This is a genomic window from Streptomyces sp. NPDC001828, assembly GCF_042892175.1.
GTDB lineage: Bacteria > Actinomycetota > Actinomycetes > Streptomycetales > Streptomycetaceae > Streptomyces.
The window spans coordinates 223465-334660 of the sequence record NZ_JBIATV010000001.1 but is presented as its reverse complement, the minus strand read 5'-3'; the positions used below and the strand labels follow the sequence as shown (position 1 = coordinate 334660).

Genomic DNA, 111196 nt, shown 5'->3' with positions numbered 1-111196 from the left:
GCACCGGCTATCTGCCCGGCGCGGCCTCCTATCTGCGCGCCCTGCGCGAGCACCACATCCGGGTCGGCCTGATCACCAATGTGCCGCCCTCCTGGGGCGCGACCGACGCCGAGCGCGCCGCCCGCCTCAAGAAGGAGGTCGACGCCACCTGGAGGGGCTCCGCGCCCTTCGCCTGGCAGGACTTCGGCGACCGGATCCTCACCCCCCGTACCGACGCGGAACGCAAACCGGCGCCCGTCCTGTGGCAGCGCGCCATGGCCGGGTCGGGACGCTGTCGGCTCGTCTACCAGGCGGAGACGGCCGAGGAGGTCGGCGTCGCCGCCGCGCAGGGCTATGTGCCCTACCAGATCGGACGGCCCCACCGGCCCGAGTTCCTGCCGGTGCGTCTCGTCGAACTCCTCGGCCGCACCTCCCGCTGACCGTCGCCCCCGCGCCCGCTGAGGCACGCACACCTCAGCGTGGTCGCGCCCCCGCCGCGTCCACGGGCCGGGGCGCGGGGCGCCCGGGGGCGGCGCGGTCCCGCTTCACCAGGCCGCTGCGCAGGAGCAGTTGGAAGGCTCCGAGCAGTACGGCGGTGGCCAGCGCGCTGTGCCACAGCAGGGCGTCCAGGCGCCCGGCGGAGAGATAGGCGCCGGCGGCGACCGCGGCGATGGCGCACACCGCGCGGTCCACGATGCTCTCGACCGACAGCAGCGTGGCGCGCGGGGCGTGCGCGGGCATCGCGTCGTTCACGAGTTTGCGCTGCACCGGGTACGCGAACCCGGTCGCGGCGGCGAACAGGCAGAGCAGCGCGACCACGGTCCACGCTCCGCCGAGCGTCATGGCCGCCAGGGTGGCGGCGAGCGCGATGCTGAGGACCGACACCCAGGCGACCGGTGTCAGACGGCGGCCGAGCCACTGGGGGCGGGCCGAGCCGACCGCCTCGGCCACCGTCATCGCGGCGAGCACTCCGCCGCTGGAGGCCTCGCCGATGCCGTGGTCGAGCAGGATCGGCTGGAACAGGTTGACCTGGCAGATCCGGGACAGCGTGAAGAGGGCCACGCCCTGCACCATCACCAGGGCCAGCCACGGCGACGAGGCGACGCAGCGCAGCGCGGAACCCGCGTCCCGCAGGAACGCGCCGCGCCCGCGCCCGCCGTCCGCCTCCCGAGTACCACCGTTCACCCGGGCGATCCGGGGCAGCGCGACGGCGCAGGCCAGGGAGCCCGCGGCGCTGGCGGCACTGAGCACGTAGGGCGCCGCGTGGGCGACGGCCATGAGCGGTCCGACCAGCGGCCAGCAGACGACCTTCGCCGCGAGCCCGAGCGCCCGCGCCGTGCCCTCGGCCTTCAGATAGTGCTCGCCGCACTTCTCGGCCCGCAGCCCGTCGTAGAGATAGGCACTCGCCGCCCCCGACGTGAGCGAACGGCCCACCGCGATGGCGAGGAAGTGGACGAGGAAGCCGCCGTACGAGGCGCTGAACACCGGCGCCAGGTTCGCCGCCGTCATCACCACCGCCCCGGCCCTCAGACAGTTGCGGGCGCCGATCCGGTCGGCGATGAGACCGGTCGGGATCTCGAACAGGCAGAAGGCCACGTAGTAGATGCTCTGGATGCCGAAGATCTGCCCGTCGGAGAGACCGGCCTCCCTCTGGTACGCGTAGAAGACCGGCATCCACCACAGCAGGTTGAACAGGAGCTGGAAGCCGTAGTTGAGCCGGACGATCCGGCGGGCGGTCTCCGTGAGGCCACCGCCCGCCGCGCCGCCGGGGCGCCTGCGCGCGAGATGCGGGCTCACAGCGCGTAGGGGCGGATCTGGACGAGGCGGAAGTCGCCCCCGTCGGTCATCAGCCACTCGATGTCCAGCGGCCGGTCGAGGTCGTCCGCGCTGAAGTGGGACTGGAGCAGCCGGCCGGTCAGGGACAGGTCGGCGAGCCGGGCGCGGGTGGCGGCCGGAAGGCCGTCGCCCCAGGAGCCGAGCGCGACCGTACGGCCGCCGCCCTCCACCGTGTTGTACAGGTACTGCTGCGGCAGGACCGAGCCGTCGACGACCTGCTCCGGGGAGCCCGGCGAACAGTTCAGGTAGACGTTGCGGAAGTCCTCGCGGCGGGTCGGGTCGCAGGTCACCAGGACGCCTCCGAGCGAGGCGGGCACGTACTCCTGGATGATCACGCCCATGTAGGTGTCGTCGAGCGAGATCCCGACCTGGTGGCGCAGCCGCACGCTGCGCGGCGACACCAGGGACGCCCACACCTGGCGTACCGCGTCCAGGAGTTCCCCGGTGCCGCGCACGGCGGTGACCGAGTCGTAGACCCCGGCCGCGGAGAAGCCCGGCAGGTCCTCGGCGTTGGACGAGGAGCGCACCACCAGGCGCCCGCGCGCGGCCGACGGCACGGGAAAGGCCTGCATGATCTGCCGGGTGACGGACTCGGGAACGGGTGTGTGCCGGATGAGCTGCTGGAGTTGCAGACAGAGCGAGTCCAGCACGTCGGTGGCGTCGAGTTCGAGGGCCATCTTCAGCTTGCCGATGCCCTGTTGGAGGGCGGGCGACGAGGCGAGGAAGTGCTGCTGGAGCGCGAAGGGGAGAGCCACGCCCTCGGGGGCACCGACCGTGGTTGCCACGAACTCGGCTGCGGCCGAACGGAGTTGGGGCACGGACGGGCCGTCGACGCCGAGGCGGGCGGCCAGGTGGCCGTAGAGGTCCTCGCGCGGCGGGCGCGGCCGCCCGTAGAAGGCGGTGAGGTCGGCCGTCCGGCTGTCGAGTACGTGGTGCAGCTCGCCGAGGTTGGCCGCCTTGGTGCCGTACCGGTCGCGGTCGGCGCCGCGCAGCCGGTGCAGGGACAGCACGGGGGCGTCTTCGAGCAGGGGTGGTTCCAGGCGTATGCGCTGCTGGTGCCAGGCCGGGGCGCGCAGCTCCGGTTCGCGCTCCAGCGGCTCCACGGAGATCTCGTTCTCCGAGACCCGGTAGAGGATCCAGGTCCCGTCGAGGCCGTCCGCGCCGACGAGCTGGTCGAGGTCGAGCACGATCGCGTTGGGTATCCCCCAGCCGGAGGCCAGGACGTTGGTGTGCGAAAGCGGCGTGATCGGGGCCGTGTTGAGGAATCCGGCCACCCGGGGCACGTCGTCGGGCAGGCACGGCATGGCCACGATGTCCGCCCAGCCGAGTCCGGCCTCGGCGGCCGCGTACTCCTCGTGCGTACGGAAGTGACGCAGCCGCCCGGTGGCCTCGCCGGGGTTCAGGGGGGTGCGGGTCCTGGTGCCGAAGAGCTCGTGGCTCAGGATGCGCGGCACCCGCAGTTCGCTGATCGCCGCCAGCTCCTCCTCCTGCCCGTGGTTGGCGGGCTTGAGGAGCACCGGGAGCCTGCCGTCGACCCGGGTCCGCACGAACTCGTAGAAGAATTGCAGCAGTTGGCCGTTCATGGTGTCGGCCTCGGTCGTCTCCAGGACGAGGAAGGTGCGTTCCCGGCCCTCCGCGTCCTCGTCGGTGTGCAGCGACAGCACACCGAGCAGGAAGCGGCGCTCGGGGTCCATGTAGACGGAGGCGTTGAACGCGTCCAGGGTCGCGTCCAGTTCGGCGAGTTCCATGCCGAGGACGCGGGTGGCGATGTAGTTGACGTGGAAGGGGTGCGCGGCCGTGTCGAGGAGGTGCCAGACGTTCTCGGCGCGGTCGACGACGACCTTGAGGTAGGGATGGCCGGCCAGGACGCCGGAGAGCGTGCGGAAGAGCGGCAGGGAGAGGTTCTCGCCGATGACCGTGCGGTCCGTGGCCGGTTCGGGGGCGTCGGTGAACAGCGCGGTGGTCACAGGGACACCTCCGCGCGCCGCGCCTCGGGCAGCACCCGGGGCAGGGCGTCCACGAGCGTCTCGAAGTCGCGCAGCACCGTGCGCGGGTCGGTGGCGGAGAGCAGGCATAGGGCCGCCATGGTGTTGGCCCCCGCGGCCGGGTCGTAGACCGGCACGACGCTGCCGTCGGGCAGCGAACCCTCCGCGACCACGGACAGCTCGCTGCCCGGGCTGAGCGGCACGCGCGCGGCGACCGCCGGGAAGTCCCAGATCCTGCGGTCCTGCCAGGCCTCGCCCCGGCCGTCGACCGCGAGGACGACGAGGGAGCCGGCCGCGCCCCGCGCCCGCTCCGGGGCCAGGGCCTGTTCGGGCCACTCGACCGGGCGCCCGAGGAGCTGGTCGACGAGCATGCCGACGAGGTCGAGCCCGAAGACCTCCTCGATCTGCGGCACCGTCATCGCGCCGCCGAAGCGGGCGGCCGTCTCGATCAGCCACATGGCGCCGTCCGCGCCGAGCTTGATCTCGGTGTGCGTGCCGCAGTCGCGAAGGCCGAGGGCGTCGACGGCCCGGCGGGCGAGGGCCACGATCCGGTCCTGGGCGTGCGGGGAGAGCAGCGCGGGGGTGATGCCCGCGCGTTCGGTGAACGGCTCGACCGTGGGCATCCGGCCACTGAGGCAGACCGGGTGGAAGACGCCGTCCGCCACCACGCCCTCGACGCTGACGTAGTCGCCCCAGCCGGGCTCGTCGAACCAGTCGGACACGGCGCCGGTGACGATCTGCTCCACCACGAAGTCGGCGTTGGCCTCGGCCACATGGAGTTCCGCGTATCCCAACTGGGCCGATTCGGCCATGACTTCGCGTGAGCGGCGCCAGGCGGCCGGGACCTCGTGCGGGGAGCGGATGATCTGGTGCGCGGTGGACCCGGCGCTCCAGGCCGCCTTGAGGAGCATCGGGTAGGGCAGCACACGGGCCGCCTCGTGCAGGTCCCCCTCCGTGGCGACGGCACGGAACTCCGGCTGTGGCAGGCCGTGCTGCTGCCAGGTGCGCCGCATCAGGCGCTTGTCGCGGGCGAGCGCGGCGGCGCCGCCGGCCCCGGCGAGACCGAGCGCCTCGCACGCCTCGGCCACGGCCACGACGGCGTACTCGGAGAAGGTGAGCACCGCGTCCGCCCCCACGGACTCGGCCCGCGACACGATCAGTGACACCAGGTCGGAGCGCTGCGCGTCGGCGGGCGTCACGACCGAGGCGCACAGTGTCCGGGCGGCATCCGCCACACCGGGAGGAAGAGCGCTGAGCGCCAGCAGGTGCACTTCCGCCCTCGCCGCCGTCCGGGACAGGACGTGACCGAGCGGCGGACCACCCTTGGCATGCACTAACAGCACCTTGCTCACTGAAGTTCGTCTCCATTCGTCCGTCGGGCACGTGGCGTACGCGTCGCTCGCGTCGCACGTGCCGTGTGTGCCGTACGCGTCGTCGTACGGACCGTGATGTGCGCCCGGGCGTGTGGGGGAAGGGCCCGGTGCGTGTGCGGGGCGTGTTCACCCGCACACTCAAGGGGACCACCCGACAGACGCCCGCGGCACCGCTGGGGACGTCTGCCGTTCAGGCAAATGCCTGAGTCGCAGGCCGTGTTGGGGTACCGGGTGAGTTCCGCGCGAGCTCGCGGCCGGCCGCCACTTCGGCCGAGAACCGAGCTTGCGCGGGACCGGGACGGGAACCCATCGCGTTGTGACTGTGCGTCAGCCAGTCACGTACGGACGGAGACCGCTGTGGACGATTCCAGCCTCAAGGCACTGCTCGAGCACGTGCCCGTGTTCTGGGGGGAGCTCGACGAGCCGTGGCGGGCCCGCTTCGACGGTCGCGTCCCCGGCGCGGGCCGCCCCTCGGGCGGGAGCGGCACCCACAGCCCGACGGGCGGCCGCGCGGCGCGGGCCGACGCCCACCCCGGCGCCCCCGAAGTCCCGGGACGCTACGACGCGTTCGCGGGCCTCGCCGACCTGGCGCCGGCCGCCGCCTTCCTCCGCGACAGCGAAGGCCGCTACCTGTGGGCCAACCACGCCTACGCACACCTCTACGGCACCGTTCCGGAGCAACTCGTCGGCAAGTACATCGAGGACTTCGACGCTCCCGCCGAGGCCGTCCAGTTCCGCGCCCTGGACCAGGAGATCCTCGGGCGCGGCACTCCGGTGCGCCACACCCTCGACTACCGGCGCCCGGACGGAACCCCCGGCCAGGCGGTGGGCCACCGGTTCCCGGTGCGGGAGGACGAGCGGACCTGTATCGCGGGGATCTACGTGGACATCACGGACCAGCTCCGCACCAGGGTCCAGTGGCAGGAGGCCGAGGACAACCTCCAGGCGTTACGGGACCACAGCGGCCTGCCCTGCGCGCTGCTTTCGGCGAACGGACGGGTGGTCCAGGCGAGCGCGGCGGCAGCCGAGGTCTTCCAGCTCGGCCTGCCCGAGCTCGTCGGCCGCCGCGCCCACACCCTGCTCGCCCCCGACCCCGGCCTCGACCGGTTGCACCGCCGGTGGAACGGGCTGATAGCGCGGCGCACCAGACGGGTGGAGACGTCCGCCGTACTCGTCGACGCCGAGGGGCGGCAGCGGCGCGCCCAGCTCCATCTGACGACGGTCGGCCATTCCACCGCGCGCGCCCGGCACGTGTGGGCCGTCGTCACCCACCAGAGCCTCGCGCACGAGACCCATCCGTCCCTCACGGCGGCACAGATCCGCATCCTTTCCCTGCTGGCCGCGGGCAGCAGCAACGGCGACATCGCCACCTCGCTGAAGCTGTCGCGCCAGACGGTCGACTACCACCTGAGCCGGCTGCGCGACCTCCTGGGCGCCGCGACCCGCCCCGCCCTCGTCGCCCGCGCCTACGTCCTCGGCATCCTCTCCCCGCGAGCCTGGCCGCCACGGTCGGCCACGGCGACACATCCGCTCAGTACGGCTTGAGGGGGTGCGGGCCGAACTGGTCCCCGAATGAAGGCCGTTGACGGCAGTGCGCAAGGCCGTTGACGGCCGAGCAGGACGGAGAGGGCGGGCGAAAAGTAATCCGTTGGCCAAAGCTCTGCCGCCAGGCACAATGGCCCGCGATGATCTCCCCCGCCGATGAGCTGCTCGCCGCGCTCGAACCGCTGCCGCACGCCGCCCGCCTCCGGCACACCGCCGTCACCGCTCATCGCCTCGCTGCCGGAGGCGGACTACGCCCTCTGCTCGCCGCCCTGGACGCGCGCGGCCCGTACGAACGTCGTCTCGCCGCGCTGGGCGCCCTGGCCGCCGGGGAGCTGGACCACCTGGCGGCCCGGCTCGGCGATCCCGACCCGGTGGTACGCCGCTACGCGCTGCGCGCCGCCCGGCGTCCAGCCTTCCCGGACGCCGCCGTCGAGGCCGCTTACGACGACGCGCCCGCCGTGGTCCGCGCCGACCTGGCGCGCCTGCTGCGCACCGGGCGGCGCCCCGAACTAGCCGAACGCCTTGTGCTGCGGGTGCGCGCCGAGTACGGCGTCCGGGACGCGGCCCGCCTGCTGGCGGGCTGCTCCCCGGAGTTCACCGCACGGCTGCTGAGCGAGCTCGCCGAGGGGCTCGCCGGCGAGGACTGGAGCACGCTCGCCGTCCGCCATCCCCTCGCCGTGCTCGGCCATGCCGAACGGACCCTGGCCGGTCTCAACGGCCGCTTGCGCGACGGCTGGTGGAGACTCCACGGCGCGGCGATCGCCGCTGCCCTGCCCTCCGCACCGGCACGCACCCTGGACCTGCTCGTCCGGTACGGCCCGCGCGGTCTGCCCGGTCCGGTGCACGACCGGCTGGGTGAGCTCGTCGCGGTGGACGCCGAGCGCGTCACCCGCTGGTTCGCCGACCCGGGCCGGTCGGCCGACCGATGGGAACGGACGCCCGGCCGCGCGGTCATGCGGCAGCTGGTCGCCGCGGATCCGCCGTCCCTGCCGCGGCTCGCGGCCAGGTGGATCCACCGAACGGCCTTCACCACCCTGCTGCTTTCGGTGCCGCCGGCCGGCCGGGCCCGCTTCCTGGACGCCGTCGTCGCGGTGGCCCCGTTCCCCCTCGGCATCTGGTCGAGCGCCAGGGTGCTCGCCCTGCTGCCCGCCGGCGAACGGCACGTCAGGGCCCGCGCCGCGGTCGAGAAAGTCCGCGCCGAACGCGGCTCGGTCTGGGACCTGTGGCATCCGCTCGCTCTGCTGCCGCCCGCCGAGGCCCAGCCCCAGCTCCTGGCCGCCCTCGCTACGAACGACCCCGACGAGCGCGGGACGGTCTGGGACCGGCTGGTCGCCAACGCGAGCGGGAGCCGTGACCCGGAACAGGTCGTGAAGGTCCTCGCCCTGGCCGCCTCGCGGCTCGGCAAGGAGCGCGACCCGGTTCGGCAGGAGGCCCTGGCCGCCATCGCGGACGTACCGGCGCCGCTCCTCGTGACGGCCCTCAGGACCGGCACGCCGGGAGAGACCGCCCCGGCGTCCGACGCCCTGCGGCGGCTCTGCCTGGACGCCCTGAACGCACGGGACTGCTCCTCCTCGACCCGGGACACGATCGGGGGCATGGCGGTCGGGCTGCTCGCCGCCGCGGCGCAGACAGCGGGCGACGCGGACACCGTCGCGGCCCCCGTCGACGGCACCGGGACGGCGGCCGAAGCGGATGACTCTGCCCTGCGGACGGCGGCACACATCGTGGAGGCCCTGACCGCGCACACCGGCCGGGTGGAACTCGGGCCCCCGGGCAGCCTGCGCCCGCGCGTGGCGAGCACCGTCCTGGACGCACTCGGCACCTGGCTCGACCGGGCCGCGGCCCGACGGGACGTCACCCCGCTGCTCGCCCTGGTCACGTCCTGCGGCCGGGACGCGCAGCGGCTGGCCGGACTGCAGGTCCGCATCGAAGAAGCCCTGCGCACCTGCCCGGACGACGTCTTCGACGAGGTCGCCGCGGCCTGGCTCGCCGATCGCGCCAACCGTGGCGACCGTGTGGCCGAGCTTCTGGCGTGGGAGCCCGGCGCGGCCTTCCTGCCCTCCGTGCTCGCGGTCCTCGCGGCGGACCGCACCGACCTGCTGGACCGCGCGCTGACGGAGACGACTCCTCCCGGCCGGTTCCCTGTTGCCGGCGCCGCTCGGCCGCTTCCCCCCTTCCGGTACGCCGACCGGTGGCTGCCCCGGCAGCAGCGGGCGGCGGTCCGGCTGGCGGCGGCCGCCATCGGCGATCGCGGTCGCGGCCTGGACGAACGTGCCGCCCTGCTCCGCGCGGTGGCACCGGTTCCGCACTACGGCCGAACCCTGCTCCGGCGCCACACCGCCGCGTCCGGGTCCGCCGAGCCCGCCCTGAGGGCGGCGGCCCTCGACGCGGCCGCCCACACCGACGAGCCCGCCGCCGCTCTCGACGCCCTGCTGGAGCTCGCCGGCGACGACGAGGCCGCCACGGCATGGTCTGCGGCCGGCCGCGCCGCCGCCCATGCCCGGCCCGCCCGGCTCGCCGCCCTGCTCGGGGACGTCCTGACCCGGGAGGCCGGCGTCAAGGTCACCGTGCGCAAGTCGGCCGCGCGGCTCGCCGCCCGTCACCTTCCGCCGGACTCCGCCACGGCGCTCCTGTCCACGGTGGCCCGCACGCCGGGCGTTCATCCCGACGTGCGGGACACCGTCCTGGGCCTGGCCACGGGGCTGCTGCCCGACGAGAGGATGTGGGCCCTGCTGGAGTCGGCGGCCACGGACGGGCCGTCCTCCGCCCGGCATACGCTCCTGAACCTCGGCCCGGCGGACCTCGCCCCGGCTCACCGGTCCAGGTACGGGGAGCTTTTGGCCCGACTGGCCCGCGCGCGTCAACCGGCCGAGGACAAAGCCCTGTCGCACCTCCAGGACTGGGCCGGGTACGCGCCCGGGGCCGGCCGGGTGCTGGCGGAGGTCTGCCTCGACCTCTCCGCCGCACGCACGGATGTCCTGGGGGCGGCTTCCGGCCTCAGGGACCTCGCCCGGTCCGGACTCCCGCACCCGGTCGGCGGCGTGGAGCCGGGCAGCCTCCTGCACGGCGTCGTGGACGGGCTCCTGGCCCACGTGGCGGCCGGCGAAGCGCAAGGTGGCGGGCCCGTCGGCGATCTGCCCGCACGCCGTCGCCTGCGCTCCCTCGTCGGCTCGACGATCGGGGACCATCGCCTGTGTGCCGCCCTGGCCCGTCAGCTCACCGCCGAACCTGCGGTCACCTCCCTCCGGGCCGACCTCCTGGTGCGGGCGATCGACCTGGACGCATCCGAGGCCGAACTGCGGCTGGCACTAAGGGAGTTGACCGACGCGATCGGAGGCCGTCCGGTCCTGGCGGCGCGTATGGCCAGGACCCTGGAGGAGGCGCACCGGTACGGGGGCCCGCCGGCCGACCCCGCCGCCGCCCTCTCGGTGGTCCGCGCCCTCGGCATGCACGGCGGCCTCGTGGAGGGCCTCCTCGCTGTCGCCCTCGCCAGCGCCCTCGGCATCCGTCAGGGCTGGCCGGCCCCCGGCCGGGCGGCCGTCGTCGAACTGCGCCGCCATCCGGAGGCGGAGGTCCGCGAGGCGGCGTACGCCACGGATCTGAGCGGAGACTGAGACTGGGACTGGGACTGGGACTGGGACGACGTGCGTAGCGCCCATCGGCGACGCCCCGCGTGTGGTGCGTCAGCACATCACGCGCGACGTTCCGAAGACGTACCGCCCGAAGACGGTACTGATCGAGGGGTGAATCCCGGGCGGGTCACGACGCCGGGTCGCCGCGCGGTGGCAGACGCTGGGTGATCCGGTCGAACAGGTCCGTCAGCGGCTCACCGATGTCCTGGCCGAACTCCGTGAGCCCGTACGTGACTTGGGGCGGGGTCGTCGGCTCGACCTCGCGCCACACCAGGCCGTCCTGGACCAGCGCGCGCAGGGTCTGGGCGAGCATCTTCTCGCTGATGCCCTGAATGCTCTCGCGCAGCTCGTAGAACCGAAGGGCGCCGCTCCGCAAGGAGATCAGCACCCAGATTCCCCATCTGCTGGTCACGTGGTCGACCATGTCCCGCGCGGGGCAGTCGGTGTGAAACACCTCATACCGACGACCGGTGGCGACCTGCTTCAGCTGCACGCCTTCTCCCATGCCAGGAGCTTACCTCTGGGTACGTTCTTACAAAAAGTAAGCCCACCTCCTAGCGTCAACTGCCTTGGTACTCACAGCAGTAGGAGCTGAAGATGATCGTGGTGACCGGAGCTACCGGAAACATCGGCCGACCCCTGACGCAGGCCCTGGCCGAGGCCGGCGAGCAGGTGACGGCGGTGTCGCGGCACCCGGCGCAACTGCCGGACGGGGTCCGCCACCTCTCGGCCGACCTGGCCGAACCGGCGGGCCTGGCAGCCGCGTTGGACGGGGCGAAGGCGTTGTTCCTTCTGCTGTCCGGCGACCTGCACGCCCCCGGGGCCAGGCCGGCCGGCCTCGTCGAACTGGCCGCGGCCCAAGGGGTCCGCAGGATCGTCCTGCTGTCCTCTCAGGGCGTCGCGACCAGGCCGCTCGGCGCGTCCCGGATCGCGACGCGCGCGGTGGAGGACGCCGTGCGCGATTCCGGCCTCGAATGGTCCGTTCTGCGCCCGGGCGGCTTCGCCTCGAACGCCTTCGCCTGGGCCGAATCCGTCCGCACGCAAGGAACGGTCGCCGCTCCCTTCGGCGATGTCGGGGTTCCGGTCGTCGACCCGGCGGACATCGCGGCGGTCGCGGCGGCCTGCCTGCTGGACGACCGGCACACGGGCGGGACCTTCGAGCTGACCGGACCGGAGGTGATCACGCCACGCCAGCAGGCCGAGGCCATCGCCGACGCCCTCGGCTCGCCGGTACGGTTCCACGAACTCACCCGCGCCGAGGCCAAGTCCGGGATGATCCGGTTCGTACCGGCGGAGCTCGCCGACGACACCTTGGACATCATCTCCGACCCGAACCCCGCCGAACTGCGGATCAGCCCGGACGTCGAACGGGTCCTCGGCCGCGCCCCGCGCCCCTTCGGCGACTGGGTCACCCGCAACCTGGCCGCGTTCCGCTGAGGCGCCAAGGCCGGGCCTCGGCCCCCCGAGTCACGGACTCGGCGGGGCCGGGCCCGGGCCCCGTCGCCGGCCTGCTCGCGAGGAGGGGGCCGGGTGTCGGTCAGGTACCGGCCGGCGCGACCGGACCGCCCGTCAGATAGCGGGTGAGCATGGTGACGAGTTCGTCCTCGAGGTGGGCGATGTCGATCCGTCCGGGGCCCGCCATCATGCGGTGCACCACCATCTCCACCGTGGACACGACGAGCCGGGCGGCGACGTCGAGGTCCGCGACCCGCACCTCCGGGTGATCGCGGAGCAACCTGCGGGTGTGAGCGATGTGCCGAAGCTCGTGCTGGGCGACCCGCGCCAGCAACTCCGGTGCCCGGGGCCCCTGTTCGAACATCACGCGGAGCAACTGCGGATCGTCGCGGTGGTTCTCGATGGCGCTGCGCACCTGGCGGCGCATGACGCCCTCGATGGACTTCGGCGACGGCTCGTCCTGGTGCCGCGACAGGGCGGCCATCCCGGCGTCGAGGTGCCGGGTCAGCAGCTCGACCAGGATCGCGTCCTTGTTCGGGTAGTACTGGTACAGCGACCCGATCGACACCCGGGCCCGCTCGGCGATCCGGTTGGTGGTGCCCGCCGCGTACCCGTGCTCGGCGAAAACGCGAGCAGCGGCGTCGAGAATGCGCTGCCGGGTCAGCTCCGCCCGGACCTGACGGGGCTGTTTACGTGGCTGAAGTCCGCGGCGGTCGGACGTCATGGCACCTCCTGCGCGGGGCCGCGAAAGCGAGTAGCGGACGACCTGAGTAATTGCTCACAATAGCGTCATGAGCTGCGGCGATGCGAGCCGATCGCCCGCTGCCGCAGTCCGCAACCGGCCTGAGGAAGGTGCCATGACGCATGCCCCCGCGCGCCCTCGACGCGTCTCGCCCGTCGAGGTACGGGCCCGGCTCGGCCGGCCCGAGCCCATGGTCGAGGCGAAGGTGCAGACCCGTATCGACGACTACTTCCGCCGCTTCATCGCGCACTCGCCGTTCCTGACGATGGCCACGGCGGACGCGGCCGGCCGCGCCGACTGCTCGCCCCGGGGCGACTACCCGGGGTTCGTGAAGGTCCTCGACGAGCACACCCTCGCGCTCCCCGACCGCCCCGGCAACAAGATCGCCGACTCCTTCCGCAATCTCGCGGAGAACGACGGCGTCGGCCTCTGCTTCCTGATCCCCGGCATGCGCGAGGTGCTGCGCGTCAACGGCAGCGGCTATGTGACGGACGAGCCGGACGTACTGGTGCGGATGCGCACCGAGGCCAGGCAGCCGGAGCTCGCCATCGTCGTCGAGGTGGCCGAGGCGTACTTCCACTGCGGGCGGGCGTTGATCCGCTCGCGGCTGTGGGACCCCGCCAGCCAGGCGCTCGCCGAGGGCATGCCGTCGGTCGGCGAGATCGCGGCGGCGCAGTTCGGCGTCGACGTGGACGTCGAACTGCTCGAACAGACCCTGGAAGACGGCTATCGCAAGCTCTACTGACCCGGCCCCGCCGACCGACCGCGCGCAGGCTCTACCGACCGGGCCGTACCGGCTCCCGGCTCCCGGCTCCCGGCTCCCGGCTCCCGGCTCCCGGCTCCCGGCTCCCGGCTCCCGCAAGCTCTACCGACCCGGCCGGAGCGGCCGACGGCTATCGCAAGCTCTACTGACCGGCCGGAGCGGCCGACGGAGGAAACACCGATGCAACGGACCGTCGTCGAGCACATCGAACCCGTCGCCGAGGACGTCGTCGCCCTCACCCTGCGCGCCGCCGCCGGCGAACTCGCACCCTGGGAGCCCGGGGCCCACATCGACCTGGCGCTGCCCAACTGGCTGACCCGGCAGTACTCGCTGTGCGGGGACCCCGCCGAACGGGACGCCTACCGCGTCGCCGTCCGCAACGACCCGCTCAGCCGGGGCGGTTCGGAGTACGTCCACCGGTTCCTGCGGCCCGGCCGCGCCCTCGACGTCTCGCTCCCACGCAACCACTTCCCGCTCGTCCCCGCGTCGGGATACCTCTTCGTCGCCGGCGGGATCGGGATCACGCCCCTGCTGCCGATGCTGCGCGCGGCGGTGGCTGCCGGGCTCCCCGCGACCCTCCTGTACGCGGGGCCGTCGGCGGACCGCATGCCGTTCGCCGGCGAGCTGGGCCGCGCCTACGGCGACCGGGTGCGGGTCGTGGAGACGAAGCGGCAGGGCCGGCCGGACCTCGGCGCCCTCGCGGCCGCGCTGGAACCGGACACCCTGGTCTACTGCTGCGGCCCCGGTGCCATGCTGGCCGCGGCCGAGGCGGTGTTTCCCGCCGGGCGGCTGCACGCCGAACGGTTCCGGCCGGCGATGCGGGCGTTCGGCCCCGACACCGCTTTCGAAGCGGTCTGCGCCCGCTCCGGGCACACCGTCTCCGTGCCTGCCGACGAGTCCCTGCTCGACGCCCTGGCCCAGGCCGGACGCCCGCTGCCCTCCGGCTGCCGCGAAGGCGTCTGCGGCAGCTGCGAAGTGCCCGTCCTGGACGGCACACCCGAGCACCGGGACGACATCGGCGCGCCCGAGGGCACGATGTACGCCTGTGTGTCCCGGGCGCTGTCCGCCCGGCTCGTCCTCGACCTCTGAGGGCACGGCTTGGAGGGCGCGAGACGTACGGCGTGCGCGGCCCGCCTGACCCGCGCGCTACAGGAGGTCCTCGCGGCCCCAGCCCGGGTCGGGCCCGGAGCCGCTCTCGGGCGTGGAGCCGGTCTCGGGCGTGGAGCCGGTCTCGGGCCCTGAGCCGGGCGACCCGCGTCTTCGGTGCAGCCCCATCCTCACCGCCCCGATGACGGCCTTGCCCAGCACCGCCAGAACGATCAGGTCGACGATCATCTGCACGCTGGTCAGGGCCCGGGCCACCTCACTGGTGGGCACGATGTCGCCGAAACCGACGGTCACGAACACCGAGATCGTGAAATACAGCGCGGCGGTCCGGGTCAACGGCTCCGAGAAGGACCCAGGGAAGTCGTGGGCGAGCAGGAAGTAGGTCGCGGAGAAGAGCACCAGGAAGAGCGGCACGGCGGTCGCCACCGCCTCGATGGCGCGGAACCACGGATATGCCGCGCGGGTGATGGTGCCGAGCTGCCACACGAGCAGCCACCCGAACACGACCAGCGCGCCCATGAGCATCACCACCGTGCCCACACCCACTCCCCAGTCGAGTGGTGCCGCGTAATACAGGGCCGTCACCAGGACCGCCGAGGCCAGGGCGCGCACCACATGCACCGCCCGGGACAGGCGCGACAGGCGACGGGCTCCGGGGCCTGCACGTTCCATGGGGCGCTCCCGCGATGCGTGAGTAGGGCTTGCGAGCACTTACGAGGTCTCACGCACCAGGAGAATCACCCGGCGCCGATCCCGCCACCGGGGGCATCCGGGAAGCGGGGGCGTCCGGGAAGTGGGGGGAATCCTTTGCCTTGCCGGCCTCGGCGCACATGTGGTGAGAGAACACATTCCCACTGGGTGAGGTGTGCCCGGAACGGATGCGATACGGATGGGCTCCCGCACTGCGGAGGAAGGCGGAGCCTGCGCCGCTCCCGTTGGCCGAACTCGCCCCGCGCGCATGGGAGTTCCGGCCACCCGGGCTCCTTCACCCCGGGCACGGGCCGAGCCCGACCCCGGTGTGCCGCGGTCCGCGCTGGTGCTGTCCGGCCAGAGCGCCATGTTCGCGCTGGTCCTGGACGACGAGGGCCGTCCGATCGAGGACACGTCCGTGATCTCCGCCTGCGCCCGGACGACCGGCCGGCTCTTCGGTCCGAGGACGTCCGCGCCGGGGTGGCTGGATGGATTCGAGGAGCTCGACGACGCGTTGGGTGCGGCGATCGACGAGCTCACCGCCGCCTCGATCACCTACGACCCGGCCCCGGCCGCCGGAACCCCGTACGGGCGGTGGCCCGGCTCCGGCAGCGGGCCCGTGACACCGGCCGGAGCGGGCGGCGGGAGCCGGCAGCGGCTGCTCGCCGAGCCCGCATCCCCGTCACAAGTCCCGTTCGAGAACGGCGCGGAACGTGTGCGCGGGTCGGCCGGTGAGCCGCTCGACGGTGTCGGTGGTGTAGTCGTCCGTCCCCCCGGCGACGGCACGGTCCATTCCGGCCAGCATCGCGGCGAACTCCAGCGGCATCCGCTCCGCCAGGCGGTCGCGCATCCGCTCGTACGACAGATGGTGGTGGGTCACCTTCCGGCCGGTGACCTCGGTGAGGGTGGTGGCGATGTCGTCGTAGCTGAGCGCTTCCGGCCCGGTGAGGACGAGATCGGTCTGGGGGGCTTCTTCGTCGGTCAGGGCGTGGACGGCGACGGCGGCGATGTCCGCGGCGTCGACGAAGCCGACCCGGCCTTTGCCGGCCGCGGTCCAGAGGGCGTGCTCGTCTCGGATGGTCACGGCGTGCAGGTGGGATCCGGTGAAGTTCTGCATGAACCACGAGGGCCGCAGCACCGCCCACTGTTCGAACAGTTCGGGCAGGGCCTGATGCACCTTGCCGACGGCCGGGCCGCCCTCCTCGATGGCCGAGGCGCTGAGGAGCACCGCGCGCTCCACGCCGGCGGCGCGGGCCTGCCGGAGGAACGGCAGCATGACCGCCGCCGGGTCCGGGTCGCCCACGGGCGGGATCAGGTAGACGCGGCCCACTCCGGCCAGGGCGGCGGCGTGGCTGGCGGGTTCGTACCAGTCGAAGGCGACCGGCTCGGCGCCGGGGACCTCGGTGGCGCGGCGGCTGGCGGCCTTGACGCGGTGGCCGGCGGCGATCAGTTGCGCGGCGGTGCGCCCGCCCGTGGTGCCGGTCGCGCCGGTGACCAGAAGGGTGCTGGCATCCGCGGTGGTCATCGGTCGCTCCCGGTGAAGTCGGTGCCCGCTTCGAGGACCGCGAGGGGGCTCCAGTAGTCGCGGTAGGACGTGAAGCGGCCGTCCCGGACCGTGACGACGGCGATGTAGGTCATGTCGAAGGGCCGGCCGGTCCGCACCAGACGGCCGACGCCGCGCATCTCGACCACGATGGTGTCGGGGTCGGTCGTCCGGTGGATCCGCAGCTCGGGGAAATCGTGCAGGTCGATGTGGTCCGGGTAGTGGCGCATGTACGCGGCGACGGCCTCCCGGTTCTCCAGGCGCTTGGGCCGGCCGTCGGGGGCGAAGGGGAACTCCATGACGCCGTCCTCGGCCCACAGGTCCACCCACGCGGGAATGTCCTTGTCCAGCAGGAGCCGCAGGCTGTGGCGGTAGGTGTCCTCTGCTGGCGAAGTCGGTGCGGACACGGGCGTCCTCCTTCTCGTAGAATACGGACCATCGGTCCGCTTCGACGATACGGACCGCCGGTCCGCTTTGCAAACGAAGGATGCGCATGCCCGACCGCGAACCCCGCAAGGACGCCGTCCGCAACCGGCAGGCCGTCCTCGCGGCCGCCGACGACCTCTTCGCCCACTGCGAGAGCCCCGAGGCCGTCACCATGGCCGCCGTCGCCACGGCGGCCGGCGTCGGCAAGGCCACGCTCTTCCGGGCCTTCGGCGACCGCCACGGCCTGCTGCGCGCCTTGTACGAGGCCCGGCTCGAGCCGGTGAGCGCGGCCGTGACGGCCGGACCGCCGCCCCTGGGGCCCACGGCCCCGCCCCGGCAGCGGGTGCCCGCCCTGCTCGACGCCCTGCTGTGCTTCAAGCTCGACAACCGCCGCCTGATGCTGGCCCTGGAGGAGGGCGGGAGCAGCGTCAGCCCGTACCAGGCCGACCACTACGCACACTGGCACGGCCTGCTCGCCACCATGCTCGGCCGGATCCCCGGCCTGACGGACAGCGACTTCACCGCTCACGCACTGCTCGCCGCCGTCCGGGCCGACCTGGTCGAGCACCTGGCCGGACACGAGGGCGTGCCGCGCGAGACGATGCGGGCGAGGCTGGCCGACTTCACCGTCAGGATCCTGGACGCCGGCCCCGTGCGGGGCCCGGCGGACGAGGACTGACGACGACTGACGAGTACTGACGAAGGGGCGGGGGAGGCCGTGGCCTCCCCCGCCGCGAACGACCGTCGCCGGAGCGGTGCGATGGGCCGGCTCAGCTGAAGCTACGGCGATAGGTGTGCGGGGTGACGCCGGTGGTCTTCTTGAACCGGTCGCGGAAAGCGGTGGGCGAGCCGAATCCGACCTGGGCACCGATGCGTTCGACGGAATGGTGCGTGGTCTCCAGGAGGTGCTGGGCCTGGCGGACGCGCGCGCGGTGGAGCCACTGGAGCGGGGTGGTGCCGGCCTGTTCGCGGAAGCGCCGGATCAGGGTCCGGGTACTCGTTCCGGCCTGGGCGGCGATGTCGGCGAGGGTGAGATCGGAGCCCAGGTTGTCCTGCAACCAGACCAGCAGCGGCTCGAGTACCGATCCCTGAGGGGCGGGCGCGTGAGGGTGGACGATGAACTGCGCTTGTCCGCCCTCGCGTTCCAGGGGCATGACGGACAGCCGGGCGGCATCGGCCGCGACGGCCGAGCCGTAGTCGCGCCGGATCATGTGCAGGCACAGGTCGAGGCCCGCGGCGGCGCCGGCGGAGGTGAGGATCTGGCCGTTGTCGACGTACAGGACGTCCGGGTCCACCTCGATGTCCGGGTGGGCGGCGGCGAGGAGACCGGCCGCGGACCAGTGGGTGGTGGCACGCAGCCCGTCCAGGAGCCCGGTGGCGGCCAGGGGGAACGTGCCCGAACAGATGGAGGCGATGCGCGTGCCGTTCCCGGCGGCCGCGCGCAGCGCGTCGCGGACGGCGACAGGGAGCGGGGCCTCGGGGTCGGCGGTACCGGGAACGATGACCGTGTCCGCGGTGTCGAGCCCTTCCAGTCCCCAGGGCACGCGCACCGTGAAGAGGCCGGCATCGACCTCCGGCCGCTCGGCGCAGACGCGGACCTGGTAGCCGGGGCGTCCGTCCGGGAGGCGGGTGCGGGAGAAGACCTCGATCGGGGTGGACAGATCGAAGGGGATCACCCGGTCCAGGGCGAGCAGGGCAACGGTGTGCATGGCCAGAAGATACCTGCCCGACACTGCCCAGGCCTCGGTCCGAGTGGGGGATAGTTGCTGTTTGCCCAGTCCAGAGCCCTACGTACGGCGATGGCGATATCCCGTTGGAAGCTGTCACTAATGCCACTGGGGGGCCGGTCGGCAGCCGCATAGCGTCGGGAGCGACTCCGGCAGCGGCCGGACGCCGACCGCCCGCGAAGGGACTCCTCCCGTGCACGCCCAGATCATCCTGTTCGACGGCTTCGATCCGCTCGACGTCATCGCCCCCTACGAAGTGCTGTACGCCGGCGGCACCGCCTCGGGCGGCGCGGTGAGTGTGGAGCTGGTCTCCGCGGAGGGACCGCGCGACGTGGTCAGCGGCACCGGGGGCCTGGTGCTGCGCGCCACGGCCGCCCTCGACCCCGCACGCGCGGGCCTGATCCTGGTTCCTGGCGCCTCGGGCCGGGTGGGAGCGCCCGGCGAGACCCCCGACCTCGACGCCGCATCCGGCCACGCGGAAGGGCCCGGCGAGACTCCCGGCGACGACGCCTCCGGCCACGCGGAAGGGCCCGGCGAAATCCCCGGACACGACGCGCGGGCCGGGGAAGGGCAACGGGACGAACTCATCCCCGTCCTCCTTGGCCGGGCCCTGACGACCGGGCTGCCCGCCCTGCTGAAGGCAGCGAAGGACAACCCCGAGGTGACGCTCGGCGCGGTGTGCGGAGGCTCGCTCGTCCTGGCCATGGCCGGTCTGCTCGAAGGCCGTTACGCCACCACCCACCACTTGGGCCTTGACATGCTCGATGCCACCGGCGTCCACGCGGTGAGCGCGCGCGTCGTCGACGACGGCGACCTCATCACCGGGGCCGGCGTCACCTCCGGACTCGACCTGGGCCTGTACCTGCTGGAGCGAGAGGTGGGCCCCCGGGTCGCCCACGCCGTCGAGGAACTGTTCGCCCACGAACGTCGCGGCACCGTCTGGCGCCCCGAAGGTCTCGCGCCCGCAGGCCTGTGACCACCCGTTCCACACGTTCCGCCCGTTCCGGCCCGCGCTTCCACCGCGCCGCACTCGTAGGAAAGAACAGCATCATGTCCGCAGAAGGCATCTGGGACCTGTCCATCTCCACCCCGGTCGGCAGGATCAACGTCGTGATCGAACTTGCCCGGCGGGCCGGTGTCCTGACCGGGACGGCCCACGGGGCAGGAGAGAACGTCCCGCTCGACGACATCACCCTCGACGGTGAACGGCTCGCCTGGAAGCAGGCCATCACCAAGCCCCTGCGCCTGAACCTGGTCTTCTCCGTCACGCTCGACGGCGACACCCTCACCGGCACGTCCAAGGCCGGACGTCTGCCCGCCTCGAAGGTCACCGGCCGACGCCGTGCTGTCCCAGCCGGGGGGCACCTGGCATGACGAAACTGCTCCTCTCCCTGCACGTCCTGGCGGCGGTACTGGCCGTAGGCCCGGTCACGGTCGCCGCGAGCATGTTCCCCGGTGCGCTGCGCCGCGCTCACAGCGCACCCGATGACCGCGAGGCGCTCGCGACCCTGCGCACCCTGCACCGCATCTGCCGCGTCTACGCCGGCATCGGCCTCGCGGTCCCCGTCTTCGGGTTCGCCACGGCCAGCAGCCTTGGCGTCCTCGGCAGCGGATGGCTGATCACCTCGATCGTCCTGACCGCCGCCGCGGCCGCCATCCTGGGCCTGCTGATCCTTCCCGCCCAGGACAACGCCCTCACCTCCGCGCGGGCCACCGGCCCCGGCCCCGCTGCCCAACTCGCCATGTTCACCGGCGTATTCAACCTGCTGTGGGCAACGGTCACCGTGCTGATGATCGTCCGCCCCGGCTCCACCACGGGAGCGTGACCGTGCGCCTTCGCCCCCTGCGCCTCGCCGCGCACGTCGAACTCGTCTCGTTGCTCGTCATGCTGGCCAACCTCGCCACCGCCCATCTGAAGCCCGTCTCCTCCCTGATGGGCCCCACCCACGGCTGCGCCTACCTGTTCGTCGTGATCGCGACCTGGCGCCTGACGTCGGCCACGACCACCGCCAAGACCGTTGCCGTCATTCCCGGCATCGGCGGCCTCCTCGCCCTGCGCCGGCTCCACCCTGCCGACACCATCGACCAACACACCTAGGGTTCCGCGCCACTTGAAGGGACTACGCCACCCACAACCACAACCGGACCCACATCCACGCCGAAGCAGTAGGGCGTCCACCCATAGGTGCCGTGAGCGAGCGGCGGTGACAGGGCCGGGACCATCCGCCCGAGCAGGGAGTCCTCCACACCTCCGAGGCCGCCACCGCCGCGACGGCAGCCTCCGGATCCACATCAAGTGCGTTACGTTCTTGGGCAGTTGAGGATCAGTCAGCACTCACGCACTACGCGTGTGACACGGCTGCCATCATCACCGGCGTGAGAGGGAAACCGCATGCCCGAGTTGGAACTCTCGGCGGGGGCCGTCGACTACCAGGACACCGGCGGGGACGGCCCCGTGGTCGTCCTGCTGCACGGCGTCGCCATGGACGGTTCGCTCTGGCGCCACGTCGTCGCCGGGCTCCGGGACGACTTCCGCTGCGTGGTCCCCACTCTCCCGCTCGGCGGCCACCGCCGGCCGATGCACCCGGACGCGGACCTGTCGATCCTCGGCGTCGCCCGGCTGGTGGACGAGTTCCTCGAACGGCTCGACCTGAGCGATGTCACGCTGGTGCTCAACGACTGGGGTGGCGCGCAGAGCCTTGTCGCCGACGGCCGCGCGGATCGCATCGGCCGGCTCGTCATCACCTCCTGCGAGGCCTTCGACAACTACCCGCCCGGGCTGCCCGGCCGCAACCTGGTGACCTCCGCCAAGCTGCCCGGCGGCCTGTCCGTCGCCTTCGGCCTGCTCCGCCTCAAGCCCCTGCGCCGACTGCCCGTGACCTGGGGCTGGATGACCAAACGGCCGGTGCCGCCCGAGGTCATGGACGCTTGGCTCCGCCCCGTGGTCAGCTCCGCCGAGGTCCGCCGCGACCTGCGCAAATACCTTCTCAGCACCCCGCCGAAGGCCGAGCTGCTCACCTGGTCCGAGGCGCTCCGCACCTTCGACCGCCCCGCCCTTGTCATCTGGGCCGCAGAAGACCGCGTGATGCCGCCGTCCCACGGCCGCCGCCTGGCCGAAGTACTGCCGCGGGCCAAGCTCGTCGAGATCCCCGACAGCTACACCCTCATCCCCGAGGACCAGCCCGCCGTTCTCACCGCCCACCTGCGGAACTTCCTCGACGGCCGGCCCTGAATCACCGGCAACGCCCTTCGGGCAGCTCCTCCGCCTGACGCGGCACCCGCACCTCACCAGCCCCCACTGGCCCCTCAAGCCGCGCGGGAGCGGCCGATCGGGAGCAGCATGACGGTGTTGGCCGCGCCAAAACCGCCCGGGAGCGCTCATGACGACAGGCTGGGACCAGAGGCCCACGACCGGTGCTGAACACGGTGAATGGCTGCCGGTGCTGGACATTCCCGCGCCGGGACGGCAAAGGCGCTGGACCGTACTGCTGCGGTGGCTGCTGCTGCTCCCCCAGTTCGTGGTGATCGTGCTCCTGGGCCTCGCGGCCTTCTTCGTCACGATCGCGGGCTGGTTCGCCGCCCTGTTCACGGGGCGTCTGCCCGACGGGATCTTCCGGTTCCTGAGTTCCGTACTCGCCTACTCGACCCGGGTCAACGCGAGTGCCATGCTCCTCGTCGACAGCTATCCGCCGTTCTCGTTCTCGGCGCCCCGATACCCCGTGAGGATCGAAGTCCGTCCCACCCCGCTCAACCGTGCAGCGGTGTTCTTCCGGCTGATCCTGATGATCCCGGCGATGATCGTCAGCAGCCTCCTCCAGAGCGGCTGGTACGCGATGTGCTGGGTGTTCTGGCTCATCACGCTCGTCCTGGGACGCCTGCCCGCCCCGCTGTACGCGGCGACCGCCGCCGTCACCCGCTACGCGATGCGGTTCAACGCCTACGCCTCCCTGCTCAGCCCCGCCTACCCCAAGCGCCTGTTCGGCGACGCTCCGGCGACGGCGGAGGACGTCCACTCCGGCACCCGGCCCCTCCTGCTCGACACGGCGGCCAAGGTTCTCGTGGTGCTCTTCCTCCTGCTCGGCCTGGCCGGCCACATCACCAATGCGACCGTTGAGAACGACACCGCCGACGACACAACCCGGACAGCACTGTCCGGAACCCTCCCCGCCCACTTCGAAGCGCCCGGCACCACATCCCTGGACCACCGCGCCCACCTCTGAGCACGGAACTGTGGTGTCCCACCACATGCGCGGTCTTGGCGTCGTTGAGCCCGCGCACGGCTGCCGGACGGCCCTCGCCTGTGCGGTTCGCGTCCCGGGCGATGCCGGCGGGCACCACGATGGCGCTCAGCCCACCAGCCCAGGAGCGGTTCCGGCAGGGGTCGTTGGTCCCCCCGCACGATGAGCAATCACCATGAAACGACGCGTGCTAGTTGAGACTGCGGACCGGCCGCAACAGCCGAGCACCTAGGCCCTGGGACGGCGGTCTCGCACAGCTCGGGCGTCTTCGTCGGCGAGGGGGGTCGCATCATCCGCGAAGCCCAGCCGGGGACGCCCGGTCGGGCCTTCGTTGTTTCCTCGCAAGCAGACTCGCGTGGTTCAGGAGGCCACGGCGGCGCAGGCGTCAGTCACCGTCGCGTAGAGCGCGAGTGCCGCGTCGGCGCCCGTCATCTCCAGGATGCGCAGGAGCTGGGGCTGCGCGCCGGCGATCCGCAGCGTGGTGGTGCGGTGGATGGTCAGGAGCAGGTTCAGGGTGGAGGAGTCCGCGAACGGCACGGCGGACGCGTCGAAGACAACGACCTGCCCGTTCCTCGCGGCCGCTTCCAGGGCTCGTTGCAGCGGAGGCAGGGTCTGGACATCCAGCTCCCCCGAGGCCGCCACCACCCAGCTGTCGTTGCACGCGTACTGCTGCACATGAAGGGCGGGGCCATGAGGGGGTTGGGGCATGCGGTGCTCTCCTGCTTGGTCCGGGGCCGGTCACCGCACATCCTCCCGCGCCCAACGAGCAGGAACCACCCCATCCCAGAAATCGTTGGCCAAGGCTTGAGGGTCATCCGGAGGCGGCGGCAGATCGAGGCCCCGTACTCCGCACCGCCAGGAGCTGGCCGGGCCCCTCCCCGAGCCACCGCCGGGCGGCCTCCGCACCCTCACCACCGCCGGGCGGCCTCCGCACCCTCACCGCCGCCGAACGGGCCGCGATCGACACCCGGGGGCGCAGGACCGGCCTTCGTCGGTTCTGAAGTCGGCTCTACGGGCCGGCGGGCATTTTGGCCCAGGAGTCAGATGCCGAAGGTTCCACCGGTCTGGAAGTTGCTGCCGATGCAGTCGGCGCTGCCGAGGATCGCAGAGCAGTTCAGAATGTTGTCGAGACCGATGCCCAAGAGACCTCCTCCGGGAGGCGGTTCGGCGGCGACGGACGGGGCGTTGACGTTCTGCGCGGCCGGGCGGGCTGCGGCCAGGGCGGCCGGCGCGGCGGCCAGGGCAGTGCCCAGTCCGGTGCATACGGCCAGCGCGATCGCGGCGGCTGAGGCGGTGGAGCGAAACATCCCGACTCCTTCGATTCGACAGCCGCCCTGTACGGCCGCCCGCTCAGCTCAGCACGGCCACCAGCTACCCGCAGCGCAGAGCCCCCCGAACAGGGCTGCCGAATCGTCCGGACGAGACCGACGCTCGGATACGTGGCCGGCTGCCTCTGATGGAGCCTTCCCGATGGAGGAGTCAAGCGGCGGAGCGCGTGGTGGGTCCACCCGTACAAAGGGCTGTGTGATGTCAGCGGCCGTAGAACACGCTGACGCTGTCGCCGTACCACTGGACGGCGGGGGCGGTCGAGGTGGGGACGGAGGCGGGGACGGGGCTGAAGCGGTTCCACGGCACGGTGGTTGAGGTGCCGCACTGCAGGTCCCGGCCGTTCTCGGCGCGGGCGACGCTGTACACCGTCTCTTTTCCGGTGTGGTAGACCAGGCCCGGCGCGGAGGTGATGGAGCCCGAGAGGCTGCCCCGGGCCATCCAACTGTCATAGGGCGGCATGAGGCTGGCGAACCGGACGGCCTGCTCGCCGTCGACGCGGTAGACGCAGCACAGGACGGTTCCCATGAGGACGAGTGCGGCGTCGCGGCCGCCGCCGCTTTGGGGGATTTCCAGCGGGGTGCTGAAGGTGCTGTTGGCGGGCGTGAAGGTCACGTGGTTGAGCGGGCCTCCGGGCTCGGTGGGGTAGACGCAGTGGAGGATCTTTCCCACGGCTGCCAGAGCGGGCGCTCCGGATTTGTTGGTCATCTTGTGTGCGGTCCTGAGCTCGCGCCAGGTCGTAGGCGAGGTGAAGGACAGCAGGTGGAAGTCTCCGTGTCGCTGGTAGGCGCAGTAGAGGTTGCCCATGGGGATGTTCGCCAGGGCCAGGTCGCTGTTGATGCCGTATCCCATGGAGGTGTAGGGGCTCCAGGTTTTGCCGTCGAACGTCCTGTACTGGAGCACGTCCTGGGTGTCGCGGTGGAAGAGGTAGAGCAGTGCGTTGAGGTAGCCGACGGCAGGATTGCCCAGGGGGATCTTGGAGCCGGGCAGCGCCGTGGCGGGGCTCCAGCCGTTGGTGGGGTGCCAGGTGCGGTGGTAGACACTGCGGTCCTCGAACGGGACAGGTGTGGTGCGGGCGGTGAGCTGGTAGTGACCCTCGTTGCTGGCGAAGTCCCAGACGAATGTCGTGTTGTCGATCCCGTCCGGCCCGACCTCGCCACCTTGGGCGTTGGTGAGGTGGCGGACGGCTTTGCGGGAGATGGCGATGCTGCGTTCGCCGACGAGGTCGTCGTCGTTGGAGAGCCAGCCCAGCAGCCAGGTAAGCAGCGCGGACACGACCGCGATGACGGCCGCCAGCGCCGCCTCGCTGGAGTCACCGTGCTGGATGATGCCGACGGCGGCGTCCGCGCACTTCTGGGAGATCTTCCACAGGTGCTTGCGCAGCTCGTCGAAGATGTCGCCGTTGTCCTCCTCCCAGCATTCGATGTTGATCAGGACGGATTCGCTGAGCCCGCCGGAGAACATCAGCGCGTCGCCGGGGAAGGTCCGTTCCTGGCCGGTCTTGAGGCTTGTGAAGACGGCCGAGCGGTAGGTGGTCTGTTCGCCGAGGTCGCTGCCTGCGCCGCTCACCCAGTAGATCTCGTCGTTGCTGGCCCACTGGTCGTTGGTGTCCCGCACGCACTTGAGCTTCATCGGCTTCAGCGCCAGCCCGATCATGCCGGACTGCGCGCTGGGCCCCTCCTCGGCCGGGCCGGTCAGGACGGTGACGGCGCTGCCGCCGTACTCCACCATCGCCGCGACGGCCGCCCCGCTGTCCACGGCCTGGCCCGGGGTGAGGGTGGAGACGTCGACGATGCTCACGTTCGGCTGTGCCAGGATCTGCCCGGCCAGTACCGGCAGGTCCTGGCGCAGGTCCTCGAAGGTGTACGGCGTTTCGACGAGCAGGCGGCTGATCTGCTCGGGGAACAGCGTGGCGGCGGTACGCGGTGATGCCTGGCGGTATGCCTGCCCGCACGCCGCGATCTCCTCCCCCACGAACGCCCGCATGACCTCCAGCAAGTCCTGCTCCAGGTCCGAGAGTTCCAGACCCTGCTCCAGCCGGGCCGCGGCGTGCAGGGCCGTCCCGGCCAGCACATTGGCGGGCCGGTTGCGCTCCATGCGGTTCGAGGACCGCGACACCTTCGGATCATCGCCGAGCGCGGCGCGCAGGCGAGCGAGACGCTCATCGGGAGTGGAGGCACGCTGGGCCATTGACGGCTCCTCGAATCAGATCGACCGGGCGCTGGAACGCACCCGCAGCCAACGTAGAAACACCCGCGCAACACCGGACCAGAACCGGACGAAACGGCCGGTTCACCCAGGGTTTCGCCCTGTATCCGGCCAGCCAATCGACTACGACCGCGGCAAAGGGCAGAGAGGGGCACGTGTGGTCGGCGCCCCGCGCGGCCCACCCATACGAACGACTCGGTCACCCCACCCCCAGGAACGCAAGGCCGCCTATCGGTGACAGTCACAACGGCCGTGTGACTGTCACCGATAGGCGGCCGGCAGTGGTCGCGCACCCACTGGTCACGGCTCGCCTGTCAGCAGTAGCTGGAGCCGTCAGAGGTAGTTGGCCAGCCCTGACCGCTCAGCCCCAGGTCGCATGATTGCCTGGCAGCGATGCACGGCCGTGTTGTCAGCGGTAGTTGGCCATCTGAACATCGAGCCCGATGTTCCACCGTCGTTGACAGAGGCCAGGAGCCCAAAGACCAGTTGGCGACCGTCGCTGGTGACATCGACACTCGACTGTCGTTCTGTATGCATGATGCGTACCCCTTTCGTAGCCTTCCTCTCCGTTGCGGCGGCGGTCGCGACAGTCGCTGGAGCGGCCTCCGCAGGTGCGACGACAGTGATCGGTTTCGGTAACGCTGCCCATGACAACGCGTGTGGCAACGCGGGCGGCAGCACTGCCGTCGGCCCGGTGGGGCAAGCCACGGGCGTTGCTTCCGGGCTTGTCGCGGACCTACCTACCAGCGGACCTGCGAACCAGTGCGGCAATCTCGGCCTGCCCACCGAAGCGGGAAGGCCGGCGAAGAAGCCGTCTGGCGGCTCCAACGTAGAGGACGTCAATCAGAACAACGCCGCCGGTGAGGGCAGCACGGACTCGCAGTACTGAGTGGTTTCGGCTTCTGACCAGCCGCGGACCGCGGGAAGCAGGGCAGAGCGGAAGGGTTGGTGATGTCGTGGTGATCGCGCCTACTCCGCCTCGGGATCTGCCTGGAGGCTTCGGTCGCTCCACCCCGCTATGCGAAGGTGCAGCCCGGGCCGGCGCACAGCCTGCGCCCTGGTGTGGGACACCCGTCGCCGTTCTGAGCCGGGCGACGAGTGCAATGCCCGAGACGGAACGTATGGCCGACTACCTGATCCCGGCGCCTACACCTCTTGTACGCGATAGCCGGACGGAGTTGGAGAGCGTCGGGCGGGGCGACATCCAGGAGGTCGCCGGGCATGGTGCGGAGTCGCGCCTATTCGGCTGGGGACCCCGGACTAGCGCCCCACTGCCAGAGCTGCGGCTGCGGCCGCGGCCGCGGCTGCTGAGCCGCCGTTGTTGGCGACGGCCGCGGCGGCTGCGGCAGCTGCGGCTTCGCCGCTGTTGCCCACGACGGTTGTGGCTGCGGAGCCGCCTCCGCCGACTGCTGAATCCTCCACGGGCAGGCCGAGGTTGCCGCACTGGTTGACGGGGCCGGAAGCGGGCATGGCGGCCGTCCAAGCGGTGAGAGTGCCGCTGCTGTGGGTGGTCGGGCTCCGGGCTTCTGTCTTGGCGGCCGTGTGGTTGGCGCAGGAGTTGTCGTGTGCGCTGTTTCCGAAACCGATGATGCTGGTGGCGTGAGCAGGCATTGAGACGCCCCCCAGGGCCGTAGTGAGCACGACCAGTGTCGCGATCTTGGTGCTGGTCCGGCTCGTAGCCGGGGCGGCGGTGGTGGACATCGGTTGCTCTCCGGTGATCGAGGAGGGGGACTGAAGAGCCAACGAAAGATGCGGGCACAGGATGCGCGCAGACCTCGACCACCAGAGGACGGCGGACGGACTCCTCATAGCTGTCCACCCGCTCTTCAACCGATGTGGAGGAGCTGACCTGCCAGATGCCCAGGACTCGCTCGCGGCCGGCGAAGGAGCCATCGCGGCAGAGGTCAGCACGCTGAGTGTCGTTGAGAGCTAGGTGACGTCATGGGGCCCACTAGACAGTAGGGCGGCTTTCCCGAGATCAAGACCGAGCCGACGTGTTCCCAACGCCGGTCAGTGGTGGAGCGGCGGCGAGGTCCGGCTGTGGTGACGTTTGCAGCCCTCCCGCACAGCCGGCGGTGTCGCTCTCCTCCACCGTGCGAGCTTCGGCCGCTATGCCAAGGAGATCGGCACCTCAATGCGATGGGAGCGCAGATCGCGATGGCCGAGGCGGGCATCGAGCCGTGCCGGGTGTGCCGGCCGCAGGACTGATACGGCAGCGGGTCGGCGACCGGGATACGAACGTGCAGGGTTGCGGCCGGCCGTTCGCGCACGAGCTGCGCACGATGGTGCCGGACCTGTCCTTGGACCTCGACCGGCCGGGAAATTCCGGAGCCGGGGACGGAGTTCGGCGCGGCGGTCCGCTCCCCGCCTTCCCGGCGAGAGGGCTCCGCCCCAGAAGTCCTGGCTGGGCCCGGCCGATCACCTGTGCCCCCACAGCGGCTGGGGGCGGGTGGCGGGTCAAGCAGTCTGGAGGGATGGTGTGGGCCGCAGGCATCGCAGCACTGCGCATCATCCGAGACACCGGACCGGCGCCGAGTGCAAGGCACTCAAGCGGGCTCAAGCGGGCCTCGATCGCTCTCCGCGGAATGCGGAGCACCAGCGGGCCTGGAACAACGCTGTATGCCTGCCCGGCCCACGCCGTGAAGCTCAGGGCAAGGCCGACCCCCGATGACGTAGTCAGCACCCGCTGGACGACCACGCCAACAGCGACTTGCCGCGTTCGGCCACAGTGCCGCACGGGGCTGCTCTGCCGGCAGCAACAACGGGCGACGACCTTCGAATCGACAGCGGCGAAGACCTCTTCCGTACACCCTTGTGGCACTCCTCGGCGAGATCTTCCTCGCACCTCGGCACTTGGCCGAGTCGGCCAGCGAGGCGGCGAAGACGGCCCGGAAGACAGACACGGCACAGCGAAGCTGCACCGACAGCTCCATTTGCGACCTCGATCAGGGCCGATCCCGAAGCCCCTGCGCCAGCAGCATGGTGGGTGCGCGCACTCCACGGCCCTGAACTATGGTGTCCCACCACATACGCCTCTGACCTGCGCGTTCCTACGGTGTGGCGACACGTAGTCGTCCCCGTCGAACACCGGGAAGTGGTGCCGATGTCCTCCCCCGCAACCGTTGCCCCGCCCCCCGCCAACCTCCCCCGTATCGTCGCCGCCAGCCTCATCGGGACCACCATCGAGTGGTACGACTTCTTCCTGTACGGGTCTGCCGCGGCGCTCGTCTTCAACAAGCTGTTCTTCCCGGAGTCCGCGCCGCTCGTCGGCACGCTGCTCTCCTTCCTCACCTACGCCGTCGGGTTCGCGGCGCGGCCGCTCGGGGCGCTGGTGTTCGGGCACTTCGGGGATCGGCTCGGGCGCAAGAAGCTGCTGGTGGTGAGCCTGCTCATGATGGGCGGGGCCACCTTCGGCATCGGGCTGCTGCCCACCCACGCCACCGTGGGCGCGGCGGCGCCCGTCCTGCTCACCGCACTGCGCCTCGTACAGGGCTTCGCGCTCGGCGGCGAGTGGGGCGGGGCCGTGCTGCTCGTGTCAGAGCACGGGGACGCCCGGCGGCGCGGCTTCTGGTCCTCGTGGCCCCAAACCGGCGCCCCCGCCGGGCAGTTGCTGGCCGCCGGGGTCCTGTCCGCGCTGACCGCGCTGCTCAGCGACGCCGCGTTCACGGCATGGGGCTGGCGCATACCGTTCCTGCTGTCGGGTGTGCTGGTCCTCGTCGGCCTGTGGATCCGGCTGTCCGTCGATGAATCGCCCGTGTTCAAGGCGGCGTTGGCACGCGCGGAGGCCCGCGAGGCGGACAGCGCGACCGAGAAACCGCCGCTGGTGGCCGTCCTGCGCGACCACTGGCGCGACGTGCTGGTCGCCATGGGCGCCCGGATGGCGGAGAACATCAGCTACTACGTCATCACCGCCTTCATCCTGGTGTACGCGACCACCTCCGCCGGGATGGCCAAGCAGACCGCGCTGAACTCCGTACTCATCGCGTCCGCCGTGCACTTCGTGGTGATCCCGGCGTGGGGCGCGCTCTCGGACCGGATCGGGCGCAGGCCCGTGTATCTGATCGGCGCCCTCGGCGTAGGCGCCTGGATGTTCCCGTTCTTCGCGCTGATCGACACCGGCCGGTTCGGCAATCTGGTCGTCGCCGTCACCGTCGGCCTGGTCTTCCACGGGGCGATGTACGCGCCGCAGGCGGCGTTCTTCTCGGAGATGTTCGCGACCCGGATGCGTTATTCGGGCGCCTCCATCGGGGCGCAGTTCTCGTCCGTCGCGGCCGGTGCGCCCGCGCCGCTCATCGCGACGGCGCTGCTCTCCGACTACGGCACGGCCACGCCGATCGCCCTCTACGTCATCGCGGCCGTGCTGCTCACCGTCGTTGCCATCGGGTGTGCGAAGGAGACGCGCGAGCGCGATCTGGAGCATGTGGAGGGCGGCACGGCGAGTGGTGCCGGGGCGAGGACCACCGTGGCGCGCGGGACCGACGCGGCCGCCGAGCGGCCTGACGCCCGGACCGCCTGACGCCCCGGGGCGGACTTGGCGCCTCGTTGCCGCGTGATGCCCCAGGTGACGCACGGTGCCTGAACTACCTTGGCTGTCAACGGTGTTGGGGTGGGGCTGCTGTGTGGTGGCGCCCCACCCTTCAGGGCGTCATGGCCGGCGCGGCCACATGGAGGCGCAGCGCCAGCTGGATCTCCAGGGCTCGGGCCGGGCACTGCCAGTCGGGGCCGAGGAGACGGCCGATCCGCTCGATGCGCTGGGCCACGGTGTTCACATGGACGTGCAGATGCTCCTTGGTGCGGGCGGGACTCATGCCGTTCGCGAAGTACGCGTCGAGGGTCCGGACCAGGTCGGTGCCGCGTTTCCTGTCGTAGGCCACCACCGCGCCGATCGTGCGCTCGACGAACCCCATGATGTCCCGGGTGTCCGCGAGCAGCAGCCCGAGGAAGCCCAGGTCCTGGGCGGCGGCGCCCTCCCCTGCGCGGCCGAGCAGCCGCAGCGCCTCCAGGCAGCGGCGGGCCTCGGCGTAGGCGCCGGCGATCGCGGGAGGGGTCACGGCCGGCGCCGCCACCGCGCCCGAGGCCCCGACCGTGACCGGCTCGTGCAGGGCCGTGCTCAGCTGCTTCGCGATCCCCCGGGCCACCTCGGCCGGGGTGTCGCCCGGGCCGAGCGGAAGCAGCAGCACCGTACCGCCGTCGCGGGTGGAGGCGAGGCCGTGCCGGGTGGCGGCCAGGTAGGCGGCGGCCGAGCCGATGCGCCGGCGATCCGCGGTGCGGCGGGCGGCGCTGCCCGCGTCGAGGCCGTCGATGCGGGCGGCCAGCACCACGTGCGGGGCGTCGAGGTCGGCCCGGAGGCGGGCGGCGCGCTCGCGCAGCAGGCGGGGGTCGCGGCCGGGTGCGTCCAGGAGGTCGTCCAACAGCTCGCCCCGCACCCGCTGTTCGGCCTCGCCCGCCGAGCGCCGGGCGAGCAGGAGCAGAGAGGTGACCATGGCGGCCCGCTCCAGGGTGCGCCGGTCGACGGGGTCGAGGGCGGGCTGGCCGTGCAGGACGAGCGCACCCAGGAGTTCACCCCCGGCCGAGACCCCGGCGAGCCAGTCCTCGCCGTGGCGCAGGGCATGCCCGTCGCTGCCGCTGAGGCGGAGCACCGCGGCCTGCGCCGAGTCGGCGTCGGCGAACTCGACCGTACCGGCGAGGACTTCGGATACCGCGTCGGCCACCTCGCGCACGCCGCCGCCGCGCAGGACCAGCTCGGTGAGCCGGTCGTGGACCTCGGACGCCCGTTCCAGGACCGCGCTGTGGTCCCGGATGGTCGCGTTGGCCTTCTCCAACTCGGCCAGCGCGGACCGGGTTTCGGCCAGCAGGTTGGCGGTGTCGATGGCGACGGCGGCGTGCGCGGCGAGGGAGCCGAGGAGGGCGATCTCCTCGCGGGCGAAGACCCGGGGGTGGCGGTCGGCCGCGAAGAGCACCCCGATGACGGTGCTGCCGAGCATCAGCGGCACCCCGAGAATCGCGACGAGCCCCTCGTCGCGTACGCCGGAGTCGATGGTGCTGGTGTGCTGGAAGCGTTCGTCGTCGAAGTAGCTGGCGGTGACGTACGGCCGGGCGGTCTGGGCCACGAGCCCGCCGAGCCCCTCGCCCATGCCGAGCCGCAGCTGCTGGAAGCGGGCGGCCACCGACCCTTCGGTGACCCGCATGTAAGTGTCGCCCGCCGTCGGGTCGTTGAGGCTGAGGTAGGCGACCTCGGTGCCGAGCAGCGAGCGGGCACGCTGCACGATGGCGCGCAGCACGGCGTCCAGATCGCGCAGGCCCGCGAGGTCGTGGGCGGTCTCGAAGAGGGCGGACAGTTCCGCCTCGCGGCGTCTGCGCCCTTCGAGGTCGGCCCGTACGCGCAGGGCGAGTTGCTTCGCCGCGTCCAGGCGGGCGAGCGCCTCGGGCCGCGCTCCGTCGGCGCGGGCCAGGAGCGCCGGGCGGTCGTACGCCTCGGCCGGCGCGCCACGGGCGAGGAGGGCCAGATAGGGGGCTTCCGGATGGTCGCTGAGCTGCGGGTGATCGTGGGACATGGTCACAGGGATACCTGCCGGACGGGCGGCCTCGCCAGGCCTGTGGACAACTCTTGAGGGGTGCAGAACAAGCGGGAGATCGGCGCGGTGACCGCTTCAGTGGGCCGTCCAGCCGCCGTCGAGCGCGAGCGAGGTTCCGGTGATGAAGGACGCCTGCGGGGTGCAGAGATAGGCGACCGCCTCGGCGACCTCGTGCGGCTCGACGAGCCGCTTGAGTGCCGCGTCCTTGAGGAGGATCTCGGCGAGGACCCGGTCTTCGGGGATGCCGTGCACAGCCGCCTGGTCCGCTATCTGCCGTTCCACCAGTGGTGTGCGCACATATCCGGGGTTGACGCAGTTCGATGTGACCCCGTGCGGGGCGCCTTCCAGGGCCGCGGTCTTGGAGAGGCCTTCCAGACCATGTTTGGCGGCCACATAGGCCGACTTGAAGGCCGAGGCCCGCAGCCCGTGCACCGACGACAGGTTGACGATGCGGCCCCACCCCTGCCCGTACATGTGCGGGAGGGCGCCCCTGATCAGCCGGAACGGGGCTTCGAGCATCACGGTGAGGACGGTGTGGAAGGCCTCGGGCGGGAACTCCTCGATGGGGCGCACCAGTTGGAGCCCGGCGTTGTTCACCAGGATGTCCGCTCCGGCGGCGGCCCGTTCGGCGGCGTCCAGCTCGGTCAGGTCGAGGACGACGGTCTCGACCGTGCCGCTGAGTCCGCCTGCGCGCAGGGCGAGCCGCTTGAGGCCCGTCGCGTCCCGGTCCACGGCCCTGACCTTGGCTCCCGCCGCGGCGAGCCGGAGCGCGCAGGCGCGGCCGATGCCGCCCGCCGCGCCGGTGACCAGCGCGGTGCGGCCGGTCAGATCGACGGTGACGGAGTGCGGGAGGGGCGCGGGGGCCACGGGCGCGGTCATGCTCCCGACCCTAGGCAGGGTGCCCCTTACCGACCCATGTGGTCAGCGCACATACTTCAGACCCCAGTGCTGGGTTGGAACCATGTGGGGCCGTCCGACTGGGCCTGCTTGATGCGGAAAAGGCCGAAGTCGCTGAGCTGCGGCAGGGCCTCCATGGCGAACCAGCCCACCTCCAGGGACTCGTCGTCGTTCACGCGCGCCTCCCCGCCGGTGGCGCGGCAGCGGAAGGTGATGTCCATGAACTGGCACACATCACCGTTGGGGTAGGTGATCGGGGTGCGCGCGGCCTCCACCAGGACGACCCGCTCGGCGACACAGCGCACGCCGGTCTCCTCGTACACCTCGCGGACGGCGGTGTGGGCGGGCTCCTCCCCCGGCTCCGGAATGCCGCCGATCGTCGACCACTGGCCGTTGTCCGCGCGGCGGCCGAGCAGGACCCGTCCGTCGTCGTCGAAGACGATCGCGCTCACGCCCGGCAGCAGAAGCAGCTGATGGCCGGCGAGGGCCCGGATGTCTCGGATGAAGTCAGGAGTTGCCATGCCCCGACCCTAACGGCCGCCCGGAACCGGCCGGTCAGGCCCGGGTGGCGCGACGGCCGCGCACGGTGCGGGCGACCGCCCAGGCCAGGCCCGCGGCGGCGGCCGCGACGAGCGCCCACTCGGGCAGCGTGCCCAGCTTGGTCGCGGGCGTCTGCGAGGAGCGCAGCGGCACCTTGACGTCGAGCGAGGCGGGCGTGAACATCGCGGTCTTCCGCACGACCTTGCCGTCGGGCATGATCACCGCGCTGACGCCGCTGGTGACCGGGACGGTGACGGTCCTGCTGTGCTCGACCGCCCGCACCCGGGACATGGCGAGCTGCTGGTAGGTCATCTCGCTGCGGTCGAAGGTGGCGTTGTTGCTCGGCACCGAGATCAGCTGGGCGCCCGCGGTGACGGTGTCGCGCACCGCCCAGTCGAAGGCGGCCTCGTAGCAGGTGGCGATGCCGACCTTGGTGCCGGCCATGGTGAACACGCCCGGCTTGGTGCCCCGGTTGAAGTCCTCGCGGACCATGGAGGTGTAGCCGGGGGCGAAGGTGCCGATGAGGCCGCGCAGCGGGATGTACTCGCCGAACGGCTGGATCTGCCGCTTGTCGTACGTCGCGACGGGACCCAGCTTCGGATCCCACTGCACCTGCTCGTTGTAGAGCTTGGTGCCGTAGCCGCCGACGACCGCGCCGACCGAGATGGGGGCGCCGATCGTCTTGGCGGCCTGGTCGATGATGGCGCGCGCGTCGTCGTCGACGAAGGGGTCGACGTCGGAGGAGTTCTCCGGCCACAGGACGAAGTCGGGCCGCGGTTCCTTGCCGGCCTTGACCCGGTCGGCCAGCCGCAGGGTCTCGCGCACGTGGTAGTCGAGCACGGCCCGGCGCTGGGAGTTGAAGTCGAGGCCGAGCCGGGGCACGTTGCCCTGGATCACGGCGACGGTCGCGGTGCCGTCCTCGGCGGAGTCGCTGACCAGGCCGCGGGCCGCGAAGGACGCCGCGACCGGCACGACGACCGTGAGCAGCGCGGCCGCCGCGGCGCCCTTGCGGACGCTGTTGGCGCTCCGCAGCCGCAGCGCCTGCCGCAGGCATTCGTACAGGCCGAAGCCGCACAGCACCACGGCGAAGCCCAGGACGGGCGTGCCGCCCAGGGCGGCCAGCGGCAGGAAGGTTCCGTCGGCCTGGCCGAAGGCGACCTTGCCCCAGGGGAAGCCGCCGAACGGCGCCCGGGCGCGGGCCGCCTCGGCGGCGATCCACAGGGCGGCGGACCACACCGGCCACAGCGGAAGCCTGGAGACGGCGGCCATGCCCGCTCCGGCGGCCCCGATGAACAGCGCCTCGATGGCGGCGAGCCCCAGCCAGGGGCCGGGGCCGACCTCCACTCCGGTCCATACGAGGAGCGGGAGCAGGAAGCCGAGGCCGAACAGGTAGCCGAGGCCGAGGCCGGCCTTCCAGCTCCGGCCGCGCAGCACCCAGCCGAGGACGGCGAACGCGACGAGCGCCAGCCACCACAGGGGTCGCGGCGGGAAGCTCAGATACAGGAGCACTCCACCCAGCGCCGCCACGGCGGGCCGGACGAGACGCTGCGGCAGCGCCCGCAGCCGCGCGGGCGCGGAGGGCTGCGGTCCGAGCTGTTCGGGCTCGGTGGTGGGGGTTTCGGTGGTGCTCACCCGGCGGAGTCTACGGCGGGTCCCTGTGTTCGGGGGAGTCCGGTCTTCCGGCCCCCGCAGACCAGGGGCCCGGTTGTCAGGCCCCTGCGGGCTTCGCGGTGCCGAGCAGCCGCAGCCGGTCGCGGATGACCCGGACGGCGGCTTCCGCGTCGTCGACGGTCACGGTGAAGACGCGTCCGTCGCCCAGCTTGAGCGCCACGCCCTCACCCCGGCGTACGACGACGGCGGTGCCGATCTCGGGCCGCCAGCGATAGCCCCAGCCGCCCCACTGGCGCGGGGTGACCCGGGGTACGAAATCCGCTCCGACCACCAGGTCGAGGGGGATGGTGCGGCGCGGCAGCCCGATGTGGCCGCAGCGCACTTCCAGGCAGTCGCCGTCCACCTTGACCGCCACGTGGACGAACGCGAGGGTCCCGAACAGAACGAGGACTCCGGCCGCCAGGCAGCCGACGACGGACATCAGCAGCGGCAGGATGCCCGAGGTCCAGGTCGAGTCGACGGCCAGCTCGACGCCGAGCGCGATGCAGGCCGCGCCGCCGGCCGCGAGGAGCCACTGGACACGGTTGGTCGCCCGGCCGGTCCAGACCTCTGGCAGCTGCTCTGCGGCGCTGGAGCCGAGGTGGGGCTCGGGGGGCGTGGGGTACTCCGGGGACGGTTCCCTCATGCTTAGCAGCCTACTCAGGTTCCGCCGTTACGGCACCGCTCCGCTGTCAGTGAGCGGGACTGACCGCCTGGAGCAGGCGCCCCTCGGGGTAGGCGAGAGCCTCCTCGGGCAGGGCGCCGGTGCGCCCGCTGAGCAGCACGGTCAGGCCCCCGACCTGGGCCGCGTCCGGTGCGGGGGCGATCCCGGCACGGCGCAGGCCCTGGGCGGCCACCGGTTCGGCGCTGCCGAAGAAGGTGAGGTCTCCCCCGTCGGGACGCAGGGCCGTACGGATGCGCTCGGCGACCAGCTCGTAATGGGTGCAGCCCAGGACGACGGTGCTTACCTCGGGCGGCGTGAGGGCGGCGGCGATCGCGACGGCCCGGTCGATGGCGGCGTCGTCGGCGTGCTCCACGGCCTCGGCGAGGCCGGGGCAGGGCACCTCCGTGACGGGGACGCCGTCGGCGAACTCGCGGATCAGGCCGCGCTGGTACGGGCTGCCGGTGGTGGCGGGGGTCGCCCAGATGGCGAACGGCTCCCGGCGGACCGCGGCCGGCTTGATCGCGGGCACGGTACCGATCACCGGGATCCCGGGTTCCAGGGCGGCGCGGATCGCGGGCAGGGCGTGCACGGACGCGGTGTTGCAGGCAATGATCAGGGCGTCCGGATTCAGGGCCGCCGCCGCCTCGGCCACGGCGAGGGCACGCTCCGTGACGCTCTCCGGGGTCCGCGGGCCCCAGGGCATGCCGTCCGGGTCGGACGAGATCACGAGTTCGGCGTCGGGCCGTAGCCGGCGTACGGCGGCGGCCGCGGCGAGCAGGCCGATTCCGGAGTCCATGAGCGCGATCTTCACCCGGTCACCATAGTCGAAGGCCCCGGCGAAACCGCCCGAGGTCCCGTGCGGAGCACGGGTTGTGGGGCAGACTGCGGCGGATGAGCGCCCTTGTGTGGATCGCCCTGCTGTCCCTGGTCGTCTGGCTCTGGCTGCTGCTCGGCCAGGGCTTCTTCTGGCGCACCGACCAGCGGCTGCCGCCGCGCGCGGACCTTACTGATTGGCCGGATGTCGCGGTCGTGGTGCCGGCCCGCGACGAGGCGGAGGTGCTGCCGCTGAGCCTTCCGTCGCTGCTCGCGCAGGACTATCCGGGCCGCGCGGAGGTCTTCCTGGTGGACGACGGCAGCTCGGACGGCACCGGCGAGCTCGCCCGGTCCCTCGCCGAGGAGCACGCCGGTCTGCCGCTGACCGTGGTCACGCCGGGTGAGCCGGAGCCCGGCTGGACCGGGAAGCTGTGGGCGCTGCGGCAGGGCATGGCCCTGGCGCGGGCGGGTGAGCCGGAGTACCTGCTGCTCACCGATGCCGACATCGCACACCGGCCGGACAGCCTGCGCGAGCTGGTCGCCGCGGCGCGCGGCGGCGGCTTCGACCTGGTGTCGCAGATGGCCCGGCTGCGGGTGGCGAGCGGCTGGGAGCGGCTGATCGTCCCGGCGTTCGTGTACTTCTTCGCCCAGCTGTATCCGTTCCGCTGGATCAACGCCCGCAGGCCGCGCGCCACGGCCGCGGCCGGCGGCTGCGTCCTGCTGCGCACGGAGACCGCCGAGCGGGCGCGGATCCCGCATGCGGTGCACCAGGCGGTGATCGACGACGTGTCCGTGGCGCGGGCGGTGCGGCGGGCCGGCGGGCGGGTCTGGCTGGGCCTCGCGGACCGGGTGGACAGCGTGCGCCCCTATCCGGGGCTCCCGGACCTGTGGCGGATGGTCTCGCGCAGCGCGTACGCGCAGCTGCGGCACAACCCGCTGGTGCTGCTCGGCACGGTCGCGGGCCTGGCGCTGGTCTATCTGGCGCCGCCGCTCACCTTCGCCGCGGGCCTGGCGAGCGGAGTCGCGGGGGCGGCGTGGGCGGGCGGGCTGGCCTGGCTGGTGATGACCGGCACGTATCTGCCGATGCTGCGCTACTACCGTCAGCCGCTCGCGCTCGCGCCCACGCTGCCGTTCACGGCGCTGCTGTACCTGCTGATGACGGTCGACTCGGCGGTGCGGCACTATCGCGGCCGGGGCGCGGCCTGGAAGGGGCGTACCTACGCCCGCCCCGAGGCCGCGCCCGAACGGCGCTGAGCGGCGTCACTTGCGGCCGGGCGTCCAGTTCATGCCCCAGCCGTAGGTCTGGTCTATGGTCCGCTGCGGGCTGACGCCGCGCGCGGGCACCAGATAGCGGGCCTCGCGCTGGACGACCAGGTCGCCGCCGTTGTTGGTGATCAGGGCGAGCGCGCAGACCGTGGAGGGGACGGTGCACTCGTCGAGGAAGAACTCGATGGGCGCCCCGAACTGCGGCTGGAGCGTCACCGTGGCGTGCAGGTCGGCGAAGCTGCGGGCGCCTTCGTAGATGGTGACGAAGATCAGCAGCCGGCGGAACTTGTCCTTCTGGTCGAGGTTGACGGTGAGGTTCTCGCCCGATTCGACGGCGCCGGTGCGGTCGTCGCCGTCGAGGTGGATGTACGGCGGCTGATGGAGCGCGCCGAAGGCGTTGCCGAGGGCCTGCACCACGCCCTTGCGTCCGTCGGCGAGTTCGTACAGGGCGCACAGGTCGAGGTCGAGGTCGGAGTGGTTGGCGGCCGCGCGCCCCAACTTGGCTCCCCAGCCGCTGAATTGCTTACGGCTCTGCCAGTTGAGGTTGACCCGCATCGCGCCCGAGGTGCCGCCCTGCTTGGCCAGCGAGACCCTGGGCGCTTCCTTGGTGAGGGTCACTTTGGACAGGCGCACCGGCGCCGGCGGGGCCGTGGGCGGCACCGGGACCTGGACGGTCGGCGGCTGGACCGAGGGAGTGAAGGGTGCGGGGGGTGGTGTGTACGGGGACTGGGGGGCGGCTGGGCGAGATGGTGTGTAGGGGGCTTGGGCGGCGGGCGGCTGGGGCTTGTCGACGCTGATGCCGAAGTCCGTTGCCAGGCCTTCGAGTCCGCTGTCGTAGCCCTGGCCGACCGCGCGGAACTTCCAGGCGCCCTGGCGGCGGTAGAGCTCGCCGAGGATGAAGGCGGTCTCGACGGTGGCGTCCTGGCTGTCGAAGCGGGCCAGCTCCGCGCCGCCCGCCGCGTCCAGGACGCGGATGCCGAGCCCTGGGACCCGGCCGAAGGTGCCGCCGTCGGCGGAGGCCGCGAGCACCACGCGCTCTACCGCGGGCTCGACCCGCGACAGGTCGACGTAGAGGGTGTCCGTCACCGCGTCGGGCCCGGACCGCTTGCCTTCGTGGCGTACGGCCCCGGAGGAGTGGGCGGGCTGGTTGTAGAAGACGAAGTCGGCGTCGGAGCGGACCCGGCCGCCGGTCAGGAGCAGCGCCGAGGCGTCGACGTCGGGAACGCCGGGGCCGGTCCGCCAGGCCAGTTCGATGCGCACCGAGTGTGCGGACACCGGGACATTGGCTCCTTTAAGCATCGACATGCTCTCCCCCATCGCTCCTCGCGGCGCCCACGGATCTCTGCACGCCAACCTAACGCCCGATCGGCCACGGGGCACCTACCCCGGCCGGGGGCGCGGGCCGCGAAGGCCCCCCGTTTCGCGAGAGCTCAGCCATACCAGGTCGGCGAGGTGCTGGGCGAGTGGGTGCGAGTTGTCGACCAGGTGCTGGAGCGGGGCTGGGTGGCACGGCCGGACCCGCCTCCGTGATGCACAACAGGTGCTGCCCGACGGTCAGTTCGAGGCCCGACCAAGAGCCTGTCTGTTGCCGGTATCCGCTCACCGGACCGGGCTGCCGTGCGGTTTCGACCACCGGGCACTGTACGCATCCCCGAACGGCGAACATCCGCCCGGCGGACACCTTGGCGCGATCTCGCGCCCCCCTGCCCGCCCTTCGACGCGTCCGCTTCGACGGTCCCGGGCCCGCACGCCCGGTGAGGCCCGGTGAGGCCCGGACGAAGGATCGGGGGCCGGACCGGGTCCCCTCGCCCTTCGCTCAAATCCCGCTCAAATCGGCCGGCACGACATGACACACTCCGAACCCGACGATTGAAGACCCCGTCGGCCACCGTTCATGATCGGCACAGCGGGGCCGGCGGTCATCCCCCGTCCGCCGGCCCGGCCCACTCGGCAGACCCCGTCGTTGACGCCGTTCTTACGGCCGTTTCGGCAGGTCAGAGTGGTTAAACCAGCGCAAATGGGATGACCCCGAGATTGGGGCTCCCCAACGGCCACATCGTGGGCTTAACTTATGTGCCATGACCTCCCCCCGCTCCACCTATGGCGGCGGTTACTACTCCGCGCCGTTCTTCCCGGACACCCCCATCTACGACTCCCTCGTCGCAGAACGGGGTACGCCTCAGATCGCCCCGATCCGAGTGCCCTCCCTCTATGACACCGGCAGCAACTACCTGCCGGCGCTGCCGTCGGCGCTGCCCGCGCTGCCGGCCGCCCCCTCGCAGCAGAGCCCGTCCTACGCCTCGTCGTACGGATACCAGCAGCCGGCGCCGCAGCCCGTACCGCTGCAGCACGCGCCCGCCCCGTACATCCCTCAGCAGCCCTCGGCCCCGCGCGGCTACCAGGGTCAGCAGGCGATGCCGCAGCGTCCGGTCGGCACCGGGTACGAGGCCATGCGGCCCGCCGCGCCGCGGCCGGCGCCCACGCAGTACGAGGACCCGTACAACCGGCCCTATCAGGGCACCGGGTACTGACCGAGGGCGGGACCGGCCGTCCGGGCATCTGTCCGGGACGGCTGGGAGAATGTGTTCATGAACAACGGACTTGATGCTGTCGTCCACGGGATCCGCATCCATCCCGTCAAGTCGGTCGGGGGACACGAGGCAGCGCAAGCGGTGGTCGAGCCATGGGGTCTCGCCGGGGACCGCCGCTGGATGCTGGTGGACACGGACGGCACGGCCGTGACGCAACGCGAGCGCCCGCGCCTCGCTCTGAGCAGTGCCGCCACACTGCCCGGCGGCGGCGTACGCCTGTCCGCGCCCGGGCGCGCCGACCTGGTGGTCGAGCCGCCGGAGCCGCTGGCCACCACGGGCGTCATGCTGTTCGGCACCAAGTTCGAGGCGGTGGCCGCCGCCGACGCGGCCCACGCGTGGTTCAGCGACTATCTGGGCGCCGAGGTCCGGCTCACGCACCTCGACGACCCGGCGAGCCGAAGAACGATCAACCCGAAGTACGCGCCGAACGGCGAGACGGTCAGCTTCGCCGACGGCTTCCCGCTCCAGATCGCCACGAACGCGTCGCTCGCCGCCCTCAACTCGCTGATCGCCCAGGGCGACCGGCCCGACGAGGGCCCGCTGCCGATGAACCGGTTCCGGCCGAACGTGGTGCTCGAGGGGACCGATGCGTGGGCGGAGGACACCTGGTCGCGGATCTCGATCGGCGAGGTCTCCTTCCGGCTCGCGAAGCCCTGCGGCCGCTGTGTCATCACCACCACCGATCAGGCCACCGCCGAACGCGGCAAGGAGCCGCTGCGCACGCTGGCCCGGCACCGCAGGATCGGCAGCGCGCTGGCGTTCGGCGTCCTGGTGATCCCGGAGAACACCGGCACCCTGCGCGTCGGTGACGCGATGAAGGTCCTCGCCTGACCGAGGGTTCCCGCATAGCTCTGCGCCACGCGGGAACTCCTGTGGGTAGCGGATGCGTTGAGCAGTCGAGCCGGGTGGACGGGTCCCTGTTCGCGTCACCCGCGCGCAAGCCGCCCCACCCCGGGGGCGGCCCGGAGGCGGAAGGGGGTGCGTGGCCCGTGCGAGCGATGTCGGGAGTGTGGCGTTGGCGGCACAATCCGCTGCGCCGCCGGACGGACCGTGCGGAGGCCTGGCTGGCGCTCGTGACGCTGGTGGTCATGGTGCTGGCCGTGCCGTTGGTGGGGGCGCTGTGCGGCACGCGCACCGACGCGTCGCTGCGCCAGGCGGTCGCCGAGCAGCGCCTGCACCGGCATGTGACCGCGGCCGTCGTGGTGGCCCGGGCCGAGCGGCAGACGGCGACCTCGCAGCCGGACGGCTCGACGGGCCGCGTCACCCGCACCAAAGTGATAGCCAACTGGACGGCGCACGACGGCAGTTCACACACCGGCACGATCGGAACGCCGTTGAACGCGCCCGCGCCCGGCGCCACCTTCCAGCTGTGGACGGACGACCACGGCGGCCCGGTGCCCCGGCCGATGACGACGGGCGCGGCGGCGACGCACGCGGTGTTCTCGGGGATCTGCGCGGCCGCGGCGGCCGCCGGACTCATCGAGGGCATACGGCGGTTGATCGTATGGCGCCTGATACGCCGGCGGTATGAGCGCCTGGACCGGGCGTGGGCCCGATACGGTCCGGACTGGGGCCGGACCGGCGCGGGCAGCTGACCGGTCAACTCACCGGGCCCGCGCGCGCTACGGTGGACCATCAGCCGCACATGCGAGGTCACGGTCGAGGTGTGTGCGAGGTCGCACACACGAGGTGGGGGCACGGCAGCACGATGGCTCAGGGCACGGTCCAGGTGACGCACACGGGCACGTCGAGGTGGCGCCGCCGCACGGGTGAGTACGCCTCCTTGGCCGCGGCCCTGGAGGCCGCGGGCGACGGCGACGTCCTGACCATCGCCCCGGGCACCTATCGGGAGAACCTGGTGCTGCGCCGCTCGGTGACCCTGCGCGGCCCCGAGGGCGCCGTCGGCTCGGTCCGGATCGCCCCCGTCGACGGGGTGGCGCTGACCGTGCGGGCCTCGGCGACCGTGCGGGACCTGTATCTGGAGGGCCAGGACGCGGCGGCGCCCGCACTGCTCGTGGAGGACGGCGCGCCCGAGCTCGTCGATCTGCGGGTGGTGACCCGCTCCGCGGTCGGCATCGAGGTGCGCGGCGGGGCGCGGCCCACGGTGCGGCGCTGCACGGTGGACAACCCGGGCGGGGTCGGCATCGGCGTCTTCGACGGCGCGGGCGGCGTGTTCGAGGAGTGCGAGGTCGTCGCGGCCGGGCAGTCCGGCGTCTCGGTGCACAGCGCGGGCCACCCCCGGCTCGAACGCTGCCGGGTGCACCACTCCAGCGGTGCCGGGCTTGCCGTCAGCGGCGAGGGCAGCGGTCTGGAGGCGCTCGGCTGCGAGGTGTACGAGGTCAAGGGCGCCGGGGTGCAGATCGCCTCGCGCGCCGCGGCCCACCTCACCGACTGCACGGTGCACCGCACCTCGGCCGACGGCATCACCCTGGACACGGACGCGGTGCTCACGCTGGCGGACTGCGACATCCACGACATCCCGGAGAACGCGGTCGACCTGCGCTCGCGTTCGGTGCTCACGCTGACCCGCACCAAGGTCCGCCGCTTCGGACGCAACGGCCTGTCGGTGTGGGACCCGGGCACCCGGGTCGACGCCAACCAGTGCGAGATCCACGACAGTACGGGCGACTACCCGGCGGTCTGGGTCAGCGACGGGGCGACCGCGGTCCTGGAGGGCTGCCGCGTCCATGACGTACCCGACGCGATCTTCGTGCTCGACCGGGGCTCGCGCGCCGACGTCGTGGACAGCGACCTCACCCAGGTGCGCAACACCGCCGTGTCGGTGAGCGACGGCGCGACCGCGCAGCTCGACGACTGCCGGATCAGGGAGGCCGCCACCGGCGCCTGGTTCCGCGACCACGGCAGCGGCGGCACGCTCGCCGGCTGCACCATCGACGGCGCCCAGACCGGCGTCATCGTGACCAAGGGCGCCGACCCGCGCATCGAGCGCGTCACGGTCACCTCGCCGGCCGAGGCCGGTTTCTACGTGTCCGCCGAGGGCCGCGGCACCTTCCACGCCTGCCGGGTGACCGGCAGCGGCGGCTTCGGCTTCCACGTCATCGACGGCTGCCGCACGACGCTGACGCGCTGCCGCACCGAGCGCTGTGCGCGCCGGGGCTACGAGTTCTCCGAGGACGGCGCGGTGGTCGAGGACTGCACCAGCGACGAGAGCGGTGCCACGGCGGGCGCCCCCGAGCCGCCCGCCGTGCAGAGCGCGACGCAGACCATGGGCCTGCTGTCCGCCGTGCCCGACCAGCGGGCCGTCGAGTCCGCGCCACCGCAGGCGGCCGAGCCCGCGCGCAGCTCCGGCGCGGTCCTCGGGGAACTGGACACGCTGGTGGGCCTGGAGAGCGTCAAGCGCGAGGTGCGGGCGCTCACCGACATGATCGAGGTCGGCCGCAAGCGGCAGCAGGCCGGCCTCAAGGCCGCCTCGGTCCGCCGGCATCTCGTCTTCACCGGCTCCCCCGGCACCGGCAAGACCACGGTGGCGCGCCTGTACGGGGAGATCCTGGCCTCCCTCGGCGTGCTGGAGCGCGGTCATCTGGTGGAGGTGTCCCGCGTCGATCTGGTGGGCGAGCACATCGGCTCGACCGCGATCCGCACGCAGGAGGCCTTCGACCGGGCGCGCGGCGGTGTGCTGTTCATCGACGAGGCGTACGCGCTCTCCCCCGAGGACTCGGGGCGTGACTTCGGCCGGGAGGCCATCGACACGCTGGTGAAGCTGATGGAGGACCACCGGGAGGCGGTCGTGGTCATCGTCGCCGGGTACACGGCGGAGATGGAGCGCTTCCTGAGCGTCAACCCCGGTGTGGCGTCCCGTTTCTCACGGACCATCAGGTTTCCGGACTACTCCGCCGACGAACTGCTGCGCATCGTGGAGCAGCAGGCCGACGAGCACGAGTACCGGCTCGGTACGGGTACCTCGGAGAGCCTGTTGAAGTACTTCACGGTGCTGCCCAGGGGCGCGGCCTTCGGCAACGGGCGGACCGCGCGCCAGACGTTCGAGTCGATGGTGGAGCGCCACGCGGGCCGGGTCGCCCAGCTGGCCGACGCCAGCACCGACGATCTGACCCTGCTCTATCCGGACGATCTGCCCGAACTGCCCTGATCGGCGCGCTGGTTGGGCACCCCGTGCGCCAACTCGGCGAGGAGCAGCGTGCGTTCGTGGGCGAAGGCCGGGTCGGCCTGGTAGTCGGAGTGGCCCAGGATGGGTGCGGGCAGCGGGTGCAGGTCGGTCCGGCCGTAGGCGACCGGGTCGAGCAGCGGGCCCCTGTCGACGTCGCCGCTCACGCGGACGGGGCCTCCGATGGGGTCGGTGGCCCGCCACAGGTTCCGCCAGCAGTGCACCTCCTGGTGCAGCGCTTCGAGCGGGGCGGGGCCGAAGTACGCGGGGAACCAGCGTCCGTACAGCCGCTCCACGGGGCAGCCGTAGGTGAGCAGGGCGACTCGGCGCCGGGTGCCGGGAGGCAGTTGCCAGACCGCGGCCGCGGCGAGCACGCTGCCCTGCGAGTGGCCGGAGATCACCAGGCGGCCGCCGGTGCGCCCGGTCCAGGTGTTCATCCGCCAGGCGAGGTCGGGCACGGCACGTTCGGCATAGCACGGGGGCGCGAAGGGGTGGGCCGCGCGCGGCCAGAAGGTGCCGACGTCCCACAGGATGCCGACGGTGCGGCGGGCCGCGGCGTCCTTGTAGGCGCGCCGCCCCCACGTGACGAAGAGCAGGAAGCCGAACCCGGTGCACCAGGAGCCGAGCGACTGGGCGGCGTCGGCGCCGAAGGCGACCGGGGCGGGGGCGTCGTCGGCCGCCCGGGCCGGCACCTGGCCGGCCCACCAGGCACCCGCAAGGGCCGCGGCGCCGAGCAGCAGCGAGGCCCCGGAGACGATGCCGAGGAAAAGGGGGGCCCGGTCGGTGAGCCGGGCCATGGCGCGGGCGGCGGCGATGCGGCGGGTGCGGCCGCTGTCGGGCCGCTCGGTGGGATAGTCCGCGATGACGCGGGGCGCGTCGGCGCGGGCGGTGCGCCAGGTGCGTACGGCGAAGTACAGCACGACGGGGATCAGCAGGGCGATCAGGGCGGGGATCACCGAGGCCTGCCAAGTCAGCAGCGGGGGCGGCCCGTTGGGGGCGGGGCCGGTCATGCCGGGGGTGGCGCCGTGGTCCACCCAGTCGGCGACGCGCTGGGCGACGCCGCCGGTCATCACGCCGCCGAGCGCGCAGGCGAGCATGGCCACGGCGGGGCCGCCGAGTCCCCGCAGGGCGGTGCGCTCGCCGGGTGCCCGGCGGCGCAGGTGCCGGGCCACGGCGGCGAGCGCCACCACGAGCATCCCTTGGGCGAAGGCGAGGAACCCGAAGGCGCGGTCGCCCGGCAGGGTGCCGGCCGAGGCCCAGTCGGCGCGGTCCCAGGCCGCGTAGAGGACGGCGAGGGCGAGGAGGGCGAGCGTGGAGACGGGCAGCCAGGCGGTGACGGCCTTGTCGAGGCGCTCGTCGAGATGGGTCTCGGTCCGTCCGCGTCGGCACACCACCCACACCACGACCACCCCCGCGACGGCGAGGGCCGACTCGATGAGGAGGCCGAGCGTCGCGAAGACGGCGCTGGTGGAGGCGCGGTCGTAGCGGGCGGCGGCGGCCGTGACGGCGGCGGCGGTGGTCAGGAATCCGGCGGCGGTGTGGGTCGCGCGCAGCCGGGCCACCAGCCGCCTGCCGTACCAGAATCCGGGCCTGCTGAAGGCGGGCCGTGTCGCCTCGGTGGAGTCGCCGGCGGGGTCGGCGTTGAGCGGCTGCTGCGATTCGTACGCGCTCCAGGTGCGGTTGGAGAGGTACCAGAGCAGCACGGTCAGGGCGGTGGGCGCGAGCGCGGCGAGGGCGAGCCGGCGCCCCGGCTGGGCCCACCAGCCGTGGTGGGCCACCGAGGTGAAGCCCAGCCAGTACCAGGAGCGCGAGCAGGCGGCCGAGCCCGCGCACTGCCAGGCGGTGAGGTCGAGCGCGACCTCGCAGGCCGCGGCGACGAGCAGCACGGTGAGGCTGAGCGCGAGCAGCCGCACGAGCACCCCGTACAGCCGGATCGCCCAGCGCGGCTCCTTGGCCGGCGGGCGCATCCAGTGCGCGAGGTTGATCACCATGAAGGGCAGCAGGAGCAGCCACAGGGCGCGGGCGCTGTTGCCGGAGGTGAGGTTGCACCAGACGTACGCCTCGGGCACCGGGCGGTCGCGGTAGCGCTCGGGGTGCGCCTCGGCGTCGACGTCCTCGGCGCACCGGTAGATCGCGGCGGTGTCGTCGCCGGTGACGCGCACGGTGCGCGGGTCGCCGAGCATCGCCTGCGGTGTGGTGCCGCCGACACCGTGGACCAGCAGTTCGAGGGCCGGTCCTGCGGTTTCGGCGACGCTGTCGGCCGGAGCGGCGGCTGGGGCACGGGACACTTCTGCGGCTCGCTCTCGTGACGGCGGGATCGGCGGCGCGGGTGGCACGGAACATCAGGATCCCGGATCGGGACGCCCTGGTGCGGTGCTCTCACGGAATCTCCCCGTGACAGGATGGGTGTTCGCAGGCCGGGGGTGCGGTTGTGCCCGGCGAGGTGTTCGACGATGTGGAAGGGGTCGGCCCGGCAGTGAGCGACCACCAGAATCTGCTCGCGGAGCAGCGCCGCGCGCTGATCCTCGATGAGGTCAGACGGCGTGGCGGGGTCCGGGTCAACGAGCTCACCCGGAAACTCAACGTCTCGGACATGACGGTCCGCCGGGATCTGGACGCGCTCGCGCGCCAGGGCGTGATCGAGAAGGTGCACGGCGGGGCCGTGCCCGTCGCGGAGGCCACGGCGCACGAGCCGGGCTTCGAGGCGAAGTCGACGCTTGAGCTCAGCGCCAAGCAGGACATCGCGCGGGAGGCGGCCAGGATGGCCGTGCCCGGCAGCGCCATCGCGCTGGCCGGCGGCACGACGGCGTACGCGCTGGCCCAGCAGTTGGTGGACGTGCCGGAGCTGACGGTGGTGACCAACTCGGTGCAGGTCGCCGATGTGTTCCACGCCGCGCAGCGCGCCTCGGCCTCCTCGGCGCCGCGTCCGGGGGCGGCGACCGTGGTCCTCACGGGCGGGGTGCGGACGCTCTCCGACACCCTGGTGGGTCCCGTCGCCGACGCGGCGATCCGCTCGCTCCACTTCGATGTGCTGTTCATCGGGGTGCACGGCATCTCGGTGGAGGCCGGGCTCTCCACGCCCAACCTCGCGGAGGCGGAGACCAACCGGCGGTTCGTGCAGTCCGCCCGGCGGGTCGTGGTGATCGCGGACCACACCAAGTGGGGGACGGTGGGGCTGAGTTCGTTCGCCTCGCTCGACCAGGTCGACTCGCTGGTGACGGACGCGGGGCTCTCGCAGGGGTCCCGCGAGGAGATGACCGAGCACCTGCGGGATCTCGTGGTGGCGGGAGAAGGCACGGACAACGGCGGCGACAACGGCGGAGCCACAGACATCTGACGGCCCGCCAGCTATGGTGTGCGGGCTTCCCGCCCCTGCGGTCCGCGCCCCCCACGGGCTTTCCCCGGGTGCGGGTCCTCGCGCACCCGATCGCCCGGAGGTATGCGTCATGGCTCGCCGACTCAGGTCCGTGGAACTCGACTTCGCCGAGTCGGCGCCGGTACGCCTGGTGTACACGGCCCGGGTCTCGGCCGCGCCCGGGGACGTCTACCGGGCGCTCGCCGAGGAGGTCGCGGACACCCCGGCCTGGTTCTCCTCGGTCGCCGCGGCCCGGCCCCTGGACGGCGGGGCCGGGCGCGAGGTCCGGCTGCGCGGCGGGGTGTTCTTCCGCGAGACGATCATGGCGAGGGATCCGGGCGAGCGCTACGCCTACCGCATCGACGAGACCAACACCCCCGGCGTGGCGGCGATGCTGGAGGACTGGCGGCTCGTCGCGGAGGGCCCCGGCACCCGGGTCCGCTGGACGATGGCGAGCGAGGGACCGGCCCTGTTCCGCCTGGCGATGCGGGCGGCGGCGCCCGGAGTGGGCCGGTCGTTCAGGGGCGCGATGCGCAAGCTGGACCGCCGCCTCGTGGGGACGACCACGCCCTGACCACGACGGCCAAGCCCTGCTCATCACCAACTCGCCCTGTTTCAGCGGCCCATGATCGAGCGCCAGATGCCGTCCAGGGTGCCCGGGGTGAGGCCGTCGTCGGACCGGGCGGCGACGAAGCCGTCCGGGCGGACCAGGAGTGCGCCCTGCGGCGGCAGCCCGACCAGGCCCGGCCACGCGCCCCCGGTGTCGTACAGGACGCCCTCGGCGGAGCGCGATCCGGCTTCCCCGCGCCTGATATGACGCACCGTCACCGGCAGCGTCTTCGCCCCCTCCGCCCACGCCGCGTCCGCCTGGGGGTCCCCACCGGTGAGCAGGGCGAAGCCCGGGCCGGCGAGGTCGAGGGTGGACACGCGGCCGCCGTCGCGCTCCAGCCAGAGGTGCGGGGTGCGGGTGCCGGTCTGGCCCGCGAGCAGGTCGACCGTCTCCCCGGTGTCGGGCGCCTCCCCCGCCGGGGTGCCGTGGACGGCGGCGGAGACGTACCGGTAGCGCGTCATGATCTCGCCGGTGCCCACTTGGCGGTCGAGCGCCTCGGCGTTGTCCGGCGTACGGATGGCGTACCGGGCGCGGAAGTCGGTGCGCAGCCAGGCCTGTTCGGTGACGAGCAGGCCACGCGGGCGGCGCTCGGGCTCGTAGGTGTCCAGGAGCGCGTCCGGTGCCTGCCCGGCGAGGACCGCGGCGAGCTTCCACGCCAGGTTGTGCACGTCGGCGATGCCGGTGTTGGCGCCGAAGCCGCCCCAGGGGGCGTGCCGGTGGGCCGCGTCCCCGGCGAGCAGGACCCGGCCGCGGCGGTAGGCGTCGGCGACCGCGGTCGCGGTGTCCCAGACTCCCCGGGCGAGGAGTTCGATGCGCAGGGCGGGGTCGTCCGCGCCGATGGCGGTGCGCAGCAGCGTCAGACAGCGCTCGTCGGGATAGTCCGCAGGGCTTTCGCGGGCCGGGTCGTAGGCGAGGTGGAAGGACCATTCGTCGGTGTTGTTCTTGGCCAGGAAGAGGCCGGAGACCTCCGGGCCGGTGATCTCGCACTGGCTGAAGGTGCGGTCGCGCACGAGGTCGGTGAGGTCGGCGCGGAAGTAGAGGTTGAGGTAGTGGTGGGTGGCGGGGCGGGTGGTGCTGGTGATGCCGAGGGCGCCCCGGACCGGGCTGCCGGCGCCGTCGGCCGCGAGCAGGTAGTCGGCGTGCAGGGTGCTGGTGCCGCCGGTGGCGCGGTCGGTGAGGGTGGCCGTGACGCGGTCGGCGTCCTGGGTGAACGCGGTCAGTTCGGTGCCGAAGCGGATGTCGCCGCCGCGCTGCCGGGCCAGGTCCCGCAGGACCGGTTCGAGCAGCACCTGGGGGCAGAAGCAGAACGCGGAGGGGCTCTCGTCGGCGCCGACCATCGCGCCGGTCGCGAAGACGTGGCTCAGGTCGAGCGCCTCGGATCCGGCGATGCTCCGGCCGGTGCGGGCGCCGCCGAACCTGCCCATCTTCAGGGCGGAGGCGCTCGCGGCCTGGACGGCGTCCTCGATTCCGAGCTGCCGGAAGATCTCCACGGCGCGGGTGTGCATTCCGCGCGAGCGAGGCAGCACCGTCGGCTCGGCGTTGCGTTCCACGAGGACGTAGTCGACCCCGTGGTGGTCCAGGCACAGGGCCGCGGTCAGACCGACCAGTCCCCCGCCGACGATCAGTACAGATGACATGCGAACTCCCCGTGTGCCCCGTGCCGTTCAGTGGATCTTTCCTACCGTAGACAGCGGAGCGAGCGCCGGGGGCAAACTGCGGGTCAACGCTGGAGTTGGCTCAACCCCGCCCCGGCGGGCGTCAGTTGAGGTACGCGCAGCGGGGCGCGGGTCAGTCGTCGTCCCGGACCGGCACCACGGCCACCGGGCACTCCGCGTGGTGCAGCACCGCGTGTGCCACCGAGCCCATCAGGAGGGAGCCGGGCTTGAGGCGCCTGCGGTGGCGGCCGACCACGATCAGCGCGGCCGACGCCGAGGCGTCGACGAGATGGCCCGCGGCGTCGGCGGGCGCGATCACCGCGTCCACCTCGACGCCGGGGAAGCGCTCCTGGAACGGGCGCAGCCGCTCGGCCTGTTCGCGCCGCTCGTCCCGCTCGGTGGGTTCGTACTGGTCGACGTCCAGCCGCCCCGGCGGGAACTCGCCCGCGACCATCAGGGCGGCCGGGGGCGGCGCCGGGTAGGCGGAGAGCACCTGGAGCGGCACGCCCCGCGATCCGGCCTCCTCGAAGGCGAACTCGACCACGTCGTCCACGGTGTCGGCCAGGTTGAGCCCGAGCACGACCCGGCCGTTGGACCGCTCGTCCTCGCCCGTGCGGGCCAGGCGCGGCACCACGACCACGGGGCAGGGCGCCCGGGTCGCCACGGCCAGGCTGTTGGAGCCGAGGAGCAGGCTGGCGAAGCCGCCGCGCCCGCGCGAGCCCATCACCAGCATGCGGGCGCCGGCGGCCAGGGCGTGCAGCGCGTCGGCCACCTCGCCCTCCAGGGAGTCGAACCGCACCGAAGGCAGCCGGTCGCGCCCGGAAAGTGCGGCGCGGACCCGGTCGGTCACCGGGTCGTTGAGCTCGGGGCCGGGGCCGAGGGCCGCGCGCCGGGCCACCCAGAGCTGGGTGTGGTCGGGCAGGACGTGCGCGATGACCAGCTCGGCGGCCAGTCTGCGGGCGGTGGGGATGGCCCACTCCAGGGCCCGCAGACTGTGGTCGGATCCGTCTACGGCGACAACTACCGGGCGCGTGTCCATGACGTCACCCTGGCACGCGCCACGAGGTCCCGCACGGGCAGAAGGTCCCGTTCCATCCGGTTATCGGGCGGCCCAGACCCCGGTCTCCAGGAAGGTGTCGAGCGTCTCGGCGTAGGGGGCGATGTCCAGGCCCTGTTCGGCGAGCCAGCTGTCCGAGTAGTACTTGTCGAGGTAGCGGTCGCCCGGGTCGCAGAGCAGGGTGACGATGCTGCCGGTGCGGCCTTCGGCGACCATCTCGGCGACGATCCGCAGCGCGCTCCACAGGCCGGTGCCGGTGGAGCCGCCGGCCTTGCGGCCGATCGCCTTCTCCAGGGCGCGCACGGCCGCGACGCTCGCCGCGTCCGGGACCTTCATCATGCGGTCGATGGCGCCGGGGATGAAGCTGGGCTCCATGCGGGGCCGGCCGATGCCCTCGATGCGCGAGCCGCAGTCGCTGGAGGCGAGCGCGTCGCCCCGGGTCCAGCCGTCGAAGAAACAGGAGTTCTCCGGGTCGGGCACACAGATCATCGTGTCGTGCTGCATGTAGTGCACATAGCGCGCGATGGTCGCCGAGGTGCCGCCGGTGCCGGCCGTGGCGACGATCCACGTGGGCTCGGGATAGCGCTCCAACTTGAGCTGCTGGTAGATGGATTCGGCGATGTTGTTGTTGCCGCGCCAGTCGGTGGCCCGCTCCGCGTAGGTGAACTGGTCCATGTAGTGGCCGCCGCTCTCGGCGGCGAGCCTGGCGGACTCCTGGTACATCTTCATCGAGTCGTCGACGAAGTGGCACTGGCCGCCGTGGAATTCGATCAGGCGGCACTTCTCGGCGCTCGTGGTCCGGGGCATCACCGCGATGAACGGCACGCCGATCAGCTTGGCGAAATATGCCTCGGACACGGCGGTCGAGCCGCTGGACGCCTCGATGACCGGCTTGCCCGGCCGGATCCAGCCATTGCACAGGCCGTAAAGGAACAGCGAGCGGGCGAGCCGGTGCTTGAGGCTGCCGGTGGGATGCGTCGACTCGTCCTTGAGATAGAGGTCGATGCCCCAGGCCTCGGGGAGGGGAAAGCGCAGGAGATGGGTGTCGGCGGAGCGGTTGGCATCGGCCTGGACCTTGCGCACGGCCTCCTTCAGCCAGGCGCGGTACGCCGGATCGCCGCGGTCCACATCGATGGTTTCCATGCCACTCCTCGTTGTTGCCTCTGGCCGCCCCCGCGCTCGACAATACCGCTCCGACCTGCACAAACGTTCCCTTTGGGCATCCATAGGAGTGACTTGTGGGACGTCTGGTGAGCGCTGGACGGCACTGGCCCGGACCCGATCCCCACCGCGCCCTGGTGCGTAGGCTCGACGTTGTGCAGACTGCCCACCAGGAGCGATGCGAAGGGGGCCGGACGGTCATGGCGGAACCCGAGTTCAGTGCGCAGGGTGTACGGATCGAGCGGTGGACCCGTTCGCTGACCAGAGCCGGCCAGGTGCTGATCAAGGACGGGCGGCTCGCGCTGCTCACCAGCAACGGACGGGAGATCGACAGCGCGCCCGTCGACGCGGTCAGCGCGGCGCGGCCCTGGCTGCCCTGGCTCGCCAAGGAGGACCGGACGGTGGCGCGGCTCAACGGCACCCGCTACCGCCTGACGATGGGCGAGGAGCCGGACCGCTCGCGCGGATCCGAGCTGACCCAGCGGTTCCTGCAGGCCATCCGGCAGACGACACACGGCGCACACAGCTGAGACGCGTGGACTCCGGGTCGTGCGAGTTGCGGAGTGTCAGCCCCTGGGCCACGCTGGTGTCACATCACTGAGGGTTTACCGGCGGTGACGCTCTGAGCAGGGCCGCCGGACCAGACAGCTACTTCCGGACCACATTCGGGGAGTCGCAACCGTGATCAGCCAGCCAAGCAGGCAGTGCACGGTGGAGCTCCAAGCCCTGCCGTCGCGGATCGGTCAGGTCCGCAGAATCGTATCGGCGCAGTTGCGCTACTGGCATCTGGATCCGTTGATAGACCAGGCGGCGCTCGGCGTCACCGAGTTGCTCACCAACGTCCACCGGCACGCCGAGCCGGACAAGATGTGCACGGTGGCGATCGAGCTGCTGCTCGACCGGCTCACCATCTCGGTGCACGACCACGACCCGACGCTGCCCGCCCTGCGGGACGCCGAGGCCCTCGCCACCAACGGCCGCGGCCTCGCGCTGATAGCGGCGGTCAGCGAGAGCTGGGGAGTGCGCCCGGTCGGCGAGTCCGGCAAGACCGTGTGGTTCACGCTCGCCGCGCCCTCACCCGCCGTGTCACTGCCGCCGTACCCGTTGTACGAGGTCTCGGCGGGCGCCCCCTTCCGGGAAACGCGGCCCGAACACGCGGGCCGCGGCCGTCAGGCCGGCGCCGCCCGGTCGGCCGTCGCGGGCTGACCGGGCGGGCGCGTCACTCACGCCGCGGCGCTCACGCCGCGCCGCCCTTGCCGGGCGGGGCCGGATTCACGCGCCCGAAGTGCTCCTCCAGGACGGAGATGCGGCGCCAGTACTCCTCCTCGTCGATCTCGCCCGAGGCGAACCGGCGGCCGAGGACGGCGATGGGCGAGCGGTCGTCCGTCGGCGGGCGCTCCATCGGCGGGCGCCACGGCCCGCTGCGGCCCCGCCGGCCGGCTCGCCGCAGGACGGTCACGACGGTGAGGATCACGGCCGCCCAGACCAGCGGGACGAAGAAGATCCAGGGTCCGGGGCCGGGCCCCGCGTAGGCCAGGGTGTTCATCTCGGTCAGCTCCCTTGGTGGGGTGGGTGGTTCATGCTTCGAGCCTCCCGCCGCGAGGGGCGCGCGTCGTCGTACGTCCGGCGGCGGTCGGCGTACCCCACGGGAAGTAGGCCGGGATCCCCCGACCGCTCTGGATTCTGTACCTACTGGTATGTACAGTGAGGCCATGAGCACTTCGGAGCGTCTGATCGAGGCCACCCGCGAGCTGTTGTGGGAGCGGGGCTATGTCGGCACCAGCCCCAAGGCGATCCAGCAGCAGGCGGGCGCGGGCCAGGGCAGCATGTACCACCACTTCACGGGCAAGCCCGATCTCGCGCTCGCCGCGATCCGGCGCACCACCGAGGAGATGCGGGCCACGGCCGAGGCCACGTTCGGGGGCGACGGCACGGCGTACGAGCGGATCGCGGCGTATCTGCTGCGCGAGCGTGACGTGCTGCGCGGCTGCCCGGTCGGACGCCTGACGATGGACCCCGAGATCATCGCCGACGCCGAGCTGCGCGCACCCGTCGACGAGACGCTCGACTGGCTGCGCGGCCGGCTCGCCGAGATCGTCCAACAGGGCCTGGACCAGGGCGAGTTCGCGGTGCGTGTGGCACCCCGGGAGATCGCCGCCGCCGTGGTGGCGACGGTCCAGGGCGGCTATGTGCTGGCCCGCGCCTCCGGTTCGCCCGAGGCCTTCGACGCGGGCGTACGAGGCCTGCTCTCCCTGCTCGCCCCGCCCGCCGGACCCCGCTGAACCAGGGCTCGACCGCTCGCCCGAACTCCCGCCGGTTCGAGCCCGGTGCAGCCCATGCCGAACCGCCGCCCGCCCAACTCCCGCCCTCGCGAAGGCCGCAGGCACTCGTCCCACCATCGCCCGAGGAGTACGCGATGCACGCCATGCAGTACGAGATCACGTTGCCCGCCGACTACGACATGGAGATCATCCGCAAGCGCGTCGCCACCAGGGGCCATCTCCTGGACGCCTTTCCGGGCCTCGGCCTCAAGGCCTATCTGATGCGCGAGCGAGGGGGCGCGTCTCCCGTCAACTCCTACGCGCCGTTCTATCTCTGGGCCACGCCCGAGGGCATGAACTCCTTCCTCTGGGGCCCCGGCTTCCAGGGCGTCGTCGACGACTTCGGACGCCCCCGGGTGCGGCACTGGGTGGGCCTCGGGTACGCCGAGGGCCCCGCGTCCACGTCCGCTCCCACCGCCGCGACCGTGCGCCGCACGCCCGTACCGGAAGGCGTCGAACCGGCCCGCAGCGTGGCGGACGCGGTCGCCGAGGACGCGGCGCCCGGGGTGGTGGCGAGCGCGGTGGGCATCGACCCGAGCCGCTGGGAGCTGGTGCGCCTCACGCTCTGGGAGGGGCCGGCGCCGGCGGACGGGGGCGACCGGTTCGAGGTGCTGCACCTCTCCGCGCCCGGGCGCGCGGGGCTGCGGTCGGGACGGCACTGGTGAGCGCGGCGCACACGGTGCTCGGCGAGGTGCCGGCCGGCCGGCTCGGCGTCGTCGACGCACACGACCACCTCTTCATCCGCAGCCCCCGGTTGCCGGGCCAGGAGATGGACGACGTCGAGGACGCGGCGGCCCGGCTCGCCGCGTTCGGCTCGCTCGGCGGCGCCACGGTGGTCCAGTGGACGCCGTACGGGATGGGGCGGCGGGTCGCCGAACTGCCCGCTCTTTCAAGGGAGTCGGGGGTGCACATCGTCGCCGCCACCGGGCTGCACCAAGCCGCCCACTACACGGCGGAGTTGCTCGCCTCGGTACGCGACCGCCTCGCCGAGCTGTTCACCGGGGAGCTGACCGAGGGCATCGGCGACACGGGCGTGCGGGCCGGCCTGATCAAGGTGGCGGGAGGTTTCCACGGGCTCGACGAGCACGCCGTCCTCACGATGCGGGGCGCCGCCGAGGCACACCGGCGCACGGGCGCGCCGATCGCCGTCCACCTGGAGCTGGGCACGGGCGCGCTCGACGTACTCGACCTGCTGTGCGGGGAGTTGGGGGTGGCGCCCGGCTCGGTGATCCTGGGGCACCTGAACCGCTCGCCCGACTTCGCGGTGCACCGCCTGGCCGCAGAGGCCGGGGCGAACCTCGCCTTCGACGGGCCCTCGCGGGCCAACCACGCCACGGACTGGCGGATGCCGGACGCGCTGCGGGCGCTGGCGGACGCGGGGTTCGCGGACCGGCTGCTGCTCGGCGGGGACACCGTCACGCCGGACACGCCGGGCATGGCGCATCTGCTGCGCCGGGTCGCCCCGAGGCTCGAACTCGACCTGGGCAAGGACCTGTTGGAGCGGATCCTCGTCACCAATCCGGCACGCGTCTACGCCTGGTGAGCCAGCGCTCCCAGCGGGTCGTCAAGGACCGGCTGCCAGGCCAGCTCGGCCGCCCCCACCAGGCTGTTGTGGTCGAGGGAGCAGGCGAGGATGGGGACGCCGCCGCTGCGGCCCCACAGGCTGCGGTCGGCGACGACCGCGCGCAGCCGGTCCGGGTCGGCCTCCAGGAGCGCCTTGTGCAGGCCGCCGAGGACGATCCGGTCCGGGTTGAGGATGTTGACGAGCCCGGCGAGGCCGAGCCCGAGGCGGTCGATGAGCTCCTCCGCCGCGCGGCGGACCGGGGCGTCCGCGTACTCCTGGCGCAGTAGCGCCCTCGACTGTTCGAGGAGGGAGACCTCGGGCCCGGGGGCGCGGCCGGCGGCCGTGAGGAAGGCGAGCGGGTCCGCCTCGACGTCGAGGCAGCCGCGGCTGCCGCAGTAGCAGGGGCGGCCGTCCGGGTTGACGGTGAGGTGGCCGACCTCCAGGGCGAGGCCCGAACTCCCGCTGTGCAGACGGCCGTCGAGGACCAGCGCGCCGCCGACGCCGCGGTGTCCCGTGGCCACGCAGAGCAGGTCCCTGGCTCCCCGCCCGGCGCCGTGCCGGTGCTCGGCGAGCGCGGCGAGGTTGACGTCGTTGCCGGTGAAGGCGGGGCCGGTGATGCCGGCCGCCCGGACGCGTTCGGCGAAGATCTCGCGCACCGGGGAGCCCGCGGGCCAGGCCAGGTGCAGCGGGTTGAGCGCGGTGCCCTCCGGCTCGGCGACGGCGGAGGGCACCGCGAGCCCCGCGCCCACGCAGCGGCGGCCACTGCCCCTGAGCAGGGCAGCGCCCGCGTCGACGACTTCGCCGAGCACCTGGGCCGGGTCGGCGGAGACGGTGACGCAGCCCGGGTCGGTGGCGACGATCTCGCCGCCGAGGCCGACGAGCGCGGCGCGGAAGCCGTCCGCGTGCACCTGGGCGGCGAGCGCCACGGGCCCGGCCTCGTTGACCGCGAGCCGGTGCGAGGGGCGGCCCTGGGAGCCGGCGGCGGCGGGCCGCGAGTCCACCTGGATCAGGCCGAGGGCTTCGAGTTCGGCGGCGACCGCGCCGGCGGTGGCGCGGGTGACGCCCAGCTCGGAGGTGAGCACGGCACGGGTCGGCGCGCGGCCGGTGTGTACCAGTTCGAGGGCGGGTCCGAGCGCGCTGCGGCCCCTGTCCAGCCTGGTCCTGGTGGTCGTCGCCTTGCCGTTCATGGGGGCGAGTCTCCCATGATCCCGGGCGGCGTCCGGCCCGGTTCGCGCGGTGCCGGGCTCGCGGGCGCCGGGCGTCGGGCACCGGCCGGAGGTCCGCGACCGGGGCGGCCCGGTGACCTGCCCCGGGCCGCCGCCGCCCCATCCGCTTGATGAGCTGCCCGCACTGCCCCTATCCTGACTTTGTGCCGCTACTAAACAAAGTACGGACGGCCGCTCCGGGGGGTCCTGGCAACGACATCGCCACCGCTTCCCCGTCCCGCCTCCGCTCCGCCCTGACCGTGTTCTTCGCCCTCGACGGCTTCCTGTTCGCCGGGTGGGTCGTCCGCATCCCCGCGATCAAGCAGCAGACCGGCGCCTCAGCCGGCGAGCTGGGTCTCGCCCTGCTCGGCGTCTCGGCCGGGGCCGTGGTGACGATGGTGCTGACCGGCCGGCTCTGCCGCCGCTTCGGCAGTCATCCGGTGACCGTCGTCTGCGGTGCGCTGATGGCCCTCGCGATCGCGCTTCCCGCGCAGACCCACTCGGCGCTCGCGCTCGGTCTGGTGCTGCTCGCGTTCGGCGCCGCGTACGGCGGCCTCAACGTGGCGATGAACAGCGCGGCCGTGGACCTGGTGGCCGCGCTGCGCCGCCCGGTGATGCCGAGCTTCCACGCGGCCTTCAGCCTCGGCGGCATGGTCGGCGCGGGCGTCGGAGCAGTGGTCGCCTCCAGCCTCTCCCCCGCCGCGCACCTGCTGACCCTGACCGGTGTCGGGCTGGTGGTGACCGCGCTCGCGGGGCGGGTGCTGCTGCGCCATCCGGCACCCGTACACCCGAGCACACCCCACGCCAAGGGACACCGGCTCGACGGGCGGGCCCGGCGTCTGGTGCTGCTCTTCGGCCTGATCGCGCTCTGCACGGCGTACGGAGAGGGCGCGATGGCGGACTGGGGCGCGCTCCACCTGGAGCAGGACCTGGACGCCGCCCCCGGAATCGCGGCGGTGGGCTACTCGCTGTTCGCGCTGGCCATGACGGCCGGCCGGCTCTCGGGGACCGCGCTCCTGGAGCGTCTCGGGCAGACCCGCACGCTCGTCGCGGGCGGGCTCACGGCATCGGCCGGAATGCTGCTCGGCGCGCTGGCCCCGACGACCTGGCTCGCCCTGGCGGGTTTCGCCGTGATGGGTCTGGGCCTCGCCAACATCTTCCCGGTCGCCGTCGCGCGGGCGGGCGCCCTCGCCGGGCCGGGCGGCGTGGCCGCCGCCTCGACGCTCGGCTACGGCGGCATGCTGCTCGGGCCGCCCGCGATCGGGCTGCTCGCCGAGTGGTCCTCGCTGCCGCTCGCCCTGACCACGGTCGCCGTACTGGCCGCGGGCGCCGCGCTGATCGGCTGGGCCGCCCGTAACGCCACCGCGCCCCAGGCCTGAGACCGCCCGCGCCGCAGGAGACCAACTCGGCCATTGGGCAAGCGCGTTGGGTACGGACGCTATGACGTGGACGGGGTCTTGAGCATCCGGGCGAGCACCGCGCGCTGGAGCGGCAGCACCTCGGCATGACGCGAGCGGCCGGCGTCGGTGATCTCCACACTGACCCCGCGCCGGTCCTCGCTGCACATCCCGCGCGCGACGAGCCCGTCCTTCTCCAGGCGTCCGATCAGGCGGGACAGCGCGCTCTGGCTGAGGTGGATCCGCGAAGCCAGCTCCTGGACGCGGAAGGAGCGGCCCGAGCCCTCTTCGCAGCCCTGCGCCAGGACGTCCAGCACCTCGAAGTCGCTCGCGCCGAGCCCGAACGCGTGGAGTTCACGGTCGAGCTCGCACGTGGTGCGCGCGTGAACCGCGAGTATGTCCCGCCACTCCTGCACGAGCAGACGCTCGCCGGGCTTCTCAGCTGCCATGGCGGCACGCTAGCAGAACCCACCGGTTTTGTTGCATGAGAATTAAATGCGGCTGCACTCTATGCGCGCACATGTACTCTCGTGGTGCGAGCGGTCGGGGGAAGGGACGGCCGACGGGCGCCGGTTGCCCGTCGGCCGTCCCTGCTGTGAGACTTCGCGCATGGGGACACCGAGCCGGGCCGAGCGGGACGCCGTCACGACCGAGATCGGCTACGCCCTGGCCAGCGCCCTGTTCGCGGCCGGCGTGGTGTTCGGCGCGATCGCCGGTTCCGGCTACGCCCTCGAACTCCCGCACCCGCTGCGGCGGGTGCTGCTGCTCCTCGGCGGCGGCTGCGCGCTCATCGTGTTCGTCTGGCGGACCGTGCACGTGCTGTGGCGCTTTCCGTACGGGTCGGACCGAGGCCCCCGTCAGCCCAGCCAGCCGGGGCGCACCAGGCCCGACTCGTAGGCCAGGACGACCAGTTGGGCCCGGTCGCGGGCGCCGAGCTTCACCATCGCCCGGCTCACATGCGTCTTCGCCGTCAACGGGCTGACGACCAGGCGGCGGGCGATCTCCTCGTTGGACAGGCCGATGCCGACGAGCGCCATCACCTCCCGCTCCCGCTCGGTGAGCTGGGCCAAGCTCTCGGCGCCGGCCGGCTCCTTGGAACGTGCCGCGAACTCGGCGATCAGCCTCCGGGTCACCCCGGGCGAGAGCAGCGCGTCACCGTCGACCACCGCCCGGACCGCGCGCAGCAGTTCGTCCGGCTCGGTGTCCTTGACGAGGAACCCCGAGGCGCCGGCGCGGATCGCGTCGAAGACGTACTCGTCCAGCTCGAAGGTGGTGAGCATGACCACCTTCACCTCGCCCAGGGCTGGGTCGGAGGTGATCGCACGGGTGGCGGCGAGACCGTCGAGCCGGGGCATCCGGATGTCCATCAGGACGACGTGCGGCCGCAGTTCGCGCACCAGGCCCACCGCCTCCTCGCCGTCGGCGGCCTCCCCCACCACCTCGATGTCGCCCTGCGCGTCCAGGAGCGCCCGGAACCCGGCGCGCACCAGGAGCTGGTCGTCGGCGAGCAGTACGCGGATCACGGATTCTCCTTGGGGGGTGCGCCCAGCGGAAGCCGGGCCGTCACGCGGAAGCCGCCGGACGGAACCGGCCCCGCGTCGATGGTGCCACCGAGCGCCGCGGCCCGCTCACGCATGCCGATCAGGCCGTTTCCGCTGCCGCCCGCACCGCCCGAGGACGACGGCCCGTCGTCCTCGATCCGAAGCACCACGGCGCCGGGCTCGTAGCCGACCGCGACGCGCGCGGTGCGCGCCGCGGAGTGGCGCACGACGTTGGTGAGGGCCTCCTGCACGATGCGGAAGGCGGCCAGGTCGACGCCGGGCGGCAGCGCCGCGCGACGGCCGGTGGCCGTGGTCTCGATGGTGAGCCCGGCGCTCGCGGCCTGCTCGACGAGTTCGGGCAGCCGGTCGAGGCCGGGCGCCGGGGAGCGCGGGGCCTCGCCGGGCGCGCGCAGCGTCTCCAGGACCTGACGCACCTCCCCGAGCGCCTCCTTGCTCGCGGACTTGATGGTGGTCAGGGCGGTACGGGCCTGCTCGGGGTCGGTGTCGAGCAGGGCGAGCCCGACACCGGCCTGGACGTTGATCACGGAGATGCTGTGGGCGAGCACGTCGTGCAGCTCCCGGGCGATCCGCAGCCGTTCCTCGTCGGCCCGCCGCCTGGCCGCCGCGGCCCGCCCGGCCCGCTCCCTGGCCCACTGCTCCCGGCGTACGCGCACGAGTTCCGCGACCGCGACGATGGCCACGGCCCAGGCGGCGATGCCCACTTCCTGACCCCACGGCGCGGCCGCGTCTCCGTCGGGCGGCAGCCACCGGTAGAGCCAGTGCGCCACCAGGAGGTGCCCCAGCCACAGCATGGCCACCGCGGCCCAGGCCTGGCGGCGGCGGCCCGCGACGACCGCGGTGAAGCAGCCGACCGCGACGGGCAGGAACACCGGACCGTAGGGATAGCCGGCGCCGAGGTAGACCATGGCGGCCGCCGAGGCGCCGAACACCGCGACGACGGGGTGCCGCAGGCGGATCAGCAGCACCGCGCAGCCGGCGAGCAGCAGCCCGAGGGCGAAGGCGTCGAGCGGGGCCCGGCCCGTCTGGGCGTGCCCGGCGAAGCGGGATCCGGCGAGCACCACCACGGTGAGCGCGACCGTCGACGCCCACGGCAGCCGGGCCGGCCGCCCCTCCTCGCCGTCCGGGCCCCGCACCCAGCGCCGCACCAGGGGCGGCGGCCCCGCCCCTCGCCGGGGAGGGCCGCCGCGTCCGGCGTCGCGCGGTGACTGCTGCTCGTCCATACCGGCCACGCTAGACCGGCGCCGGGCGCCGGGGCGTCCCCCCGACGGGGTGATCACGCGTACTACGCGGGGAGTACCAGGCCCACCGAGCGGGCGATTTGCTCGGCCGCGTGCGTGAAGAACGCCTCGCGCTCCTCGACCACCCGGTGGAACTGGCCGAACGCCTCGAAGGAGATGAGCCCGAACAGCTGCGACCAGGCGGCGACGAGGGCGACGACGGCGGCCGGGGGCAGATCGGGGGCGAAGTCCGCGGCCATCCGCTCGCCCTCGGCGCGCAGCGGTGCGGGGGGCCGCGGCGGCGCGATGCCCTTGCCCCGGTGGGCGTCGCGGGCGATGGAGATGAGCACGAGCCCGACCCTGGACGCGGGGCCGTTGGTCGCCTCGGGCGCGGTGTAGCCGGGGACGGGCGAGCCGTAGATGAGCGCGTACTCGTGGGGGTGGGCGAGCGCCCAGGTGCGTACCGCGCGGCAGACGGCGGTCCAGCGGGTGACGGGGGACGCGGCCGCCCGCTGCCGCGCGAGGGCGTGTTCGGCGGCTTCGCCGACGGCGTCGTAGGCGTCGACGATCAGGGCGGTCAGCAGGTCGTCCCGGCTCGGGAAGTAGCGGTAGAGCGCCGAGGAGACCATGCCCAGCTCGCGGGCGACGGCGCGGAGCGAGAGCTTGGCGGCGCCCTCCGCCGCGAGCTGTCGTCTGGCCTCGTCCTTGATGGCGGCGGTGACTTCGACACGTGCCCGTGCGCGGGCTCCCTGGACGGTGCTCATGGGCGCCAGTCTGCCAGCACCGAGAGCAGTGGCCAAGAACGCGTCCCCCGCACACAAATCGGAGCGGTGCACAGGAAAGAGAGCAGTGCTCTTGATTTGGAGCGCCGCTTCGGTGCACACTGCTGCTCATGAACGAGAGCACCGCTCTCGCACCTACCGGCTTCGGGAATCAGGGAGACACCATGTCCGCTTCCGCACACGTCCAGAAGCCCGGCTGGTTCACGGTCAACGTCATGAACCGGGCCGTCACCTGGCTGACCCGTCGCGGCATCAGCGTCTGGGGCTCCCGGGTCCTCGCGGTCCGCGGCCGCAAGAGCGGCGAGTGGCGCCGCACCCCCGTCAACCTGCTGTCCTTCGAGGGCGAGCAGTACCTGGTCGCCCCGCGCGGCCACGTCCAGTGGACCCACAACATGCGGGCGGCCGGCGGCGGCGAGCTGCACCTGGGCAAGAAGGCCGAGGCGTTCACCGCCGTCGAGGTCGCCGACGACGACAAGCCCGCCCTGCTGCGCGCCTACCTCAAGCGCTGGAAGGCCGAGGTGGGCGTCTTCTTCAACGGCGTCGGCCCCGACTCCAGCGACGCGGAACTGCGCCGGATCGCCCCCGACCACCCCGTCTTCCGGATCACCCTCACCCGGTGACCCGGGCCCCGCCCCCGAGCGAGCCCGCACCTGACACCCCCCCTGCCCCCACCCCCGACCCAGCCCCCCGCCTCGGCCTTCAGCTGCCGAGCAGCACCCTCAACTCCGGTTGCAGCCAAGGCTCATGGGCCCGTACGAGGTCGTCGCACAGCTCCCAGATCCGCTCGACGGGCAGCGCCGCCGCCGTCGCGGGGTCGCACATCGCGGCGTGCCGGATGTGGCGCGGATCGCCGAGCACGGCGGCCCGTACCACGAGATCGGTCACCGAGAGATAGGCCCGGTTGAGCGCCGCGCACTGCGGCGGCAGGGCCCCGATCCGGGTGGGCTGCACCCCCAACCCATCGACCAGGCAGGGGACTTCGACGACCGAGTCGGCGGGCAGGTTGTCGATCAGGCCATGGTTGGGGACGTTGCCGTAGACCCGGCGCGGGGTGCCCGTGACGACGCTGTGGATGATCTGCGGGGCGTACTCCAAGGTCCCCTCGACCGGTAGCGGCTGCCCCGAGGCGAGGGCGTCGCGGGTGCGGGCGTAGGAGGCCAGGTTCTCCTCCGTCATGTCGAGATAGGCGCCGACCGGCAGCCGCAGCCGGTCGATCTCCTCGTCGTGGTGCAGGTACCAGGGCACGTACTCCGAGGAGTGCTCACTGGTCTCGGTCGGGTAGTGGCCGAGCCTGCGGTACATGTCGACGCGTACCCGGCGCAGCAGTTCGGGGTCCTTGGCGATGGTCTCGTCGAGGAGCGGATAGAGGTCCTGGCCCGCACGCTCGAAGCGCAGCACCCAGGACTGGTGGTTGACCCCGGCCGCGAGGTAGGAGACCTCCTCGAAGGGCGTTCCGGTCAGGGCGGACAGGTCGTGCATCGTCCAGTGGATGGAGTGGCACAGGCCGACGGCGCGCAGCGCGGGAGCCACCCGGTGCAGGTAGAGCAGGTTCATGGCCATCGGGTTGGTGTAGTTCAACAGGATGGCGTCCGGGCAGAGTCGGGCCATGTCGGCGGCGAGCGCGCGCAGCAGCGGGAAGGTGCGCAGGGCGCGGAAGATGCCGCCGATGCCGAGGGTGTCGGCGATCGTCTGGCGCAGCCCGTAGCGGGCGGGGACCGTGAAGTCGGTACGGGTGGCCTCGCTCATGCCGATCTGGACGGTGTTGATGACGAAGTCGGCGCCCTCAAGGGCGGCTCGTCGCTCCGGGTGTGCGCTGAGGTGCGGCTCCGCGCCGCGTTCGGCCGCGATGTGGCGGGCGGCGGCCTCGCTGGTGGCGAGGCGTTCGGGGTCGATGTCGTGGAGCGCGATGCGGGCGCGCGCGAACTCGGGGAAGGCGAACAGGTCGGCGAGCAGGCCCTGGGTGAATTCCACACTGCCCGCGCCGATGAAGGCGATCTTGGTCTCGGTCATGCGTGCCCTTTCCGGCGACTCGGATGACGGCGACCGCCGGTGCGCGGCCGCCCGCCCTTCGGGCCATGAACCCCCCGGGCCTTCAGCCCCGCGACCCGCTAGCCCTTGAGGCCGCTCGTCGTCAGCGACTGGATGAAGGTCTTCTGCGCGAACAGGAAGGCCAGCAGGACCGGCAGCACGGTCACGACATTGCCCGCCATCACCGCCGACCACTTGGTGTGGTGCTGGCCCTGGAACGTGGTCAGGCCCAGTTGCAGCGTGTACCGCGCGTCGTGGTTGATGGCGATGAGCGGCCAGGACAGGTCGTTCCAGGTGGCGAGGAAGGTGAGCACCGCGACCGTGGCGAGCGCCGGGCGGGCGAGCGGCGCCACGATCGAGACGAGCACCCGCAGCCGCGAACAGCCGTCGATCCAGGCCGCCTCCTCCAGCTCCCTCGGCAGCGTGAGGAAGAACTGCCGGAAGAGGAACACCGCGAACGGGGTGACCAGGGACGGCACGATGAGCGCGCCCAGGGTGTCGATGAGCCCGAGCCACTTCATCACCAGGAACGTGGGGATCATGGTCAGCTGGAACGGCACCGCCATCGTCGCCAGCATCAGGCCGAGCAGCAGCCGCGATCCGGCGAACCGCATGCGCGCGAAGGCGTAGCCGCCGAGCGCCCCGAGCACGAGGTTCGAGGCGACGGCGACGCCCGCGACGACGCAGGAGTTCAGGAACCAGCGGGGGAACATCGCGTTGCCGAGGACATAGCGGTAGCCGCCGAGGTCGATGCCGTGCGGCCACAGCGCGGGCGGGAAGCGGTTGATCTCCGCGTCGCTCATCACGGAGCTGACGATCAGCCACACGAGCGGCAGCGCGAAGCCGATCGAGAGCGGTGCGAGAAGGAGGTGCCACGGGCTGAACGGGAGCCGGCGCCGGAAACCGGCCAACGGGCCGGGGGCCTCCACGGCGGGGGCTGCCCCCGGGGCGGTCACGGTGGGCACGCTCATCGGCTCACTCTCTCTTCGGTCCGCTCAACTCGCCCACGGGACAAGGGCGTTGAGTCCGTACGGTCGCGATGGCGCCGGTAGAGGCGCAGCACGACGGCCGCCGCGATCAGGCCGACCGCGAGGACGTAGGCCGCGGCGGCGCCGTATCCGGCGGTGAAGTTCTGGAAGGCCTGCTCCCAGACGAAGTAGACGATCACGGTGGTGGCGCCGAGGGGGCCGCCCTTGGTGGTGACGTAGACGAGGTCGAAGACCTGGAGGGCGGTGATGAACTGCCACAGGACCAGGAAGACGGTGACCGGAGTGAGCGAGGGAAGGGTGACGTGGCGCAGTACCTGGCCCCGGTTCGCCCCGTCGAGGCGGGCCGATTCGACGAGTTCGGCGGGCACGTCCTGGAGCGCGGCGAGATAGACGATGACGCAGAAGCCGATGCCGCTCCACAGGGAGATGAGCAACAGGACGCCGAGGGCCTGGCCCGGGTCGTTGAGGAAGCCCTGCGGGGAGACGCCGATGTGGTGCAGGAGCGCGTTCGCGACGCCGAAGTCGGGGTCGAAGATGAACGAGAACAGCACGCCCTGGGCGGTGGCGGAGACCACGAACGGGATGAAGACCAGCGTGCGGTAGAGCCCGACGAGACGGATCCGCCGGTTCAGCGCGAGGGCGAGCGCGAGCCCCGTGGCCAGACTCAGCGGGACGTAGACGCCCGCGTAGACCAGGGTGTTCTCGACGGCCGTGCGGAACGCCGGGTCCTTGCCGAGGGCGTGGTAGTTGTCGAGCCCCACCCAGCGGCCCGGCGTGACCAGGTCGTCCGCGCGGAACGACAGGAGCAGGGACCACAGCAGCGGTACGACACCGAGCCCGATGATCACCAGGACGGCCGGGCCGATGAAGGCCCAGGCGGTGGCGGCCTCGCCGCGCGCCCGCCGCCGCCTGGCGACACGGGCGGCCCGGTCCGGGTCGAGCGTGAGCGGGCGTGGAGTGCGCGGGCGCGGGGTGCGCGGGCGCGGGGTGCGCGGGCCGGTGGTCCTCATCTCGGGGCCCTTCCGCTGGTACTCATCTCCGGGACCTTTCCGGTCGGGGGTCGGCTTCAGAGCGGTCCGGTGGGGGCGGCTTACGGTCCGGTCGGGGGGCTTACCGTCCGGTCGAGGGCGGGCTCACCGTCCGGTCGGGGGCGGCTTCAGCGCGGTATCAGCAGGGCGGCGTCGGCCTTCTCGGCGCACCGGCGCATGGCCCGGTCCGGCGACGAGCGGCCGAGCAGCACCGTCACGACGGCTTCGCCGACCGCCTGCGAGATCGCCGGATACGCCGGGTGCACGGGGCGTACCCGGGCCGACTCCAGGGCCTTGGTGAACACCGGGAGCCCGACGGTCTCGGCGGAGTGGCCGAGCCATGCGGGGCGCCGCGCGCTCTCCACGCTGAGCGGCAGGCTTCCGGCGCCGATGTCCCAAGTGACGTCCTGGTCCGGCGAGATGAGCCAGCGGACGAACGCGACGGCGGCCTTCGAGCGTGCGGAGCCGTTGTCGAAGACGGTCCAGGTGTCCGGGCCCGAGATGGTGACGGGACGGCCGCTGTAGGAGGGCAGGGGCACGACGGCGTAGTCCACCTTGGCGGCGACGATGTCCGGCAGCGACCAGGGCCCGCCGAGCACCATGCCCATGCGTCCCGACAGGAAGACCTGGTACATCTGGGCGCTGCCCGGCTTGGGGTCGATGTAGACGGCGTTGCCCGTGGCGAGGGACGCGACGGTCTCCAGGGCCCGGGGCCCCTGTTCGGTGAAGCCGATGCCCTTGCCGTCCGGCGCGATGATCTCGCCGCCGAGGTCCCACACCATCGGCCACAGGCGCCAGGTGGTGTCCTCGTCGCCGACGCCGGGCCAGCCGGTGCCGAAGACGCCCTTGGCGGCGTCGGTCAACCGGTGGCTCGCATCGGCGAACTCGGCCCAGGACCAGCCGGGTTGGGGCAGTTCGAGCCCGGCGCGCCGGAACAGGCGGGTGTTGCAGATGACCGCGAGGGAGTCGACGAGGGCGGGCGCGCCGCGCACCTTCCCGTTGATGGTCACCGCCTCCCGCAGCGAGGGCCAGTAGTCGTTCCAGGGCACGGGGCCCGGGCCGCGCAGTGCGCCCGTGAGGTCGAGGACGCGGGGGCTGCGGGCGATGCTCGCGATGTCCGAGCCGAAGACGTAGGCGATGTCGGGGTAGGAGCCGGAGGCGAGGGCGGCGGTCACCTTCTGGAGCATCACATCGGCCGTGGCTCCCCCGCCCGCGTCGACGTGGATCGTGGGGTGGGTGCGGTTGAACTCGCCGACCAGGGCTTCGATGGCCTGCTTCAGGGTGTCGGTCTGGCCGTGCCACAGCTCGACGGTCACCTTGCCGTCGGGCCCGACGCCGTCCCCCTGCGACGAGCCGCAGGCCGTGAGGGCCGGTACGGCGACGGCGCCCAGCGCACAGCCCGCCCCGGCTCTCAGGAGCGTGCGGCGGCCGGGGGCCGGGTGGCGTGGAGGGGGGACGGTGCCGGCCGGGGCCAAGTGGTGTGGTGGGGTGCCGGCCGGGGATGGAGCGGCAGTTGAACGTTGCGGCGTCGCGTGGGGCGAGGGGGCGGTGGCGCGATCCGGGCCGGCGGGCATGATCCGCTCCATCCCTCGCGGGTACGTCCCCGCCTCGGACCCGGCGTGCGGGTCCTGGCGACTCGGGCCGGCCCGGGACCCCGGTCCAGGGACCTTGCCGGCTGGGCGCACCTCTGGCGGCGGGACCGCGCGGCGGTCCGGGCCACGGTGGGATGAAAGCGTCCTGCGCGGGCGGACGTCAAGAGCCCCGCACGCGCTCGTGGAACCCTTGGCGCGGCGGGGTGAGGGGACTTCGGCCGGCGACGCGCGAACGGGACCGGATCGCTCCGGCCCCGCCCGCGCGTCGGCGAGCCACGCTCAGCGGTCGACGGCGTCCAGGGCGCGCCGGGCCATCGGGTGGCTGCGCACCAGGCCGGCCAGGGTGGTGGCGCCGCGCGTGATGTCCGCGAAGGCCTTCCACGCGGGCCGGAAGCCGGTGATCGCGGCGTGCAGCAGCAGCGGGCGCTTCTCGAAGAGGGTCAGCATCCGCCGGCCCACCCCCATCTCGACGCCGAGCCCGGCCTTGATGGCGAAGGCGTAGTTCAGCGCCTGGCGGCGGGCGTCCACCGCGTCCTGCGACTCGGCGATGCGCACCGCCCACTCGCCGGCGAGGCGGCCCGAGCGCAGCGCGAAGGAGATGCCCTCGCGCGTCCACGGTTCGAGCAGGCCCGCCGCGTCACCGCAGACCAGGACCCGGCCACGGGACAGCGGCGAGTCGTCGCTGCGACAGCGCGTCAAGTGGCCGGAGGACACGGCCGGTTCGAACCCGGCGAGGCCGAGCCGGGCGATGAAGTCCTCCAAGTAACGCTTGGTGGCCGCGCCTTCGCCGCGCGTCGAGATCACGCCGACGGTCAGGGTGTCCCCCTTGGGGAAGACCCAGCCGTAACTGCCGGGCATGGGGCCCCAGTCGATGAGCACCCGGCCCTTCCAGTCCTCGGCCACGCTCGCCGGCACCGGGATCTCGGCCTCAAGGCCCAGGTCGACCTGCTCGGTCTTCACCCCGACGTGCGCCCCTATGCGGCTGGCGCTGCCGTCGGCGCCGACGACGGCCCGGGCGAGCACGGTCTCGCCGTCGGCGAGGACCACGGCGACGGTGCGCCGGTCGGGCACGGCCGAGCCGTGCTGCTCGACCTTGGAGACGGTGGCGCCGGTACGGATCTCCGCGCCCGCCTTCTCGGCGACGGCGACCAGACCGGCGTCGAACTCCGGCCGGTTGATCAGGCCGAACAGCATCTTCTTCGACCGACGGGTGCGCGTCAGCTTCCCGTTGAGGGAGAAGGTGACCGCGTGCACCCGGTCCTGGAGCGGCAGTTCGAAGCCGGGCGGCAGGGCGTCGCGCGAGGGACCGATGATGCCGCCGCCGCACGTCTTGTAGCGGGGCAGCTCGGCCTTCTCCAGGAGCAGCACCTTGCGCCCCGCGGCGGCCGCCGCATACGCGGCCGAGGCTCCGGCCGGCCCGGCGCCGACCACGACGACGTCCCAGACGGGCCCCTCGACGGGCCCGGTCACCGATTCGGCGGCGGGCTCGCCCTGGTTCTCCTCCAGCGGTCCGTCCGTCCCGGCGTCTGTGTTCTCGCTGCTCACGATGTGCCTTTGCTCCCCGTCCGACCAGTGGCCCGTGTTGACGACCGCATCCTACGGGGCAGTAGCCCCGCCCTCCCGTCCTGGCCCGCTGTGGGAGGATCGGCCCTGTCTCCGTCGTACGCACGCGTACACCGACGCGTGTCCGTACTTATCAACGTCGCACCCACGAGGAGCGTGCCCATGACCGCACATCCGATCGCCGAGACCGTCGCATCCCTGATGCCCCGCGCCAAGGCGGAGCTGACGGAGCTGGTCGCGTTCCAGTCGGTGGCGGACGAGGCGGTGGCGCCCCGGAGCGAGTGCGAGGCCGCCGCGAACTGGGTGGCCGAAGCCCTGCGCACCGAGGGCTTCCAGGACGTGGCCCTGCTCGACACCCCCGACGGCTCGCAGTCGGTCTACGGTCTGCTGCCCGGCCCGCAGGGGGCGCCGACGGTGCTCCTGTACGCGCACTACGACGTGCAGCCGAAGCTGGACGAGTCGGCGTGGGTGAGCCCGCCGTTCGAGCTGACCGAGCGCGACGGCCGCTGGTACGGCCGCGGGGCGGCGGACTGCAAGGGCGGGTTCATCATGCACCTGCTCGCGCTGCGCGCCCTGAAGGCCAACGGCGGTGTCCCGGTCTCCGTCAAGGTGATCGTGGAGGGCTCGGAGGAGCAGGGCACGGGCGGCCTGGAGCAGTACGCCGAGGCGCACCCCGAGCTGCTCACCGCGGACGCGATCGTGATCGGCGACACGGGTAACTTTCGGGTCGGCCTGCCCACCGTGACGGCGACGCTGCGCGGCATGACGATGATCCGGGTACGGATCGACACCCTTGAGGGCAACCTGCACTCGGGCCAGTTCGGCGGCGCGGCCCCCGACGCGCTCGCCGCGCTCATCCGCGTACTGGACTCGCTGCGCGACGAGCACGGCCAGACGGTCGTCGAGGGCCTCCCGGCCGACTCCGCGTGGGACGGGCTCCAGTACCCGGAGGGCGAGTTCCGCCAGGACGCCAAGGTCCTCGAAGGGGTGGCGCTGCCGGGCACCGGCACCGTCGCCGACCGCATCTGGGCCCGCCCGGCCGTCACGGTCGTCGGCATCGACTGCCACCCGGTCGCCGGTGCGACGCCGTCCATCCCGGCGAGCGCCCGCGCGCAGATCAGCCTGCGGGTGCCGCCCGGCCAGGACGCGGCCGAGGCGACCAAGCTGCTGTACGCGCACATCGAGAAGCACGTGCCGTGGAACGCCCGCGTCTCCTTCGAGCAGGTCGGCCAGGGCCAGCCGTTCCGCGCGGACACCAACAGCCCGGCGTACACGTCGATGGCCGAGGCGATGGCGGTGGCCTACCCGGGCGAGGAGATGCAGTCCTCGGGCATGGGCGGCTCGATCCCGCTGTGCAACACGCTGGCCGCGCTCTACCCGCAGGCCGAGATCCTGCTGATCGGTCTCAGCGAGCCCGAGGCGCAGATCCACGCGGTGAACGAGAGCGTGTCTCCCGAGGAGCTGGAGCGCCTGTCGGTGGCGGAGGCGCACTTCCTGGTCAACTACGCGGAGTCCAAGCGGAGTTGATCCCTTCCTGAGAGGAGGGCCGGCTCGGAATCGAGCGCTCGGCGGACATCGCCCGGAGCGCGGACATGGCCGAGCCGGCACTCACGTCGGCCTCAGCCGACCGGGACTCCGGCCTCCAGGTTGAGCACGGTCGACCGCTCCCGGGCCCGCAGCGCCCAGCGCAGCCGCTCGAAACGGGCGGGCGGCAGGAGCTGGGCCGCCTCCTGCTCGCTGACGAAGCGCCAGCCGCGCAGTTCGGCGCCCGGAAGGAGCACCTCCGCGGCCCGTGCGCTCTCCAGCCGGCCGCCGTCGAACAGCAGCCGCAGGCCGCCGTATCCGGGTGGTCTGGGCGGCTCCCAGTCGACCACGAGGAGCCGCGGCACATGGCCGAGCCGGACGCCGAGCTCCTCCTCGACCTCGCGCACTCCGGCCCGGGCGGGAGCCTCGCCGCGCTCGACGACGCCGCCGGGGAACTCCCAGCCCGGCTTGTAGGTGGGGTCGACCAGGAGCACCCGGTCGTGTTCGTCGAAGAGCAGCACCCCGGCGGCGAGCGTCTCGGCGGTGGGTTCGGGGGTCTGCACGATGTCGCAGGCGCGGGCCGCTCCGGAGCGGACCGCGTCGGCTATTCGCTCGGCGGCCGCGTGCGGGGTGAGCGTGCCGTTGTCGACGGTGTACGCGTCGGCGGCGAGCCAGCCGAGCGCGTCCTTGAAGGGTTCGATGTGGTCGTAGGCCCAGGCGCGGACCCGCTGCTCATCGGCCTCGGGGTCCTCGGGAAACTCCACCCGGGCCGCGATCCGCGCCCGCAGGATCGTTTCCTCCTGGGTGAGGAGCACATGGCGTACCGGAATCCGGCGGGCCGCGAGCCCGCCGAAGATCTCGTCCCGGTACTCCTGCCTCATCAGGGTCATCGGCACCACGAGCACGCCGCCGACCTCGGCGTGCAGCGCGGCCGCGCCGTCCACCACGAGACGCCGCCAGACCGGCAGGTCCTGGTAGTCGCTGACCTGGTCGAGCATCTTCTGCGGCAGCAGCTGCCGCAGCGCCCCGCCGATCACCTCGGGGTCGTAGAACGTGCTGTTCGGGATCAGGTCGATCAGCTCGCGCGCGGTGCTCGTCTTGCCCGCGCCGAATGCGCCGTTGACCCAGACGATCACGGTTCCCCCTCTTCGTAGCCCCCAGTGGACTGCCCGCAACACCCTGCCACGGAAACCCCGCTACGGGCTCCGGCCGTCCTTGATCGCGCGTACAACTGTGGCCGGGCTGTTGCTTGCCGGGTGCCACCGGCGGGCCACGGGAGGCGTCCTGATGTACGGGCACCGGTCACGGGGGGCCGTAACGCGACGGCGGAGACGTCGTTGTGCGAGTGCCAAAAGAGACACGAGGGGGCGCGAAAAATGCGTCGTACAGTACTGGAACGTTTTCCCGCGGGCGGTCCGCGCGGCCACTGGCCTGCCGAGGAGTTCGCGCGGGACCGCAGGAACGAGGGGCTCGCGGCCGAGGTCGTGATGGACCTGGAGAGCGACGCCTTCCTGGTCGTCGTTCCGCGCCCCTCACCGGAGCCGGCCGTCTGACGCCCCGGCGGCCGGCCCCGCCGGCCGCCGCACCGCGACGTCCGATTTCCGCCGGTCGAGGCGGGCCGCGGGCGCGACCCTCGATGTGCGGCACCGCTCAGGGCCCGGGCCGTACGCCCGCCCCGCACATCGGAGGGTCTCCATGTCCAGCACCACCACGGCCGACCGCGTGAGCGCGGACGACTGGCCGAGGATCGCCGAGGAACTCGACGCCTACGGCTGCGCGCCCACCCAGCGCCTCCTCACCGACGCCCAGTGCCGCTCCCTGGCGGACACCTACGACCGGGCCGAACGGTTCCGCTCGACCGTCGACATGGCGCGCTACCGCTTCGGGTCCGGGCAGTACCGCTACTTCGCCGAGCCGCTGCCCGGCCTCGTCGAGGAACTGCGCGCCGCCTTCTACCCGTTGCTGCTGCCCGTCGCCCGCGACTGGGCGGCACGGCTCGGGCGCCCCGCCCCCTGGCCGGACACCCTGGAGGAGTGGCTGGCGCACTGCCGCGAGGCCGGGCAGGCCAAGTGCGCCCAGATCCTGCTGCGGTACGGGCCCGGCGACTGGAACGCCCTGCACCGCGACCTGTTCGGCGACGCGGTCTTTCCGCTCCAGGTCGTCGTCGGCCTGGACGCGCCCGGCACCGACTACACCGGCGGCGAGTTCCTCCTCGTCGAGCAACGGCCGCGCGCCCAGTCGAGGGGCACCGCGACCCCGGTCCCGCAGGGCCACGGGCTGGTCTTCACCACCCGGGACCGGCCAGTGGCCGCCCGGCGCGGCTGGTCGGCGGCGCCGGTGCGGCACGGAGTCAGCGCCGTACGCTCCGGCCGGCGCCGCACCCTCGGCCTCGTCTTCCACGACGCGGCACAGGGCCCCGACCAGCCTTAGAAATCACCGTAGTTGACCTGCCAGGTGGGCAGGCCGAGGCGGCGCCACACGGCGACCACGCGGTCCCGGTCGTCGAGGCTGACGCGCACGTTGAACCGGTGGCGCACATGCGCGTCGAAGAGCTCCGCCTTCACGAGGTCGTCGCGCCGCCCGTCCCCGGCCGGCCGCATCCACAGCTCGTCGTACGGCACCTCGTGCGCGGCGAGCCAGGCCCGGGTCTGCGGCCGGTACTCCTCGCCCCGGCCCGAGAGCAGCACGATCGTGTCCCCGTGCGCCTGCCGGAAGCCGATCAGGGCGTCGCGGACACTCCCGTTCAGGCCGTCCTGCTCGCAGCGCGTGAAGTCGTACGGGTTGCGGCCCACGTTGACCGCGAGCGTGCCGTCGATGTCGCACATCACCGCGCTGGGCAGGGACGCGTCCGGTACGTACGGCTCGACCTCGGCGAGGACGACGGTGTCGTTCATCCAGGCGTCCGTCAGGCGCCAGCCGCCACGCACCGCCTTGGCGTGCTTGTCGGCGAGCAGGCGGATGACGTCCTCGCCGACCGGGTTGGCGCGGGCCGCGTCGCGGCGCAGGCACTCCTCGACGGGCACGTCCGTGAAGTCGTGCACGACGAACCGGGCCCGGCCGGCCACGGCCGCCTTGAGCCGCTTGGGGATGTGCGAGGTGAGGTGGGTGTTGTCGACGACGACGTCGAACCCGGCGGCGATCGTCTCGCGCACCGCGGCGTCCTGGACCGCGAGGACGCTCTGCTCGGCGGTGTGCGACCGCTCCCGCCGGGCCCCGGCCTCGTCGAACATGGCGCGCAGGTCGTCGAGGTTCACCCGACGGCACCGGCCCTCGGAGTCCGCGACGAGCTTGCGGGCGGCGGTGGTCTTGCCGGAGGCGGGCAGTCCGGTCATGACGTGCACGGTGGGCATGGCAGGGGTTCAGCCTTCTTCGTCGTTCGTGAACGGGTCGGCGGCCGCCGGCTTGACGGACCGCCAGATCATCAGGTCGATGTCGCGGCCGTCGAGCAGCTGGAAGACGGCCGCGCGTACGGTGCGGTCCCCGATCCGCTGGGCGGCGCGAGCGAACGCGCCCCGGTCCTGGGCGAGATGGGCGATCTCGCCGAACCGTTCGGCGGCCAGCCGGGCGGGCTCGGCGGCCCGCGCGTCCAGGCGGGCCGTGACGCCCCGCACCCAGGTGTCGAACTCGTCGGGGACCTGCTGAAGCATAGCTTCCAGCGGGTCGGCGCCGTCCGCGGTGAGTCCGGCGATCTCGCCGGGGCCGCAGCCGAGCGCCTGGGCGACCTGCTTCAGGTCGCGCCCGGCGAACCGGCGGATGCCGAGGAAGCGCCAGATGTCGCGCTCGGTGATGCCGGTCAGCACCTTGTGCAGCCGCACGTACTCGCTGATCTTCACCTTGACCCGGAGGCCGGAGGCGTACCGGACGACGTACCCCTCGGCGTCCGTGCCGCTGGCCTCGCGGCCGTCGGCGTGCGCGTTGGAGCCGGTGCGCTTCAGGAGTTCCGCGAGCGGCATCGCGGGCCACGCCCGGGCGACGGAGCCGACCGCCGCCCAGTCCTCGGCGGCCCGGGACAGCTCGATCTCCTCGCCCGTCGCCTCGTACGCGGCGAGCAGCACGAGGTCGCGCCGGACTCCGTAGTCCACGACGATCCGGTTCTCCGGGTAGAGGATCTCCACGAGGTAGGTGACCCCGGGCCGCAGCTTCCCCGTGTCCCGGCCGTCCAGCCAGGCGCTCGCCCACGTGGCCTGCTCGGACGTGAACGAACCCCGGGACGCGACGCGCCAGCGCCCCGCGTAGTGGAAGACGATCCCGAGCGACCCGTCGACCTTGTCGAACACCTCGAAGGCCTCGTCGGGCAGCGGCGGCGCGTAGTGCCGGCCGGCGCCGTGCTCCCCCACGTTGAAGAACTTGGGCAGACAGTGCGCGACGACCACCCCGCGCACATCGTCGACGACAAGACCGCGGCACCGCGTGGTGACCTCGTCCCAGGCCTGCTCGTACTGGCACGACCTGGTGTACGAGTACAGGGAGAGCGGCAGTTCGGGATGCGCCTTGCGCACCACGTGCCCCGCGGCGATGGCGGAGGCCAGGTCCGCGGGCGGAAGAAGTCGGTCGAGGTCGATCACTGCTGCTCCAGGAAAGTGGGCTGTCAGCAGCAGCTTGACCGGTGGCGAGCGGTTGGGCCACGCATTTTCGCCGCCCTCCCTGTCCCGCCAATAACCTGTGGCCGACCCGCCTGACCTGCGGCTATGGTCGACGCTCACGGCCGTCCGGACGGCCACCCGGCTACTCCGCCGAACCACCGGCGGCTCAGGCCGCGAGCGGAACTCCGGGCGCGAGCCGGACGCTGGGCGCGATGAAGTAGCCGTCGCGGTCGTACCAGCGGATCTCGGTGATGCGGATGTCGTGGAGTCCCGCGCGCTGGAAGATGGGGTCGACGAGCGCGGCGCCCTCGGGCGCGTCCGGGGTCTCCAGGTCGACGATGGTGACCGTGGGGTCCACGGGGCTGGGCCTGCGGGCGACCTCGCGGCCGGGCAGCGGGCTGCGCGCCGGGTCGAGGTCGTGCAGGAGAGCGGTGGCGACGTGCAGTTCGACGGTCATGGCGACCTCCGAGGTCGGGCTGCGACCGCTCCGGTCCGGCCTTGATCGAACCTCAAGGCCGGGATGCCGCGGTCGAGCGTCTGCGTGAGAGCGCAGACCTTGTGGCGCCCGCCTCGATTTTCGGTGGGCCCCCGCTGGAGCCGGACTCGACGGCTGGTCGCGGGGGCGCGGAGGGGGGCTTGGCTCTTCAACGCGGTGCGCCGGCCCCCCAGTTGATCGCTACCAGCCGGACCTACCCCTTACTGGACCCCAACGTGAGCCCCGCGATGAAGTGGCGTTGCAGGAGGAGGAAGACGATCAGGGTGGGGAGGGCGACGATGACCGAGCCCGCTGCCAGCAGGTTGTAGTCCGTGAAGAACTGGCCGCGAAGGTTGTTCAGGGCCGAGGTGATGGGGAGTTTGTCGCCGTCGGACATGAAGACCAGGGCCCAGAGGAAGTCGTTGTACATCCAGGTGAACTGGAGGGTGGCCAGGGCCGCCAGGGCCGGGCGGCACAGGGGCAGGGTGATGCGCCAGTACTGGGTCCACACGCCGGCGCCGTCGACGATCGCCGCCTCCAGGATCTCCTGCGGCAGCGTGCGCATGAAGTTGGCCAGCACGAAGACGCAGAAGCCGATCTGGAAGCCCACCTGGACGGCGATGACGGCCCAGTACGAGTCGAACATCGTCATCGAGTCGGACATCCAGTACGGCAGCGGGATGCGGTTGAACACCACGTACAGCGGGGTCACGATCACCTGCTGCGGGAGCAGGTTGCCCGCCGTGAAGAGCATCAACAGGGGCATCGCGCCCCGCAGTTTGAGGCGCGAGACCGCGAACGCCACGAACGCGGCGAGGAACAGGACGACCACCACGCCCGGCACCGCGATGATCAGGGTGTTGACGAAGTACTTCGTCATGCCCGAGTCGGTGAACGCCTTGCGGTAGTAGGCGAAGGACAGGTGCTTGGGGAGGGAGAAGTAGCCGTCGCGCGAGGTCTCCTCGTACGGGCGCAGCGAGGCGTACACGGCGAGCAGCAGCGGGGCGAGGAAGGCGAGCGAGACCGCCATGAGGAAGGCGTGCACGCCCAGGCGCCCCGGGCGTACCCGGCGTCCGGGAGCAGCAAGTGCCTTTGCTGAAGCCGTAGTTGGGGGCGCTGGGGCGGTGTGGGTGGTCATCGGTTCTTCTCCCCTCGGATCTCCTGGACCAGGTACGTGATGACGAACCCGAGGGAGACGGTCAGCAGCACCACGGCGATCGCGGAGCCGAACCCGATGCGGCTGGCCTCGCCGATGATGTTGTCGGTAACGAGCACCGAGAGCACTTCGAGGCCGTTGCGCCCGTGGTTGACGGCGTACACGATGTCGAAGGCGCGCAGCGACTCGATGACCGTGATGACCCCGACGATCACGTTGACCGGGCGCAGTGTGGGGAACACGACGCGGAAGAAGGTCTGGCGCTCGCTCGCGCCGTCGATGGCCGCGGCCTCCTTCAGGGAGGGGTCGACGGCCTTCAGGCCCGCGAGGTACAGGATCATCACGTACCCGGTGTGCCGCCAGGCCGCGGCCAGCAGGATCATCCAGATGTTGAGGTTCGGGTCGCCGAGCCAGTCGGTCGGGTCGTCCTTGTTTCCGAGGAGGGCGTTGAGCGCCCCCTGGTCGCGGGAGAAGACGAGTTGCGCGATGAAGCCGACGACCGCGAGGGAGAGCACGACCGGCATGTACAGCGTCGACTGGTAGAAGCGGCTGAACCGCACGCCCCGGTCGATGGGTACGGCGAGCAGCAGCCCGAACGGCGTCGCCACGAGGCCCAGTACGGCCAGCCACATCAGGTTGTGCCGGACCGCCGGCCAGAACGGCGGGTAGTTGGTGAAGAGGTTGGTGTAGTTCTGCGTGCCGACCCACTTGACGTCGCCGATGCCGTCCCAGTCGGTGAAGGACAGGACGACGGAGGCCAGGGTCGGGCCCCACACGATGGCGAGGTCGAGCAGTACGGGCAGGCCAAGCAGCACGCCGAGGACGACGAGGTCACGGGCGGTGAACCGCCTCGGACCCCGTCGTCCTGCGCGCCGCGCGGTGATGAGCGCCACGGCTGAGTACTCCAAGTCGCAACGGGAGTCGGTGGGTTGGAGGGGTTTCGACGGGGGCGAGGGCGGCGGGCGCGTCCTCGCCCACCCCCGCCCTCAGCCCTCAGCCCTCTGAGGCGAAGATCGTCTTCTTCTGGCGCTCGATGTCGTTCACGAGTCCGTCCACGTCCTTCGGGTTGCCGATGAACTTCTGGATGGCCGGGATCATCACCGTGGACGCGAAGTCGGGCCGGGTGTCGCGGTCCAGGAACTGCGAGATCTGCTTGGCCCCGGAGACCAGCTCGACCGCCTTCTTCTGCAACGCGCTGTACGCGGAGGTGTCCGCCCCGCTGTTGACCGCGATGTTGTTCGGGTCGCCCGCGAGATAGGCGTCCTCGGCCTTGGGCGTGGCGAGCCAGGCGAGCAGGTCCTTGGCGCTCTGCATGGACTGCTTGTTCTTCAGTTCCTTGGCGTTCCTGGCGAGGAGGAACCCGTCGATGGGGGCCTCGACCGCGTCCTGCCCGTACTGCGGGTCCATCTCGGGGAAGGGGAAGAACGCGATGTCGTCCTGCTCGGCCTTCGGGAACTGCTGGCCCACGTGCGGCAGTCCGAACACCGCCATGCCGGACTCCTTCTTCTGCAGGCTCTGCGCGGCCTCCTGCCAGGTGCGGCCGTTCGCGCCCTGCTGGCAGTACGGAAGGATGCGGCGCCAGCTGTCGAAGACGTCCTTGACCCGTTTGTCGGTCCACGCCTCCTTGCCGGCCATCAGGCTCTTGTGGAACTCGTAGCCATTGGTGCGCATGTTGAGATAGTCGAAGGTGCCCATGGCGGGCCAGCCGTCCTTGTCGCCGAACGCGATGGGGTCGAGCTTGTCCTTCTGCATCCGCTTGGCCAGGTCGACGTACTGGTCGAAGGTCTTGGGCGCCGTATAGCCGTGCTCCGTGAAGACGCTCGCGCGGTGGAAGACCGCCCACGGGTAGTAGTAGTACGGCACGAAGTACTGCTTGCCGTCCGCGCCGGTCGACTGCGCCTTGAGCGCGTCGGAGAAACCCTGGAAGCCGTGCCAGAGGTCGCTGATGTCGTAGAGCAGTCCCTTCTGCGCGAAGAACTGCATGCGGTAGCCCGCGAACCACATGAAGACGTCGTCCGGCTTGCCCTGGAGATAGCGGTTGATGTTCTCCTGGAAGGTGTTGTGGTCAACGGTGTTGACCTTGATCTTGCGGCCTTCCTTGGACTGTTTCTCGTACGCCGCGAACGCGTCGGCGAATGCCTTCTTGGGGACGGCGTCCGACGAATTCGAGCCCAGCCGGATCGTCTTGGTGTCACCCCCGGGGCCGCTGCCGCACGCGGCGAGCAGCGACGGCAGGGTGACCGCCCCGGCGCCGACCGCCGCACCCCGCAGAAGATTCCGCCGAGACATCCGATGTTCTGCCACGCCATCGGGCGCCATAGGACCGTTGAACGATGACTGCGCCATGTCCCCCTCCTCCGGGGTGCAACCCAACACAACCAAACGCGAGGCTTGGATAACACCCTCAAGTCAGAGTGCCGTCAAGGGTTTTGACGCAATGCCGGGCAACCGTTACCGCTTCTCACCCAACAGAGTCCAACAAGCCCTACCGGAAACGCTCGCCGGACCGGAGCGGTTGACAGGGGCATGATGTCGTCCTATCTCACGGGGGTGGCGAGAGGAGTGTGACGAAGCGTCAGGTCGGTGGCGGGGGTGCGGGGTGGGGGCGGGGTCAGTGGTCGGAGCGCTGGCGGGGAGCGGGTGGCGGACGGCGAATGACGGATGGCAGCTGACGGCGATCAACTTTCAGATTCTGTCCGTCACTTCAGCAACGCCGCCCCCTCCGACCGCCTCGCCCACGCCGTGGCCGCCGCCCCCACCAGACCCGCGTCCGTACCCATCAGGGCGGGGGTCACCGTCAGGTTCTGGACGAAGGAGAGCGTGGCGTACTCGCGCAGGGCGCGGCGCAGCGGTGCGAAGAGTACGTCGCCGGCGCCGGCCACTCCCCCGCCTATGACCGCGACGTCGATCTCGACGAGGGTCGCGGTCGCCGCGATGCCCGCCGCCAGCGCCTGGGCCGCGCGTTCGAAGGAGGCGACGGCGACCGGGTCGCCCGCGCGGGCGGCCGAGGCGACGGCGGCGGCCGAGGTGTCGCCGTCGGGGCCGGGGCGCCAGCCGTGGTCCAGGGCGCGGCGGGCGATGTTGGGGCCGCTGGCGATCCGCTCCACGCAGCCGCGTGCCCCGCAGGGGCAGGGGTCGCCGTCGAGGTCGACGCTGATGTGGCCGATGTGGCCCGCGTTCCCGGTGGGGCCCGGGTGCAGTTTGCCGCCGAGAACGAGTCCGCCGCCGACGCCGGTGGACACGACCATGCACAGGGCATTGTCGTGGCCGCGGGCCGCGCCGAGCCAGTGTTCGGCCGCGGTCATCGCGACGCCGTCGCCGACGAGTTCGACGTCGAGTCCGTCGGTGGCCGCGCGGACCCGCTCGACCAGCGGGAAGCCGCGCCAGCCGGGGATGTTGACGGGGCTGACCGTGCCCGCGGCGGCGTCCACGGGCCCGGCGCTGCCGATGCCGACGGCGCTCGTGCGCTCCCACAGCGGGGATCGGGTCAGCTCGGCGAGGACCGCCTCGGCCGCGCGCATCACCGTGTCGCCGTCCTCATGGGCGGGAGTCGGCCGCTGGGCCCGCAGGACCAGCCGGCCGTCGGCGTCCACCAGCGCTCCGGCGATCTTGGTGCCGCCGATGTCGAGCGCGGCCACGAGGTCGGTGTGCATCGAGGTCGGATCTCCTGGTGAGGGACGGGTAACAGCAGGTCAAGATGAGAGTCTCCCTGCATGTGACAACGTTGTCCAGGGCCTATGCTCGACGCCACACACACCGTTATGGCACCGGACCCCGCCGGACGGCTCCCGACGACGACAGGACAGCGCACTGTGGCCGATAACGCCCGCCACCACGAGCCCCGCTACGGCAACCGCCCGACGATGAAGGATGTCGCCGCGCGCGCCGGTGTCGGCCTCAAGACGGTGTCCCGGGTGGTCAACGGCGAGCCCGGGGTGACCCCGGACACCGAGCGCCGGGTGCAGGAGGCCATCGAGGCGCTGGGCTTCCGCCGCAATGACAGCGCGCGGGTGCTGCGCAAGGGCCGCACGGCGTCGATCGGGCTGGTCCTCGAGGACCTCGCCGACCCGTTCTACGGGCCGCTCAGCCGGGCCGTGGAGGAGGTGGCGCGGGAGCACGGGGCGCTGCTCATCAACGGTTCCAGCGCGGAGGACGCCGATCGTGAGCAGGAGTTGGTGCTGGCGTTCTGTGCCCGTCGGGTGGACGGGCTGATCGTGATTCCGGCCGGGTCCGACCACCGCTATCTCGAGCCGGAGATAAAGGCGGGTGTGGCCACGGTGTTCGTGGACCGTCCGGCCGGGCAGATCGACGCCGACGTGGTGCTGTCGGACAGTTTCGGCGGGGCCCGGGCGGGCGTGGCCCATCTCATCGCGCACGGGCACCGCAGGATCGGCTTCATCGGCGACCAGCCGCGCATCCACACGGCCACGGAGCGTCTGCGCGGCTATCACGCGGCGATGGCGGACGCGGATCTGCCGGTGGAGGAGTCCTGGGTGTCGCTCGGCTCGACGTCCCCGGAGCGGGTGCGTGCGGCGGCCGAGTCGATGCTTGCGGGGCCGGGCGGGGTCACGGCGCTGTTCGCGGGCAACAACCGGGTGACGGTCACGGCAGTGCGGGTGCTGGCGGGCCGGGAGCGGCCGGTGGCTCTGGTGGGGTTCGACGACATCGAGCTGGCGGATCTGCTGGGCATCACGGTGATCTCGCAGGACGCGGCCACTTTGGGCCGTACGGCGGCGGAGTTGCTCTTCCGGCGGCTGGACGGGGCGGACGGGACGCCCGCTCGCGTCGAGCTGCCCACTGTGCTGATCCAGCGTGGCTCGGGCGAGCTCCCGCCGCCCGGCGACGGGTAGCGGGTTGTGGTTCAGCAGGTCTTCAGGCCCGGTACGGGCTGGTTGTTGTCGCCGCCCTTGAGGTAGACGACGCTGACGTAGACGTTGGTGTTGCCGCTGTCGTCGTCGGTCCTGGCCCACCAGGTGTTGGTCCACTTCCCGTAGGTCTCGCGGCGGCCGAGGTCGCTCTGGCAGTAGAAGTAGTTGGTGCCGGTGTTGAGTACGCCCGCGGCGGCGCCGTTGGGGCGAATGGACTTGGCGGCGCGCCACACCTGGCAGTTGTACTTGCCGCCGGCGATGGGGGCGCAGCTGCCCGCCGGGGGTGCGGAGCCGCCCGGCTTGTCGCCCGCGCCTCCTGGGGCGGGGGCGCTCGGGGTGTTCTTCTTCGGGTCGGGTGTCCTGGCGGTCCCGTCGCCTTGCGCGGGGTCGTTCTTGGCGGGCGGCTTGGTGCTCGAACTCGGCTTGGGTGTGGGCGAGTTGGGGGCGGGAGTGGAGGGGCCGGCGGTGGCGAGGCCCGCGGCGCCGACCTGGTCGTCGGCGGCGCCGGGGGCCGTGCTGTTCGCGGCTCCTGCCGCCTGCTGCCCGCCGTGGGTGTCGTCCTGGCCGAGGAGTGCGTAGGCGGCTCCTGCGCCGACGAGTACGACGGCGGCCACCGCGGCGGCGACGAGGATCTTGCCGCGTCCTCGGCCGGGCGTCGCGGGCCGGCCCGGTCCCGGTGGAACGTCGCTCACCACGGGGCCGAAGCCTTCGGGCTGTTGGGGTGCCGCCGGGGGTTCGGGGGCCGGGGTGGCCGGCGGCCCGAATCCCTCGGGACGGTGGGGTACCGCGTCGCGTACGGTCGCGCTGCGCGGCGGGGCGGGCTGTGCGGTGGCCCGTATCGGCGTGGTGCGCAGGGCTGTCGGCCCGTTGGGCTCGGGGCTCGTGGTGCCGGCGGCCTCGGCGACTTCCGCGAGGAGGCGGGACGCGGTCGTGGCGTCGGGGCGGCGGGCGGGGTCCTTGTCCATGAGGCGTCGCAGTACGGGTGCGAGGGGGCCGGCCCGGCGGGCTGGGGGGAGCGGTTCGACGACGATGGCGTTGAGCGTGGACCAGGTGGAGGTGCGGCGGAAGGGGGTGGCGCCTTCGACGGCGGCGTACAGGGTGGCGCCGAGTGCCCAGATGTCGGAGGCGGGGCCGGGTTCTTGGCCCTGGGCCCGTTCGGGTGCCAAGTAGTCCAGGGAGCCGACGAGTTCGCCGCTGCGGGTCAGGTGTGCGGTCGAGCCGTCGCCGGGGTCGTCCATGGCGGCGATGCCGAAGTCGGTGAGGACGACGCGGCCCGAGGCGTCGAGGAGGATGTTGCCGGGTTTCACGTCGCGGTGCAGGACGCCCGCCTGGTGGGCGGCGGCGAGTGCTTCGAGGACCGTGGCGCCGATGGCCGCGGCTTCGCCGGGTTCCAGGACGCCGCGCTCGGCGAGGACGTCGTCGAGGGAGGGGCCGTCGATGAGTTCCATGACGATGACGGGGCGGCCCTGGTGTTCGGTGACGTCGTGGACGGCGACGACCGAGGGGTGGCGTACGCGTGCGGCGGCGCGGGCTTCGCGCTGCATGCGCAGTCGCAGGTCGCCGAGTTCGGGGGCGGAGGCGTCGGTGAAGGTGCGCAGTTCCTTGACGGCGACCTCGCGGCCGAGGACTTCGTCGTGGGCGCGCCACACGACGCCCATGCCGCCGCGGCCGAGCCGCGCGACGACCCGGTACCGGCCCGCCAGTAGTTGGCTCTCCCCCGTGGTCACCGCTGCCCCGTCCCTGTGTGGCGATTGTGGTCGCGTACAGGGTACGGGGCAGGGGTGGTGGCGGTGCTGCCGTGGGGTCCCGGCGGTGCTACGGGGCGGTGACGGTGAGGCTGCCGCGGCGGGGTGAGGCGAACGCGTCGAGGTCGGCGCGGGTGAGGCCGGTGAGGCGGGCGACCTCGGCGTTGTCGAGGGCGCCGCAGTCGAGGCCGCGCAGCAGGTAGCCGCTGAGTGCCTTGGCGGTGGCGGGTTCGTCCATGACGTCGCCCTCGGTCTTGGCGACGTAGGCGGCGAGGCGTCCGGCGGCCTGTTCCAGGCCTTCGCGGTAGAAGGCGTACACGGCCGCGTAACGGGTCGGCATGTGGCCGGGGTGCATGTCCCAGCCCTGGTAGTAGGCGCGGGCCAGGGCGCGGCGGGTGAGGCCGTAGTGCAGGCGCCAGGCTTCGTGGACGTGTTCGGTGGTGCCGATGGGCAGCACGTTGGTGGAGCCGTCGGAGACGCGTACGCCGGTGCCGGCGGCGGCGACCTGCATGACGGCCTTGGCGTGGTCGGCGGCGGGGTGGTCGCTGGCCTGGTAGGCGGCGGAGACGCCGACGCAGGCGCTGTAGTCGAAGGTGCCGTAGTGCAGGCCGGTGGCGCGGCCCTGGGCGGCGTCGATCATCTTGGCGACGGCGGCGGTGCCGTCGGCGGCGAGGATGGACTGGCTGGTCTCGATCTGGATCTCGAAGCCGAGCCGTCCTTCGGGCAGGCCGTGCGCCTTCTCGAAGGCGCTGAGCAGCCGGACGAAGGCGGTGACCTGCTCGGGGTAGGTGACCTTGGGCAGGGTGAGGACGAGGCCTTCGGGGAGGCCGCCGTTGTGCATGAGGGTGGTGAGGAAGACGTCGGTGGTGCGGATGCCGCGGTCGCGGACGGCGGCTTCCATGCACTTCATGCGGATGCCCATGTACGGGGCCGCGGTGCCGTTCTTGAAGGCTTCGGCGATGAGGCGGGCGGCGCGGGCGGCGTCGGCGTCCTCTTCGGCGTCGGGGCGCGGGCCGTAGCCGTCCTCGAAGTCGACGCGGAGGTCTTCGATGGGTTCGCGGGTGAGCTTGGCGCGGACCCGGTCGTAGACGGGCTGGGCGAGTTCGTCGGCGATGCCGAGGACGCGGGCGAAGGAGGCGGCGTCGGGGGCGTGCTCGTCGAGGGCGGCCAGTGCCTGGTCGCCCCAGGTGCGGATGGTGTCCGCGGTGAAGGCGTCGCCGGGTACGTAGACGGTGTGTACGGGCTGGCGGGTGCCGGGGTCGCCCGGGTAACGGCGGGCGAGTTCCTCGTCCACGGCGACGAGCGAGGCACTGATCTCCTCGCTGACGACGCCGGCGAGGCTCGTTGCCACCTGCTCCTGCTGACCCATCCTGCATCCTCCACACGGTCGAAACTTTTCCGCTTCACGGAATCAACAATCCGTATAGCGAAGTTAGTAGGCCGGTCCTCCTGCGTCAATGGTTGTCCGAAACCGCCCGGGGCCGCGCGGTGAAGATCACCACGCGGCCCCGGGACCGGATTGAACGCGCAGGTCAGCCCTTGCGAGAGTTGACCTCTTCGGTCAGCTGCGGAACGACCTGGAACAGGTCGCCGACGACGCCGTAGTCGACCAGGTCGAAGATCGGGGCCTCGGCGTCCTTGTTGACGGCCACGATGGTCTTCGAGGTCTGCATGCCGGCCCGGTGCTGGATGGCGCCGGAGATGCCGTTGGCGATGTAGAGCTGCGGCGAGACGGACTTGCCGGTCTGGCCGACCTGGTTGGAGTGCGGGTACCAGCCGGCGTCCACCGCGGCGCGCGAGGCGCCGACGGCCGCGCCGAGCGAGTCGGCGAGGGCCTCGATGACCGAGAAGTTCTCGGCGCCGTTGACGCCGCGGCCGCCGGAGACCACGATCGCGGCCTCGGTCAGCTCGGGGCGGCCGGTCGACTCGCGCGGGGTGCGCGAGGTGACCTTGGTGCCGGTGGCGAGCGCGGAGAAGGTGACCGTCAGGGCCTCGACGGCGCCCGCGGCCGGGGCGGCCTCGACGGCGGCCGAGTTCGGCTTGACGGTGATGACCGGGGTGCCCTTGGAGACGCGGGACTTGGTGGTGAAGGAGGCGGCGAACGCGGACTGCGTGGCCACCGGACCCTCGTCGCCGGCCTCGAGGTCGACGGCGTCGGTGATGATGCCGGAGCCGATGCGGACCGCGAGGCGGGCCGCGATCTCCTTGCCCTCGGCGGAGGACGGGACGAGCACGGCGGCCGGGGACACGGCCTCGTAGGCGGCCTGGAGCGCGTCCACCTTCGGCACGACGAGGTAGTCGGCGAACTCGGGGGCGTCGGCGGTGAGGACCTTGACCGCGCCGTGCTCGGCGAGGGCCGCGGCGGTGTTCTCGGCACCGGCGCCGAGCGCGACGGCGACGGGCTCGCCGATGCGGCGGGCCAGCGTCAGCAGTTCGAGGGTGGGCTTGCGGACGGCGCCGTCCACGTGGTCGACGTAGACCAGAACTTCAGCCATGGGACTTCAATCTCCTGCAAGTGCGAAGAAAAGGCGGGCGGTTGAGGGGCTCGGCGAGCCCTAAGCGCGGACTCGGCCCGAAAGGTTCCCGGGCCGGTGCGGCACTTAGATGAACTTCTGGCTCACCAGGAACTCGGCGAGCTGCTTGCCGCCCTCGCCCTCGTCCTTGACGATCGTGCCGGCGGTGCGGGCCGGACGCTGGGCGGCGGAGTCGACCGCGGTCCAGGCGCCCTCGAGGCCGACCTCGCCGGCCTCCAGGTCCAGGTCGCCCAGGTCCAGGGACTCCACCGGCTTCTTCTTGGCGGCCATGATGCCCTTGAAGGACGGGTAGCGGGCCTCGCCCGACTGGTCCGTCACGGACACGACGGCCGGCAGGGACGCCTCGAGCTGCTCGGAGGCGGTGTCGCCGTCGCGGCGGCCCTTGACGACGCCGTCCTCGACCGAGACCTCGGACAGCAGCGTGACCTGCGGGACGCCGAGGCGCTCCGCGAGCAGCGCCGGGAGGACGCCCATGGTGCCGTCGGTGGAGGCCATGCCGCAGATGACCAGGTCGTAGCCGGTCTTCTCGACGGCCTTGGCCAGGACCAGCGAGGTGCCGATCACGTCGGTGCCGTGCAGGTCGTCGTCCTCGACGTGGACGGCCTTGTCGGCGCCCATGGACAGCGCCTTGCGCAGGGCGTCCTTGGCGTCCTCGGGGCCGACGGTCAGCACGGTGATCTCCGCGTCGTCCGCCTCGTCGGCGATCTGCAGTGCCTGCTCGACCGCGTACTCGTCGAGCTCCGAAAGGAGGCCGTCGACGTCGTCGCGGTCGACGGTCAGGTCATCGGCGAAGTGCCGGTCGCCGGTGGCGTCGGGCACGTACTTCACACAGACAACGATCCTCAAGCTCACGCCGGCTCTCCTACTGCATCGTCATTTCTGGGCTGCCTTGTTGCACGCAGCATAGGCGCCTGATGGGGCGGTTTCCGGTCGGGGCGACCGGCGCTCCCACCGAAATATTACTCGCCAGTACACCCAGCTTGTTCCCAGTAAGCAAGCGCTTTGAACTGTGACGTTGCCAACGGTGAGTAATCGACGTGATCAGGGAACTTTCAGTCGCGCAGCGCGTTGAAGCGGCCCTGGTGGTAGAGCAGGGGGCGGCCTGCCCCCGCGGGGTCGCCGACGACCGCCTGACCGAGCACGATGCGGTGGTCCCCGGCCGGAATGCGGGCCACCACCTTGCACACCAGCCAGGCCAGTACGCCGTCGAGGACGGGCACGCCCTCGGGGCCGGTGCGCCACTGGGTGGCGGGGCCGAACCGGTCGGCGCCGCTGCGCGCGAAGGTGGCGGCCAGGTCCTGCTGGTGCTCGCCGAGTATGTGCACGCCGATGTGGTCGGCCTCGGCGACGACGGGCCAGCTGGAGGAGCCGGTGCCGATCCCGAAGGAGAGCAACGGGGGCTCGGCGGCAACGGAGTTGAGGGAGGTGGCGGTGAAGCCGACGGGCCGGCCGCCGCGCTGGGCGGTGATCACCGCGACACCGGCGGCGTGCTGGCGGAAGACCGACCTGAGCAGTTCGGGAGAAGCGGTCTGGGCAGTACCGAGCTCGGGCGAAGCCGTCATGGAATTGTCCTTCTGCAAGAGGTGCGACAAGGGCTGCGGGTGATCAGCAGCCCGGACAGCGCGCGCTCGCGTTGCGGGCGAGGTCCACATGGGCGCGTCCATAGAGAAGGAGGTCTGTCGGCACATCGTCAGACTGACGATTGAGCGCGGTCGCAGTCAAGTGGCTTCCGGCATGTGGGAGATCCCTCACTGCGGGTCGGGCCCCTTTCCCGGGGCCTCTCGCACCGCCCGCCCGAGGGCGGCGATGACGTCCGCCCGGCGCGGCTGTCCGGCCGCGCGGCGCACGATGCTCCCGGCGGCGTCGAGCACGAGCACCGTCGGGGTGCGCTCGATGCCCAGTTCCCGTACGAGAACGAGCCGTTCCTCGGCGTCGATCTCCACATGGGCGACGCCGTCCACCATGCGGGTCACCTCGGCCAGGGTGCGCCGGGTCGCCCGGCAGGGCTGGCAGAACGCGCTGGAGAACTGCACCAGCGTGGCCCGCTCGCCGAGCCCGGCCCCCAACTCCGCCTCGCCGAGCCTGCGCCCGCCGTCGTCACTCACGCGACCTCCACCTCCGCCTGCCCCTCCGCGTCTTCACGCGGCCACTACCTGCGCTGACGTACGGTTGCAGCACGCAGCGGCCCGCAATGATTCCCCCCGGGCCCCGACCTGCGAAGACGTGACGAGAATCTCCCCTGCGCACAGCGCCAGGACTGGCCAGCTCGGCTCGCATCGGGCACCATCTGCCCAAAGCCCGAAACCTACGGGCGCGTAACTTATGACTCCGGGAGCACCCTCCCCGGGCACACGAAGGGTCTCCCCTCAGATGGCAGAACTCGTCTATCGGCCGGTCATCGGCGCCGCACGTGCGATGTTCAAGGCGCTCGACCTGAAGATCGACACCCAGGGTTCGGAGAACATCCCGCGCACGGGCGGGGCGGTGCTCGTCAGCAATCACATCAGCTATCTGGACTTCATCTTCACGGGGCTCGCGGCGCTGCCGCAGAAGCGCCTGGTGCGCTTCATGGCCAAGGAGTCGGTGTTCCGGCACAAGATCTCCGGCCCGCTGATGCGCGGCATGAAGCACATCCCGGTCGACCGCAAGCAGGGCGAGGACGCCTATCAGCACGCGCTCGCCTCGCTGCGCTCCGGCGAGGTGATCGGGGTGTTCCCGGAGGCGACCATCTCGCAGTCGTTCACGCTCAAGAGCTTCAAGTCGGGCGCGGCGCGGCTGGCCCAGGAGGCCGGGGTGCCGCTGATCCCGATGGCGCTGTGGGGAACGCAGCGGGTGTGGACCAAGGGGCGGCCGCGCAACTTCAAGCGCAGCCACATCCCGGTCACCATCCGCGTCGGCGAGCCCGTGGAGGCTCCCGCCGACCAGTACGCGGGCGCCATCACCCGGCGGCTGCGCGAGCGCTGCCAGGAGCTCCTGGAGGCCGCCCAGCGCGCCTATCCGGTACGCCCGAAGGACGCGAGCGACACCTGGTGGGTGCCGGCGCACCTGGGCGGCACCGCGCCGACGGCCGAGCAGGTGAAGGCCGCCGAGGCGGCCGGCTGAATCGTCACTCCTGCACGGAGGGCGCGCAGGGCGCGGAGGGCGCTCAGGCGCCGGCCGGGGGGTGGACGGTGATCCGCGCCCCCGGGCTGAACTTCTCCAGGAGTTCGGCCAGTTCGGCGCCGGCCGCGGCCAGATCGCAGTGCGGGGCCATGCCCTCCAGGAGGAAGAGCGCGTCGGCCGACTCCTCGGTGAGCCTGGTGCGCACGCCCTGGCGCCAGTTCCAGCGGCGGCAGGTGACGCCCTCGTCGTCGCACCACACCACTTCGCCGGCGTCCGGGTGCTCGACGACGGGCTCGCCGCCCGCGACGGTGTGGAACGCCTCCTCGCCGCTCGCCCGCACCAGGCGCATCGAGCCCTTGATGCGACCGGTGTCCTCGCCGCCGACGGGTACCAGATGGGCGACGCTGATCGCGTTGTACACGTCGACGAGCCGGTTGACGCGGGGCAGGCCGCCGTCGGCGAGCGCCCGCTTGGCGAGCGCCTCGGCGGAGTTGCGGGTGCGGTTGGGCTTGGAGCCGAAGGCGGTGTAGGCCGCGCGCCAGGCGGCCATGTGCGGGTCCTCGTGCGGGGCCCGGCCCGCGAGGCGCTGTGCGAGACGGCGGGCGGCGTCGTCCAGGAGGGCCGAACTCGCCGTGTCGCTGGGCGCGTTGAGGAGCCCGGTGGCCTCGACGGCGACGTACGTGAAGGCGGGCGCGAGGGCGCGGACCTCGTCGGACACGGTGAGTGTGAGCGTCATGATCGGTGGTGCCTCACAGTTCGGTCGGGTAGATCGGCCAGAGCGACGGGCGGTCGGGCGCGGCCTTGAGCGCGGCGACGACCGCCGGATGCGGTTCATCAAAGAGTACCGGATAGTCCACTTCGCTGAACTCTGCGCGGACGGGCCAGGCAAGCCGCTCCTCACCCAGGGAGAACTGGGCGTCCACCCCGGGCGGCACGTTGCCGCGCGGGTCCTGGCGCGCCCAGACGCCGGCGCCGGGCAGCCGGAGGGCGATGAGGCCGTGCACGGCCGGGTCGGCGCCGTTCTCGGTCAGGCGCTGGTAGCAGAACGCGGTCGGGATGCCCTCGGCCCGCAGCAGCGCGGCGAGGGCGTGCGCCTTGGCGCAGCAGATCCCGGTGCGCCGCGCGAGCACGTCGGAGGCGCGCCAGGTCACGCGCGGGTCCCCCGAGTCCGTGGAGTGCGGGATCTCGTCCCGTACGTACTCGAAGGCCGCCTTGGCGTATGTGTATGCGTCGGCGCTGCCGGACCCGATCCGGGCCGCCACCTCGCGCACGGTGGGGTGCTCGTGGTCGATGACCTCGTCCGCGACGAGGTAGGCGGCGAGTTGGGGGTGGCGCTGTATGAGCTTCATGGCCCGTGAGCGTACGAACGCGGCCGACCACAAGTCAATGACTTTACGGTCGGCCGCATATTTATCCGCCAATCCGGCCGGGGCCGGGCCTTCCGGCTAGCGTGCCATTTCTTCCTTCAGCGCCATGAGGAAGCCGTCGACGTCGTCCTCGGTGGTGTCGAAGGAGCACATCCAGCGGACGTCGCCCGCGTTCTCGTCCCAGAAGTAGAAGCGGTAGCGCTTCTGGAGCCGCTCGCTGACGTCGTGCGGAAGACGCGCGAACACCGCGTTGGCCTGGACCTCGTGGAGGATCTCCACGCCGTCGACCTGGCGCACCCCCTCGGCGAGGCGCTGGGCCATCGCGTTGGAGTGGCGGGCGTTGCGCAGCCACAGGTCCTTGGCGAGCAGGGCCTCCAACTGCACCGATACGAAGCGCATCTTGGAGGCGAGCTGCATGGACATCTTGCGGATGTGGTTCATCTGGCGGACCGCGTCCGGGTTGAGTACGACGATCGCCTCGCCGAACAGCATCCCGTTCTTGGTGCCGCCGAACGACAGCACGTCCACGCCGGCCACGCTGGTGAACGTGCGCATCGGCACGTCGAGGGAGGCGGCCGCGTTGGATATGCGGGCCCCGTCGAGATGGACCTTCATGCCGCGCTCGTGGGCGTGGTCACAGATCGCCTTGATCTCGTCGGGCGTGTAGACCGTGCCCAGTTCGGTGTTCTGGGTGATCGAGACGACCTGCGGCATCGCGCGGTGCTCGTCCTCCCAGCCCCAGGCCTGCCGGTCGATGAGCTCGGGCGTCAGCTTGCCGTCGGGCGTGGCCACGGTGAGCAGCTTGAGCCCGGCCATGCGCTCGGGCGCACCGCCCTCGTCCACGTTGATGTGCGCGCTCTCGGCACACACCACCGCGCCCCAGCGGTCGGTCAGCGCCTGCAGCGCGGTGACGTTGGCGCCGGTTCCGTTGAAGACGGGGAAGGCCTGCGCGCCCGCGCCGAAGTGGCTGTGCATGACACGCTGGAGGTGGTCGGTGTAGTCGTCCTCGCCGTAGGCGATCTGGTGACCGCCGTTGGCGAGGGTGAGGGCTGCGAGGACTTCGGGGTGCGCGCCGGCGTAGTTGTCGCTGGCGAAGCCGCGCACCGCCGGGTCGTGGTGCGCTCGCGCGTCGGTCCTCACGGCTTGGGGGTCAGCCACAGGCGCTGTCCGTTCACTTCCTGGGCGGGCTTGTCCCACACTCCGGCGATGGCGTCGGCCAGCTCCGTGACATCGGTGAAGCCCGCGAACTTCGCATTGGGTCGCTCGGCGCGCATCGCGTCGTGCACCAGTGCCTTGATCACCAGGATCGCAGCAGCGGCCCCCGGCCCGTCCTCGCCCCCCGCCTTGCGGAACGCGTCGCCGAGGGCCAGCGTCCACGCCTCGGCGGCGGCCTTGCCCGCGTTGTAGGCGGCGTTGTTCGCGGTGGGCTTGTGCGCGCCGGACTGGCTGACCAGGACGAAGCGCCCACGGTCGCTGCGCAGCAGCCCGTCGTGGAAGGCGAGCGAGGTGTGCTGCACGGTCTTGATGAGGAGCTTCTCCAGAAGGTCCCAGTCCGCGAGGTCGGTCTCGGGGAAGGAGGTGGCGCCGCGCCAGCCGCCGACGAGGTGGACCAGGCCGTCGACGCGGCCGAAGTCCTTCTGGATGCGGTCGGCCCAGTCGCGGGTGGCCTGGAGGTCGAGGAGGTCGACGGTGTCGCCGGTGACGGTGGCCCCGCCGTGCGCGTACCGCGCGGCGTCCACGGCCGAGGCCAGGCGCTCGACGTCCGCGTCGGCGCCCACCACGACCGCGCCCGCCTCCGCGAGCCGGAGCAGGGCGGCCCGGCCGGCGGGTCCCGCCGCGCCGGCCACGGCGACGACGGCGCCGTTGAGAGGTCCGTTGTTCATTTTCCTCGCCCCTTCCGAACCTTCCGAACCTTCCGTACGAGAGCTCACTCGGCAGCCCCGGCCGGAGCGGAAGCGGCGGTGATCCCCTTGGTGGAGGCGATCACGTTCTTCAGCTTCTTGGCGAGCGCCTCATAGAACATGCTGAGCGGAAACTCGTCCGGAAGCACGTCGTCGACGAGCTTGCGGGGCGGCTGCGTCAGGTCCAGGGCGTCGGGGCCCTTGGCCCAGGTCGATCCGGGGTGCGGGGCGAGGTAGGTGGAGACCAGCTCGTACGCGGCGAACCAGTGGACCAGCTTCGGGCGGTCGATGCCGTCGCGGTAGAGCTTCTCGATCTCGGCGCACAGCTGGTTGGTGACCTGCGGGGCGCGGTCCCAGTCGATGTGCAGCTTGTTGTCGGTCCAGCGCACCACGTCGTGCTTGTGCAGGTAGGCGAAGAGGAGCTGCCCGCCCAGACCGTCGTAGTTGCGGACGCGGTCGCCGGAGACCGGGAAGCGGAACATCCGGTCGAAGAGCACGGCGTACTGGACGTCACGGCCGTGCTGGTTGCCCTCGGCCTCCAGCTTCACGGCCTCCTTGAAGGCGGTGAGGTCGCAGCGCAGCTCTTCGAGGCCGTACATCCAGAACGGCTGGCGCTGCTTGATCATGAAGGGGTCGAACGGCAGGTCGCCGTGGCTGTGGGTGCGGTCGTGCACCATGTCCCACAGCACGAAGGCCTTCTCGCAGCGCTCCTGGTCGGCCACCAACTCCCGGATGTCCTCGGGCAGTTCGAGCCCGAGGATGTCGACGGACGCCTCGGTGACGGCGCGGAAGCGGGCCGCCTCACGGTCGCAGAAGATGCCGCCCCAGGTGAAGCGCTCGGGGGCCTCGCGCACGGCGATGGTCTCGGGGAAGAGGACCGCGGAGTGGGTGTCGTAGCCCGCGGTGAAGTCCTCGAAGGTGATGCCGCAGAACAGCGGGTTGTCGTAGCGGGTGGCCTCGAGGTCGGCGAGCCACTCGGGCCAGACCATGCGCAGGACGACCGCTTCGAGGTTGCGGTCGGGGTTGCCGTTCTGGGTGTACATGGGGAAGAGGACCAGGCGCTGGAGCCCGTCGGCGCGGTCGGCGGCCGGGTGGAAGCGCATCAGCGAGTCCAGGAAGTCCGGCACGTCGAAGGCGCTGTCGGACCACTTGCGGAGGTCCTCGACGAGCGCGCGGTGGTAGTCGGCGTCGTGCGGGAGCAGCGGGGAGAGCTGCTCCACGGCGGCTATCACCTGGTCGAGGGTCGCGTCGACGGCGGCGCGGGCGGGGGCGCCCTCGGCGTCGAAGTCGATCGAGCCGTCCTTGGACTGCCAGGGCCGGATCTCCTCGACGGCGTTCTTGAGCGCGGGCCAGGCGGGGTGGTCGACCACCCGCCGGTCGGCTGTTGCGCCCCCCACGGCCGGGTCCTGCACAAGAATTTCCGTCATGTCACTTCCTCCACAGGAGAACCTAGCGTCAAGACACCGTATCCGCGTTCGGTTCTTCCCCTCAAGAGGAAGCACGATAAATTATCCTGCGATCTTTCAGTTGCGCCGCTCTTCTTCCTGTGTCAGGCCAATGGCACGGCTATGGCTGCGGCGAGCCGGGTGAGCGCCGCCCGGCCTTCGGGGAGCACGTCGGCCAGGCCGACGAAACCGTGGAACATCCCCGGGCAGTGGTCGCCGACGGCCGCAACCCCGGCCGCGCGCAGGGCCCGCACATAGGCGCGCCCCTCGTCGCACAAGGGGTCGCAGCCCGCTGTGACCACGTAGGCCGGCGGCAGTCCCGTGAGGTCGGCCCGCAGCGGCGAGGCGAGCGGATGCCCGCCGTCGCCGCGCGGGCCGAGGTACTGCGCCCAGAACCACCGCAGGTGCGCCGCGGTCAGGTAGTAGCCCTGGCCGTTGGCGCGGTACGAGGCGGTGTCCCGGGCCGCGTCCAGCGCCGGGTACACAAGGGCCTGGAGGGCGAGCGGTGGGCCCTGGCGGTCGCGGGCGAGCAGGGCGGCGGCCGCGGCGAGGTTGCCGCCCGCGCTGTCGCCCGCCACCACGAGCGGGCCCGCGGCGCCGCCGAGGTCCTGGAGGTGCCGCCCGGCCCACAGGAGCGCCGCGTAAGCGTCTTCGGCGGGGGCGGGGAAGCGGGCCTCGGGGGCGAGGCGGTAGTCGACGGAGACCAGGACCGCGCCCGAGGCCCGGCACAGCGCGCGGCAGGTGCGGTCGTACAGGTCGAGGCCGCCCAGGACCCAGCCGCCGCCGTGCAGGTAGACCACCGTGGGGGCGGGGCCGGGCGCGGCGGGCCGGTAGACGCGGACCGGAAGATCGGGTGCGCCGGCCGGGCCCGGCACCGAGCGGTCGGTCACCGAGCCGACCGCCGGCGGCGCACCCGGTGACGAGGGCGCCCGGGCGAGGATCCGCCGGGCCTCGACCGCGTCGGTGACCGCGCCGCCCACATCGGGGAAGACCGAGGCCAGCACGTCGGCCCAGCGGCGGGCGGCGGGCGCGAGGCGGTCAACTCCCCTGCGCGGTAAGCCTGTTGGGGACGGGTGCCGGTCGAGCCCCTCGCCGCGTACGCCCGTCACGGGCGGCGGCCCCTCGTGAAGGGGTCCGACGCGGAGGGGCCCGTCGCGGAGGGGCCCGTCGCGGAGGGGTCCGTCGTGAAGGGGTCCGTCGTGCCCCTCGTCGGCTGTGCCCGTCACGGGCGGGTGTCCGTCGTGAAGTGCGGGATGACCCTCTCGCCCCACTGCCGCAGCGTCTCCATGCAGGCCTCCTGCGGCACGGTGCCCATCTGGATCAGGCACATGACCTCGTCCGCGCCCGCGTCCCTGAGCCGCTCCACATAGGCGATCGCGTCGTCGGCGGTGCCATAGGCGTGGTCGGCGTTGAACGTCGCGGTGGAGGCGGGCCGTACGGGAATGTGCTGCTCGTGCAGGCGGGCCACGACCTGTTCGGCCGCGACGCGCATCGCGGCCGCCTCGTCCGAGCCCTCGACGACGGCCTCGTCCGGGATGCCCGCGCCGCCGTACCAGTGCCCGATGGACTGGGCGAAGAAGCGCTGGCCCCGGATGCCGACGCGCCGGGCCGGCTCGCGGTCGTCCGAGACGATGGTCGGGCAGAGCACCGCGAAGTGGTCGTTGACGGCGGTGGAGACGAAGGCTTCGCCGGTGCGGGCCGCGAGCGCGCCGTCGTAGGCGCGGCGCATCGCGGCGATGGATTCCGGCCCCGCGAAGCCCATCACCAGGGCCCCGACGCCGAGTTCGGCCGCCCGGGTCAGGGTCTCGGTGCGGCTGCACGCCAGGAACAGCGGAGGGTGGGGGGCCTGTGCGGGCCGGGGCAGGATCGGGTGCGGGGCGATGTCGATCAGCTCGCCGTGGTACTCGAGCTCCTCCTTCCGCCAGGCCGCGCCGATGATCCGCAGCGCCTCCTCCACCTCCCGCGTCGTACGGTCCCGGTCGACGCCGCACAGCGAGGTCTCCTGCTCGGTGCCGCCGCGCCCGGCGCCGAGGTCGAGCCGGCCGCCGGAGAGCAGGTCGAGGGTGGCGGCGCGTTCGGCGACGCGGACGGGGTGGTTGAAGTTGAAGGGCATGCAGACCACGCCGTGCCCGATCCGGATGGTGCTGGTGCGGGCGGCGACCCAGGTCAGGAAGATCTCGGGGGCACTCATGTGCGCGTACCATTTCAGCGCGTGGTGCTCCACCGCCCATATGCGGTCGAAGCCCATCCGCTCGGCGTACACGGCCTGTTGAACACAGTCGTGGAACAGCCGGTGCTCGCGCTCGACGGTGGGATCCGCCAACTGCGCCTCGAAGATCACGGAGAATTTCACGGGCCCTCCAGGGGTTGTGTCCGCGTGTCTCGCTTACTTCAATTCGTCATATGACTAGTCGTCAGTTCTCCAACAAGCAAGACACGGAACGTCAGTTGCCGCCGACGGCATGGGCGGTGCTCGGGCTGCTCTCGTTCCCCGGCGAGCGGACCGGCTACGAGCTCAAGAAGTGGGCGGACGCCTCGCTGCGGTTCTTCTACTGGTCGCCCGCGATCAGCCAGATCTACGCCGAGCTGCGCCGGCTTGAGGCGCTCGGGTACGCCACCTCGCGGCGCTCGGGCCCCGAGGAGCCGCGCACCAAGCGCCGGTACGCGATCAGCGAGGCGGGCCGCGCCGCGCTCGCCGCGTGGGCGGACTCCCCCGACGCGGCCGGGCCAGCGGTCCTCAAGCATCCGCTGGTGCTGCGGATCTGGCTCGGGCACCTCGCGGCGCCGGAGCGGCTGCGCGCCCTGGTCGAGGAGCATCTGGTGCGTACCGAGGCCGAGTTGAGTCAGGTGCGGGCCGCGCTCGCGCGGGCCGAGGACAACGCCGAGTGGGCGCATCCCCGGATCGCGCTGCGCTGGAGCGAGCTGCGGGAGCTGGCCGAGCTGGAGCTGGCCCGGGCGATGCTCGCGGATCTGGACCGTCTGACGCCGCCGCAGGGTGGGAATCCGGCCCATCACGACGGCTGGCCCGGCCCGGGGTAGGGCGGCGCGGCGGGGGCGTCAAGCGCGGAAGGACTCGCCCACGGGCGGGTGACGCGCGTTGGCCCGTGGCGGGTCCGCACAGGTAGGACGGAGTCCTCCCGCCCCTCGTCCGCACCCCGGAGCCGCGCCCATGAGCACCCGCGCCGTCCTTGTCGCAGCCCTGATCACCGGCCTCGTCCTCGGGATCGCGTCAACCCGGGCGGACGACTCCGATGCGCCCCGCGAGCCGGGGTCCGTTGCGGTGGCGGGCCGTTAGGCTGCGGCTGCCGCGTGCGCACGGGACTGCATCGCGCGCCAATAGCGCCGTCGACGGAAGCGAGGCCTGTCTTGACGTTCCTCACCATCGGTCATCGCGGGGTCATGGGTGTCGAGCCGGAGAACACCCTGCGTTCCTTCGTCCACGCCGAACGCGTGGGCATGGACGTCATCGAACTCGATCTGCATCTCAGCAAGGACGGCGCCCTCGTCGTCATGCACGACGCCGAGGTCGACCGCACCACGGACGGGGAGGGCGCCATCGGCCAGCTGACCCTCGCCGAGCTGCGGGAACTGGACGCCGGCCAGGGCGAACGCGTCCCCGTGTTCGAGGAAGTTCTCGACGCGGTGAAGACCCCGGTCCAGGCGGAGATCAAGGACGCCGCCGCGGCCCGCGCCCTCGCCGAGGTGATGCTGCGGCGCGACCTGGTGGGCCGGGTGGAGGTCCTGTCGTTCCACGACGCGGCGCTCGCCGAGATCGCCTCGCTGGTGCCGGGCGTGCGCACCGCGCTCGTCGACGACGACTGGGGCCCCGATCTCGTCGAGCGGGCCGCGGCCGTCGGCGCGAAGAGCCTGGTCCTGGACATCAACCGGCTCAACCTGGAGACGGTCGAGCGGGCCCACACCGCCGGCCTCAAGGTGATCGGCTGGACCGTGAACACCCAGGACCACCTGCGTCTGGTGCGCGCCCTGCAGCTGGACGGCGCCACGACGGACTACCCGGAGATCCGCCGCACCGGCCGCTTCACCGCCTAGCGCGGGACGGGCGCGGTCAGCCCAACTCCTTGACCAGCAGCTCGAATTCGAGGTCGTCGCGCTGCGGCAGGCCGAAGCGTTCGTCTCCGTACGGGAAGGGCGTCATCCTTCCCGTACGGCGGTAGCCGCGCCGCTCGTAGAAGGCGATCAGCTCGTCGCGCACCGAGATCACGGTCATGTGCATCTCGGTGACGCCCCATTCGGCGCGCGCGATGCGCTCGGCCTCGGCGATGATCTGCTTGCCGAGGCCGGCGCCCTGGAGCGCGGGAGAGACCGCGAACATCCCGAAGTAGGCGGCATCGCCGCGGTGTTCGAGCTGGCAGCAGGCGACGAGCGCGCCGTCGCGCTCTACGGTGACCAGCCTGCTGCCGGGGGTCGTGATGACCGCGCGCACGCCCTCGGGGTCGGTGCGCCGGCCCTGGAGGATGTCGGCCTCGGTGGTCCAGCCGGCGCGGCTGGAGTCCCCTCGGTAGGCAGACTCGATGAGGGGCACCAGCGCCTCGACGTCGGCTTCGGTGGCGTCCCGGTAGCTCAGCTGTGCGGCGGCGCGCCTTGCGGTGTCCATCGTTCGCTCTCCCTGCTGGTCAATTGCGCCACGGCGGCCTCCCGAGCGTAACCCGGCCCGTTAGGGTCGCTGGTCATGGTGCACGTACTGAGCAGCCGGACCCTTCTGCGCCCCACCGACCCCGAGCGTTCGCGCGCCTTCTACGGCGAGCGGCTCGGACTTCCCGTCTACCGGGAGTTCGGTACGGGGCCCGAACGCGGCACGGTGTACTTCCTCGGCGGCGGCTTCCTCGAGGTGTCCGGCCGTGCCGAGGGGCCGCCGGCACCGGGACTCCAGCTGTGGCTCCAGGTCGCCGACGCGGCCGAGGCGCACGAGGAGCTCGCGGGGCGCGGGGTCACGATCGCGCGGCCGCCGGTGCGCGAGCCGTGGGGGCTGATCGAGATGTGGATCGAGGACCCGGACGGGGTGCGCATCGTGGTCGTGGAGATCCCCGCCGACCACCCGCTGCGCTACCGCCCCTGACCCCATCGGCCCCCGGTGTCCCGTGGGCCGCCTCGCTCCCCCGCCCTGACCGGCGAAGACCTCCCGCGCGCTCCCCCTGTGTGTCCCTGCGCCCGCGTATGCGGCCCCGTGGCCGGGCATCGACCTGTCGGCAGGGCGTCACACAGAGCGGGGAGGTACGCCGTGCACGGTCCGGTGCTGCCCGGATGGCTGCTCGTCGCGCTGTGCGCGGCGACGGGCTCGTACTGTCTGCTGCGGATGCGCAGCGGCTCCGCGCGGGCCCGCAGGGCGGCGGGCGGCGAGGCGGTGATGGGGTTCGGGATGGCCGCGATGGCCGTGCCCGCCGCGTTCCTGGCGCCACCGCCGTGGATGCTCGCGGGGTACGCGGTGGTGTTCGGCGGCGCGGCGCTGCGGGCGCTGTGGCTGGCGCGGGGCGGGGCGCACCATCTGCACCATGTGGTGGGCTCGCTCGCGATGGTCTACATGGCGCTCGCGATGGCGCCGGCGGGCGGGGGCGGCGGGCACGCCGGGCACGAGGGCCACACGGCGGGCGGGGTTCCGTTCCTGACCGGGGTGCTGCTCCTGTACTTCGCGGGCTATGTCCTGTCGACGGGGGTGCGGCTGCTGCCCGGTGCGGCCGGGGGCGCGCCGGTCGCGGCCGTCTCGTGGGGCGCGCGGCCCGAACTGGCGCTGGCCTGCCGTCTGTCCATGGGGATCGCGATGGTGGCGATGCTGGTCACCGTCTGAGCGGACTCGGGGCGCCCTTCGGGCCGGCCCATCGTGGCGTGCGTCACTTGATGTCCACGGAGATACCTATGACGGCGGCCCCGCTCATAGGCTGAGACCATGACGGTCTCCCTCGCGTTGCTGGTGCTCGGCCTGGTGTCCGCCGTCGCCGCCCCGCGACTGCTCGCCCGCGCCGACTGGGTCGAGCGCGAGCCGGTGGTGGCGCTGTGGGTGTGGCAGTGCGTGGTGGCGGCCGTGCTGCTGTGCTTCGGGCTCGCGATGGTGTTCAGCGCCGCGTCGGCCTGGCGGACCGTGCGCGGCCAGGTGTTCGCGACCGCGCCCCGCGCCGTGGTCGAGGCGTACGCGCTCGGCCCGTACGGTCCCTGGTCGGCGGCGCTCGCCGTGCTGCTCTTCCTGGGCGGCGCCTGGACCGGGGCGATGCTGACGCGGGAGATCCGGGACAGCTGGGCACGCCGTCGCCGGCGCCGCGCGGAGCTTCGCCTGCGCTCGCCGCTGCTGCCCGGCGAGGAGCCGTCGGGCGAGCGTCTCGTGGTCCTTGAGGCGGCCCGGCCGGACGCCTGGTGGCTGCCGGGCCAGACGCCCCAACTGGTCATCAGCACGGCGGCACTTCAGCGTCTGAAGGGCCGTCAGCTCGATGCGGTGCTCGCCCATGAGCTCGGCCACGCGCGGGCCCGGCACGACTGGCTGTTGCACTGTTCGGGCGCGCTCGCCCGGGGGTTCCCGCAGGTGCCGGTGTTCGCCGCGTTCCGCGACGAGATGCACCGCCTGGTGGAGCTGGCCGCCGACGACGTGGCGTCCCGCCGCTTCGGCCGCCTCACGATCGCGCTCGCGCTGGTCGAACTCAACGAGCACCGAGGGGTGTTCGGGCCCTGCCCCGCACCCGACGGCCAGCTCCCCCAGCGGGTGCACCGGCTCCTGTCCGCAGCCCCTCGGCTGCCCGCGAGCCACCGCCTGCGCCTGACCGCGTACGCCGCGCTGGTCCCGGCCGTCCCCCTGATCGTGGCTCTGGTACCGGGTCTGCACGCGCTGGGCTAGGGGCCGCCGGGTCTTGTCCGGGGCGCGGCCGGTGACCGGCCCGCCGGGCGGGCCCTAGCCGCGGCCCGGCGCATGGGCTTGGATCTCTTCCATGCTCCTCGCCACCCCCGAAGCCCGCCCCCGCCCGTCCGTGCCACTGCGCGCGGGGCTCGTCTGCGCCCTGCTCGCCGGAGTCCTGCTGGCTCTGGTGGCCGCCCGGTGGGGTCCGCTGATGTCGCTGGACCGGTCCGTCGCGGAGGGGCTGCACCGCCGGGCGGTCGCCGATCCCGGGCTCACCCATGTCAACCGGATCCTGACCGACTGGGTGTGGGATCCCTGGGCGATGCGGGCGCTGCTCGCGGTGGCCGTCGCGGTGCTGCTGTGGCGCGGCGAACGGCTGCTCGCACTGTGGGTCGCGGCGACGAGCGCGCTGGGCACGGCCGTGCAGCAGGGCCTGAAGGCGGCGGTCGGGCGGGACCGGCCGCGGTGGCCGGACCCGGTGGACTCGGCCGGCTATGCCGCGTTCCCCTCGGGCCACGCGATCGGTGTGACCGTCGCCTTCGGGCTGCTCGTGTGGCTGCTCGCCCTGCACGGGGCGGGGCGCCGCCCGCGTTTGGCGGTTCTCGTGGTCGGGGTGGTGTCCGCGCTCGGCGTCGGGTTCACCCGGCTGTTCCTGGGCGTGCACTGGTTCTCGGACGTGGTGGGCGGCTGGCTGATCGCCGTGGCCGTCGTCACCCTGAGCGCGGCGGCCCACCGGCGTCTGGCCTTGAACCGGCGGGCCCGGGCGCGCGAGGATCACGGGCATGACGATCAAGGGCGTTCTCTTCGACTTCTCCGGCACCCTCTTTCGCGTCGAGCCGGTCGGTGACTGGCTCTCCGCCGTGCTCGACGCCGCCGGCATCACCCTGACCGATGACGAACTAGCCGTGTACACAAGGGAGTTGGAGGAGGCCGGGGCCCTGCCCGGCAGCGCCAACCCGCTGCACATGCCCGAGCACCTGGCGGAGCTGTGGTCCGTACGCGACCAGAGCGGCGACCTCCACCGCCGGACCTACACGGGTCTGGCCCGCCAGGTGGAGCTGCCCGACGAGCGCCTGTACGACCTGCTCTACGACCGCCACATGACCCCGGCGGCCTGGCTCCCCTACCCCGACACCAGGACGGTGCTCGCCGGGCTGCGCGGGCGCGGCATCAAGGTCGGCGTGGTGAGCAACATCGGCTGGGACCTGCGGCCGGTCTTCCGGGAGCACGGCCTGGACGACTTCGTGGACGCGTACGCGCTGTCCTTCGAGCACGGGGTGCAGAAGCCGGCCGAGCGGCTGTTCCGGGCGGCCTGCGGGGCGCTGGGGCAGGACCCCGCCGAGGTGCTGATGGTGGGCGACGACCGTCGGGCGGACGGGGGCGCGGCCGCGGTGGGCTGTGCGGTGCACTTCGTGGACCATCTGCCGGCCGACGAACGCCCGGAGGGTCTGCTGCCCGTGCTCGCGTTGGCCGGAGATGGGCGCTGAGACGGCGGGAAGGGCGCAAAAGGGGCTACCCGTCCGGGGTGATCCCCCGCGTCACCCCGAACGAGCAGCCCGTGCCCAGGTCGGGGCCCGACTGAGGGGTACCGCCCTGGGACACCCTGAGTATATTGGCTCAGAGCCAGTCAACGCAGGAGTTACAGCATGTCCCCGCGCAGCGCATCGGTCAATGAAGAATTGCGCAGACGTTCTCGCGAGCGGCTGCTGCAAGCCACGGTGGAACTGGTGGCGGAACGCGGCTACGAAGCGACGACTCTCGGCGACATCGCGGACCGCGCCGGCTCGGCCCGCGGTCTGGTGTCGTACTACTTCCCGGGCAAGCGCCAGCTCCTCCAGTCCGCGGTGCACCGCCTGATGCATCTGACCCTGGAGGAGGGCCTGGAGCGCGAGCCGCGGACCGCCGACGGGCGCGAGCGGATGGCCCGGGCGATCGACGCGATCCTCGGGCTCACGCACTCGCAGCCGGTTCTCATGCGGGCCCACATGGCGGGGATCCTCCAGGCCCAGGGCTTCGTCCAGTGCCCCGAGCAGCAGCGCCTGGCCGCGCTGCTGCGCGACACCGTCGTGCGGTACGGCTCGCGGGACGTCGACACCGAGTACCCGTTGCTGCGCGCCAACCTGATGGGGGCGGTGTTCGCCGCGCTGCTGCCGGGCGCCCCGATGGACGCGGCCAGGCTGCGGGCCGAGCTGTTCCAGCGGTACGCGCTCGACTGGGAGCTGGGCGTTCCGCCGAAGCCCGCCCCCTGACCGCCGAGGGCGTCCCCTGACCGGCGGCACACCCCTACCCGCCGTGGACGCGGCGGTGCCATCCTTGAATTCCCTGCGGTCTTCTGCGGTTCTCTCTTCCAAGGAGCGCCCGCCATGCTGCGCATCGCCGTCGTCGGATCCGGGCCGAGCGGTGTCTACACCGCCCAGAGCCTGGTGGAGCTGAGCGCGGCCGACGAGGTCCGGGTGGACGTCCTGGACCGGCTGCCGTGCCCGTACGGTCTGGTGCGCTACGGGGTCGCCCCGGACCACGAGAAGATCAAGTCGTTGCAGAACAACCTGCGCGCGGTCCTGGAGGACGGCCGGATCCGTTTCCTCGGACATGTCGAGGTGGGCCCCGGCGGGGTCCCGGCGGACGTGCTGGCGCGCCTGTATCACGCGGTGGTGTACTGCGTCGGCGCCAAGTCCGACCGGCACCTGGGCATTCCCGGCGAGGAGCTGCCGGGGAGCTTCTCGGCGACCGAGTTCGTGTCCTGGTACAGCGCGCACCCCGACAGCGATCCGGGCGCCTTCGTCCTGGGCGCCCGTTCGGCCGTCGTGATCGGCGCGGGCAACGTGGCGGTCGACGTGGCGCGCATGCTGGCGCGCGGCGCGGACGAGCTGCGGCCGACCGACGTGCCGCAGTCCGCGCTCGGCGCGCTCGCCGTCAGCCAGGTCCGCGAGGTGCACATGGCGGCGCGGCGCGGACCCTCGCAGGCCCGCTTCACCACCAAGGAGCTGCGCGAGCTGGGCTCGCTGCCGGGCGCCGACGCCACGGTGGCCGTGGACGAGCTGGCCCGGGATCCGGACTTCGTCGACCCGGCCGCGCTGCCGGGGCCCGTGCGGCGCAATGTGGCGGTGCTGCGCGGCTGGGTCGGGCGCCCGGTGCGGCCCGGCGCCCGGCGGCTGAACCTGCGGTTCTATCTGCGTCCCGTGGAGATCCTGGAGCGGGACGGCCGGGTGGGCGCGGTGCGCTTCGAGCGGACGGTGCCGGACGGGACCGGCGGGGTGCTCGGCACCGGCGTACACGAGGACATCGAGGCGCATCTGGTGCTGCGGGCGGTCGGCTACCTCGGGGTGCCGCCGCAGGGCCTGCCGTTCGACCCGGCGACCGGCACGGTGCCGCACGCGGCGGGCCGGGTGCTGCGCGCGGGCAGGGCGTCGCCGGGCGAGTACGTGGCCGGCTGGATCAAGCGCGGCCCCACCGGTGTGATCGGCACCAACCGCCCCTGCGCGAAGGAGACGGTGACCTCACTGCTCGCCGACGCGCCGCTCCTCGCGGGACGGACGGTGGCGGCCGAACCCCTTGACGCGCTGCGGGAGTTGGGGCTGCGCCCGGTGACCTGGCAGGGGTGGCTGGCGATCGAGCGCGCCGAGGCGGAGCTGGGCCGGTCACTGGGGCGCGGCTCGGTGAAGATCCCCGACTGGGACGGGCTGCTCGCGGCCGTGGAGGGCGGCTGAGGCGCGGCCGCCGCCGGGCTCCCCGGCGCTCAGGCCTGGTCGCCGAGGCGCCCGGCCTCGCGGCCCGCCGCGTCCAGGATGCTGTCGAGCAGCCCGGGGAAGAGGGCGTCGAGGTCGGCACGGCGCAGGCCGTTCATCTTGGCGGTGCCCCGGTAGACCTGGCGGATCACACCGCTCTCGCGCAGCACGCGGAAGTGGTGGGTGGTCGTGGACTTGGTGACGGGCAGCACGAAGCACGAGCACGAGAGCTCGTCGTCGGTGGTGGCGAGCGCCCGCACGACCCGCATCCGCATCGGGTCGGACAGCGCGTGCAGGATGCCCTCCAGGCGGATCTCCTCGCGCGCCGGGTGGGCGAGTTCACGGGTGTTCGTCACGGTGGTCACCCGCATCATTGTACGAGAATCATCGTAGTTTGACATCTCCCGTAGTACGAGAGTTATCGTACGAAGCGATCCCGGCACCGCACCGGTGCCCCGGGCCGTTTCGAGTGGAGAATGCCGTGTCTGCTGCGAGTGCCCTTTTCGAGCCCTACACCCTGCGGTCCCTGACCGTGCCGAACCGGGTCTGGATGGCGCCGATGTGCCAGTACTCGGCCGAGGTCTTCGGGCCGGACGCGGGCGTGGCCAACGACTGGCACTTCGCCCACTACGCGGCCCGCGCCACCGGAGGTACGGGCCTGATCCTGGTGGAGGCGACCGCCATCAGCCCCGAGGGCCGGATCTCGCCCGCCGACCTGGGCATCTGGAACGACACCCAGGTCGCGGCGCTGCGCCGGATCACCGCGTTCCTTCAGAGCCAGGGCACCGTGCCCGGCATCCAGATCGGGCACGCCGGACGCAAGGCCTCCACGGACCGCCCCTGGCTGGGCGGCGCGCCCCTGGCGCCCGACAGCGAGGAGGGCTGGCAGACCGTGGCCCCGAGCCCGGTGGCCTGGGACGAGGGCCACACCGTGCCCACCGAGCTGACGGTCGATCAGATCCAGCAGGTGGTCGGCCAGTTCGCGGCGGCGGCCCGCCGGGCTCTGGACGCCGGGTTCAAGGTCGTCGAGATCCACGGCGCACACGGCTACCTGATCGGCCAGTTCCTCTCCCCGCACTCCAACAAGCGCACCGACGAGTACGGCGGCTCGTTCGAGAACCGCACCCGCTTCGCCCTCGAAGTCACCGACGCCGTACGGGCGGTGTGGCCCGAGGAGCTGCCGCTGTTCTTCCGCGTCTCCGCCACCGACTGGCTGGAGGACGGCGGCTGGACCGCCGACGAGACGGTGCGTCTCGCCACGCTGCTCAAGGAGCACGGCGTGGACCTGCTCGACGTCTCGACCGGCGGCAACGCCTCGGGCGTCCGCATCCCGACCGGCCCCGGCTACCAGGTGCCGTTCGCCGAGCGGGTGCACAACGAGAGCCCGCTCGCGGTCGCCGCCGTCGGCATGATCACCGAGCCGCAGCAGGCCGAGAAGATCCTCGCGAACGGCGAGGCGGACGCGGTCCTGCTCGGCCGCGAGCTGCTGCGCGACCCGTCGTGGGCCCGCCGGGCCGCCCGCGAACTCGGCGGCGACGTCCACGTGCCGGACCAGTACCACCGCTCGGTCTGACGCCGGCGGGTGCGCCGGTCCCCCGTCGGCCTCCCTGCCGTTCAGCGCACTTCGAAGGGCCCGCTCACCCCGGTGAACGGGCCCTTCGGCGTGCTGTCGCCGTGGTAGGCGATGCGGTACGTCCCCGGCGCGGCGCCCTCGGGAATGTTCCAGGTGACGGTGGCGATCGAGGTCGCGGCGCCGGAACGCGCCCAGCGGAACAGCGTCGACCAGTCGCCGTCGTCCGCGACCCGCACCCACGTCCCGTCGCCGCCGAGGCGCTCCACGGACAGGTAACTTCCGCCCCTGCGCAGGTTGTTGGAGGGGTGGGCGGCCACGAAGGAGGCGGTGGCGCGGCGGCCGATCAGCGAGAAGTCGAGGACGTCACCGAACCGCCTGCCCGGGTGCGGCGCGTCGGCTTCGGCACGGCGGCGCCTCGCACGCACCGCCGCCGTGGGCTCGGGGACACCCGGCTCGGCCGGGACTCCGTCGCGCATCGCGGCGGCGAGGCCGGCCGCGGCCTGGCAGAGCGCGGGCAGCTCCCAGCGGCCGAACAGGGTGCTTCCGCCCTCGTACTCCTGGGCGTCGTACTCCTCGGGCGTGGTCACGTAGTGGATGTAGCCGTTGCTGTACCCGGCGACCAGGACGTCGGACAGCTCGGCGCCGACGATCGCCGCGACCGTGCGCCGCAGCCGCAGCCCGGCGACGATGGTGACCTCGCCGGGTACGCCGATGAGGAACAGCGGTCCGATGCGCAGGAGTTGGACGGGGGCGCGCTCCTGGATCACCGGCACGAGGCGGTTGAGCGGGCCCGCCGGGAGGGCGAGCGCCTTGGGGTACTGGGCGTCGCGCAGCGCGGGCGCGAAGGGGTAGACGAGCCGCCGCGAGACCGCGTCCCACAGCGGGTTGGCGCCCGGCCGGAAGCCTTTGAAGCCGGGGCCGTCGACCCGGGCTCCGGCGAAGGCGGCGGCCCCGCCGACGGGCGGGGAGGTGCGGTGGGCGCGCCCGTCGCCGGTGAACGCGGGGCGTACGTCGACGGCGGAGAGGTGGAGGTGGGTGGCGCGGAAGTCGAGCCCGCCGCGGATCGTCCGGCCTCCGGTGAGCGCGGCCGCGGCCTCGTACTGGCGCAGGCCGATGATCCGGGTGTTCTCGAACTCGTCGCCTCCCGGGCCGCGGCCCGGTGCGAGTCCCAGGTTCGGTGACATGTCGCCCGCGTTGGTCTGTGCGAAGGCGCTCACCAACTCCGGTTCCGCATCGGCGAGATGGTCGACGCCCGCGACGGTTCGCTCCCAGTGCAGGGCCGCGTAGCCCTTGTTGTCGGCGCTCACCAGACGGTTGCGGTTGGTCATGCTGGTGTTGTGGGTGGCGAACCAGTTGAGGGCGGCGTGCAGCCGGCCGTCGCGCTCCACGGCGAGCAGGGTGGTCGCCGGGTCGATGGCGTCCGGGAAGTGGGCGCGGTCGGCGGCCGGGTTGCGGTCGAAGGCGGGACGCGAGCGGTTGGTACTGGCGTTCCTCAGCTCACCTTGCGCCAGGCGCAGTTGGGCGGGGGCGAGGTCGGCGATCGCCGCGAGGGCGGCCTCGGTGATGCCGTCGGTGATCGCACGGAAGGTCTGCTCGCGGAAGCCGCCGGTGTTGCTGTTGTAGAGCCGGTGGTGGAAGTAGCCGCCGGGTCCGCAGTGGGTGTGGGTGGCGGTGAGCATCACATTGGCGGCGCCGTAGCCCTCGGGCAGCCGCCGCAGCACCTCGCGTACGACGGCGTCCGACATCAGGGGCAGTTCGCACACGACCAGGAGGAGCCGCACCCGGCCCTCCTCGAACGCGAAGGCGCGGGCCCGCTGACGGGTGTGCAGACCCGCGCTCTGCTGGTCCGCCTTGCCGTAGCCGAGCAGGCCGCACTCGGCGGTCTCCCCGGTGATGTCGGCGATGCCGCGTCCGGCCGCGATTCCCATACGGGGCAGGCTAGTTGACGTGGTCGGGGTCGGAGTCGGCGATCTGCTCGTAGAGCGGCTGGGCCTGGAACCAGCCCGCGAAGTGGCCGCCGAGCTGGCCGCGGGTGTGCAGGGCGGTCTCGCGGTCGATGTGCCGGGGGGTGCCGGCGGCCATGGCGAGGAGCTGGGCCTGGCAGGAGCGTTCCATGGTGATGAACCACCACACCGCCTCGGCGACCGAGTGGCCGACGGTCAGCAGCCCGTGGTTCTGCAGGATCACCGCCTTGTACGCGCCGAGCGCCGCCGCGATGCGCTTGCCCTCCTCGGCGTCGCTGACCACGCCCCGGTAGTCGCTGTAGAGCCCGTGGTCCTCGAAGAAGGCGCAGGCGTCCTGGGTGATCGGGTCGAGGGGGATGCCGAGCGAGGAGAACGCCTTGCCGTGCAGGGAGTGCGAGTGGGCGGCGGCCAGCGCGTCGGGGCGCGCCTGGTGCACGGCGGCGTGGATGACGAACGCGGCGCGGTTCACCGGGCGGCTGCCGTGCAGCAGGTTGCCCTCGTGGTCGACCAGGATCAGGTCGGACGCCTTGATCCGGCTGAAGGCCATGCCGAACGGGTTCACCCAGAACCGGTCGGGGTGCTCCGGGTCGCGGACGGTGATGTGTCCGGCCACGCCCTCGGAGAAGCCGAAGCGGCCGAACAGCCGGAATCCGGCGGCCAGTTGTTCCTTGCGGTAGCGCCGTTCGTCCTCGACGCCGTCGAAGACGGGCGGCGTCGGGACGGTCACTCCTTCGGGCAGCGGGCCCGCCGCGCCCGCGATCACCTCGGCGGGGGCCGGGGCCGTGACGTCGTCGGTCATGAGCGTTCCTCCTGGAGTCGCCGGTCGCTGGGGGCCACCATCGGATACATTCGCGTATCCGATACGCGCCTGGATGCTTTCCGAGGGCGCGGGTGCTGTCAAGAGTCCGGGAGCGGGAAGTGCCCAAGGGAACGACCAAGCGGCGGCCGCAGACGCTGGCCCGGCTGCTCGACGCCGCGCTCGAGGTGTTCGCGGAGTCGGGGTTCGGGGCGGCCAGGATCGAGGACGTGTGCCGGCGCGCGGGCTACACGCGGGGCGCCTTCTACTCCAACTTCTCCTCCAAGGAGGAGCTGTTCTTCGCGCTGTTCGACGCGCACGCGGCGCGCGAGCTGGAGCGGATCGCCCGGCTCGCCGCGGAAACCGACGACCGTGACCTGTCGGTGGCACGGATCGCCGCACTGCTCGCGCACATCGGGCCCGACGAGCGCACCTGGTTCCTGGTGACCACCGAGTTCACCCTCTACGCGATCCGCAATCCCGGGGCGGCCGCCCGGCTCGCCGACCACGACGCGCGGCTGCGCGAGGAGGCGGCGGCCCTGCTCGGCGCCCTGCTGACGAGGGCCGGTCTGCGCCCGCGCGGGGATCTGGCGGAACTCGTACGGGCCGTGGTCGCGCTGCGTGAGGGCGCGCTCGGGCAGAGCTATGTGGAGCCGGACGTCCTGGCGCCCGGCGCGCTGGCCGAGCGCTTCCTGCCGTTCCTCGTCGAGGCCGTGACCGAACCCCTGCCACAAGCACTCTGATCTGCTGTTTCCTTCCGATGAGGCCCGTTGTCAGTGGCCGGGTGCACACTGGCCACATCCGGAACAACGGCGTTTTG

The 111196-nt window shown here is 72.4% G+C and carries 106 protein-coding genes (1 of these 106 cut by a window edge); 46 read left to right on the top strand and 60 right to left on the bottom strand.

Annotation, left to right across the window (positions count from 1 at the left end; translation table 11 throughout):
- Positions 1 to 419 carry the 3' portion of a hypothetical protein gene (locus tag ACFYZA_RS01610; protein WP_382587653.1) on the top strand. 310 nt of this gene lie to the left of the window's left edge, so the window shows 419 of its 729 coding nt (coding positions 311-729); its start codon lies beyond the left edge, outside the window; its stop codon occupies positions 417 to 419.
- A 34-nt stretch (positions 420 to 453) separates the two neighbouring features.
- On the opposite strand, the gene ACFYZA_RS01605 is transcribed toward ACFYZA_RS01610, so the two are convergent.
- The 3 genes from ACFYZA_RS01605 to ACFYZA_RS01595 are packed head-to-tail and all read right to left on the bottom strand — an operon-like array spanning position 454 to position 5152.
- Entirely contained in the window at positions 454 to 1776 is a 1323-nt protein-coding gene (locus ACFYZA_RS01605) for an MFS transporter (protein WP_388486228.1), read from the bottom strand.
- Positions 1773 to 3782, bottom strand: coding sequence for a PEP/pyruvate-binding domain-containing protein (locus ACFYZA_RS01600; protein ID WP_388486225.1), 2010 nt, complete (start codon positions 3780 to 3782; stop codon positions 1773 to 1775). Before ACFYZA_RS01600 ends, ACFYZA_RS01605 begins: the two co-directional genes overlap by 4 nt.
- Complete coding sequence (locus ACFYZA_RS01595; RefSeq protein ID WP_388486224.1) at positions 3779 to 5152, bottom strand: acetyl-CoA carboxylase biotin carboxylase subunit family protein; 1374 nt, start codon at positions 5150 to 5152, stop codon at positions 3779 to 3781. Before ACFYZA_RS01595 ends, ACFYZA_RS01600 begins: the two co-directional genes overlap by 4 nt.
- A 378-nt stretch (positions 5153 to 5530) precedes the next feature.
- Here ACFYZA_RS01595 and ACFYZA_RS01590 point away from each other — a divergent pair, with 378 nt between their 5' ends.
- Positions 5531 to 6718 carry a PAS domain-containing protein gene (locus ACFYZA_RS01590; protein WP_388486222.1) on the top strand — a complete coding sequence of 396 codons (1188 nt, stop codon included), beginning with the start codon at positions 5531 to 5533 and terminating at the stop codon, positions 6716 to 6718.
- 140 nt (positions 6719 to 6858) lie between these two features.
- The gene (locus tag ACFYZA_RS01585; RefSeq protein WP_388486219.1) at positions 6859 to 10332 is read left to right on the top strand and encodes a hypothetical protein; all 3474 of its coding nucleotides are present in this window, start codon (positions 6859 to 6861) and stop codon (positions 10330 to 10332) included.
- A gap of 145 nt (positions 10333 to 10477) precedes the next feature.
- Here ACFYZA_RS01585 and ACFYZA_RS01580 read toward each other — a convergent pair whose 3' ends face one another.
- On the bottom strand, positions 10478 to 10855 hold the full coding sequence (locus tag ACFYZA_RS01580; protein ID WP_382587664.1) for a winged helix-turn-helix transcriptional regulator: 378 nt from the start codon (positions 10853 to 10855) through the stop codon (positions 10478 to 10480).
- A gap of 92 nt (positions 10856 to 10947) precedes the next feature.
- On the opposite strand from ACFYZA_RS01580, the gene ACFYZA_RS01575 reads away from it, so the two are divergent.
- Complete coding sequence (locus tag ACFYZA_RS01575; RefSeq protein WP_382587666.1) at positions 10948 to 11787, top strand: SDR family oxidoreductase; 840 nt, start codon at positions 10948 to 10950, stop codon at positions 11785 to 11787.
- A gap of 100 nt (positions 11788 to 11887) precedes the next feature.
- Here ACFYZA_RS01575 and ACFYZA_RS01570 read toward each other — a convergent pair whose 3' ends face one another.
- Positions 11888 to 12529, bottom strand: coding sequence for a TetR/AcrR family transcriptional regulator (locus ACFYZA_RS01570; RefSeq protein WP_388486218.1), 642 nt, complete (start codon positions 12527 to 12529; stop codon positions 11888 to 11890).
- 133 nt (positions 12530 to 12662) lie between these two features.
- On the opposite strand from ACFYZA_RS01570, the gene ACFYZA_RS01565 reads away from it, so the two are divergent.
- Positions 12663 to 13292, top strand: coding sequence for an MSMEG_1061 family FMN-dependent PPOX-type flavoprotein (locus ACFYZA_RS01565; protein ID WP_382587670.1), 630 nt, complete (start codon positions 12663 to 12665; stop codon positions 13290 to 13292).
- A gap of 198 nt (positions 13293 to 13490) precedes the next feature.
- Complete coding sequence (locus ACFYZA_RS01560) at positions 13491 to 14399, top strand: PDR/VanB family oxidoreductase (protein WP_382587672.1); 909 nt, start codon at positions 13491 to 13493, stop codon at positions 14397 to 14399.
- A gap of 57 nt (positions 14400 to 14456) precedes the next feature.
- Here ACFYZA_RS01560 and ACFYZA_RS01555 read toward each other — a convergent pair whose 3' ends face one another.
- The 3 genes from ACFYZA_RS01555 to ACFYZA_RS01545 all read right to left on the bottom strand — a co-directional run bounded on the left by ACFYZA_RS01555 (position 14457) and on the right by ACFYZA_RS01545 (position 17057).
- Entirely contained in the window at positions 14457 to 15089 is a 633-nt protein-coding gene (locus tag ACFYZA_RS01555; RefSeq protein WP_388486216.1) for a potassium channel family protein, read from the bottom strand.
- 700 nt (positions 15090 to 15789) lie between these two features.
- A complete protein-coding gene (locus ACFYZA_RS01550) occupies positions 15790 to 16632 on the bottom strand; it encodes an NAD(P)H-binding protein (protein WP_388486214.1) in 843 nt (280 codons plus the stop codon).
- The gene (locus ACFYZA_RS01545; RefSeq protein ID WP_388486211.1) at positions 16629 to 17057 is read right to left on the bottom strand and encodes a nuclear transport factor 2 family protein; all 429 of its coding nucleotides are present in this window, start codon (positions 17055 to 17057) and stop codon (positions 16629 to 16631) included. Before ACFYZA_RS01545 ends, ACFYZA_RS01550 begins: the two co-directional genes overlap by 4 nt.
- Before the next feature lie 86 nt (positions 17058 to 17143).
- Between ACFYZA_RS01545 and ACFYZA_RS01540 the strand changes: the two genes are divergently transcribed.
- The gene (locus ACFYZA_RS01540; protein WP_388486209.1) at positions 17144 to 17755 is read left to right on the top strand and encodes a TetR family transcriptional regulator; all 612 of its coding nucleotides are present in this window, start codon (positions 17144 to 17146) and stop codon (positions 17753 to 17755) included.
- 91 nt (positions 17756 to 17846) lie between these two features.
- On the opposite strand, the gene ACFYZA_RS01535 is transcribed toward ACFYZA_RS01540, so the two are convergent.
- Positions 17847 to 18785: a GlxA family transcriptional regulator gene (locus ACFYZA_RS01535; protein WP_388486207.1), complete on the bottom strand. Its 939-nt coding sequence runs from the start codon at positions 18783 to 18785 to the stop codon at positions 17847 to 17849.
- Between the two features lie 211 nt (positions 18786 to 18996).
- Between ACFYZA_RS01535 and ACFYZA_RS01530 the strand changes: the two genes are divergently transcribed.
- From ACFYZA_RS01530 to ACFYZA_RS01505, 6 genes are all read left to right on the top strand, one after another.
- Positions 18997 to 19779 carry a DJ-1/PfpI family protein gene (locus tag ACFYZA_RS01530; RefSeq protein WP_388486204.1) on the top strand — a complete coding sequence of 261 codons (783 nt, stop codon included), beginning with the start codon at positions 18997 to 18999 and terminating at the stop codon, positions 19777 to 19779.
- Between the two features lie 74 nt (positions 19780 to 19853).
- Positions 19854 to 20177: a hypothetical protein gene (locus ACFYZA_RS01525; RefSeq protein WP_388486202.1), complete on the top strand. Its 324-nt coding sequence runs from the start codon at positions 19854 to 19856 to the stop codon at positions 20175 to 20177.
- Complete coding sequence (locus ACFYZA_RS01520; RefSeq protein ID WP_388486200.1) at positions 20174 to 20629, top strand: hypothetical protein; 456 nt, start codon at positions 20174 to 20176, stop codon at positions 20627 to 20629. Before ACFYZA_RS01525 ends, ACFYZA_RS01520 begins: the two co-directional genes overlap by 4 nt.
- Before the next feature lie 2 nt (positions 20630 to 20631).
- Positions 20632 to 20901: a DUF3817 domain-containing protein gene (locus ACFYZA_RS01515; protein ID WP_388486198.1), complete on the top strand. Its 270-nt coding sequence runs from the start codon at positions 20632 to 20634 to the stop codon at positions 20899 to 20901.
- 294 nt (positions 20902 to 21195) lie between these two features.
- Positions 21196 to 22035 carry an alpha/beta fold hydrolase gene (locus ACFYZA_RS01510; RefSeq protein ID WP_388486195.1) on the top strand — a complete coding sequence of 280 codons (840 nt, stop codon included), beginning with the start codon at positions 21196 to 21198 and terminating at the stop codon, positions 22033 to 22035.
- A 148-nt stretch (positions 22036 to 22183) separates the two neighbouring features.
- The gene (locus tag ACFYZA_RS01505) at positions 22184 to 23023 is read left to right on the top strand and encodes a DUF4389 domain-containing protein (RefSeq protein ID WP_388486193.1); all 840 of its coding nucleotides are present in this window, start codon (positions 22184 to 22186) and stop codon (positions 23021 to 23023) included.
- A gap of 378 nt (positions 23024 to 23401) precedes the next feature.
- On the opposite strand, the gene ACFYZA_RS01500 is transcribed toward ACFYZA_RS01505, so the two are convergent.
- From ACFYZA_RS01500 to ACFYZA_RS01485, 4 genes are all read right to left on the bottom strand, one after another.
- Complete coding sequence (locus ACFYZA_RS01500) at positions 23402 to 23749, bottom strand: STAS domain-containing protein (protein ID WP_382587696.1); 348 nt, start codon at positions 23747 to 23749, stop codon at positions 23402 to 23404.
- A gap of 332 nt (positions 23750 to 24081) precedes the next feature.
- Complete coding sequence (locus tag ACFYZA_RS01495) at positions 24082 to 24348, bottom strand: hypothetical protein (protein WP_382587698.1); 267 nt, start codon at positions 24346 to 24348, stop codon at positions 24082 to 24084.
- 223 nt (positions 24349 to 24571) lie between these two features.
- Positions 24572 to 26557 (bottom strand): hypothetical protein, encoded by a 1986-nt coding sequence (locus tag ACFYZA_RS01490; protein WP_388486190.1) that lies wholly within the window; start codon positions 26555 to 26557, stop codon positions 24572 to 24574.
- A 1278-nt stretch (positions 26558 to 27835) separates the two neighbouring features.
- Positions 27836 to 28276, bottom strand: coding sequence for a hypothetical protein (locus ACFYZA_RS01485; RefSeq protein ID WP_388486187.1), 441 nt, complete (start codon positions 28274 to 28276; stop codon positions 27836 to 27838).
- Between the two features lie 1402 nt (positions 28277 to 29678).
- On the opposite strand from ACFYZA_RS01485, the gene ACFYZA_RS01480 reads away from it, so the two are divergent.
- Positions 29679 to 31091, top strand: coding sequence for an MFS transporter (locus tag ACFYZA_RS01480; RefSeq protein WP_388486184.1), 1413 nt, complete (start codon positions 29679 to 29681; stop codon positions 31089 to 31091).
- Between the two features lie 121 nt (positions 31092 to 31212).
- Here ACFYZA_RS01480 and ACFYZA_RS01475 read toward each other — a convergent pair whose 3' ends face one another.
- The 6 genes from ACFYZA_RS01475 to ACFYZA_RS01450 form a co-directional block, all read right to left on the bottom strand.
- The gene (locus ACFYZA_RS01475) at positions 31213 to 33129 is read right to left on the bottom strand and encodes a helix-turn-helix domain-containing protein (protein ID WP_388486181.1); all 1917 of its coding nucleotides are present in this window, start codon (positions 33127 to 33129) and stop codon (positions 31213 to 31215) included.
- A 96-nt stretch (positions 33130 to 33225) separates the two neighbouring features.
- Positions 33226 to 34029, bottom strand: a complete 804-nt coding sequence (locus ACFYZA_RS01470; RefSeq protein WP_382587710.1) for a 3-hydroxybutyrate dehydrogenase — start codon at positions 34027 to 34029, stop codon at positions 33226 to 33228.
- Between the two features lie 56 nt (positions 34030 to 34085).
- On the bottom strand, positions 34086 to 34568 hold the full coding sequence (locus tag ACFYZA_RS01465) for an NUDIX domain-containing protein (RefSeq protein ID WP_382587712.1): 483 nt from the start codon (positions 34566 to 34568) through the stop codon (positions 34086 to 34088).
- Positions 34569 to 34602: 34 nt separating this feature from the next.
- Positions 34603 to 36219, bottom strand: coding sequence for an apolipoprotein N-acyltransferase (gene lnt, locus ACFYZA_RS01460; RefSeq protein WP_388486178.1), 1617 nt, complete (start codon positions 36217 to 36219; stop codon positions 34603 to 34605).
- 76 nt (positions 36220 to 36295) lie between these two features.
- Complete coding sequence (locus tag ACFYZA_RS01455; protein ID WP_382587716.1) at positions 36296 to 36883, bottom strand: hypothetical protein; 588 nt, start codon at positions 36881 to 36883, stop codon at positions 36296 to 36298.
- A gap of 46 nt (positions 36884 to 36929) precedes the next feature.
- Positions 36930 to 37712, bottom strand: coding sequence for a glutamate racemase (locus ACFYZA_RS01450; RefSeq protein WP_388486176.1), 783 nt, complete (start codon positions 37710 to 37712; stop codon positions 36930 to 36932).
- Between the two features lie 80 nt (positions 37713 to 37792).
- On the opposite strand from ACFYZA_RS01450, the gene ACFYZA_RS01445 reads away from it, so the two are divergent.
- Positions 37793 to 38968 carry a glycosyltransferase gene (locus ACFYZA_RS01445; RefSeq protein WP_388486173.1) on the top strand — a complete coding sequence of 392 codons (1176 nt, stop codon included), beginning with the start codon at positions 37793 to 37795 and terminating at the stop codon, positions 38966 to 38968.
- A 6-nt stretch (positions 38969 to 38974) separates the two neighbouring features.
- On the opposite strand, the gene ACFYZA_RS01440 is transcribed toward ACFYZA_RS01445, so the two are convergent.
- On the bottom strand, positions 38975 to 40297 hold the full coding sequence (locus ACFYZA_RS01440; RefSeq protein WP_382587722.1) for a TerD family protein: 1323 nt from the start codon (positions 40295 to 40297) through the stop codon (positions 38975 to 38977).
- Between the two features lie 761 nt (positions 40298 to 41058).
- Between ACFYZA_RS01440 and ACFYZA_RS01435 the strand changes: the two genes are divergently transcribed.
- From ACFYZA_RS01435 to ACFYZA_RS01420, 4 genes are all read left to right on the top strand, one after another.
- Positions 41059 to 41511, top strand: coding sequence for a DUF6643 family protein (locus ACFYZA_RS01435; protein ID WP_388486171.1), 453 nt, complete (start codon positions 41059 to 41061; stop codon positions 41509 to 41511).
- A gap of 57 nt (positions 41512 to 41568) precedes the next feature.
- Entirely contained in the window at positions 41569 to 42402 is an 834-nt protein-coding gene (locus ACFYZA_RS01430; protein WP_388486170.1) for an MOSC domain-containing protein, read from the top strand.
- Positions 42403 to 42569: 167 nt separating this feature from the next.
- A complete protein-coding gene (locus tag ACFYZA_RS01425) occupies positions 42570 to 43166 on the top strand; it encodes a hypothetical protein (RefSeq protein ID WP_388487943.1) in 597 nt (198 codons plus the stop codon).
- A 113-nt stretch (positions 43167 to 43279) separates the two neighbouring features.
- The gene (locus tag ACFYZA_RS01420) at positions 43280 to 45679 is read left to right on the top strand and encodes a right-handed parallel beta-helix repeat-containing protein (RefSeq protein WP_388486168.1); all 2400 of its coding nucleotides are present in this window, start codon (positions 43280 to 43282) and stop codon (positions 45677 to 45679) included.
- Here the strand turns inward: ACFYZA_RS01420 and ACFYZA_RS01415 are convergent.
- Positions 45649 to 47982 carry a hypothetical protein gene (locus ACFYZA_RS01415; RefSeq protein WP_388486165.1) on the bottom strand — a complete coding sequence of 778 codons (2334 nt, stop codon included), beginning with the start codon at positions 47980 to 47982 and terminating at the stop codon, positions 45649 to 45651. The two genes, ACFYZA_RS01420 and ACFYZA_RS01415, sit on opposite strands and share 31 nt — an antisense overlap.
- Positions 47983 to 48170: 188 nt before the next feature.
- On the opposite strand from ACFYZA_RS01415, the gene ACFYZA_RS01410 reads away from it, so the two are divergent.
- Together ACFYZA_RS01410 and ACFYZA_RS01405 are read left to right on the top strand one after the other, a co-directional pair.
- On the top strand, positions 48171 to 49031 hold the full coding sequence (locus ACFYZA_RS01410; protein ID WP_388486162.1) for a DeoR/GlpR family DNA-binding transcription regulator: 861 nt from the start codon (positions 48171 to 48173) through the stop codon (positions 49029 to 49031).
- Between the two features lie 109 nt (positions 49032 to 49140).
- A complete protein-coding gene (locus ACFYZA_RS01405) occupies positions 49141 to 49623 on the top strand; it encodes an SRPBCC family protein (protein WP_388486159.1) in 483 nt (160 codons plus the stop codon).
- Between the two features lie 41 nt (positions 49624 to 49664).
- On the opposite strand, the gene ACFYZA_RS01400 is transcribed toward ACFYZA_RS01405, so the two are convergent.
- The 3 genes from ACFYZA_RS01400 to ACFYZA_RS01390 all read right to left on the bottom strand — a co-directional run bounded on the left by ACFYZA_RS01400 (position 49665) and on the right by ACFYZA_RS01390 (position 53514).
- Positions 49665 to 51296, bottom strand: coding sequence for an FAD-dependent monooxygenase (locus tag ACFYZA_RS01400; RefSeq protein ID WP_388486157.1), 1632 nt, complete (start codon positions 51294 to 51296; stop codon positions 49665 to 49667).
- A gap of 151 nt (positions 51297 to 51447) precedes the next feature.
- Positions 51448 to 52353 (bottom strand): universal stress protein, encoded by a 906-nt coding sequence (locus ACFYZA_RS01395; RefSeq protein ID WP_382587740.1) that lies wholly within the window; start codon positions 52351 to 52353, stop codon positions 51448 to 51450.
- A 60-nt stretch (positions 52354 to 52413) separates the two neighbouring features.
- Positions 52414 to 53514 (bottom strand): PLP-dependent cysteine synthase family protein, encoded by a 1101-nt coding sequence (locus ACFYZA_RS01390; RefSeq protein WP_382587742.1) that lies wholly within the window; start codon positions 53512 to 53514, stop codon positions 52414 to 52416.
- Positions 53515 to 53732: 218 nt separating this feature from the next.
- Here ACFYZA_RS01390 and ACFYZA_RS01385 point away from each other — a divergent pair, with 218 nt between their 5' ends.
- Positions 53733 to 54062: a hypothetical protein gene (locus ACFYZA_RS01385; protein WP_382587744.1), complete on the top strand. Its 330-nt coding sequence runs from the start codon at positions 53733 to 53735 to the stop codon at positions 54060 to 54062.
- Positions 54063 to 54213: 151 nt separating this feature from the next.
- The gene (locus tag ACFYZA_RS01380; RefSeq protein WP_382587746.1) at positions 54214 to 54738 is read left to right on the top strand and encodes an ATP-binding protein; all 525 of its coding nucleotides are present in this window, start codon (positions 54214 to 54216) and stop codon (positions 54736 to 54738) included.
- 31 nt (positions 54739 to 54769) lie between these two features.
- Here the strand turns inward: ACFYZA_RS01380 and ACFYZA_RS01375 are convergent, their stop codons facing one another.
- Positions 54770 to 55078, bottom strand: coding sequence for an SHOCT domain-containing protein (locus tag ACFYZA_RS01375; protein ID WP_388486153.1), 309 nt, complete (start codon positions 55076 to 55078; stop codon positions 54770 to 54772).
- Between the two features lie 151 nt (positions 55079 to 55229).
- On the opposite strand from ACFYZA_RS01375, the gene ACFYZA_RS01370 reads away from it, so the two are divergent.
- The 3 genes from ACFYZA_RS01370 (at position 55230) to ACFYZA_RS01360 (ending at position 57396) form a co-directional block, all read left to right on the top strand.
- Positions 55230 to 55814, top strand: a complete 585-nt coding sequence (locus tag ACFYZA_RS01370; RefSeq protein ID WP_388486151.1) for a TetR/AcrR family transcriptional regulator — start codon at positions 55230 to 55232, stop codon at positions 55812 to 55814.
- A gap of 134 nt (positions 55815 to 55948) precedes the next feature.
- Positions 55949 to 56518: a DUF4865 family protein gene (locus ACFYZA_RS01365; protein ID WP_388486149.1), complete on the top strand. Its 570-nt coding sequence runs from the start codon at positions 55949 to 55951 to the stop codon at positions 56516 to 56518.
- Entirely contained in the window at positions 56512 to 57396 is an 885-nt protein-coding gene (locus ACFYZA_RS01360; protein WP_382587928.1) for a phosphotriesterase, read from the top strand. Before ACFYZA_RS01365 ends, ACFYZA_RS01360 begins: the two co-directional genes overlap by 7 nt.
- Here ACFYZA_RS01360 and ACFYZA_RS01355 read toward each other — a convergent pair.
- On the bottom strand, positions 57384 to 58604 hold the full coding sequence (locus ACFYZA_RS01355; RefSeq protein WP_388486147.1) for an ROK family protein: 1221 nt from the start codon (positions 58602 to 58604) through the stop codon (positions 57384 to 57386). The two genes, ACFYZA_RS01360 and ACFYZA_RS01355, sit on opposite strands and share 13 nt — an antisense overlap.
- 182 nt (positions 58605 to 58786) lie before the next feature.
- Here ACFYZA_RS01355 and ACFYZA_RS01350 point away from each other — a divergent pair, with 182 nt between their 5' ends.
- Positions 58787 to 60001, top strand: a complete 1215-nt coding sequence (locus ACFYZA_RS01350) for an MFS transporter (protein ID WP_388486145.1) — start codon at positions 58787 to 58789, stop codon at positions 59999 to 60001.
- 59 nt (positions 60002 to 60060) lie between these two features.
- Here the strand turns inward: ACFYZA_RS01350 and ACFYZA_RS01345 are convergent, their stop codons facing one another.
- Complete coding sequence (locus ACFYZA_RS01345; protein WP_382587758.1) at positions 60061 to 60468, bottom strand: MarR family winged helix-turn-helix transcriptional regulator; 408 nt, start codon at positions 60466 to 60468, stop codon at positions 60061 to 60063.
- A gap of 160 nt (positions 60469 to 60628) precedes the next feature.
- Between ACFYZA_RS01345 and ACFYZA_RS01340 the strand changes: the two genes are divergently transcribed.
- Positions 60629 to 60916 (top strand): DUF6332 family protein, encoded by a 288-nt coding sequence (locus ACFYZA_RS01340; RefSeq protein WP_388486142.1) that lies wholly within the window; start codon positions 60629 to 60631, stop codon positions 60914 to 60916.
- Here ACFYZA_RS01340 and ACFYZA_RS01335 read toward each other — a convergent pair.
- The 3 genes from ACFYZA_RS01335 to ACFYZA_RS01325 form a co-directional block, all read right to left on the bottom strand.
- Positions 60877 to 61542, bottom strand: coding sequence for a response regulator (locus tag ACFYZA_RS01335; RefSeq protein WP_388486139.1), 666 nt, complete (start codon positions 61540 to 61542; stop codon positions 60877 to 60879). The genes ACFYZA_RS01340 and ACFYZA_RS01335 overlap by 40 nt on opposite strands.
- Positions 61539 to 62801: a sensor histidine kinase gene (locus ACFYZA_RS01330; protein ID WP_388486136.1), complete on the bottom strand. Its 1263-nt coding sequence runs from the start codon at positions 62799 to 62801 to the stop codon at positions 61539 to 61541. Before ACFYZA_RS01330 ends, ACFYZA_RS01335 begins: the two co-directional genes overlap by 4 nt.
- Before the next feature lie 62 nt (positions 62802 to 62863).
- The gene (locus ACFYZA_RS01325; RefSeq protein ID WP_388486134.1) at positions 62864 to 63562 is read right to left on the bottom strand and encodes a TetR/AcrR family transcriptional regulator; all 699 of its coding nucleotides are present in this window, start codon (positions 63560 to 63562) and stop codon (positions 62864 to 62866) included.
- A 182-nt stretch (positions 63563 to 63744) separates the two neighbouring features.
- On the opposite strand from ACFYZA_RS01325, the gene ACFYZA_RS01320 reads away from it, so the two are divergent.
- Complete coding sequence (locus tag ACFYZA_RS01320) at positions 63745 to 64200, top strand: nitroreductase family deazaflavin-dependent oxidoreductase (RefSeq protein WP_382587768.1); 456 nt, start codon at positions 63745 to 63747, stop codon at positions 64198 to 64200.
- A gap of 79 nt (positions 64201 to 64279) precedes the next feature.
- Here the strand turns inward: ACFYZA_RS01320 and ACFYZA_RS01315 are convergent, their stop codons facing one another.
- The 5 genes from ACFYZA_RS01315 to ACFYZA_RS01295 form a co-directional block, all read right to left on the bottom strand.
- Entirely contained in the window at positions 64280 to 65590 is a 1311-nt protein-coding gene (locus tag ACFYZA_RS01315) for an alpha-glucosidase/alpha-galactosidase (RefSeq protein WP_382587770.1), read from the bottom strand.
- Positions 65591 to 65688: 98 nt separating this feature from the next.
- A complete protein-coding gene (locus ACFYZA_RS01310; RefSeq protein WP_382587772.1) occupies positions 65689 to 66579 on the bottom strand; it encodes a carbohydrate ABC transporter permease in 891 nt (296 codons plus the stop codon).
- Entirely contained in the window at positions 66576 to 67607 is a 1032-nt protein-coding gene (locus ACFYZA_RS01305; protein ID WP_388486131.1) for a carbohydrate ABC transporter permease, read from the bottom strand. The genes ACFYZA_RS01310 and ACFYZA_RS01305 overlap by 4 nt, the downstream gene beginning before the upstream one ends.
- A gap of 146 nt (positions 67608 to 67753) precedes the next feature.
- The gene (locus tag ACFYZA_RS01300) at positions 67754 to 69199 is read right to left on the bottom strand and encodes an ABC transporter substrate-binding protein (RefSeq protein WP_388486128.1); all 1446 of its coding nucleotides are present in this window, start codon (positions 69197 to 69199) and stop codon (positions 67754 to 67756) included.
- Positions 69200 to 69496: 297 nt separating this feature from the next.
- Positions 69497 to 70762 carry a geranylgeranyl reductase family protein gene (locus ACFYZA_RS01295; protein WP_388486125.1) on the bottom strand — a complete coding sequence of 422 codons (1266 nt, stop codon included), beginning with the start codon at positions 70760 to 70762 and terminating at the stop codon, positions 69497 to 69499.
- Between the two features lie 180 nt (positions 70763 to 70942).
- Between ACFYZA_RS01295 and ACFYZA_RS01290 the strand changes: the two genes are divergently transcribed.
- Positions 70943 to 72307, top strand: coding sequence for a dipeptidase (locus ACFYZA_RS01290; RefSeq protein WP_382587780.1), 1365 nt, complete (start codon positions 70943 to 70945; stop codon positions 72305 to 72307).
- 92 nt (positions 72308 to 72399) lie between these two features.
- Here ACFYZA_RS01290 and ACFYZA_RS01285 read toward each other — a convergent pair whose 3' ends face one another.
- Positions 72400 to 73440, bottom strand: a complete 1041-nt coding sequence (locus ACFYZA_RS01285; protein ID WP_382587782.1) for an NUDIX domain-containing protein — start codon at positions 73438 to 73440, stop codon at positions 72400 to 72402.
- A gap of 240 nt (positions 73441 to 73680) precedes the next feature.
- On the opposite strand from ACFYZA_RS01285, the gene ACFYZA_RS01280 reads away from it, so the two are divergent.
- Positions 73681 to 73857, top strand: a complete 177-nt coding sequence (locus ACFYZA_RS01280; RefSeq protein WP_382587784.1) for a hypothetical protein — start codon at positions 73681 to 73683, stop codon at positions 73855 to 73857.
- Between the two features lie 142 nt (positions 73858 to 73999).
- The gene (locus tag ACFYZA_RS01275) at positions 74000 to 74734 is read left to right on the top strand and encodes a 2OG-Fe(II) oxygenase (RefSeq protein ID WP_388486122.1); all 735 of its coding nucleotides are present in this window, start codon (positions 74000 to 74002) and stop codon (positions 74732 to 74734) included.
- Here the strand turns inward: ACFYZA_RS01275 and ACFYZA_RS01270 are convergent.
- The 7 genes from ACFYZA_RS01270 to ACFYZA_RS01240 form a co-directional block, all read right to left on the bottom strand.
- Entirely contained in the window at positions 74731 to 75654 is a 924-nt protein-coding gene (locus ACFYZA_RS01270; protein WP_382587788.1) for an AAA family ATPase, read from the bottom strand. The genes ACFYZA_RS01275 and ACFYZA_RS01270 overlap by 4 nt on opposite strands.
- A gap of 9 nt (positions 75655 to 75663) precedes the next feature.
- Positions 75664 to 76869, bottom strand: coding sequence for an RNA ligase (locus tag ACFYZA_RS01265; protein ID WP_388486120.1), 1206 nt, complete (start codon positions 76867 to 76869; stop codon positions 75664 to 75666).
- A 184-nt stretch (positions 76870 to 77053) separates the two neighbouring features.
- Positions 77054 to 77344: a hypothetical protein gene (locus tag ACFYZA_RS01260; protein WP_382587792.1), complete on the bottom strand. Its 291-nt coding sequence runs from the start codon at positions 77342 to 77344 to the stop codon at positions 77054 to 77056.
- A 232-nt stretch (positions 77345 to 77576) separates the two neighbouring features.
- Positions 77577 to 78500, bottom strand: coding sequence for a carbohydrate ABC transporter permease (locus tag ACFYZA_RS01255; protein WP_388486118.1), 924 nt, complete (start codon positions 78498 to 78500; stop codon positions 77577 to 77579).
- Complete coding sequence (locus ACFYZA_RS01250) at positions 78497 to 79411, bottom strand: carbohydrate ABC transporter permease (RefSeq protein WP_388486116.1); 915 nt, start codon at positions 79409 to 79411, stop codon at positions 78497 to 78499. The genes ACFYZA_RS01255 and ACFYZA_RS01250 overlap by 4 nt, the downstream gene beginning before the upstream one ends.
- A 100-nt stretch (positions 79412 to 79511) precedes the next feature.
- Positions 79512 to 80807 (bottom strand): ABC transporter substrate-binding protein, encoded by a 1296-nt coding sequence (locus ACFYZA_RS01245; protein ID WP_388486113.1) that lies wholly within the window; start codon positions 80805 to 80807, stop codon positions 79512 to 79514.
- 410 nt (positions 80808 to 81217) lie between these two features.
- Entirely contained in the window at positions 81218 to 82171 is a 954-nt protein-coding gene (locus ACFYZA_RS01240) for an ROK family protein (RefSeq protein WP_388486111.1), read from the bottom strand.
- Between the two features lie 159 nt (positions 82172 to 82330).
- Here ACFYZA_RS01240 and ACFYZA_RS01235 point away from each other — a divergent pair, with 159 nt between their 5' ends.
- Complete coding sequence (locus ACFYZA_RS01235; protein WP_382587799.1) at positions 82331 to 83368, top strand: LacI family DNA-binding transcriptional regulator; 1038 nt, start codon at positions 82331 to 82333, stop codon at positions 83366 to 83368.
- A gap of 11 nt (positions 83369 to 83379) precedes the next feature.
- Here ACFYZA_RS01235 and ACFYZA_RS01230 read toward each other — a convergent pair whose 3' ends face one another.
- The 6 genes from ACFYZA_RS01230 to ACFYZA_RS01205 all read right to left on the bottom strand — a co-directional run bounded on the left by ACFYZA_RS01230 (position 83380) and on the right by ACFYZA_RS01205 (position 89770).
- Positions 83380 to 85113, bottom strand: a complete 1734-nt coding sequence (locus tag ACFYZA_RS01230) for a protein kinase (protein ID WP_388486108.1) — start codon at positions 85111 to 85113, stop codon at positions 83380 to 83382.
- 88 nt (positions 85114 to 85201) lie between these two features.
- Positions 85202 to 86500 (bottom strand): DUF6986 family protein, encoded by a 1299-nt coding sequence (locus ACFYZA_RS01225; protein ID WP_388486105.1) that lies wholly within the window; start codon positions 86498 to 86500, stop codon positions 85202 to 85204.
- Between the two features lie 163 nt (positions 86501 to 86663).
- A complete protein-coding gene (locus ACFYZA_RS01220; protein WP_382587805.1) occupies positions 86664 to 87626 on the bottom strand; it encodes an electron transfer flavoprotein subunit alpha/FixB family protein in 963 nt (320 codons plus the stop codon).
- A 105-nt stretch (positions 87627 to 87731) separates the two neighbouring features.
- Positions 87732 to 88517 carry an electron transfer flavoprotein subunit beta/FixA family protein gene (locus tag ACFYZA_RS01215; protein ID WP_382587807.1) on the bottom strand — a complete coding sequence of 262 codons (786 nt, stop codon included), beginning with the start codon at positions 88515 to 88517 and terminating at the stop codon, positions 87732 to 87734.
- A 200-nt stretch (positions 88518 to 88717) separates the two neighbouring features.
- On the bottom strand, positions 88718 to 89227 hold the full coding sequence (locus tag ACFYZA_RS01210; protein WP_382587809.1) for a flavin reductase family protein: 510 nt from the start codon (positions 89225 to 89227) through the stop codon (positions 88718 to 88720).
- 186 nt (positions 89228 to 89413) lie between these two features.
- Complete coding sequence (locus ACFYZA_RS01205) at positions 89414 to 89770, bottom strand: TlpA family protein disulfide reductase (protein WP_388486101.1); 357 nt, start codon at positions 89768 to 89770, stop codon at positions 89414 to 89416.
- Between the two features lie 265 nt (positions 89771 to 90035).
- Between ACFYZA_RS01205 and ACFYZA_RS01200 the strand changes: the two genes are divergently transcribed.
- Positions 90036 to 90767, top strand: a complete 732-nt coding sequence (locus ACFYZA_RS01200) for a 1-acyl-sn-glycerol-3-phosphate acyltransferase (RefSeq protein ID WP_100572942.1) — start codon at positions 90036 to 90038, stop codon at positions 90765 to 90767.
- A gap of 43 nt (positions 90768 to 90810) precedes the next feature.
- On the opposite strand, the gene ACFYZA_RS01195 is transcribed toward ACFYZA_RS01200, so the two are convergent.
- The 7 genes from ACFYZA_RS01195 to ACFYZA_RS01165 form a co-directional block, all read right to left on the bottom strand.
- On the bottom strand, positions 90811 to 91503 hold the full coding sequence (locus ACFYZA_RS01195; protein ID WP_388486099.1) for a B3/4 domain-containing protein: 693 nt from the start codon (positions 91501 to 91503) through the stop codon (positions 90811 to 90813).
- Positions 91504 to 91516: 13 nt separating this feature from the next.
- A complete protein-coding gene (locus ACFYZA_RS01190) occupies positions 91517 to 92116 on the bottom strand; it encodes a transglutaminase domain-containing protein (protein ID WP_388486097.1) in 600 nt (199 codons plus the stop codon).
- A gap of 96 nt (positions 92117 to 92212) precedes the next feature.
- Entirely contained in the window at positions 92213 to 93274 is a 1062-nt protein-coding gene (locus tag ACFYZA_RS01185) for a threonine aldolase family protein (RefSeq protein WP_388486095.1), read from the bottom strand.
- Positions 93271 to 94017 carry an SDR family NAD(P)-dependent oxidoreductase gene (locus tag ACFYZA_RS01180; RefSeq protein ID WP_382587819.1) on the bottom strand — a complete coding sequence of 249 codons (747 nt, stop codon included), beginning with the start codon at positions 94015 to 94017 and terminating at the stop codon, positions 93271 to 93273. Before ACFYZA_RS01180 ends, ACFYZA_RS01185 begins: the two co-directional genes overlap by 4 nt.
- Positions 94018 to 94061: 44 nt before the next feature.
- Positions 94062 to 95462, bottom strand: coding sequence for a DUF6421 family protein (locus tag ACFYZA_RS01175; RefSeq protein WP_382587821.1), 1401 nt, complete (start codon positions 95460 to 95462; stop codon positions 94062 to 94064).
- Positions 95463 to 95584: 122 nt separating this feature from the next.
- Positions 95585 to 96589, bottom strand: coding sequence for an alpha/beta hydrolase (locus tag ACFYZA_RS01170; RefSeq protein ID WP_388486093.1), 1005 nt, complete (start codon positions 96587 to 96589; stop codon positions 95585 to 95587).
- A gap of 113 nt (positions 96590 to 96702) precedes the next feature.
- Complete coding sequence (locus ACFYZA_RS01165; RefSeq protein WP_388486090.1) at positions 96703 to 97833, bottom strand: LLM class flavin-dependent oxidoreductase; 1131 nt, start codon at positions 97831 to 97833, stop codon at positions 96703 to 96705.
- Between the two features lie 50 nt (positions 97834 to 97883).
- On the opposite strand from ACFYZA_RS01165, the gene ACFYZA_RS01160 reads away from it, so the two are divergent.
- From ACFYZA_RS01160 to ACFYZA_RS01150, 3 genes are all read left to right on the top strand, one after another.
- Positions 97884 to 98519 carry a PadR family transcriptional regulator gene (locus ACFYZA_RS01160; RefSeq protein WP_382587827.1) on the top strand — a complete coding sequence of 212 codons (636 nt, stop codon included), beginning with the start codon at positions 97884 to 97886 and terminating at the stop codon, positions 98517 to 98519.
- Positions 98520 to 98649: 130 nt separating this feature from the next.
- Positions 98650 to 98775: a hypothetical protein gene (locus ACFYZA_RS01155; protein ID WP_268251568.1), complete on the top strand. Its 126-nt coding sequence runs from the start codon at positions 98650 to 98652 to the stop codon at positions 98773 to 98775.
- 71 nt (positions 98776 to 98846) lie between these two features.
- Entirely contained in the window at positions 98847 to 99530 is a 684-nt protein-coding gene (locus ACFYZA_RS01150; protein WP_382587830.1) for a glycerophosphodiester phosphodiesterase, read from the top strand.
- 16 nt (positions 99531 to 99546) lie between these two features.
- Here the strand turns inward: ACFYZA_RS01150 and ACFYZA_RS01145 are convergent, their stop codons facing one another.
- Entirely contained in the window at positions 99547 to 100095 is a 549-nt protein-coding gene (locus ACFYZA_RS01145) for a GNAT family N-acetyltransferase (protein ID WP_382587833.1), read from the bottom strand.
- Between the two features lie 75 nt (positions 100096 to 100170).
- Here ACFYZA_RS01145 and ACFYZA_RS01140 point away from each other — a divergent pair, with 75 nt between their 5' ends.
- The 7 genes from ACFYZA_RS01140 (at position 100171) to ACFYZA_RS01110 (ending at position 106025) form a co-directional block, all read left to right on the top strand.
- Positions 100171 to 100557: a VOC family protein gene (locus ACFYZA_RS01140; RefSeq protein ID WP_388486087.1), complete on the top strand. Its 387-nt coding sequence runs from the start codon at positions 100171 to 100173 to the stop codon at positions 100555 to 100557.
- Positions 100558 to 100719: 162 nt separating this feature from the next.
- The gene (locus ACFYZA_RS01135) at positions 100720 to 101283 is read left to right on the top strand and encodes a DUF5134 domain-containing protein (RefSeq protein ID WP_388486085.1); all 564 of its coding nucleotides are present in this window, start codon (positions 100720 to 100722) and stop codon (positions 101281 to 101283) included.
- Between the two features lie 99 nt (positions 101284 to 101382).
- Positions 101383 to 102318, top strand: coding sequence for a M56 family metallopeptidase (locus ACFYZA_RS01130; RefSeq protein ID WP_388486082.1), 936 nt, complete (start codon positions 101383 to 101385; stop codon positions 102316 to 102318).
- 91 nt (positions 102319 to 102409) lie between these two features.
- Complete coding sequence (locus tag ACFYZA_RS01125) at positions 102410 to 103165, top strand: phosphatase PAP2 family protein (RefSeq protein ID WP_388486079.1); 756 nt, start codon at positions 102410 to 102412, stop codon at positions 103163 to 103165.
- Positions 103101 to 103805 carry an HAD family hydrolase gene (locus ACFYZA_RS01120; RefSeq protein WP_388486077.1) on the top strand — a complete coding sequence of 235 codons (705 nt, stop codon included), beginning with the start codon at positions 103101 to 103103 and terminating at the stop codon, positions 103803 to 103805. Before ACFYZA_RS01125 ends, ACFYZA_RS01120 begins: the two co-directional genes overlap by 65 nt.
- A gap of 159 nt (positions 103806 to 103964) precedes the next feature.
- Positions 103965 to 104567, top strand: a complete 603-nt coding sequence (locus tag ACFYZA_RS01115; RefSeq protein WP_382587845.1) for a TetR/AcrR family transcriptional regulator — start codon at positions 103965 to 103967, stop codon at positions 104565 to 104567.
- Between the two features lie 114 nt (positions 104568 to 104681).
- A complete protein-coding gene (locus ACFYZA_RS01110) occupies positions 104682 to 106025 on the top strand; it encodes an FAD-dependent oxidoreductase (protein ID WP_388486074.1) in 1344 nt (447 codons plus the stop codon).
- 29 nt (positions 106026 to 106054) lie between these two features.
- On the opposite strand, the gene ACFYZA_RS01105 is transcribed toward ACFYZA_RS01110, so the two are convergent.
- Positions 106055 to 106417, bottom strand: a complete 363-nt coding sequence (locus tag ACFYZA_RS01105; RefSeq protein WP_388486072.1) for an ArsR/SmtB family transcription factor — start codon at positions 106415 to 106417, stop codon at positions 106055 to 106057.
- Between the two features lie 107 nt (positions 106418 to 106524).
- Here ACFYZA_RS01105 and ACFYZA_RS01100 point away from each other — a divergent pair, with 107 nt between their 5' ends.
- Entirely contained in the window at positions 106525 to 107616 is a 1092-nt protein-coding gene (locus ACFYZA_RS01100; protein WP_388486069.1) for an NADH:flavin oxidoreductase/NADH oxidase, read from the top strand.
- A 41-nt stretch (positions 107617 to 107657) separates the two neighbouring features.
- Here ACFYZA_RS01100 and ACFYZA_RS01095 read toward each other — a convergent pair whose 3' ends face one another.
- Positions 107658 to 109544, bottom strand: a complete 1887-nt coding sequence (locus tag ACFYZA_RS01095) for a neutral/alkaline non-lysosomal ceramidase N-terminal domain-containing protein (RefSeq protein ID WP_388486066.1) — start codon at positions 109542 to 109544, stop codon at positions 107658 to 107660.
- A gap of 10 nt (positions 109545 to 109554) precedes the next feature.
- Positions 109555 to 110379: a class II aldolase/adducin family protein gene (locus ACFYZA_RS01090; RefSeq protein WP_382587855.1), complete on the bottom strand. Its 825-nt coding sequence runs from the start codon at positions 110377 to 110379 to the stop codon at positions 109555 to 109557.
- A 119-nt stretch (positions 110380 to 110498) separates the two neighbouring features.
- On the opposite strand from ACFYZA_RS01090, the gene ACFYZA_RS01085 reads away from it, so the two are divergent.
- Entirely contained in the window at positions 110499 to 111119 is a 621-nt protein-coding gene (locus tag ACFYZA_RS01085; RefSeq protein ID WP_382587857.1) for a TetR/AcrR family transcriptional regulator, read from the top strand.
- Positions 111120 to 111196 lie beyond the last annotated feature (77 nt).

Coding starts and splice junctions, on each gene's coding strand:
- ACFYZA_RS01440 (WP_382587722.1), bottom strand. CDS start 40,297: ATGGGGGAGAGCATGTCGATGCTTAAAGGAGCCAATGTCCCGGTGTCC.
- ACFYZA_RS01480 (WP_388486184.1), top strand. CDS start 29,679: ATGTCCTCCCCCGCAACCGTTGCCCCGCCCCCCGCCAACCTCCCCCGT.
- ACFYZA_RS01175 (WP_382587821.1), bottom strand. CDS start 95,462: ATGACGGAAATTCTTGTGCAGGACCCGGCCGTGGGGGGCGCAACAGCC.
- ACFYZA_RS01475 (WP_388486181.1), bottom strand. CDS start 33,129: ATGTCCCACGATCACCCGCAGCTCAGCGACCATCCGGAAGCCCCCTAT.
- ACFYZA_RS01195 (WP_388486099.1), bottom strand. CDS start 91,503: ATGACGCTCACACTCACCGTGTCCGACGAGGTCCGCGCCCTCGCGCCC.
- ACFYZA_RS01090 (WP_382587855.1), bottom strand. CDS start 110,379: ATGACCGACGACGTCACGGCCCCGGCCCCCGCCGAGGTGATCGCGGGC.
- ACFYZA_RS01305 (WP_388486131.1), bottom strand. CDS start 67,607: ATGAGGACCACCGGCCCGCGCACCCCGCGCCCGCGCACCCCGCGCCCG.
- ACFYZA_RS01210 (WP_382587809.1), bottom strand. CDS start 89,227: ATGACGGCTTCGCCCGAGCTCGGTACTGCCCAGACCGCTTCTCCCGAA.
- ACFYZA_RS01180 (WP_382587819.1), bottom strand. CDS start 94,017: ATGAACAACGGACCTCTCAACGGCGCCGTCGTCGCCGTGGCCGGCGCG.
- ACFYZA_RS01495 (WP_382587698.1), bottom strand. CDS start 24,348: ATGTTTCGCTCCACCGCCTCAGCCGCCGCGATCGCGCTGGCCGTATGC.
- ACFYZA_RS01125 (WP_388486079.1), top strand. CDS start 102,410: ATGCTCCTCGCCACCCCCGAAGCCCGCCCCCGCCCGTCCGTGCCACTG.
- ACFYZA_RS01225 (WP_388486105.1), bottom strand. CDS start 86,500: ATGGGTCAGCAGGAGCAGGTGGCAACGAGCCTCGCCGGCGTCGTCAGC.
- ACFYZA_RS01355 (WP_388486147.1), bottom strand. CDS start 58,604: ATGAACGGCAAGGCGACGACCACCAGGACCAGGCTGGACAGGGGCCGC.
- ACFYZA_RS01370 (WP_388486151.1), top strand. CDS start 55,230: ATGTACAGTGAGGCCATGAGCACTTCGGAGCGTCTGATCGAGGCCACC.
- ACFYZA_RS01525 (WP_388486202.1), top strand. CDS start 19,854: ATGTCCGCAGAAGGCATCTGGGACCTGTCCATCTCCACCCCGGTCGGC.
- ACFYZA_RS01345 (WP_382587758.1), bottom strand. CDS start 60,468: ATGGCAGCTGAGAAGCCCGGCGAGCGTCTGCTCGTGCAGGAGTGGCGG.
- ACFYZA_RS01095 (WP_388486066.1), bottom strand. CDS start 109,544: ATGGGAATCGCGGCCGGACGCGGCATCGCCGACATCACCGGGGAGACC.
- ACFYZA_RS01395 (WP_382587740.1), bottom strand. CDS start 52,353: ATGGACACGCGCCCGGTAGTTGTCGCCGTAGACGGATCCGACCACAGT.
- ACFYZA_RS01505 (WP_388486193.1), top strand. CDS start 22,184: ATGACGACAGGCTGGGACCAGAGGCCCACGACCGGTGCTGAACACGGT.
- ACFYZA_RS01120 (WP_388486077.1), top strand. CDS start 103,101: ATGACGATCAAGGGCGTTCTCTTCGACTTCTCCGGCACCCTCTTTCGC.
- ACFYZA_RS01190 (WP_388486097.1), bottom strand. CDS start 92,116: ATGAAGCTCATACAGCGCCACCCCCAACTCGCCGCCTACCTCGTCGCG.
- ACFYZA_RS01160 (WP_382587827.1), top strand. CDS start 97,884: ATGACTAGTCGTCAGTTCTCCAACAAGCAAGACACGGAACGTCAGTTG.
- ACFYZA_RS01105 (WP_388486072.1), bottom strand. CDS start 106,417: ATGATGCGGGTGACCACCGTGACGAACACCCGTGAACTCGCCCACCCG.
- ACFYZA_RS01405 (WP_388486159.1), top strand. CDS start 49,141: ATGGCTCGCCGACTCAGGTCCGTGGAACTCGACTTCGCCGAGTCGGCG.
- ACFYZA_RS01255 (WP_388486118.1), bottom strand. CDS start 78,500: ATGACCACCCACACCGCCCCAGCGCCCCCAACTACGGCTTCAGCAAAG.
- ACFYZA_RS01315 (WP_382587770.1), bottom strand. CDS start 65,590: ATGACCGAGACCAAGATCGCCTTCATCGGCGCGGGCAGTGTGGAATTC.
- ACFYZA_RS01275 (WP_388486122.1), top strand. CDS start 74,000: ATGTCCAGCACCACCACGGCCGACCGCGTGAGCGCGGACGACTGGCCG.
- ACFYZA_RS01270 (WP_382587788.1), bottom strand. CDS start 75,654: ATGCCCACCGTGCACGTCATGACCGGACTGCCCGCCTCCGGCAAGACC.
- ACFYZA_RS01430 (WP_388486170.1), top strand. CDS start 41,569: ATGAACAACGGACTTGATGCTGTCGTCCACGGGATCCGCATCCATCCC.
- ACFYZA_RS01390 (WP_382587742.1), bottom strand. CDS start 53,514: ATGGAAACCATCGATGTGGACCGCGGCGATCCGGCGTACCGCGCCTGG.
- ACFYZA_RS01485 (WP_388486187.1), bottom strand. CDS start 28,276: ATGTCCACCACCGCCGCCCCGGCTACGAGCCGGACCAGCACCAAGATC.
- ACFYZA_RS01240 (WP_388486111.1), bottom strand. CDS start 82,171: ATGCACACCGACCTCGTGGCCGCGCTCGACATCGGCGGCACCAAGATC.
- ACFYZA_RS01155 (WP_268251568.1), top strand. CDS start 98,650: ATGAGCACCCGCGCCGTCCTTGTCGCAGCCCTGATCACCGGCCTCGTC.
- ACFYZA_RS01570 (WP_388486218.1), bottom strand. CDS start 12,529: ATGACGTCCGACCGCCGCGGACTTCAGCCACGTAAACAGCCCCGTCAG.
- ACFYZA_RS01200 (WP_100572942.1), top strand. CDS start 90,036: ATGGCAGAACTCGTCTATCGGCCGGTCATCGGCGCCGCACGTGCGATG.
- ACFYZA_RS01445 (WP_388486173.1), top strand. CDS start 37,793: ATGAGCGCCCTTGTGTGGATCGCCCTGCTGTCCCTGGTCGTCTGGCTC.
- ACFYZA_RS01110 (WP_388486074.1), top strand. CDS start 104,682: ATGCTGCGCATCGCCGTCGTCGGATCCGGGCCGAGCGGTGTCTACACC.
- ACFYZA_RS01465 (WP_382587712.1), bottom strand. CDS start 34,568: ATGGCAACTCCTGACTTCATCCGAGACATCCGGGCCCTCGCCGGCCAT.
- ACFYZA_RS01260 (WP_382587792.1), bottom strand. CDS start 77,344: ATGACCGTCGAACTGCACGTCGCCACCGCTCTCCTGCACGACCTCGAC.
- ACFYZA_RS01510 (WP_388486195.1), top strand. CDS start 21,196: ATGCCCGAGTTGGAACTCTCGGCGGGGGCCGTCGACTACCAGGACACC.
- ACFYZA_RS01560 (WP_382587672.1), top strand. CDS start 13,491: ATGCAACGGACCGTCGTCGAGCACATCGAACCCGTCGCCGAGGACGTC.
- ACFYZA_RS01520 (WP_388486200.1), top strand. CDS start 20,174: ATGACGAAACTGCTCCTCTCCCTGCACGTCCTGGCGGCGGTACTGGCC.
- ACFYZA_RS01145 (WP_382587833.1), bottom strand. CDS start 100,095: ATGGACACCGCAAGGCGCGCCGCCGCACAGCTGAGCTACCGGGACGCC.
- ACFYZA_RS01340 (WP_388486142.1), top strand. CDS start 60,629: ATGGGGACACCGAGCCGGGCCGAGCGGGACGCCGTCACGACCGAGATC.
- ACFYZA_RS01425 (WP_388487943.1), top strand. CDS start 42,570: ATGTCGGGAGTGTGGCGTTGGCGGCACAATCCGCTGCGCCGCCGGACG.
- ACFYZA_RS01435 (WP_388486171.1), top strand. CDS start 41,059: ATGACCTCCCCCCGCTCCACCTATGGCGGCGGTTACTACTCCGCGCCG.
- ACFYZA_RS01535 (WP_388486207.1), bottom strand. CDS start 18,785: ATGCACACCGTTGCCCTGCTCGCCCTGGACCGGGTGATCCCCTTCGAT.
- ACFYZA_RS01490 (WP_388486190.1), bottom strand. CDS start 26,557: ATGGCCCAGCGTGCCTCCACTCCCGATGAGCGTCTCGCTCGCCTGCGC.
- ACFYZA_RS01455 (WP_382587716.1), bottom strand. CDS start 36,883: ATGAGGGAACCGTCCCCGGAGTACCCCACGCCCCCCGAGCCCCACCTC.
- ACFYZA_RS01140 (WP_388486087.1), top strand. CDS start 100,171: ATGGTGCACGTACTGAGCAGCCGGACCCTTCTGCGCCCCACCGACCCC.
- ACFYZA_RS01580 (WP_382587664.1), bottom strand. CDS start 10,855: ATGGGAGAAGGCGTGCAGCTGAAGCAGGTCGCCACCGGTCGTCGGTAT.
- ACFYZA_RS01220 (WP_382587805.1), bottom strand. CDS start 87,626: ATGGCTGAAGTTCTGGTCTACGTCGACCACGTGGACGGCGCCGTCCGC.
- ACFYZA_RS01325 (WP_388486134.1), bottom strand. CDS start 63,562: ATGAGCACCGTCCAGGGAGCCCGCGCACGGGCACGTGTCGAAGTCACC.
- ACFYZA_RS01245 (WP_388486113.1), bottom strand. CDS start 80,807: ATGTCTCGGCGGAATCTTCTGCGGGGTGCGGCGGTCGGCGCCGGGGCG.
- ACFYZA_RS01500 (WP_382587696.1), bottom strand. CDS start 23,749: ATGCCCCAACCCCCTCATGGCCCCGCCCTTCATGTGCAGCAGTACGCG.
- ACFYZA_RS01565 (WP_382587670.1), top strand. CDS start 12,663: ATGACGCATGCCCCCGCGCGCCCTCGACGCGTCTCGCCCGTCGAGGTA.
- ACFYZA_RS01330 (WP_388486136.1), bottom strand. CDS start 62,801: ATGGACGAGCAGCAGTCACCGCGCGACGCCGGACGCGGCGGCCCTCCC.
- ACFYZA_RS01115 (WP_382587845.1), top strand. CDS start 103,965: ATGTCCCCGCGCAGCGCATCGGTCAATGAAGAATTGCGCAGACGTTCT.
- ACFYZA_RS01310 (WP_382587772.1), bottom strand. CDS start 66,579: ATGAGCGTGCCCACCGTGACCGCCCCGGGGGCAGCCCCCGCCGTGGAG.
- ACFYZA_RS01375 (WP_388486153.1), bottom strand. CDS start 55,078: ATGAACACCCTGGCCTACGCGGGGCCCGGCCCCGGACCCTGGATCTTC.
- ACFYZA_RS01320 (WP_382587768.1), top strand. CDS start 63,745: ATGTCCGCTTCCGCACACGTCCAGAAGCCCGGCTGGTTCACGGTCAAC.
- ACFYZA_RS01400 (WP_388486157.1), bottom strand. CDS start 51,296: ATGTCATCTGTACTGATCGTCGGCGGGGGACTGGTCGGTCTGACCGCG.
- ACFYZA_RS01585 (WP_388486219.1), top strand. CDS start 6,859: ATGATCTCCCCCGCCGATGAGCTGCTCGCCGCGCTCGAACCGCTGCCG.
- ACFYZA_RS01385 (WP_382587744.1), top strand. CDS start 53,733: ATGGCGGAACCCGAGTTCAGTGCGCAGGGTGTACGGATCGAGCGGTGG.
- ACFYZA_RS01365 (WP_388486149.1), top strand. CDS start 55,949: ATGCACGCCATGCAGTACGAGATCACGTTGCCCGCCGACTACGACATG.
- ACFYZA_RS01130 (WP_388486082.1), top strand. CDS start 101,383: ATGACGGTCTCCCTCGCGTTGCTGGTGCTCGGCCTGGTGTCCGCCGTC.
- ACFYZA_RS01280 (WP_382587784.1), top strand. CDS start 73,681: ATGCGTCGTACAGTACTGGAACGTTTTCCCGCGGGCGGTCCGCGCGGC.
- ACFYZA_RS01290 (WP_382587780.1), top strand. CDS start 70,943: ATGACCGCACATCCGATCGCCGAGACCGTCGCATCCCTGATGCCCCGC.
- ACFYZA_RS01470 (WP_382587710.1), bottom strand. CDS start 34,029: ATGACCGCGCCCGTGGCCCCCGCGCCCCTCCCGCACTCCGTCACCGTC.
- ACFYZA_RS01540 (WP_388486209.1), top strand. CDS start 17,144: ATGCCCGACCGCGAACCCCGCAAGGACGCCGTCCGCAACCGGCAGGCC.
- ACFYZA_RS01550 (WP_388486214.1), bottom strand. CDS start 16,632: ATGACCACCGCGGATGCCAGCACCCTTCTGGTCACCGGCGCGACCGGC.
- ACFYZA_RS01300 (WP_388486128.1), bottom strand. CDS start 69,199: ATGCCCGCCGGCCCGGATCGCGCCACCGCCCCCTCGCCCCACGCGACG.
- ACFYZA_RS01555 (WP_388486216.1), bottom strand. CDS start 15,089: ATGGAACGTGCAGGCCCCGGAGCCCGTCGCCTGTCGCGCCTGTCCCGG.
- ACFYZA_RS01420 (WP_388486168.1), top strand. CDS start 43,280: ATGGCTCAGGGCACGGTCCAGGTGACGCACACGGGCACGTCGAGGTGG.
- ACFYZA_RS01575 (WP_382587666.1), top strand. CDS start 10,948: ATGATCGTGGTGACCGGAGCTACCGGAAACATCGGCCGACCCCTGACG.